This is a genomic window from Enterobacter sp. SES19 (genome assembly GCF_011765665.1).
Lineage (GTDB): Bacteria > Pseudomonadota > Gammaproteobacteria > Enterobacterales > Enterobacteriaceae > Enterobacter > Enterobacter pseudoroggenkampii.
The window spans coordinates 421,652-536,994 of record NZ_CP050320.1 but is presented as its reverse complement, the minus strand read 5'-3'; the positions used below and the strand labels follow the sequence as shown (position 1 = coordinate 536,994).

Here is a 115,343-nt window from a genome sequence, read left to right as displayed (position 1 = left end):
GATTGATCCCCTGCTGGCTATACGTCGCCAGGCTGGCCGCCACTTTATCGAGCAGCTGCTGTCCCTGCTCGTCAGCCACGCCGCCGTCGATTACCCCTTTCAGCGTTTTCTGGGCCAGGGCAACTTCCTGATTGATGTTTTTTACCGCGTTGGCCGCATCGTCCAGCATGCCGATTTCCATCATGCGGACGGCCTGACCCGCTTCATTGCGCGCGCGCAGGATCAGCGTATAGCCAGAATTAAGCTGCACCATCTGCTCACCCTGAAGGTGATTAATACGCTGCAGCGAAGAAGAACTCTGTGTGAGGGCATAAATGCCAATGCCGCTGACAATCAGCAGCAGAAGGGTCATAACGGCCAGTAAAGAGAGCAAGCCGGTACGAATCGATAGCGTTTTAAGCATGATATTATTTCCGGTAGCGAGATATTTCTGGGCATAAAAAAAGAGTATCGGCCGCTACCGGAAAATGTTTAGACTTTAAGCAAATTCAGCGTGTTATCGCTCTGTTACCGATGTGTTTACACGGGTAACAGGCGAGCTTTGACGGTTCTCCCAGAGCACCGTCAACCCCCGCTGCAGGGCAATAAAAATAAACAGCAGAATGCCGATGGCGATCTTCGTCCACCAGGAGCTGAGCGTGCCGTCAAAGTTGATATAGGTTTGTATCAGCCCCTGGATGGCCACGCCGAACAGCGTCCCCAGCACCGTGCCCACCCCGCCGCTGAGCAGCGTGCCGCCAATGACCACAGAAGCAATCGCATCCAGCTCAACGCCCACGCCTGCAAGGGCATAGCCCGCCTGGGTATACACCGAGAAGACGATGCCCGCCAGCGTCGCCAGGCCGGTCGAGAGCATATAGATGCGAATAGTCGTGCTGCGGGTTGAAATGCCCATCAGGTTGGCCGACGTGGCGTTACCGCCAATGGCGTAAACCTGATTGCCAAAACGGGTACGGTGAGCGAGGAAGATGCCAATCACGACCACGCCCAGCATCAGCAGCCCCATCGCGCTCAGGCGGCCGCCGCCGGGAATTTTCCACGCCAGGCTGGAGAGCGTGTCGTACACCGGATGGTTAATCGGAATCGACTCTTCCGACACCAGATAGCTCACCCCACGGAGGAAGAACATTCCCGCGAGGGTAATGATAAACGCCGGGATTTTCAGCGCGTCGATCAGCAGCCCCATAAAGGCGCCAAACGCACAGCCCATCGCCAGCACCAGCGGAAACGCCACCAGCGGAGAGATGCCCCAGAAGCCGATTGCCTTCGCGAGGAACACGCCCGTAAACGCGATCACCGACCCAACGGAGAGATCGATCCCGCCGGAGAGGATCACAAAGGTCATCCCGACGGCGATGATGCCTAAAAAGGCGTTATCGGTCAGGATATTGCAAATCACGCGCGTCGAGGCAAAACCGGGGAACTGCGTCAGACAGTAGAGGTACCCCAGCACAAATACGCCCAGCGTGATCATTAACGGTAAATTACGTTTTATCATGGCCACGGATCCCCTTAATGATGCTGACAAAGCGCGGCGACTGGACGATCAGCACGCAGAGCACGACCACCGCCTTCACCACCTGGTTAAGCTCCGGCTGGAATCCCGACAGCAGGATCCCGGTGTTCATGCCCTGAATGATCAGCGCGCCGATCACCGAGAGCAGCAGGTTAAAGCGCCCGCCCATTAGCGACCCGCCGCCGATCACCACCGCGAGGATCGCGTCCAGCTCCAGCCAGAGTCCCGCGTTGTTGGCATCGGCCCCGCGAATATCCGCCGCGACGATGACCCCGGCGATGGCGGCGCAGACGCCGCTCAGCACGTAGGTCAGCATTACCATCAGCCGGGTGTTGACGCCGGCGTTGCGCGCGGCGCGGATGTTGATCCCGACGGCCTCAATGAACATGCCCAGCGCCGTTTTGCGGGTGAAGAGCCAGAAGACAACGAGCGTGACCAGGGCAATAATCACCGGCGTCGGGAAGAACAGAAGGTTGCCGCTACCGAGCCACGCCAGGCTCGGGGAGTTGAAGGTGACAATCTGGCCGGAGGTTATCAGCTGCGCGACGCCGCGCCCGGCCACCATTAAAATCAGCGTGGCGACGAAGGGCTGGATTTTCAGCACCGCAACCAGAATACCGTTCCATAATCCTGCCAGCACGCCGGTGCCCAAGGCTGCCAGCAGGATCACCGGCAGGCTATGTCCGGCCACGGTCATGGAGGCGGCCGTAGCCCCGGCGATAGCCATCACCGCGCCGACGGAGAGGTCAATCCCGCCGGTGGCAATCACCAGCGTCATTCCGATGGCCAGCAGCGCCACCGGCGCGGCGCGGTTTAAAATGTCTATCGGGCTGCCAAACAGGCGGCCATCCTGCACGATGATCTGGAAGAAATGCGGCGCGACCAGGCTATCCACCAGCAGAACCACCAGCAGCGCCGCGATTTGCGGCGTGCCGGTCGGCCAGCTGAAGCGACGCTTTGACTCACCGGTTTGCGAAAGCGAACGGGGCATCACGATTCACTCCTTATGCCGCGATGGCATTCATGATCGCCGGAACGGACAGCTTATCCAGCGGGATCTCTGCCACCTGCTTGCGATCGCGCATGATGATGACGCGATCGGCATAGCCCACCAGCTCTTCCAGCTCGGAGGAAATGACCAGCAGCGCCAGACCGTCCGCGCACAGGGTTTCGATAAGCCGGATAATTTCGGCGTGCGCCCCCACGTCAATGCCGCGGGTCGGTTCGTCGAGGATCAGGAACTGGGGTTTGGTCAGCAGCCAGCGCGACAGCAGCACTTTCTGCTGGTTACCGCCGGAGAGGAATTCGATGGGCTGTTCCGCGCTCGGGGTGCGGATGCCGAGCTGGCGGATAAAGCGCTCGGCAATGGCGTTTTGCTCGCGCTTAGGGATCGGCCGTAGCCAGCCGCGCTGCGCCTGTAGCGCCAGAATGATATTTTCCCGCACCGAGGCCGCGGCAATAATGCCGTCCGTTTTCCGGTCCTCCGGGCAGAAGCCGACGCCGAGACACGACGCCTGATGCGGCGATCGCAGGGTCTGCGGTTTGCCCTTGATCAGCGCGCTGCCGCTGTCGGCTGGCTTGATCCCGAAGATCACCTCGGCCGTTTCGGTCCGGCCGGAGCCCAGCAGGCCCGCCAGGCCGACAATTTCGCCTGGCCGCACCTCAAGGTTAAACGGCGAGATCACCCCTTTTTTGCCGTAATCGCTGAACGCGGCGACCGGCTTCTCGCTCAGCAGCGTGCGCCCCGCACGCTGGAGGGCGTTGGTCTCCAGCTCGCGGCCCAGCATCATTTTTACCAGCTCGATTTGCGGCAGCTCGCGGGTTTCGCGGCAGCCGACAAAGCTGCCGTTGCGCAGCACCGTAATGCGATCGCTCACCTCATACACCTGATCGAGGAAGTGGGTGACGAAGATCAGGCTGACGCCCTGATCGCGCAGCTGGCGCATCAGGGTAAAGAGCATCTCCACCTCCTGGGTATCGAGGCTGGCGGTGGGTTCGTCAAGGATCAGCACCTTTGCCGAGAGATCGATCGCACGACAAATGGCGACAATCTGCTGCATCGCCACGGAAAAGCGGTTCAGCGGCTCGCGGACGTCGAGGGAGAAGCCGTACGATTCCATCAGCGTTGTCGCCCGCGCTTCCATCTCTTTGCGGCGCAGCAGGCCAAAACGGCGTGGTTCGCGGCCAATAAACAGGTTATCCGCCACCGACATATTCGGCAGCAGGTTCACTTCCTGGTACACCGTCCCGATCCCCAGCTGCTGGGCATGGGCGGTGTTTTTGGGCGAAATGGCGTTGCCTTCCAGCCAGATGGTGCCGCGGTCGGCGTGATAAACACCGGTCAGGGATTTAATCAGCGTCGATTTTCCCGCGCCGTTCTCGCCCAACAGCGCCATGATCTCCCCGCGCCGCAGGCTGAAATCAACGCTATCCAGCGCTTTTACGCCGGGGAAGAATTTACTCAAGCCCTCTGTGCGGAGGATTTCCTGGTGTTGTTCAGTGGTCATGGTTTCCCCCTCACCCTGACCCTCTCCCCGGAGGGGAGAGGGGATTGATCGTGCCAATTGTTAATATCCAGCTCCGCCCTGCCTTTCTCCCTCTCCCCTCCGGGGAGAGGGCTGGGGTGAGGGACGCGGGTCTTAATAGCCCATATTTTTCTTCTTCTCTAACTCTTCTTTCGCCGTATCAGGCAGGTAGAGGGTGGACTTGGTGACCGTCACTTTCTCCGGCATCGTGCCGTCTTTCTTTAATTTCTCCAGCGCGTCGAATGCCGGACCCGCCATGTTTGGCGTCAGCTCCACGCTGGCGTTGGCTTCGCCGTCGATCATCGCTTTGTAGATGTCCGGCACGCCGTCGATAGAGCCGGTGAGGATATCTTTGCCCGGCTTCAGGCCCGCTTCTTTAATCGCCTGAATCGCACCGATCACCATGTCATCGTTGTGGGCGTAAACCATGCAGATGTTCTTGCCGTTGTTTTCAGCCTTAATGAAGCTCTCCATAACCTCTTTACCTTTACTACGGGTAAAGTCGCCGGACTGAGAGCGGATAATCTTAATGTTTGGCGCTTTCGCGATGGCTTCAGCAAAGCCTTTTTTACGGTCGATGGCCACGCTCGCCCCGACGGTACCCTGCAGCTCAACGACGTTACACGGCTTGCCGTCGACCTGCTTCACCAGCCAGTCGCCAATCAATTGCCCTTCAAGCACGTTGTTGGCGGTGACGGTGGTCATATAGAGGGATTTGTCTTTGACGTCGATGGAACGGTCGAGCAGGAAGACCGGGATCTCAGCGTCTTTCGCTTCCTTCAGGACGGGTTCCCAGCCGGTCGCCACGACGGGTGCAATAAAGATGGCATCCACGCCCTGGGCGATAAAGGAGCGCACGGCTTTGATCTGATTCTCTTGTTTTTGCTGACCATCGGCGATTTTCAGGGTTATGCCGCGTTTCTGAGCCTCGCTTTTCGCCACGTTGGTTTCAGCCGCTCGCCAGCCAGATTCAGAGCCGACTTGCGAAAAACCTACGGTTAAGGGAGCGGCCATCGCCATAGACGACATGGCTGCCGAAACTGCTGTGACCAGGAGTAAGCGCTTCCACATATGAACGTCCTCGTAGGGTGAGTTATTGTTGGTTAAAAGATGTTCTGCGGAATGACTATAGCCCATGAAATATGTAACGAATTGCGTTACATCACACTTCAGAAAAGTGAATAAAACGTTAATCACAAGTTTGTAATCGCTTTCATTTCGCCATGAAAAATGCGGCTGAGTTTATGGATTTTCCTGTCATGGAATCGGTCTGAAAAGTGGAGAAAGCGGGGAGATAAAGCGAAAACAGGCGGAGACATTCAGCGCGAGTTGGCTATAATACCTGCCACTTGTTTACCATCCATTTTAAAGGACACCGACATGAGCTTACTCAACGTCCCAGCGGGTAAAGAACTGCCAGAAGACATCTACGTAGTTATCGAAATCCCGGCTAACGCAGATCCGATCAAATACGAAGTGGACAAAGAGAGCGGCGCCCTGTTCGTAGACCGTTTCATGTCTACCGCGATGTTCTATCCGTGCAACTACGGTTACATCAACCACACCCTGTCTCTGGACGGTGACCCGGTTGACGTGCTGGTCCCAACGCCATACCCACTGGAGCCAGGCTCCGTCATTCGCTGCCGTCCAGTTGGCGTGCTGAAAATGACCGACGAATCCGGTGAAGATGCGAAGCTGGTTGCAGTACCGCACACCAAGCTGAGCAAAGAATACGATCACATCAAAGATGTGAACGACCTGCCAGAGCTGCTGAAAGCGCAGATCACTCACTTCTTCGAGCACTACAAAGACCTCGAAAAAGGCAAGTGGGTTAAAGTTGACGGCTGGGACAACGCAGAAGCAGCGAAAGCGGAAATCATCGCCTCTTTCGAACGCGCTGCTAAGAAGTAATTCTTACTGCTGATTGATGAAAGCCCCGCATGTCGGGGCTTTTTGTTGCCTTTGAAAAAGACATACACTCCTGACCATCAAGATCGTGAGCGTTATACATGCTAAGTTTCTTTCTTCAAAGCATCAAGATGGGCTACATAAAGGCGTTTGACTGTTACGGCAAAGACAGCAAATGGCAGTATCTCTGTATCATGACATTCCAGCTTGCCTGGTTTTTGTTTTACTTATGGATCCCTTATCGAAGCGATTATGCGATTCTGCTGTTTTTACTGTTTTTCCTGCCCGTCATTTCAAGCAATACGCGGTGCATAAACTACTATGGCCGTTCACGCGCCCTGTGTTTGTTATGGCTTATAGCCCCCTACATCATGCTGTTCGTTCCTCTGTTTTTAACCCGGCGCCGGGATACGGAAGAGAGTTGAAGGAACAAAAAAACAACGCCACCTCACGGTGGCGTTGTCGTTTTTCAGTACTGGTCTCTGTCTAACCAGTTACCGCTTACAATCCGCGTTAACCCTTCGACCGGACGCTGGTAGACATACATCCACGCACTTCCGTACGGCGTCTGGATCAACTGGCGCGCGTATTCACCGCCCCTGGTGCGCAAGGCATCAAGTTCGGCAAGCGTCGCGTTATCAATACGATAGACTTCACCCTGTACTGTTCCTTCGCCCGGAACCGCGCCTGGATAGTGGCCCAGGCTGTACAACTGGTAGTTCTCGATATTGTAATTCCCCAGCAGCAGGGCATTGGTCATCCAGTGACTGTTGCCTTGCCTGGTTCTTAAACTGCCGTAGACAAATATTCGCATTGCTAAAACTCAAACTGATAGAGCAGATCAAGTGCCTGGTCTACGCCGGACACTGCTTCCAGATATAGCTTAGGCATCAGGCGATAGCGTAGCGTGAGTGTTGCCAGTGAGTCAAAGATCCCCACACCATATTTTACCTGCAGACCCGGCAGTACATAGCCGCTGACCACCACCTGCGAGGAGTCACCCACGCCCTGGGTGTCCAGCGCCAGATTGCTTACGCCGAACGTCTCGCCGATTTTACCCACAACCTGCCCACTTTGTGCAACCCCCAGACCCACTAACATCGAGGTCATCGCCGCGCTGTCGCTTTGTCCGCTGTCGAGACCTTGTCCACGCAGCAGATAAGAGAGGGCTTCCTGCTGCGACATCGCCGGGTCAGAGAAGATCTCCGCCTTCGGTTCGTCGGCGGAACCGGTGACGCGAACGCCAGCAATAACGTCGTTTTCCGTCGCTTCCGGGTTACGAATCGCTTCAATGTTCAACAGGGGCTGATCCGGTGGGCCGGAGAACAGCAGCTCGCCTTTGCGAACAATCAGATCCTGACCATAGGCATGGAAACGCCCTTCAGGAATGTTGATCTGCCCGTTCAGGCCAAGCCCTTGTTTATCCTGCGCCACTTTCAGGTCGCCCGTGAGCCTCGCCTTCAGCCCAAACGCATTCAACCGCACGTTATTCCCCACGTGCACGGTAAGGTTACTATTAATCGGTATGCCAGCGCTCTTCTGTTCGACAGGTTTCAGATTTTCATTGAGCATAACTTCATCACTTGAGACGCCGACCGCACTTTCCGGCACGTCGTGAACCACGATGCGCGCCCACGGCACGTCGACGCGACCGTCAAGCGTGAAGAGGCTTGGCGTGGCTTCAAAGACCACATCAGGCGAGACGTCCAGGCGCACCATCGGCGGTACGGTGATGCGCACCTTACTGCCCTTCGCGGCAATACGGGCGCGCCAGTTGTCGAGCTGGCTCCAGTCCGCGTCACCGCTCAGGTTGATTTGCCCTTGCTGCGTCAGTACCGAGCCGCTCAGCGTCGAGCTCATGCCGTTGAAGTTCATGGCGATCTGGCTGGGCTGCATGTCAAACGGCATGAAGTTGCCGTCAATATCCACGCCGCTGAGGCGCAGCTGGCCAAACAGCTGAGGGCTTTGCGCGTTGCCGGCCAGGCGCAGGTTAGCGTTCAGCATGCCTTCGGCTTTTTCCCCACGCGCGAAAATCGGGTTCACCATCGCCAGGTTGAAGTTGCGGATGTTAACGTTGCCGCCCAGATTACGCCGTCCCTGCGGGTCGGTAATCTGGACCTGACCATCCAACTGACCGTTATTGGTCAGGCGGATTGTCCACCCCAGCTGTGCGCGATTGTTATGCAGATCGGCACTCAGGTTCAGGGTGTCGAACGCCACCGGCAGCGGCGCGTCGTTGACCTCCTGCGTCACCTTCACGTTACGCCCGGACAGCGTGACGCTACCCTGCGGCAGCCCCTCTTTGGTGGTGTCCCAGGCGACATCGGCTTTCCCACTGAAGACGCCGCTCGCCTGCGTGGTATCCGGCATAAACGGTTTTAGCATCGCCAGATCGAAGCGGTTGAGGTTGATCTGCGCGCGCCCTTCCGCGCCCGCATCGATGGTCTGCGGCACGCACAGTTCCGCATTCGGGTTGGTCCAGCAGTGCGGCCCAATGCTGATCTTCTGCTCGGCGTTGCGGTAGTCCAGAGCAATGGCGCGCGACAGCGCCAGCGGCCCGACCGGCGTATTGAAACGGGTGTTATCCAGCGTCCCTTTCCAGCGCTCCTCTTTGCGGTCGAAGCTGCCGGTCAGGTGAAGCTGGCCGGAGACCGGCTCGCCCTGCACCCGCAGCTGGAGGTCGTGCTGCTTCTCGTTCCCTTTCGCGTCCAGGGTGACCAGGCTGATGTTCACGTCCGGCTGGGAAATACGTTCCACGCGCAGGTTCAGGTTACCGCCGATCTGGTCGGTGGATTTCACATCCCCCTCCACGCGAACCCGGGCAACGCTCAACTCCTGCCAGCGCAGGCTATTGGCGGTGATATCCGCCAGCAGCTGCGGCGCGTCTACCGTGCCGCGCACCTTCACGAGCCCCTTCGCCGTACCGCCAAGCCCCGGCAGGGCGTTATCCAGATTCGGCGCGTCGATGGTGGCATCCAGATTGAGATCTTTCACCCCCAGCTCGCCTTTGATATCCGCCGTGTTGCGCCCCAGCGCCACGTGCAGGCCCGGGATAACCCACTGCAGATAGCTGTTGCCTTTCACCGAGCCTTCAACGTTTACCTTGTTCTGCTTCACGTTCCCGGTGAGCTTGATCTCCGGCACGTCCATCTGCCACGTGCCGCCGTACAGGCTGCCGCGCGTTTTAATCAGGCCATCCAGCTTCGACGGCCAGTCCGGCACCTCTTTGGCGGTGTTAATACCCGTCAGCTTCAGCTCGCCGCGCCAGCTGATCGCCTGCTGCCAGTCGAGCAGCGCGGTCAGCTCGGTTTTACCTTCCAGCGCCGCGACGGTCAGCTTGTCAAGGTTGACCTGCTGTTCGTTGCCCTTCGCATCCAGGGTGATGTTCGCGGGCGGCACGCCCTGCCCCTTCACCGCGGTGCGGAACGAGAGCGTGTAGTCGGTCATCTTGCCGCTCAGTTTCAGCTTCAGGTCATCGGCCTGGAACTGCTTTTCGCCGGTGAACGGCCAGGAAAGCTGCTTGCTGACAACCTCAAGATTGAGCGGCAGCCCGGCTTCCGCCAGCTGGGTTTGCGCACGCAGGGCCATATCCACCGGGCCGGAGAGATTCACGCCAACATCGAGCTTATCGCGCAGCGCCCCGCCCACCTTGACCTTCACTTTCTCGCCTTTCAGCGGGTCGATGTTCAGGGTGCTATTCAGCGTGATATCCACCGGCCAGCTGTCGCGCAGCAGCGCATTACCCGACGCATTCACCGAGCCCTGGTTGGTGTCGATATCCAGCGCGTCGAGCTTCATGTTGCCGTCAATGCTGCTGACCTTCAGCAGCATGTTATAGACCGTCAGGTCGGTATCGCCGGTCAGGCGCAGCTGTTCGCCTTTGAATTCCTCAATGTTAAGGTTCAGCGGCAGATGTACGTCGGTCATTTCCGGCAGCACTGGCTTCGAGAAGAGGTCTTTCAGCGTTTCGCCCAGCGGCTTCTCTTCTGGCTGCGGGTTCTGGATCTTCGGCTCGACGATCTCTTCCTGCGCCACGTCGGCCACTTTCGGCAGCGCGATCAGCAAGCCCTGCAGGGACGTTGGCGTCAGAGTGAGGTTTTTCTCCTGCCAGCGCAGGCCGGAGGTGAAATCCATCACGGACACGGTGGTGTCGTCGATTTTGATATTGACGTTATCGAGCGCCACCCGATAAAGCGCGATCGGGTACGGCGTGGAGAGATTCAGCGGGCCGCTGTCTTCTTCTTCAACCGGCGCAGACTTCGGCATTTTCTTTGAATCTATCGCCACGTTGACATCTTTTAGCGACAGATCGTTGACGCAGAGCTTGCTGTCACGCAGACAGCCCAGCTTTACCGCGAGATGGAACTCCCCGGCGTTGACCGCCACGCCCGGCTGCTCATAGCGGATGTTCTTCAGGCGCAGGTCGCGCCAGCCGCCCGTCACCTGACCAATCTCCAGCCCCGGCACCCAGCGGTTCGCGGCGTTAAACAGCAGATGCAGCCCGGTCGTCGTTCCTACCAGAAACGCCACCGTCCCGAGCAGCAGCACGATAAAGATCAGCACCCCGAGGCTTATTTTCTTCCATAAACTCATAATTCAGGCCCCAGACCGATGTAAAACTGTAATCCGTGTTCATCTTTGTCGCCGACAGGCACGGCAAAATCGAGCTTGATGGGCCCGACGGGTGACTGCCAGCGCACGCCGACGCCCGCGCCGGTTTTAAAGTCGCTGCGGCGGATATCGTTTACCGCTTCACCGCCGTCAACAAACATCGCGCCCCACCACTTTCCGCTGACGTTGTACTGGTACTCCAGCGAGCCCGTCGCCAGTTTTGACGCACCGGTCAACTGGCCCTTTTCGTTCTCAGGTGAGATCGATTTGTACTTATACCCGCGAATGCTGCGGTCGCCCCCGGCGAAGAAGCGCAGGTCCGGCGGAACGCGCTCGAAGTCTCCCGTTTCAATCCAGCCGAGATTGCCGCGCATCACAAAGCGATGTTTGTCGTACAGCGTACGGATCCAGACGTTTTGCGCCTGCATGACGGAGAAGTCCACGTCGGAGCCCCAGGCGGAGTTGGAATAATCGATGGAGTAGCGCTGCGAGTCGCCCCAGGTCGGCATCAGGCCCCCACGCGAGCGGGTACGGCTGATCATCACGCCCGGATAAAGCAGCATGGTGGTATTGGTGACGTTGGCCTGGGTAAAGTGGTCCAGGCTCCAGCGCAGGTTAATGGCGCGCTGCCAGCCGCTGGAGAGATCCCAGAAGCGGGAGACGGCAAGCGTCGTAGAGTCCTGCTTTGTGTCGTTTAAATCGGTGCGCTTAAAACCGCCCTGCAGAAGGTAATATTGCTCAAGCGGATTTTTCAGCAGCGGCATTTTGTAGCTGAAGTCCAGCTGCTGCTCGGGCGCAGAGAGGCTCAGGCTGGTGGTCAGGCTGTGACCGTACGAGTTCATCCACGGTTTTTTCCACGAGGTTTTCACGCGTGGTCCCACATCCGTCGAGTAGCCAACACCGGTCTCAATGGTGTTCTCGGTGCGCGGCGAAACAACGCCATGCAGCGGCAACACCTTGGTTTTGCGAGACTTATCAAATTCCGGCGCGACAACCACGGAGTTAAACCAGCCGGTAGCTGAGAGGCGTCGGTTCAGCTCTCCGAGGTCACTCGACTGGTAGTAATCCCCTTTTTTGAACGGCACGAGGTTTTGCAGGTACTCTTCACGAATTTGCGAACCTTCAAACGTCACGTCGCCAAAGCGGTAGCGTTCCCCGCTGTCGTAGTCGATATCCCAGAAGGCCTGACGTCGCGCCAGCGCAATGCCCAGCTGGCTTTTGTTGAACTGGCTGTCAAAGTAGCCCTTACGCAGGGAAACGCTCGTCAGCTCTTTTTTGAAATGGTCGTAGTCACCATGGTTGAGCACGGTGCCGACTTTTGGCCGCGTGCTGAGCAGGTCCAGGTAGTCCCGATCGGTACGGGCCCCGCCGCGCAGGATGACGTTCGTGCCGCCAATCAGTACCGGCTCACCGGGCGAAACGCGGGCAATGAGGACCTGGCGCCCCTTCTTTGGCGGCGGGCGAAGATCAAAATCAATGGTGGGTTCGTAATACCCCAGCGCTTTCAGCCCTTCACGGATCGCATCATCGACGCGCGCGCGAAAACGCCGGTCCGGCGTCACCTCATCACTCTGGATGGTCGATAGCTGCGCACGCACGTTTTTTTCCAGCGCCCCGGATAACCCCTCAACCTGCAAACGGACATTCGCCGCGCTGGCAATCCCGCTTGTCAGCAACACACTGACTAAACATAACTGGCGGATTTTTGTCACGTTTTCTCCTGAATATCCCTGTTTCCACCCTGGAAGCAAATGAAGTGCCGCTCCGCGGCAAAATACGGCCTGTTGGCCAAAAACCCGAATCGCGGGTTGAAAATGGGTGTAACACCCAAATATTTCTTATGATTAAATCTAGACTCATTCAGCGCATTTATTGTGTTCAATTAAACGCTTCGTGACAACCTTAACTGAAACATCGCACCCCGGGAGGCCCCATCGTGAGTTTATTCGACAAAAAGCATCTGGTTTCACAAACCGATGCATTACCGGGACGCAACACCCCTATGCCTGTGGCGACCTTACACGCCGTCAATGGCCATTCCATGACCAACGTGCCGGAGGGAATGGAAATCGCCCTGTTCGCCATGGGCTGCTTCTGGGGCGTTGAGCGCCTCTTCTGGCAGTTGCCCGGCGTTTACAGCACGGCGGCTGGCTACACGGGCGGTTACACGCCAAATCCTACCTATCGCGAAGTCTGTTCCGGCGAAACCGGGCATGCGGAAGCGGTACGCGTGGTGTACGACCCTGCGGTAATCAGCTACGAACAGCTCCTGCAGGTCTTCTGGGAAAACCATGACCCGGCGCAGGGCATGCGTCAGGGCAACGACCACGGCACCCAGTACCGTTCGGCTATCTATCCGCTCACGCCTGAGCAGGATGCCGCCGCGCGCGCCAGCCTGGAGCGTTTCCAGCAGGCCATGCGTGAAGCGGGCGATACGCGCGAGGTGACCACGGAAATCGCGACGGCGAAACCGTTCTACTACGCCGAGGACGATCACCAGCAGTACCTGCATAAAAACCCGTACGGCTACTGCGGCATCGGGGGCATCGGCGTCTGCCTGCCGCCACAGCTGGCCTGATTACTCATCCAGCGCCACGCGAGCCGCGTGGCGCGTGGCGTTACTGACCGAACCGTAATCCATCACTTTGCCCTGTAACAGCAGGTTAAAGACCGCTGCCTGCGGTCGGTTGAGCCGCGTTTGCAGCAGGTGAACAGCCTCAATCCCCAGCTCGCGGCAGGGCACCGTGACGCCGGTGACCGGTTTTTCCAGACGGTGCGCTAAATTCCATGCAAAATCGGTCGTAATCAGCGAAATGTCTTCCGGAATGCGCAGCCCGTGGCGCGTTAACACCCTCACCACCCCTTCCACCATGCGGGTACTGTTCGGGAAAATCACCTCCGGCCACTGGGATCGGTCATGACTCACTAACCACGCATCCAGCGCCTGCTCGGCCTCTTCCGCGGTAAACCACTCCGTCACGAGCAAATCGCGCTGCGGGTCAAAGGCGACGTGAAAATGGCGATACGCCTCTTTGATACCGTCCAGACGCGCGTACAGCGTATCCCGACGCAGGCAGGTAAGCGTGAGCACGCGGCGATGACCCTGCTCGAAAAGGTACTGCATGGCGGTGAAGCCAATCGCCCGGTGATCGGGCGACACGGCATCCAGCACCCGATCCCGATCGACGGAATTAATCAACACGCAGGGCTTATTCAGCGTGCTGGCCAGTTTAAATATGGTGGAATCATCAGTGCCAATAATAATTATCGCGTTGATATTCTTATGACTAGCCTTTTCCATAAAGACTTTCACATCGGCGTGCTGTTCTTCTAAACCACAGCACGTGACCCACACATTATGCCGCGCGCAGGCTTCCGCAATTCCTTTCGTCACTTCCAGATAAAAAATATCCCCGCGTCCCTGAAAGGTTCTTTCCGGCGCAAAAACAGCGATTCCGTTAATTAGTAGTCTTCCGCTCGCCATGGACTCCAGTACCCCTAATTCTCGCGCGGTGCGAACAATCGCCTCCCTGGCTTTATCGCTGGTGTAAGACTTGCCGCTTAATACCCGCGAAACCGTGCTGACGGAATAGCCCGTCAGGGCCGCAATTTCCTCCATTTTTAACTTGCCCGGCATAGTGTGACCTCGCTCTCATTCAGTTTTTGCAAATATTTGCAGAAACAGTCCGTTGATTTTAAAACTAAATTTCAGAAATCCTGGAGATTACTTAATCACCTTGCGAGTATTCTCACAAAAACACATTGTCGCTGCGGCTCCCCTTTCCTATTTTCCGGTCATCACTCATTTCAACTGAAATTAAGGTGTGACATGGAGAAGGTACGTTTTGGCATTATTGGAATAGGGAATATCGGTACGGTTCATGCGCGTTATTTACTGGCGGGTACGGTCAGCGACGCCTGCCTGGCGGCGGTTTGTGATAATGCACCGGAAAAGCATCCGGCTATTCGCCAGCTGGTCGGCACCCTCCCCTTATTCAGCGACGCGCAGGAGATGATCCAGAGCGGGCTTATCGACGCGGTGATTGTCGCTACGCCGCATTACGAGCATCCGCGCCTGTCGATGCTGGCGATGCGCAACGGCATCCACACCCTGTGTGAAAAACCGGCGGGCGTGTATACCGCCCAGGTACAGGAGATGAACGCCTGCGCCCAGGCGTGCGATGTGGTGTTCGGCATTATGTACAACCAGCGCCCGAACCCGCTCTACCAGAAGGTGAAAGATCTGATCGACAGCGGCGAGCTGGGTGAGATCCGCCGCTCCAACTGGATCATCACCAACTGGTATCGCTCGCAGAGCTATTACAACTCCGGCGGCTGGCGCGCCACCTGGAAAGGAGAAGGCGGCGGCGTGCTGCTCAACCAGGACCCGCACCAGCTCGATCTCTGGCAGTGGCTGGTCGGTATGCCGGTCCGCCTGCGCGCATTCTGCCAGTTCGGCAAGAATCGCGATATCGAAGTGGAAGACGACGTCACCGCCTATGCCGAATATGCCAACGGCGCGACGGGCGTGTTCATCACCACCGTGGCGGAAACGCCGGGAACCAACCGGCTGGAAATCGTCGGCGATCGCGGCAAGGTGGTCGTCGAAGAGGGCAAGCTGCGCTACTGGCGGCTGCGGGAATCTGAAACCGCCTTCAACGCCCGCTGGCAGAACGGTTTTGGCGAGCCTGAATGCTGGGAGGTCACGCTTCCCGTCGCCCCGGAATGCAGCGAACACCACGTCATTACCGCCAACTTCTGTGCCGCCATCCTGCGCGGCGAACCGCTCATTGCGCCGGGTCTGGAAGGGATCCGCGGGTTGACGCTCTCCAATGCCATGCACCTCTCCACCTGGACCGACGACTGGGTCGAACTCCCGCTCAACGAAAAACAGTATCTGCGCCTGCTTCAGCAGCGCATCAGCACCTCAGTGGCTAAAGAGACAGCCAGCGTCACGCTGGATGCCTCCGGCACCTGGTAACTCCGGAGAAGAAACGATGTTAAATGTCGCTATCGTGGGAACAGGGAATATCTCGCACAACCATATTCAGGGCTATTTGCAGTTTGGTCAGCGCTGCCGGATCGTCGCGCTGGTGGATATCTACCCGGAAAAAGCCCACGAGAAAAAAACGCGCTACGGCCTGACGGACGCCCACGTGTATGACAGCCACCAGCAGATGCTGGCGTCAGAGCCGGATATCGATATCGTCGACGTCTGCACGCCGCCCTACGTCCACGCAGAGATCGGCATTGATGCCCTGAACGCGGGCTGCCACGTGCTGTGCGAAAAACCGATGGCCGCCTCGCTGGAGGAGTGCGACGCGATGATCGCCGCACAAAAGGCCAGCGGCAAAACGCTCTCCATCATTGCCCAAAACCGCTTTACCGATGCCTTCTGGCGCTTAAAAGCAGCGCTGGATTCGGAGCTTGCGGGCAAGGTTTGCCACGCGCAGGTGGACTCCTTCTGGTGGCGCGGACACTGCTACTACGACCTGTGGTGGCGCGGCACCTGGGAAAAAGAGGGCGGCGGCTGCACCCTTAACCACGCGGTTCACCACATCGACGCCATTCAGTGGATGCTCGGCTTCCCGTCCGAGGTGGTGGCGATGATGACCAACGTGGCGCACGACAACGCTGAAGTCGAAGACCTCAGCGCCGCGATCTTCAAATACCCGAGCGGCGCGCTCACCCAGCTTACCGCCTCGGTCGTGCACCACGGGGAAGACCAGAAAATCATTATTCAGGGTGACAAGGCACGTATCTCTGCGCCGTGGCAGGCCTTTGCCAGCGTCAGCGCCGATAACGGCTTCCCGCAGGAAACCCACGACCAGCAGCGAGAAGCGCAGCTCAACGCCGTTTTTCAGGAGACGCCGAAGCTCGAGTGGACGCTGCACACCGGGCAGATTAATGACCTGCTTTCCGCCATTGAGCACGGCACGGCGCCGTTAGTGGATGGCCTGCAGGGCAAACGCTCGCTGGAGCTGATTACCGCGATCTACAAATCCGCCATTACCCGCACCGTGGTCTCGCTGCCGATTCAGCGCGATGACCCGTTTTACCGTACCGGCGGGACGAATGCCCTCGCCCCCCGTTTTTATGAAAAATCCGCAAGCGTCGCCAACTTCAGCGAAGTGGGTGCGATCCCCCTTGGCAAAGATCTGGATTAAGGAGTGACACCATGAACAAAAATGACGGAATGAACTACGCCCCGGTGGGTAAACCCCAGCCGGTTGTCCGCGAGGGGGAATTTGTTTTTGCCGCTGCCGCGCTCGACCACGGCCATATCTACGGGATGAGTAACGGGCTGATTGAAGCCGGAGCCACCCTGAAGTGGGTGTACGATCCCGATCCGGCCAAAGTGGATAAATTCATCCAGCAATACCCGCAGGCAAAAGTGGCGGAGTCGCTGGAGGTGATACTCAACGACGACGAGGTGCGTCTGGTGGCCGGTGCGGCCATCCCCTCCGAGCGCTGTGCGCTGGGGCTGAAAGCCATGGCCGCAGGCAAGGACTACTTCACGGATAAAGCGCCGCTCACCACTCTTGAACAGCTGGCGGATGCCAAAGCGATGGTTGAGAAAACCGGGCGGAAATACGCCGTGTACTACAGCGAACGCCTGCACGTCGAGAGCGCGGTGTTTGCCGGACAGCTGGTGCAGCAGGGGGCCATTGGCCGCGTGGTGCAAACCCTGGGAACCGGCCCGCACCGGGAAGGGGCCGGCCGCCCGGACTGGTTCTACGATCGTCGCTATTTTGGCGGCATTCTGTGCGACATCGGCAGCCACCAGATTGAGCAATTTCTGTTTTACACGGGCAACAGTGAGGCATGCGTGGTCGCCAGCCAGGCACGCAATTTCAACCATCCGCAGCATCCGGCATTTGAAGATTTCGGCGACGCGACGATCAGAGGCGAAAACGGCGCCAGCGGCTATTTCCGCTGCGACTGGTTCACCCCGGACGGGCTCTCAACCTGGGGCGACGGCCGTCTGACGCTGCTCGGCACCGACGGGTATATCGAGATCCGCAAATATGTCGATCTCACCCGCGGCGAGCAGGACGTGGTTTATCTCGTCAATAAAGAGGGGGAATTCCGCTATCCGGTCGCCGGACAGGTCGGGTTCCCGTTCTTTGGCGAACTGATCCTCGACTGTCTGCATCGTACCGAAAACGCCATGACGCAGGCGCACGCCTTCAAAGCGGCGGAGCTCTGCGTGAAGGCCCAGATGCAGGCCAACGCGACGGAATAACGGGAGGCGACAATGACGATCCTGAACACGGCGGTTATCGGTGCCGGGGCGATTCACGGCTGCCATGTGAATGCGTTGCGCCTGCTCCCCAACGTCGCGCTACGCGCGCTGGTGGACATCGACAGCGTCAAAGGGCTGGAGCTGGCAATGCGCTATCAGTGCCGCTTCTATCAGGATTACCGGGAAATGCTGCTGGATGATGCCATCGACGTGGTCCACATCTGCACGCCGCATTTCGAGCATAAGAACATGATCCTGGCGGCGCTCGCCGCCGGGAAGCATGTTTTCTGCGAAAAACCGGTGGGCATGAACAGCAGCGAACTCGTGGACATCACCCGCGCCGCCGAACAGGCGTCGGGTCTGCTCGGCGTGTGCTACCAGAACCGCCTCAACCCCACCAGCCTGCGCATTCGCCAGATGCTGGAGGACGGCGGGCTGGGAAAAATGCTCAGCATTAAGGCCGTGCTGACGTGGTCACGCTCGGGCACGTACTACACCGAAAGCCCGTGGCGCGGGCGGCTGGCAACGGAGGGTGGCAGCCTGCTGATCAACCAGGCTATTCATACCCTCGACCTGATGCAGTGGTTCGCCGGCGGCGTAACGCGCGTGAAAGGCGTGGTGGACAGCGGCGAGCTGGCGGACGTGACCGAAGGGGAAGACAGCGCGATGGCCACGCTGCATTTTGCCAACGGCGCGCGCGGCCTGTTTTACGCCAGCAATTGCAATACCACGGATTCCCCCCTCTGGCTTGAAATCCACTGCGAACGGGGCTCACTGCTGCTCAGTGACAACGCGCTCTGGCGTATTACCCCTGGCGAGCGCCTCAGGCTGGCCAGCGATAACTCCCCTGACGGCCAGATCAAAAGCTACTGGGGATTGGGGCACGAGCAGGCGATCCGCCGTTTTTATCATGCTATTTCTCATCCCGGAAACACGGATTACACCGACATCCGTGAAGCCGGACACTCACTCAAGCTTGTGGAGGCTATTTACCGCTCATCTCAGTTAAGACAATGGATAGATATCAATAACTAGAACGTAATTTGTATTCCAGCACTTAATAAAAAACGACCCGAGAAAACGGGTTAATCATTACCCTACACTGGATATTATTATGGTCAAACCAACTGAACGTAGAGTGGGTTATGGCGTGGCGCTCGGCTACGGCGTAACCGATCTTTTTGGCGGGGGTGCGTTTACCATTATCGGCACCTGGCTGTTATTTTTTTACACCACCTATTGCGGACTCTCAGTCATTGAAGCGGGATCTATATTCGCTATTGCCCGCGTGATTGATGCGCTATTAAGCCCGATTATGGGCTATATCACCGATAACTTCGGGGATACCTGGCTCGGGCGTAAATTTGGTCGTCGCCGCTTCTTTTTATTACTCAGCTCACCGCTCATGTTTTTGTATGCCCTGCTGTGGATGACGGACATGGGTTACTGGTACTACCTGGGCACTTACCTCTCTATTGAGCTGCTGTCGGCGATGGTGCTGGTACCCTGGGAGACCCTGGCGGCTGAGATGACGAACCGGTATGAAGAGCGTAGCCGCCTCTCAGGCGTGCGGATGATCTGCTCCCAGCTGGGCGGTTTTCTTGCGGTTTCCGTTCCCGGCGTGATTATGCAGTTTACGGGTAAAGATAATCCCTTTACCTATACCCTCACCGGGCTGATATTTTCCTGCGTGTTCTGCCTTGCGGTATTTATTACCTGGTACACCACCTGGGAAGCGAAGGATGTGCAGCAGGAATCCAGTTTTAAAGTGGACAACCAGCGCAGCGGCGGGCTACTGAATCACCTGAAATATCTGGTGCTGGATCTCTTTTCTTCATTCCGTATTCGCGCGTTCCGCCTGCATATCATTATTTACATCTTTTCGTTCACGGCGATGGACGTGTTCGGTTCGGTCTTTACCTATTACGTCGTGTATTGCCTGAGCCAGGATGCCTCGGCGGTTTCCGGCTGGCTGAGCATTGCGGCCTTCGCCTCGGTACCCGGCACCTATGGATTTATGCTGTTGCTGAACCGGCTGAACGTCACGCCGTCTGCCGCCCTGCGGCTCTCCTACGGCTGTATCTTCCTGGTGCTGGCCTTCCTGTTTACGGTCTACCTCACCAAAACGCAGGTCCCGACGCTGTTGTTCTCGGCGGTCTTTGTCCTGTTGGGTGCCGCCCGCGCGGGCCTCTATTATATTCCGTGGAACATTTACAGCTTCATTCCGGATATCGATGAGATGGTGACGCAGCAGCGCCGCGAAGGGATTTTTGCCGGCGTGATGGTCCTGACCCGTAAGAGCACCGTGGCGATTGCCATCATGATCATTGGCCTGGTGCTGCAGGAGTCCGGCTTTGTGAAGGGCAGCGGCGCGCAGCCTGAAAGCGCGCTGGGGGCAATTATCGGCCTGATGATCTTCGCGACGGCAGCCCTGCTGGCGGTCAGCTTCTTCACCACCTACAGGTTTAAGCTCACCCGTGAGACGCACAAGCTGCTTCTGAAGGAGATTGCGCGCCGTAAGCTGGGTGGGGATTACCGCGACTGCGACGCCGGGACCCGCGTGGTGATCAAGCAGCTCACGGGCTATGAGTATGACCAGGTGTGGGGAGGCGATGCCACCCGTCGGGCGGTGGGCGATGTCCGCCTGTCTACCGTGAAATAACGCGATGTACCGGACAGCGCCCGCTGTCCGGTCTGTTTTATGCCAAAAATGTGACCTCTGGCAGATTTACATCTCTTTACGCTATACTACCCGCTGAAATAATCGGCTCAACGCTACGAGCTGACGTTCAATGTGTTTTCACACAAATGGTATCAATTCCCCTTCTGAGGATCTGGCGAGAAGCCGGATAAACTATGTTAAACAGTATTTTAGTAATACTTTGTCTGATTGCCGTCAGTGCATTTTTCTCGATATCTGAGATCTCGCTGGCCGCGTCCCGTAAAATCAAACTGAAGCTGCTTGCCGATGAAGGCAACATCAATGCCACCCGCATTCTGAAAATGCAGGAAAACCCCGGCATGTTCTTCACCGTGGTGCAGATCGGCCTCAACGCGGTCGCCATTCTCGGCGGTATCGTGGGCGATGCGGCGTTTTCCCCGGCGTTTTATAGCCTCTTTGTTAAGTACATGTCCGTTGAGCTGGCCGAACAGCTGAGCTTTATCCTCTCCTTCTCGCTGGTCACCGGCCTGTTTATCCTCTTTGCCGACCTGACCCCGAAACGCATCGGTATGATTGCGCCAGAAGCTGTGGCTTTGCGTATCATCAACCCGATGCGCTTCTGTCTGTACGTGTTTCGTCCGCTGGTGTGGTTCTTCAACGGCCTGGCGAACGTGATTTTCCGCATCTTTAAGCTGCCGATGGTGCGTAAAGACGACATCACCTCTGACGACATTTATGCGGTCGTGGAAGCCGGCGCGCTGGCCGGTGTGCTGCGCAAGCAGGAGCACGAGCTGATTGAGAACGTATTTGAACTGGAATCCCGTACCGTGCCGTCTTCCATGACGGGCCGTGAAAGCATTATCTGGTTCGATTTACATGAAGATGAGCAGAGCCTGAAGAACAAAGTGGCGCAGCATCCGCACTCCAAGTTCTTGGTCTGTAATGAAGATATCGACCACATCATCGGTTACGTCGACTCCAAAGACCTGCTGAACCGCGTGCTGGCGAACCAGAGCCTGGCGCTCAACAGCGGCGTGCAGATCCGCAATACCCTGATTGTGCCGGACACCCTGACGCTCTCAGAAGCGCTGGAAAGTTTCAAAACCGCCGGGGAAGACTTCGCGGTTATCATGAACGAATACGCGCTGGTGGTGGGTATTATCACCCTGAACGACGTGATGACCACGCTGATGGGCGACCTGGTTGGCCAGGGGCTGGAAGAGCAGATTGTTCAGCGTGACGATAATTCATGGCTGATTGATGGCGGCACGCCGATTGAAGACGTGATGCGCGTGCTGGATATCGACGAGTTCCCGCAGTCCGGCAACTACGAGACCATCGGCGGCTTTATGATGTTTATGCTGCGTAAGATCCCGAAACGTACCGACTCAGTGAAGTTCTCCGGCTACAAGTTTGAGGTGGTGGATATTGATAACTACCGCATCGACCAGCTGCTGGTGACGCGCATCGACAACAAACCGACCGTACTGGTGCCGAAGCTGCCGGACGCGGAAGAGAAGGTGTCGGCGTAACGTTCCAGCCCCCAGAAACATCAACGGCTCCCATCGGGAGCCGTCTTTTTAACTACTGCATAGCACGTTGGTTAAGCCATCTCAGTCTGCAGACGCATAACCTGACGGTTGACTTCGGACATCACAGACAGGTGCTGTTTGTCCTTCACTTTTGGGACAAGGATCTTGCCCTTATCAAACTCAAAAGCGCCAACATCCTTGATATACAACCGTCCACGGAACAGGATCTTCACGTACTTCGCCACTTGAAGCGGGTTGTAGCGTTGGAAAATTTTCATTCTTGTATCTCCTGCGAATCATACGCTCTTGCGGTGCCACAATCGGCCCGACTGTCCTGAGCGCAAATTTTAATGCCCAATGACTATAGACCAGAACTACGGTGTTACCCAGTGTGCATAAGTTTATTTACCGTTTGATTACAATTATTCAGAATAATCTTTGCAAAGCGTGACTGAGAGCAGTATAAGCCGTCGTTTTTTCATGGATATGTGCGTTCACCCGCAAACTGGCATCGGGATTGCGGGAAAACCACATTGATCGCACTTATCATTAAAAGCGCAAGACCAAGTGGTCGGATCACCTGCAAACAATAAGGAAACGCCATGACCCTACGTAATATCCTTGCAGCAGCCTGCCTGCTGCTGCCCCTGTGGGCTTCCGCTCACAGTATTGAAAAAGGACAACGTGTACCGCCAGTCGGCATTGCTGACCGGGGAGAATTGATTCTCGACAATGATAAGTTTAGCTACAAAGCCTGGAATAGCGCGCAGCTCGCGGGCAAAGTGAGAGTTGTACAACATATTGCCGGTCGTACATCCGCAAAAGAGAAAAATGCCAACCTGGTGGAAGCGATCAAGGCCGCAAAATTCCCTCACGACCGCTACCAGACCACCACGATCGTGAATACCGATGACGCCATTCCGGGCTCCGGGATGTTTGTGCGCTCAAGCCTTGAGAGCAATAAAAAGCTCTACCCGTGGTCGCAGTTTATCGTCGACAGCAACGGCGTCACCCGTAAGGCCTGGCAACTGGAAGAAGAGAGCTCCGCCATTATCGTGCTGGATAAAGAAGGTCGCGTTCAGTGGGTGAAAGACGGGGCGTTAACCCAGGAAGAGGTGCAGCAGGTTGTCGACCTGCTGCATAAGCTGTTGGCTCAATAAATCGAGACGCGGAAGCCGGGGTTGAGGAAGGATTCGCGCGGGGTATAGTCCAGCGGCTTGCCCTGCCAGTCATGAACATGCGCCCCGGCTGCCGCGGCAACGGCATGCCCGGCGGCGGTATCCCAGACGTTGGTTGGCCCGAAGCGGGGGTAGAGCTGCGCATGGCCTTCCGCTACCAGGCAGAATTTCAGCGATGAGCCAATCGAGGTGGTCTGGTGTTCACCCAGCTGTTGCAGATACTCCTGCAGCTCGCTGTCGCTGTGCGAGCGGCTAATCACCACCAGCGGTGGACGCGCATCGCGCACCTGGATCTGCTTGCGCACGCCGCACTCTTCCTTCCACGCCTTCCCTTCTGCGGCGCTGTACATCACTTTCATGACCGGCGCATAGACCACGCCCAGCACCGCTTTTCCCTTTTCAATCAGGGCGATATTGACGGTGAATTCACCGTTGCGCTTGATGAACTCTTTTGTCCCGTCCAGCGGATCGACCAGCCAGTAGCGCTGCCAGTGCTGACGCTCCTCCCAGCTTTGCGGCGCTTCTTCTGACAGGACGGGGATGTCCGGCGTTAAGGCCTGTAACCCTTTCAGGATCACCTTATGCGCCGCAATATCTGCCGCCGTGACCGGAGAGTCGTCGGCTTTGCTGACCACCTCCATAGGTTTACTACCGTCATACACCTGCATGATGGCATCTCCCGCATCCCGTGCGAGCTGACAAATTTTATCTAGCATTTTCCACCTCTTTGTTAACGCAGTGAGGTTAACTCTTTGTTTTAGTTATATCGTAATGTGAACAATTCCGCTATCTGTGAAGCAATTCCGGTTTCAGGTTACATTTTTCTGTCAGGATTCACATTTCTGTAAGCAACAAGCTATAGATACATACTCTTTTGTGGTCTGCATCGAAAAAAGGACTCCTCTGATGATTAAGTTTAGTGCAACGCTTCTGGCGACGCTGATTGCAGCGAGCGTTCAGGCGGCGACGGTAGATCTGCGTATTCTGGAAACGACCGATCTGCACAGCAACATGATGGACTTCGATTACTACAAAGATACCCCGACGGAAAAATTCGGACTGGTACGTACGGCAAGTTTGATCAATGCGGCGCGTGGCGAAGTGAAAAACAGCGTGCTGGTCGACAATGGCGATCTCATTCAGGGCAGTCCGCTCGGAGATTACATGGCGACCAAGGGGCTGAAAAAAGGCGAGATCCATCCTGTTTATAAAGCGATGAACACTCTGGATTATACCGTCGGCAACCTTGGCAACCATGAATTCAACTACGGTCTGAAATACCTCCATGACGCCCTGGCCGGTGCGAAATTCCCGTACGTTAATGCCAATATCATCGACGTTAAGACCCAAAAGCCGCTCTTTACCCCTTACCTGATTAAAGAGACAAGCGTCGTCGACAAGGAAGGTAAAAAACAGACGCTAAAAATCGGCTATATCGGTTTTGTCCCACCGCAGATCATGACGTGGGATAAAGCCAACCTCGACGGTAAAGTGACCGTGAACGACATCACCGAAACCGCTCGCAAATACGTGCCGGAAATGCGTAAAAAAGGCGCCGATCTGGTGGTCGTTGTCGCCCACTCGGGTCTCTCCGCCGATCCGTACCAGGCCATGGCAGAAAACTCCGTTTACTACCTGAGTGAGGTCCCGGGCGTTGACGCAATCCTCTTCGGCCACGCCCACGCGGTCTTCCCGGGCAAAGATTTTGCCGGCATCAAAGGGGCGGACATTGAGAAAGGCACGCTCAACGGCGTGCCGTCGGTGATGCCGGGCATGTGGGGCGACCATCTGGGCGTGGTGGACCTGGTGCTGAACAACGACAGCGGCAGCTGGAAGGTGACGCAGTCAAAAGCTGAAGCGCGCCCGATTTACGACGCTGCGGCTAAAAAATCTCTGGCGGCGGAAGATAAAAAACTGGTCGACGTGCTGAAGCACGATCACGACGCCACGCGCGAATTCGTCAGCAAGCCGATCGGTAAATCCGCCGACAACATGTACAGCTTCCTGGCGCTGGTGCAGGATGATCCGACCGTTCAGGTCGTCAATATGGCGCAGAAAGCCTATGCCGAACACTTTGTGCAGGGCGATCCGGATCTGGCAAAACTGCCGGTCCTGTCCGCCGCAGCGCCATTCAAAGTGGGCGGACGTAAGAATGACCCGGCAAGCTATGTGGAGGTCGAAAAGGGCCAGCTGACCTTCCGTAACGCCGCCGATCTCTACCTCTATCCGAATACGCTGGTGGTGGTTAAAGCCACCGGGAAAGAGGTGAAAGAGTGGCTGGAGTGCTCTGCCGGACAGTTTAACCAGATTGATCCGCACAGCAGCAAGCCACAGTCGCTGATTAACTGGGACGGCTTCCGTACCTACAACTTCGACGTGATCGACGGCGTGAACTACCAGATTGACGTCACCCAGCCGGCGAAATATGACGGCGAGTGTCAGGCGATCAACCCGCAGGCGGAGCGCATCAAAAACCTTACCTTCAACGGCAAGGCGATCGACCCGAATGCCACTTTCCTGGTGGTGACCAATAACTACCGTGCCTACGGCGGTAAGTTTGCCGGTACGGGCGATAGCCACATCGCCTTTGCTTCTCCAGATGAGAACCGCTCGGTGCTGGCGGCGTGGATCAGCGCGGAGTCGAAAAAAGCGGGAGAAATTCATCCGGCAGTGGATAACAACTGGCGTCTCGCGCCGATCCACAGCGATACGAAGCTGGATATCCGCTTTGAAACGTCACCGTCCGATAAGGCAGCCGCGTTTATTAAGCAGAAGGCGCAGTATCCGATGAAACAGGTCGCGACGGATGATATCGGGTTCGCGATTTATCAGGTGGATTTGAGCAAGTAAAAGCAAAACGGCAACGCACGTTGCCGTTTTTGGTGTTTGTTCCCTCTCCCTGTGGGAGAGGGCCAGGGTGAGGGCATCAGGCCGCACATACCCGGCTTTTACGCCGCGCGATCGTCCCTGTTCGCCATCACCTTCGGCGTATTAACCTCAATCCAGTCCGCCAGCGCGGCGACCTTCTCGCTCACCTCAACGCCCAGCGGCGTCAGGCTATACTCTACGTGCGGCGGCACCACCGGATACGACACGCGATCGACAAACCCGTCCAGCTCCAGCGCCTGGAGCGACTGGGACAGCATCTTTTCGCTCACCCCGCCCATTTTACGGCGCAGATCGCTAAAGCGATGCGTTCCCTGGCGCAGGGCCAGCAGGATCAGGACACCCCAGCGGCTGGTCACGTGTTTGAGCACCTCGCGTGAAGGGCACTGCTCCGCGAAAAGATTGCCATCGCGCATTTGTTCGCTGAGCGTCGGTATCGTTGTTTTCATACTTACCTTTTTGTACGTACTTACTAAAAGTTAGCTATGGTGCTAGTGTGCCACAACATCAGACAAACACGAAGGAGATTCATCATGATCGCGATTACCGGCGCCACCGGCCAGCTTGGCCATCTCGTTATCGAACAGCTGTTGAAAACCGTACCGGCCAGCCAGATTGTGGCTATCGTACGTAACCCGGCGAAAGCGCAGGCCTTAAGCCAGCAGGGGATAGTGGTGCGTCAGGCAGACTATACGGATGAAGCCGCCTTCGCCGCCGCGCTGAGCGGCGTGGATAAACTGCTGCTGATCTCTTCCAGTGAAGTCGGCCAGCGCGCAACCCAGCACCAGAACGTGATTAACGCCGCCAAAACGGCAGGGGTGAAATTTATCGCCTACACCAGCCTGCTGCACGCGGACAAATCACCGCTCGGTCTGCACGTTGAACACGTTGCCACTGAAAACGCGCTGGCGGCGTCCGGCATTCCTTATGCCCTGCTGCGCAACGGCTGGTATACCGAAAACTATCTGGCGAGCGCGCCGCCTGCGCTGGAACACGGCGTGTTTATTGGTGCGGCAGGCGAAGGCAAAATTGCCTCTGCTACTCGTGCAGACTATGCCGCGGCAGCGGCCAAAGTGATTGCTGAAGAGGGCCACGCGGGCAAGGTGTATGAACTGGCGGGCGACCACGGCTGGACGCTGAGCGAACTGGCGGCTGAACTCAGCAAACAGAGCGGGAAGCCGGTCACCTATCAGAATCTCAGTGAAGCGGATTTTGCCGCTGCGCTGAAAAGCGTCGGCCTGCCTGCAGGGCTGGCAGATATGCTGGCGGACTCCGATGTCGGTGCCTCCAAAGGGGGACTTTTTGACGATAGCCATACGCTGAGCAAACTGATCGGGCGCGCAACGACGCCGCTGGCGCAGAGCATCAAAGACATTCTGTAACGGCCTGACCGTTTTCTCCCGCGGCCGGGTGATTCCCCTTACCCGGCACGCACTTATATGGCATTCTGTCCTCCCGACAGATACCGAAACCCTGCTATGTTTACTGCGATAAACACGGATTCCGCGCCCCCTTTTATTCACTCCGTTGAGATGGGCAACGTTGCCCCTTTCCCCGCACTGCGCTACTGCCTGGTCTCATTCACCGCGCGTGATTACCATGACGGGCTCTTTGATAAATGGGGTATCCCCTTTCCCGCTCCGCTCAACAGCGCCGTGGTAAAACGCCGGGCGGAGTATCTTGCGGCGCGTTACGCCGCGCAGCGGGTGCTGAGATCCTTCGGCTGTGACACTACGCCGGGCAGCGCGCCGGATCGTTCTCCGGTGTGGCCTTCCGGCTGGCGGGGAAGCCTGTCACATTCTCATGAGTGGGCGCTGGCGGTCATCGCGCCAGAGGCGTCTGGCCTGACGCCGGGCGTCGACATTGAGTTTTTTGCCCCCGGGATGATGCAGCGGACAGCGCACCTGTTTACCACACCGCAGGAGCGGGAATGTCTTGCCGCCAGCCAGATCGACGAGGCCAGCGCGCTACTCATCACCTTTTCCGCAAAAGAGAGTCTCTATAAGGCGCTCTATCCTGAGGTTGGCCGCGCCCTCGATTTTGACGCGGCCCGCGTGTGCCACATCGCGCCTGAACAGCAGAGGATCACCCTGGAGCTGACCCAGACGCTGTCACCTCAACGCGTAAAGGGCAGCCGGATCCAGGGCTATTATCAGCTCTCAGGCGACAGGGTTATCACGCTCATTGCCTGACGCCAGCAAGGGAGCCAGATACGCCATCACCATGTCGATGCCCTCCCCCGGACGGCGCAGCGGATTATGTCCCTGACCGTGGGTCTCTGCCAGCCTCGCGCCAGGCCAGGCGTTGACCAGGCATTCCGCTTCGACCCGCAATACGATGTCATCGCTGCTGTCGTGAATAACCAGAGCCGGCTGATCGACCTGCTGCAGCCCCTCATAGGCGTTAAAGCGCTGCCAGACCGCCTCGCCAATACCAAAGTACCCTTCAATATACCGTCGTAGTCTTTGCTGCTGACGACCCGGGAGATTCAGGATCGCGGCATATTTGGTGACCAGCCCGCTAAAGTGCGTCGGCGCCCCCACGATAACCAGCGCGCGGGTCCGCAATCCCGCCTTTACCGCATTAATAACGGATAACCCGCCAAACGAGTGCGCCACAATCGCGTCAAAACCTCCTTCCTGCTGCGCCAGCTGTTCAATGATTTCAATGAACTCGACGATGCTGCTCTGACGTCCAGCCGCGTTGCCATGTGCGGGGGCGTCAAACCCGATGACCTGAAAGCCCTTTTCGACCAGCGTCTTGATCAGCCTGCCAAAGTGGGAAGCCCTCGACTCCCAGCCGTGGGCTAACAGCACGGTAGGTCCCTCGTTGCCCCAGCGGTACACCACCGCATGTTTACCATTACTCAAAGGGAGAGACTCAATGCGGCTCGCCAGCGCCGTCATCTCTTTATCGCCTGCACGCGTCGGCACCCGGCGCGGCGTAAAAAACCGATTGCCCAGCCAGTCGGCGGTCGCCCCCGGCACAACCCGATCCATCAGGCGGATACCGGCCTTCACGCATGACACCATCGGCGAGCGCAGGTAGGCGGGGCCACGATACTGCTGGTAGGCTTGCTCAATCAGTCGATCAAATTGCTCACTCATGGGACTCTCCGGAAACACAGGGAACAGTGGACTTAACCGCGGATGATTCAGACTGACGGATCAAGGCACGCTCTGCGTCACTGGCAACGTGTTCGTCCCAGTACGCGAGTTTTGCTTCCATTCGCTTAAACCACAGCGGCGGGATCAGCGCGTAAAAAATATGGGCGACATACCCTTTTTCGATTCCCACCGCGTAGCTGTGCGCCTGCAAATTCCAGTATTCACGACGCGGATGGGTGTGATGATCGGAGTGGCGCGTCAGGTTCAACAGACCGGCCGACGAGGCCCGGTTATTGCAATCCCAGCTGTGTCGCGGCTCCACGCGCGTGCCGGGCAGACGAACCAGACCGTAGTGCTGGATATAATTCACCGTTTCAAACAGGAACTTAGAGATCAGCATGGTCACCAGGCACGCCAGCGCGCCCCGGACGCCCGCCGCCGTAAAGCAGACCGCCACGATCAGCAGGCTCATCAGAACCCCGCTCACCACCCGGTTCACCAGCATGGCACCGCCTCGGTTCTGCAGCGACAGCCGCTGCGCTTCCACCTGCCAGGATTCAACATACTGCGACAGAGAAGAACGGATAAAGAAGCGATACACACTCTCCCCACGACGCGCCGTCGCGCCGTCCGCCGGGGTCGCCACGTTAGGATGATGCGAATAGACGTGTGAAATCGAAAACTGCGCATCGCCGACCAGCGCCAGAAGCCAGCGCCCGACCATCATCGCCGCCAGGCTGTGGGTTTTGTGGATAAACTCATGGGCCACCACGGTATTGGTGCTCATGGTATAGCCGGTGGAGACCGCCGCAAGCAGCAGCTCAGGCTGGGTAAGGTGATGCAGCGCCATGATGTTGTGACCCGTCAGGGCGGAAAGCCATGCGCCAAACCCGAGCAGATCGCCCGGCGCGGCCTGCCAGATAAGGGCGAACAACGCCAGCAGCGCGGCCGGGAGCTGTAAATACGGGATGATTTCCAGCAGCGCCGGCAGGCGGTAGTGGCGATCGGCGGTGTCGTGCGTGGTTGCGTTATCGAAAAGGAGATAGCTCAGCGTCACGCAGAGCATGGAGACGACGATCCACACGCCGCCGAGCACGGTTGTGAGCGCGGTCAGCGGAAAAAAAACGCAGGGGACAAGGGCAAATCTCAGGTAACTCAACATACGGGCTCCTTATTGTTATGACTGTTTTTTGCACCGACCGGCGGGGAGAAGCAGTCCATTTCAAGCAGGTGGCTCATCACCCCTCCGGCAAGCAGCCTTTGCCGGCACGCCTGCGCCAGCGCGGGATTGCCGCAAATCACGACGCGCCATTCGGCTACCGCCGTCCGGCGGGGATAGAGGGCGCGCCAGTCGTCCAGCCAGCAGGTAATGCGTCCTGCCAGCTCCAGCGCCTGAACCTCACGCTCCCGGGATAACGCGTGCAGATAGTGAAAACCGGGATAGTGCTGACGCAGACGCTGCAGTTCCTGCAGGTCGAATGTGTCCTGCCGCCTGCGAACCGCGTGGATCAGCATGACCTCGCGGTGGGGATGACGCGCCAGCGCGGCGCGGACCAGACCCAGCGTCGTACCCAGTCCCGATCCACTGGCGATAGCCAGCAGAGGACCGTTACCGTCATCCCGCTGGCCGAACTGCCCCCGGCAGTCTGAGAGCCACATCTTCCGCCCAGCCGCCTGTTCATCACACAGCAGTGGGGATAACCGCCCCTCTTCACGGCGCGTGATATCCAGAACAATCTCTCGCCCCTGGCTCGGCCAGCTCACGGAGAAGCTCCGGATATCCTTATCCTTTTCGAGACCGACCTGAACGTATTGTCCTGGCTGAAAGGGCAACGCCTGCTCCGCCAGCAGCGTCACGCGCCATACCGTGGATGAGAGCGCAACAGCCCGCTTAACTCGCGCAGGCGTCCAGGACGCGGATGCCGCGGCCAGCGTTAAATCCGATTCTGGCAGGCACTGGCATGCCAGCACGTGGCCAGCGGCAATCTCTTCCTGGCTGAGCAAATAGCTCAGGTCGACAAGCGAACGCACCTTGCCGCTCGTTACCCGGCAAAGACAGGATTTACACGAGCCGACCTGGCAGTTATACGGCAGGGAAACGCCGGCGTTGAGCGCGCTTTCGAGGAGCGTATGGCCGGACGGCAGGGGGAATTCATGTCCCTCAAGCGTCCCCTGAAAATGACCACGTCGGGAAAACCATCTCTTCAGCATCTTATTGCTCCCCGCACAGCAGCAGCCCGTCGTCAAAGACGCTGCCCATCATCACTTTTCCGCCCATGGGCGCGGCAACGCTGACTCCCGCCAGCGACGCACCGTGGCTTTGATAGAAAATAGTGGCCTGACTGATCTCACCCTGTGCACCGGTTGTCAGCCGCCACACCATGGACGGTGAATGCGCCTGGGCATCTTTCTGATAGGCGGCCAGCTTCAGAAGCTGCGGGTGCGCCGCCACCAGCATTCCCTGCCCGTCCGGCAGGATATTGTCGACACCATGCAGACCGCTGAAGCGCCCCAGCAGGACGGGCGCAGCCTCATTCGACTGCCACGCCCAGCTGCTCACCGCGCCGCGGGTGGTTTCCGCCACGTACAGACGCCCCAATTGTCGGTTGTAGTAAATGCCGTTCGCAAAATGCAGGTCATCGATCAGGGTATGCAGCCCCGCCTCGTCTGCCAGCAGGACGCTGGAGAGCGGCAGTCGCAGATAGTCCTCCACGCGTCCCGCGAAGCCCGTCCACCGGTGGTCCCGCGTCAGCAGCCAGCGGGTTTTATCAATCACGCTGATATCATTGATGTTGTTTCCGACCGCGCGCGACAGGGCGGGCTGATACTCAAGACGCATCTGCGCGCGATTAAAGCGAAACACATCAATGCTGTCCTCCTGGGGACGGTGGTTCACCACGTAGATCCACGTCTCGCCCTCCTGCTGCCAGACATCGATACCGTGCGGGAAGAAGGCATCCGGATAGTCACCGGCTAATCGCTGCGGCCTGTCGCTGCCGTTGAGATAATAGAGCGCCCCGGGCGCGCTGCCGTGTCGGTTGAGGCTGCTGGCTATTGCCCCGCCATCCGATAAAGGAGCGATATCTTCCGCGCCCTCAATGCCGGTGATTTTTTGGCACTGTTCACCGCCGCGCTCCTGCACCTGATAAAACAGTCCGGCATCGATCAGCAGATTAACCACGAACGCCAGCACGGCGCCTGCGAGGACGATAATCGTCAGCTTTTTCATGATGCGGCCAGTACCTCTGACGACGAGAATAATGCTTCGGCAGCCTCTTCGCCCTGCTCGGCCAGCACGGTTATCGCCTTCAGGAAGTGCTCCAGCAACGCACGGGCGCTCGCCTCGGTGAAATAGCGTATCTGGTAGTCCAGCTCGACGGACAGCCCCTCTTTCGTCTCGAGAATGTTAACCATCAGCGGGAATTCGACGGCGCCGATCGGGAGGAGCGACAGGCTGGCCTCCCACTGCCGCAGCTCTGCCAGCGGAGCATGCGGCTCGACGTTAAAGGTCGCCAGCAGCGGAAGCGGCGCATCCTGACCGTGGAAGCAGCGTGACGGCAGGGCGGGCTCGTCGCGCTGCGCGAGGATGCCGTCATGGATTGCCCTGGCGACATCAGATAACGACGCACAGGCGGCGCTGTCGATACACAGCGGCAACAGCCGGACGCACTGGCCGACAAGCGCATCGCCCTGCCCGAAATCCCGCCCGGCATCCGGCACGCCGACCGGCACCGGGGAATGACCGACCGCCTTCTCAAGCGTCAGGGTAAAGAGCGCATTCAGCATCGCGAAGCGGGTCACCCGCAGCTCGGCGGAGGCTTTGCGCAGCTGCGCGGTCAGGCCCGGATACGACAAGCGCTGTACCAGCCGCTGCCCCTGATACGTCCGGGAAGGTGCCATTACGGTAAGGACGTCTGGCGTTGCCCGGCGGGCAGGAAGCGCCGCAAGACGCGCAGGTAGCGCTGCCTCGCTGACGATGTTCTGCGCACGGATAGCCTGCAGATAGCTTGCCGCAGCCGCCAGGTCAGGACATTTACCCGACGCCAGGGCATCGTAAAGATGCAGCAGCTCGCGCAGCATCACCATGAACGACCAGCCGTCCGCCACCGAATGATGTGCCGCGATGGCGAGCGTGGTTTTCCCCTCATGGCGGACCAGCAGCAGGCGGGCCAGCGGCGCGGCGGTCAGGTCAAAGGGACGCGCGGCAAACTCAGCGAGACAGGCGGCAGGCGCCACGTTTTCCTCGCTGATATCGACGGTGGGCGCCAGGGCCACCTGAAGTTCGCCTGCGTCAGTGAACTGCATACGCAGCGCGTCATGGCGCTCGCACAGCAGTTGCCAGGCGGCAAGCATGATCTCGCTGTCTACGTTGCGCGGCGTTTCAATGACGCCGCCGATCGTCCCGGCCAACCGCCCGCTTTCATCCCGCGCGGCCAGCTGCAGAAAACGCTGCTGGCTGTCTGCAACGGCATAGCGCGTGTCGGGGCGCAATCCGGCCTGCCCAAAGAAGCCGTCCACGCGCATGGCGTTAACGCTCTCTTTTACCGCCGCAATAAAGCGGTCGATATCCTCGTCCGCGTGTGCGACCGAGACAAAGCAGTTACGCCCTTCCCAGATGAAAATGCCGCGCAGCATCAGGTGGTGGAAGAGGATGTCGTAGTTGCCGTTGAATTTGAAACGGAACAGGCTGCCGGCAGAGACGATCTCAATCGGCGTACCGGTTGCAGAGAACCAGGTATTTAGCGACATCGTCAGACGCGCGGTTTTTTGGTTGATGTCGTCATACAGCGCCGGGTGGGCTTTGATGTACTCCAGCACGGCTTTGCTTGCCGCCATGGTCAGCGGATGCTTGGAGAAGGTACCGGCAAAGAAGATCAGTTCAGCCTGCGGCCAGGAGTCATCGCCATACTGCCAGAATCCGCCGTCGATACTGTCCATAAAGCGGCTGGAGCCTGCAATCACGCCGATCGGCATACCGCCGCCGACAATCTTACCGTAGGAGGCGATATCCGCCTGAACGCCGTAATACGCCTGCGCGCCGCCGGCCGCCAGACGGAAACCGGTGATCACCTCGTCAAACATCAGCGCAATATTGTGGGTCGTCGTCAGCTCACGCAGGGTATGCAGGTATTCGCGCGGCTGATGATCGGGATAACGGCTCTGCACCGGTTCGACGATCACCACCGCCAGCTCGGCGGCATAGCGGGCGATAAGCGCCAGGCTCTCTTCGCTGCCGTAATCGAGCACCAGCAGGTCGTCCACCAGCGATGGCGGCGTACCGGCGGCAATCGGCGTGGCGCGCTCGGGGGTTTCTCCGCCCTGCTGCCGCCCCAGAATGCCGTCAAACACGCCGTGATATGAGCCGCTAAACAGCGCGACTTTATTTTTCCCCGTAACGGCGCGCGCCAGGCGCACGGCGCTCATTACCGCTTCAGAGCCGGAGTTACAAAATGCCACCCGCTGCTGGCCGGTCAGCTCGCTGATAAGCGTTGCCACCTCGCCCGCCAGCGCGCTTTGCGGCCCGATCTGCATGCCCCGCGCCAGCTGGTCGGCAACGGCCTGCTGCACGCAGTCCGGTGCATGCCCCAGCAGGTTGGCGCCAAACCCCATCGTAAAGTCAATATACTCGTTGCCATCAACGTCCCAGATGCGCGAGCCCTGAGAGCGTTCCCCCACTAAGGGATAAAGCATCTCCTTGGTGGATAAACGAAAGCCCGCAGAGGCCCGGTTATCCGCCAGCACGGCGCGGTACTGCTGGGCATTGCGTTTCGACCCGCCTGTTTTATCGACAAACCGCTGGGTGAGCTGCGCCAGATGCTGGTCGCGCTCGGTGCCCAGGGAGACCTTTTTCGTCTCTTTTTTAAACCAGCTGCTGTGCGCGCTGGCCTTCACCGGTGCGGCCGGGGTGGCGACAGGCGCTGGCGCGATGACGTCCGGCATCGTTGGCGCGACGGGCATCGGGAGAGTCTGCGCCGTGCCGTTGAGCAGCGTGAGCTGCTGGGACATAAGCTCCAGCTGGCGGGCAATCAGATCCTGAACCGCGCCAGGCACCGGCTTGCTGGTTTCCGGCATTGCCACGGCAGGCTGCGCCGCCTGCTCGGCGGTTTCCGGGGTGCTGAGCGGAGCCGCCGCCGCTGGCTGCGCGTGCTCCACCACATAACCGATCACCGCGTCCAGCGTATTGAGCTCTTCAAACAGCGCCCGTACCGGGATAGCCACGCCGTAGCGGTTGTTAATGGTATTGATGGCATCCAGCAGCACCAGCGAGTCCGCCCCCATTTCCAGGAAGGGCAGTTCGTCGTCAAGCGTGGCGGGATCCGCCTCAAGAAAACCGGCAATAATCGCTTTTATTTCAGCGGCTAAATGGTGTTGATTTGACATAGCGTCCTCTTTTGCAGATGGGGTCTGCGCTGGCGTCTCATCCGCCAGCCAGTAACGTTTGCGGCAGAACTGGATGGCAGGCAGGTTTAACGCCTCCCGCGTGGTCGCGTGGTACAGCCCGCTCCAGTTGATGTCGTGCCCTTGCTGCCACAGCGTTCCCAGCAGCGTCAGCAGTGATTTGTACTCATGTCGCCGATCGCCTGCGGCCAGCACCCGGTGACGGCGGTCGGTGGCGGTCACAAATTTGCCCAGCGAACTGTCCGCGCTCAGATCGATAAAGGTGAACTCACCATGCGCAAGCACGTTTTGCACGCCCTGAAGGAAACGAACGGGCTGGCGAATTTGCCGGGTCCAGTAGTCGGCGTCGGTTTGGTCGCACGCCTCGCCGTTCAGGTTGCTGTAAAACGGGATCGTCCCGCGGGTGAAGGTGACGTTGTGGACCAGCCACTCGCGCCAGGCACCGAGGATCGGATCCATCATCGAGGAGTGAAATGCGCTGGCGGTTTTAATTTTTCTGGCGTGGCCACCCCGAGCAGAAATGGCCTGGAGACAGGCGTCAATCGCCGTCTGGCTACCTGCGATGGTGGTCAGCGTCGGGGTGTTGAATGCGGCAATATCAATGTCACCCGCCCAGGGTGAAATCAGCTGGCACACCTCGGCTTCACCGCTGAAGACAACCGCCATCGCCCCTTCCTGCGTCAGGGCTGACATCAACAGCGCGCGCTGATGAACCATAGCCAGCCCGTCGTCGAGCGAGAGATAACCTGCGATGACCGCCGCGCAGTACTCTCCCAGGCTGTGCCCCATCACGGCAGCCGGACGGGGTCCAAACTGCATCACGCTCTGAGCAAGCGCGTAGCTACAGGCAAATAAGGAGAGCTGACAGGTTCTGGCGCAGCGCTGCCAGCTATCGTCACGGGCAAACAGCGCCTGTGTGATATCAATCTGATAACGCTGCCGAATGGTCGTCGCCAGCGCGTCAAACTGGGCGCGATAGTGCGGCAGATGGTGGTACAGCTCGGCCCCCATGCCGATTTGCTGGGTGCCCTGCCCCGGGAAGAGCCAGACCTGAGGCTGGGTTTTACCTGCTTTGCAGGCCGTGAGCTGCGCAAGGCTGTCCGCCAGCTGGGCGCGGTCCGCGCCATACGCCACGCCGCGATAGCGGGCCGCGTCGTAGCGGGTGTTCACCAGCCGACACCAGGTGACGATATCGCTCTCCTGACATGTCGATAACCCTTTTTTGACCGCCTCCCGCTGAAGGGGAAACGCCCCTTCATCATGTGAACCGATCAGAAGCAGACCGTGGGGCGCAGCGGGCTCCTGGCGTTTTTCCACCGCTGGCGCGCTGCGCAAAATCACGTGACCGTTGGTGCCGCCGAAGCCAAAGCTGCTTACGCCCGCGTAGCGTGCGTCACCATCGGCATGCCATGAGGCAGGCTGCGCACCGCTTACCTCAACATGACGGCTAATCGCCGCAATATGCGGGTTTTTATGCTGGAAATTGAGGTGCGGCACGTATTGTCGGTAGTGCAACATCAGAGACGTTTTCACCACGCCCAGCACGCCCGCCGCCGCCTCCAGGTGGCCAATGTTGGTTTTAATCGACCCCACCTGGACAGGTGCGGTTTTTTTCCGGTCCGCAAATACCGCTTCCAGCGCCTGATATTCAATCAGATCGCCCAGCGCCGTTCCCGTCCCGTGCGCTTCGATATAGTCAATGCTGTCGCTGTCCACTCCGGCATCCGCCATTGCCTGCCGGATGACCGCCTGCTGCGATGGGCCATTTGGCGCGGTAATGCCGTTGCTGCGGCCGTCCTGGTTCACGGCACTCGCCACCAGCGTGGCATAAACCCGATCGCCATCCGCCAGCGCCTGCGAAAGCGGCTTGAGCACCACAACGCCACACCCTTCGCCACGAACGTAGCCATCGGCGCGGGCATCAAAGGTTTTACACCGGCCGTCGGGGGCCAGCATCTGGGCGTCGGTGAAGACTTTTTGCAAATGCGGCGTCAGCGCCAGATTAACGCCTCCGGCAATGGCCAGAGAACTCCGTCCGGCCCGCAGGCTTTGCATTGCCCCCTCTATCGCCACCAGCGAGGAAGAGCATGCCGTGTCGACGGCGATGCTTGGCCCTTTTAAATCATAAAGATAAGAAATTCGGTTGGCCGCGATGCTGTGCGCGTTGCCTAAGCCGCTGTAGGCCGAGACGTTATCGCCGCAGGCCAGGGCATAGTCGCTGGCGCTGATCCCGACATAAACCGCCGTATCGCTCCCGCGCAGGGAGGATGCCTTAAGGCCGGCATCGGTGAGCGCCTGTTGAACGGTTTCTAACAGCAGACGATGCTGTGGATCGATATAGACGGCTTCGCGGGGAGAGATGCCGAAGTAGCCTGCATCGAAGGCGTCGACCTCGTCAAAGAAACTGCCTTTACGGTTAAAGCCGTCAAAGGACGAGGTACGCCAGCGCTGCGCCGGGATCTCGCCGGTCGTGCTGTGGCCCTGCTGCAGCAGCGACCACAGCGCCTCCACGCCGCTATGCCCCGGCAGCTCCACGCCGATACCAATCACCGCAATGGCGCTTTCCGCGACGGCGGCGCTGACCGGCCGGACCGCAGCCGGTTCTCCCAGCGCGACCGCCAGCTGATTGATGGTGGGATAGTCGTAAATCAGCGCGGGAGAGAGCTCGCGGCCCAGCCGCTGTTCAAGCTCGCCAATGACGCCCACCGCCTGCAAAGAGCTCAAGCCAAAGTCGGTAAACGCGTCATCCCACCGGGATTCGCCGATCGTCGTGTTCAGCGTGTTGCCAATTATCCCGGCAATCAGCGCCGCCAGCGCGGGAGGGGTTTCCCCCGCGTGTTCAACCGGTTTTGACGCGTCCTGGCGGCTGCGCCAGGCCACGTCCAGGGTCCCCTGCTGATACATCATCTTCGCGCGGGTGCGCTGTAATTTCCCGCTGGTGGTGCGGGGGATTGCCCTTCGTTCGACAAGGAGCAGTTCATCCAGCGTAATGCCGTGACGCTCCGCCACCGCCGCGGTCACGGACGGTGCCAGCGTCGCCATATCGAGATCATTTTTATGGCGCGTCATCAGCTCAAGCAGCGCTACCGGGCGCTCGTCTTCACTGGCAAACACGCAGACCGTCGCTTCCGCCAGCGCGGGAGCGGACTGGCGGATCGTCTCTTCAATATCCGTCGGGTAGTGGTTCTGGCCGTTGATAATCAGCAGCTCTTTGAGCCGTCCGGTGACGTACAAATGGCCGGACTGGAGAAAACCCATATCGCCGCTGCGCAGCCACGGGTGCGGATCGCCTGCCAGAGACGCCCGGAAGGTTTCGCGCGTGGCGGCATCATTGGCCCAGTATCCGGCGGCAACGCTCGGACCACGCAGCCATATTTCTCCGCTCTCACCGTCAGCAAGCGGCTGATGGTGGTCAGGATCGACAATACGCACCTCGGTATCAGTCAGAGCCTGCCCGCAGCTCACCGCACCGACCTCGTCCGACACGCGGAGCCCCTGCCCTTTGTCCATTCCGGTGACGATGAGCGTGGTTTCCGCCATGCCGTAGCAGGGTAGGAACGCGCCGGGCCGGAACCCTGCGGGCGCAAAGTGTTCGCTAAACTGCTTGAGCGTGGCGGGCCGAATCGGCTCTGCGCCACAGAAAGCCACGTCCCAGCGCGAAAGATCCAGTACCTCAACCTGCTCTCGGCCAATCTTACGCACGCACAGATCGTAGGCGAAATTAGGGCCGCCGGAGGTCGTGGCCTGATAGTCGGAAATCTGTTTGAGCCAGTTAAGGGGGTTTTTCATTAACATCATCGGCGACATCACCCGACAGGGGAAGGCGCCGAACACGGGCTGCAGTAGACCGCCAATAAGCCCCATATCATGAAAATGCGGCAGCCAGATCGTGCCCCGGCTTTCGCTGTGGTGGCCGAAAAAGCGGTGAATGGCATGTGAGTTAGCCCACAGGTTGCCATGGGTCACCATCACGCCTTTCGGGGAGCCCGTCGAACCCGAGGTGTACTGTAAAAAAGCCAGATCGTTGTCTGCTACCGGAACGGGGTGAAATGCCCCGGAGAAGGTGCGTTCAAGATGATGCAGACGATAACCCGCAGGTAGCGCAGCTGTGTCTGGTTTGTCGAAGGTAAAAATAAGCGGGGATAATGGAAGTGATAGCTGGCCTAGCGTTTCTGCCCCCCTGGCTGTCGTAACAATACAGTCCGTTTGCGCATTACGTAATACGCCGGCAAAACGCTCCCACGCGCTTCCTGACGATTTTGCGGGCATCGGGACGGGAACCGCCACTCTGCCGGCGTAAAGACAGCCAAAAAAAGCGCCAATAAAATCTTCACCATCCGGATAAAGCAATATGACCCTGTCGCCCCGCTGCCCGTACTGCATTAAAGCCTCTGCAAGCGACGCGGCGCGCTGGTGTAGCTGGTCATAGCTTTGGCTGTGAATTTCACTGGCGCTGCGGACGAATTCAAATGCCGTCTGAGTAGTCTGTTGAACAGCAAGTTCGGGCAAAAGCTGGTTGAAGGAATGATATCCCCTGTTAAACAACTGATGAGACGGCATCATAATTCGCTCTATATTTTCAAATGTAATGAGGGTGAAAAGATTATTTTCCGGCGCGGCCAGCCAGCAGATCGTTACAGAAGTCGTTCCAGACCTTCAGCCACAGATCGACGCGCTGTTCCATCTCGGCGTAGCGGTCTTCCGTCAGCGCCTGGCAGAACAGGATCCATGCATCTTCGGAGTGACCATCTTCAATGGACTCTCCCGTTTCGCTTTCTACATGGATGCTGTGATAGCCCTTCGTGACGTCAATATCCGTTGCTTTATCAACACCTTTTGCCCACGGCGTGGCAAAGTCATGGAAGACGGTCTCGGCCACGGCCAGCAAACCCACCAGCTGGGTATAGTCGCCATAGGCATTCTCGAAGGTTGCGCGGCAGGCCAGAGAGCTGGACATCGGCAGCCAGGATTTCACCTCGTGCTCCGTCATCCCCAGCTGCTGGATGGTCGTAAAGAACTGCACGTAGTGCGCCAGCGCGGGCTGGCCGTTGTAATTGCCCTCGGCGTCTTCGCCAGGGTGGAAGCCCAGCTCATCCAGCAGGTTGATTTGCAGCAGAAAACGGGCCGCCATTTTCGCCTGCGCGCCCAGCGGCGCTTCCAGCTGTTTCGCCGCGCTTAACGCTTCAATAACGGCATCGGTAAAGACTTGCGCAAACGCGTGATAAAATTCCAGATGGAATACGCGCATCTGTTGAATATCAACTTCGCCGCTGTTCATTTTTGCCAAAATAGGGCTGCGCATCAGCGGATGGGATTCAATCCGGTCAATAAGCCTGTTGGCAAAGGCGCGGTTTTCGGTATAAACGTGCTTATCTACGGTCGCGACAATAGCGTCCCGACCCAGCTGGCGGGTATTCAGTAACGTTTTCATTTTTATTTCTCAGGTAGGTGATAGTTTACAGGGCGGAAACCCTGCCAATTGCCATTACAACTAACGCATACATTCCACAGCTAAACGGTATAACCTGCACATATTTAAATGGCAGATAAAAACACGATGCAATCAGCAGAACCGGAATACCCACCGAAAGTATCATCATGCAAATAACGGCATAATATTTATAGGTATAAGACACGGCGAGGTCATCAATACACATGCCATAAAGCATGGATATTAACGGCAGCATAATAAAGGCAATATGTGCCAGCCTTAACATTCTGCGATTTAAATCGGTATAGTTTTCATGTCCTTTGGGTGCGCGAAACGGTCCCTTAAAAGCGTACATCCCCATTAACCCACCCATCATTATACCGACGACAATACCGCTCCAGCCAAAGGCAATCAGTATTGCACTGAGATTAGCCACTTTTTTTCTCCTGTTTAGTGGTGCACAAAGGTAAGGCGCCTGAGAAAATACAAGCACCTTTATTTATTAAAAATAAAATCAGATATAACGATTAAAAATCCGGGTATTCTTTATCCGTCGCGTATGTAATCGTTTTTTCAAATCCGGGAATAGTGATGCCATTCATATCAATCTTAATATCTTCCTCATTTATCCCCTGCTGGCCAAACAGATAAATGACATTGAGTTCACCCTGCGAAGCCGCCTCATCATACGCGTTAGCCTGACGTCGCACCTGGCGGTTACGCTGCTGATACTCCGCAAACACCGCTTCCCCATAGCGTTTGCGCAACCATTGATGGGTAAGCTTTGGCGAGTAAACCACCCCCGTGGCATTATTACCGCCAAAGCCTTTTGAATTTATAAAGGCAATCTGCCCCTGGCCTTCCTCTAATTTGCAGTCCTGAACAGGTATGGTTAAGCGTGCGTTATTCACCTGCGGCGCAATGTGCGACACGCTTTTAATTCCCGGCAAAATGCCATAGCGGAAGACGCCGAGGCAGCTGATGAGCTGGTCGCCGCTGGCGGGCCCCAGGGAGTGACCAAGATACGATTTCACCGCCGTCACCGGCCAGTCACGAATCGAAAAGGCTTGCGCAACGCGGTCAAAAATATCCGCCTCGGAGACGCAATTCTTAGGCGTGCTTGAACCGTGCGCCTGAATAAACGATCCCTTCTGCACCGTCTCTATCCCCGCCATCGATACCGCTGAGGCTACCGCTTTCGCCATGGTGATGTAGTTCCCCGGCCCCGGTGACGCGATAGAACGCTTAAAGCCGTCAGCGTTGATGAAGACATTCCCCACCGAACCGTGGATCTCTGCCCCAAGCTGCAGCGCCAGCTCGTCGTCCATTAACACGACGTACTGGCTGGATTCTGCGATCACAAAACCGCAGCTGTTGCCAAACGGGCGGCTGCTGTTGCGCCAGTCGGCCGTTTCCGTTTCATCAATATGCTTAAGCTTGCTCTCCGTTGCCAGGGCGCCCATGGCATCGAATCCTTCAATCACCTCTGAGGTGACCGGCGCTTCGGCGCTGCCCACAACGGCAACGCGAATGCGCCCCGCTTTAATATCTTCAACTGCCGCATTCAGGTTATACAGAAACGTGGCGCATGCCCCCAGCGTGGCGCTGGTATGACCGACGCTACCCAGCACATACGCATTGAGGAAATCGGCGCACATGCTGTTCAGGCCCAGCGGACACTGTTTGGCGCTGACGCGATGGCCTTTCAGGCGCGACTGCAGCATACCGCCAAAGCCATAATCGTCGAGCTGTCCCATGATATTGCCCGAATAGACCCCGAGCTGATCCGGCGTGATGTTGGCCTGTATCTCTCGCCACGGGATCCCCAGGGCGTTGATGGCGTCTGACGCTCCGACAATCGCCATTTGTAGCGCCCGCGGATGGAACTGCGAATTGTAATGGTCACCCGGGCGGAATCCCTGCGGCAGCAAACCTGCAGCCTGAACCTCCGTGCGCAACAATGCCTCAATTTTACAGTCCATCTCTCCCTTAACGGTAATACGCACACGCTGATCCGCTAATTCTTCAACGTGCCATCCCGCCGGTAAGGGTTGAGGTAATTGTCTGGAAGATATATTAAAACTGAATCCTTCTTCGCCTGAAACCATATTCAATTTTGCATGGCTGACGATAGCATCGACATCAAAATAGTCGCGCGTAATTTTTCGGATAAGGGTTCCCTCAAGCGCCTCGTCTTTTATCTTCGCGGCAGCCTGAGCAGGTGTAAATCTTTTACCGGAAATGTCGCAATATCCGCCCTCATCATATTTAAGCACGCCCATCAGAATGGCTAACGATAATAACGTCGCTTGCCTTTCCTCTTCCGATAATGACTCAATAATCATTCGACGAAATGCATGATGTGAAGAACTACGACCAGCTGGACCATAGCCGCCAAAAGCTGTTATTACGGGTAATTTCGCCATAATTCATCCTGTAGTGGTCGTGGATTTATTTTGTTAAGTAAGCGCGATAATTTCAGATATTAGTTTACAAATTACCAACAAAAGCTAATATGAAAATCCAGCCAAAATGCTGACTTTTTTGGCCAGGACAACGATGAGCTACCAAAAATAATAGTCAAAACAGGTATTAATCAAAAATGACAAATACACAAATAGGATTTGTGTTATGTGAACGCATGCTAAGTTCCGGTCTCAGTCTTCCGATTGAAATGTGGAAAGCCGCAGCCAGTAGCTATTTAGCCGAGCAAAAAACAACATCCCACGCAGACACGCACAAACCGGAGACGTCTTCATTCAGGCTCTGTCGTCCGGAGAATATACTGAAAGTTCATACTATTGGCATAAATAACGAGCCCATCCTGACGCACAGTGGCTTCAGCATTACCGCCGATACTACCCTTGCCGCAGACAGGCACTATGACGTTATCTATCTTCCCGCCCTGTGGCGCAATCCTCGCGCGGTGGTCAGACAACAGCCTGAACTCCTGGCATGGCTTAGCGAACAGGCGGCGCGAGGGACCCGCATCGCGGCCGTCGGAACGGGCTGCTGTTTCCTGGCGGAGTCGGGATTGCTCAACGGGAAACCCGCCACCACCCACTGGCACTACTTCAAACAGTTCTCGCGCGACTACCCCAACGTAAAATTACAAACCAAACATTTTCTCACGCAGGCCGATAATATTTACTGTGCCGCCAGCGTCAAAGCCCTCTCAGATCTGACCATCCATTTCATCGAAACGATATACGGGAAACGTGTAGCCACCCATACCCAGCGGACCTTTTTCCATGAAATTCGAAGTCAGTTCGATCGCCAGTGTTACAGTGAAGAAAACAAACCGCATCCGGATGAAGATATTGTTCAAATTCAAATCTGGATAAAAGCCAACTGCGCCTCAGATATATCCATGCAAAATCTTGCCGATATGGCTGGCATGAGTTTGCGCAACTTCAACCGTCGCTTTAAAAATGCCACCGACATGTCCCCCCTGCAGTATTTATTAACCGCCAGAATTGAATCCGCCATGACGATGCTGCAATCCACCAATTTGAGCATTCAGGAGATCGCCAATGCGGTTGGATATCAGGATATTGCGCACTTTAACCGCCAGTTTAAGCATAAAACCACGGTGTCACCGGGGGATTATCGTAAGACGGTCCGGGCAAAGATGTTTAGTGCATAAACTCCGGTCATCTCTGATAATAAAATAGATGACCGCGAGGAGGCTCACCGTGCAAGGCGTACCGGAACAGTTTAATGATGAAAGAGACAGCGCGCGCTTTCGCCATCTGGCGCAGCTGCCGGGCCTGGAGCTTTATCATGCCCATATTTCTGACTACGCCTTTGAGCCTCACACCCATGAAGCCTTCGGGATCGGTACGATTGAAACCGGTGCCGAGCGCTTTCGCTATCGCGGGACACAGCATCTCGCGGCGGAAAAGTCCGTCGTTACCATGAACCCGGACGAGATCCATACCGGTGAATCCGCCACCGAGGGCGGCTGGCGCTACCGGATGGTCTATATCGAACCCGACCTGCTGGAAGAGGTGACCGGCCTCCGGCACTGGTGGTTTAGCGACGTAACGCGTCATGACCCGCTGCGCTCGCAGCAAATCGGCAGGCTCATTTACGGCCTGTGGCACACGGACGATCCGCTTGCGCAAAAAGGATTACTGCTGGATCTGATTGAGACCTTCCAGCCGTTTGCCCATCACGCGCCGCGGGTTCAGGAAGGCGCGCACCGCTTTGAACGGGTACGCGAGTATCTGCACGACAACTATATGCGCGCTCTGACGCTGGACGAGCTGGCCAGCGTCGTTTCACTCAGCCCGTATCATTTCCAGCGCCAGTTCAAAGCCCATTTTCACGTGACGCCACATCAGATGCTGATGGCCATTCGCCTCTGGCGCGCCAAAGCGTTCCTCACGCACGGCATGCCCGCGGCAGAGGTCGCCGCCGCAACCGGGCTGACCGATCAGTCGCATCTGACCCGCGCGTTTACCCACCGCTACGGCATTACCCCCGTGCGCTACCAGAAGCAGGTCACCCGGCGCTAATGCGCAACCTCATACAATACGCGCGCATTTGCCCCTCCTACACTGAGAACAGCGTAAATACCTGTGGATGGAAAAATGATTAGTGGAGTGTTGTATGCCCTGCTGGCCGGGATGATGTGGGGGCTGATTTTTGTCGGCCCGCTGATCGTACCCGAGTATCCGGCAATACTGCAGTCGACCGGCCGTTATCTGGCGCTGGGGCTGATTGCCCTGCCCCTGGCGTGGCTGGGACGGGCGCGCTTGCGTCAGCTCAGCCGTCAGGACTGGGGGACCGCGCTGGCGCTGACCATGATGGGCAATCTCATCTATTACGTTTGCCTCGCGAGTGCCATTCAGCGTACCGGTGCGCCAGTATCGACCATGATTATCGGCACGCTGCCGGTCGTCATCCCCGTCTTTGCTAACCTGCTCTACAGCCACCGCGATGGCAAACTGGCGTGGTCAAAAATGGCACCGGCGCTGATCTGCACCGCCCTGGGGCTGATATTCGTCAATATTGCCGAGCTGCGCCATGGGCAGGCGGATGTTGACCTGTGGCGTTACGGTTCTGGCATTCTGCTGGCGTTCATTTCCGTGGCGTGCTGGGCATGGTACGCCCTGCGCAATGCGCGCTGGCTGCGGGAGAACCCGGACAAGCATCCGATGATGTGGGCAACGGCGCAGGCGCTGGTCACGCTGCCCGTATCCATCGTGGGATATCTCGGCGCATGCCTCTGGCTGGGCCATCAGCAGCCGAACTTCACCCAGCCCTTCGGGCCAAGACCGTGGGTGTTTATCGGCCTGATGGTGGCGATTGCGGTGCTGTGTTCATGGGTGGGCGCGCTGTGCTGGAACATTGCCAGCCAGAAGCTGCCGACGGTGATCTTAGGGCCGCTGATTGTCTTCGAAACCCTGGCCGGACTGCTTTATACCTTCCTGATGCGCCAGAGCGTACCGCCGTTATTCACGGCCTGCGGGATCGCGCTGTTGGTCATAGGGGTGGTGATAGCGGTGAGAGCGAAGCCGGAAAAACCGCGGGTAATTCCGGCGTCGGAGATGTGATTTTTGCCGGGTGGCGTAGCCGCCACCCGGCAAGCCCTTAAAACGTTTCCCAGTTCCCTTCTGACGCCGCGGCTACAGGCTGCGATTTTGGCACATAGGTTTTCACCGGTGCCGCTTTAACCGCCTGATTGCGGGTGATTTTGAACACCGCGACCGCTTCGTTCAGGCGTGCAGCCTGATCTTCCAGCGCAGCCGCTGCGGCCGCAGACTCCTCCACCAGCGAGGCGTTCTGCTGGGTCACGCGGTCCATCTCGGCTACCGCCTGGCCCACCTGGTCGATACCGCGGCTCTGCTCGTCAGAGGCCGAGGCAATTTCGCCCATGATGTCGGTGACGCGGGTAACCGCATTGACGATCTCGGCCATCGTGGCCCCGGCTTCGTTAACCAGCTGCGAGCCCGCGTTCACGCGCTCACCGGAATCATCAATAAGCGCTTTGATCTCTTTCGCCGCCTGAGCGCTGCGCTGGGCAAGGGTACGCACTTCCCCGGCCACCACCGCAAACCCGCGCCCCTGCTCGCCCGCGCGCGCCGCTTCCACCGCCGCGTTCAGTGCCAGAATGTTCGTCTGGAAGGCAATACCGTCGATCACGTTAGTAATTTGCGCGATTTTACTGGAACTGGTGGCGATCTCATCCATCGTACGCACCACGCCTTCCACCACGTTACCGCCCTTCTTCGCCGTTGAGGAGGCGTCCAGCGCCAGACGGGACGCCTGACGCGCGTTATCGGCGTTCTGCTTCACGGTTGCCGTCAGCTGTTCCATGCTGGCTGCCGTTTCTTCAAGAGAAGCGGCCTGCTGCTCGGTACGGGAAGAGAGATCGTTACTGCCCGCAGAGATTTCGCCTGCACCGGTGTAAATCGTATCTGCGCCTTCACGCACCACGCCCACCGTGTTCGCCAGCGAGGTTTGCATCTCCTGAACGTTGCGCGCCAGGATGGCCATCTCATTTTTACCGTCAGCCTGAATCGGCTGGGTTAAATCCCCTGCCGCAATGGCGCGAATATGGTTAATCACCTCTTCCAGCGGCAGCAGCAGCACGCGGCGCATAGCAATCCAGCTGGAGATAATCACCACAATCACCAGCAGCATGACCGCAGAGAGGATCCACAGGATGTGCTTGTAATCACTTTCGTTATCCTGAATGCCTTTATCGGTGAGCGCGGCCTGCGCTTCACGCCATTCACGATAAACCGCCTGCATCGCGTTTTGTTTTTGTTCGGCATTCTGCTTGAACATATCTTCCAGATTGCCCTGGCTCAGCAGAACGTTCATTTGCGTCAGCGTTGTAGAGTAATTACGGTACTGCTCCTCAAGGCGATTAGTCAGGTTCTCATCCAGGCCTGGCGTATTCGGCAAGGCATAGTATTTATCGTAATGAACCTGCGCTTCAGTCAGCAGATTTTTCGCCGTGGTCACCAGCTCATTCAGCTGACCGCCGTTAATTTGAGAGGCCATGCTGCTTTGCAGGCGCAGCATCCCGCGGTTCAGGGTGACGCGCGCCTGGTTCAGACTGATCCACGCATCGGTAAACTCCGCCACGTTCTTGCTGGAGAGCTGCGCCACGGTGAAGTTGTCTTTATCGTTGTTCAGGGCGTTGATAAAGATACCGGCGGAAATCACTTGCATGATGCCGAGCACGAGCAGCACCGAAATCAAAAGGGTAATGACTTTTATACGTTTAAACATGCGTTGCCTTTGTTATATGCAGGTTTGTCTGACGTGGATATATCGGCAGGCGCAGCGGGTTGTTTACTGTTTCTCCACCTTTAAAAAGTTTCGAAACCACTTTCCTGAGCCCATTCAGAGAGTTAAATCGGATATTTTTTTGTGATCTGCATCTCACTTTTTCCCGTCCCTCTAAAGGGTTATAGCGCCGGCTTAAAGATGCATTTAATATGCATCTTATATTATTGATGACGAGGTAACTGCTATGGCCTTTCGCGACCAACCCCTTGGCGAGCTGGCGCTCTCCATTCCTCGCGCTTCTGCGCTGTTCCGTAAATACGATATGGATTACTGCTGCGGCGGTAAGCAAACCCTGGCGCGTGCGGCTTCACGCAAAGAGCTGGACGTTGAGGTGATTGAAGCAGAACTGGCGCAGCTGGCCGAGCAGCCCGTCGACAAAGACTGGCGAACCGCTCCGCTCGCGGAAATCATCGACCATATCATCGTGCGATACCATGACCGTCACCGTGAACAGCTGCCGGAGCTGATCCTGCAGGCGACCAAAGTCGAGCGCGTCCATGCCGACAAACCTTCCGTACCGCGCGGTCTGGCAAAGTACCTGACCCTGCTGCACGAAGAGCTTTCCAGCCACATGATGAAAGAAGAGCAGATCCTCTTCCCGATGATTAAACAGGGAATGGGAAGCCAGGCGATGGGACCCATCAGCGTGATGGAAAGCGAGCACGATGACGCGGGTGAACTGCTGGAAGTGATCAAACACACCACCCACAACGTCACGCCGCCGCCAGAAGCGTGCACAACGTGGAAAGCGATGTACAACGGCATTAACGAAACGATCGACGACCTGATGGAACACATCAGTCTTGAGAACAACGTTTTGTTCCCGCGGGCTTTAGCGGGGGAATAAAAAAGGCCGCTGCGGCCTGATGCCCTCACCCCGACCCTCTCCCACAGGGAGAGGGTGCAAAAACTAAAAACGGCAACTGACGTTGCCGTTTTGCTTTTACCTTACGCCTGCCATCCGTTTCTTACCGATAAACACCCAGCCCAGCCCCAGCGCGATAAACCACAGCGGCGTGACGATAAGTGCCTGGCGGGTATCATCTTCCAGCGTCAGCAGAACCAGCACGAAGACGAAGAACGCCATGCACACCCAGCACATTAGCTTGCCCAGCGGCATCTTGTAGATCGATTTTTCATGCAGGTGTGGACGCTGCTTGCGGTACACCAGGTATGAACAGAGGATGATGGTCCAGACGAACATAAACAGGATCGCAGAGACCGTGGTGATCATGGTGAACGCGCCAATCACGCTTGGGTTCACGTAAAGCATCACCACACCGCCCAGCAGGCACATGCAGGAGAAGGTCAACCCTTTTGCCGGTACCGCACGCTTAGAGAGCTTGGCGAACGCGCTCGGCGCCACGCCTTCCTGCGCCAGACCAAACAGCATACGGCTGGTGGAGAATACGCCGCTGTTGGCAGACGAGGCAGCAGAGGTCAGCACCACGAAGTTAATCAGGCTCGCGGCAGCAGGCAGGCCTACCAGCACGAACAGCTCGACGAACGGGCTCTTGGTAGGTACCACGGAGCTCCACGGCGTCACGGACATAATGATGACCAGCGCGAAGACGTAGAACATGATGATACGCACCGGAATGGAGTTGATGGCGCGCGGCAGGGACTTCTCCGGATCTTTGGTTTCCGCAGCGGTCGTTCCGACAAGCTCAATCCCCACAAACGCGAACACCGCAATCTGGAAACCAGCAAAGAAGCCGCTGATGCCTTTCGGGAACCAGCCGCCGTCATTCCACAGATGGGTAAACGACGCCTGAACGCCGGTTGGTGACTGGAAGTGGGTAAGCACCATTACCAGGCCCACCACGATGAGCCCAACAATGGCCACGATTTTGATCATCGCAAACCAGAACTCCATCTCACCGAACATTTTGACGGTGGCGAGGTTCAGGCTCAGCAGCAGCACAATAACCGCCAGCGAGGCCACCCAGTCCGACAGCCCCGGGAACCAGAACTGCGCATAGGCGGTAATCGCCACGACGTCCGCCATACCGGTGACGACCCAGCAGAACCAGTAGGTCCAGCCGGTAAAATAGCCCGCCCATGGACCGAGCAGGTCTGAAGCGAAGTCGCTGAAGGATTTGTATTCAAGGTTCGAGAGCAGCAGTTCACCCATTGCACGCATCACGAAGAACAGCATAAAACCGATAATCATATAAACGAATATGATTGACGGTCCGGCGAGACTGATGGTTTTGCCTGACCCCATAAACAGCCCGGTACCGATGGCACCCCCAATCGCAATGAGCTGAATATGACGGTTTGTGAGATTGCGCCGTAGCGACTGTTCGGACGACGCCTCTTCGTCGGCGACGACTTTGACCTGATCTACCATGTGATATTTTCCTGTTTATGCCTGTCTGTGTTGTTAAGGCTCTTCTGGCCTTTAAATACGTCAAAAGATGACGTTCCCTTGTAAGGGCTAATCGATATTAGGTAAGAATCGGCGGGATGAATACTATGATTTAGATATTATGTTAATAATATGTTGAAAGTGAGTGTCATATCACTCATACAGCGCGAAACAGCTCACAAAAATACACGCAACAGTTTCGTTTGCAAGATAAAATGTTGATAGCACCGTAACTATAGGTTTTTACACTATTTTCCTCTCCCCAACCGGGGAGAGGAAATAAGAAAATTCGATTACAGAATTTCCAGCAGCTCGACTTCAAAGACCAGGGTGCTGAATGGCGGGATGGACGCGCCAGCGCCGCGCTCGCCGTAGGCCAGGTTATGCGGGATAGTCAGTTCCCATTTGGAACCCACTGGCATCAGAGTCAGGGCTTCAATCCAGCCTGCGATAACGCCATTTACCGGGAACTCAGCCGGTTCGCCGCGCGCCACGGAGCTGTCGAAGACGGTACCGTCGATCAGCTTACCGGTGTAGTGCACGCGAACGTGGTCGGTACGCGCCGGGATTGCGCCGTCGCCCTGATTGATCACGCGGAACTGCAGACCAGACTCGGTGCTGTTCACGCCTTCACGCTCGCGGTTCTCTTCCAGATATTTCACACCTTCGGCGGCCATCTCTTCAAAGCGCGCACGACGCACGGCGTCAGCACGTTCGTGGATTTCACGCAGCGCACGGTGCACGACGTCAACCGGAACGGCAGGCTGTTTGCCTTCCAGCGCGTCAGCGATACCCGCCACCAGCGCTTCTGGTAACAGACCTTCCAGGCCGGATTCGCTCAGCTGCTGTCCTACCTGCAAGCCGATACCGTAACTTGCCTGCGCTTCGATAGTGTCAAAAGTCGGGGTGGTCATGGGTTTTCCTTCCATCACATTTAAAGTAGCGGGCAGCATATCAGCCATGCCCTTATGGGTAAAACTTTGTCTGAAGTTAAGGTGACAAACCGCGACGAAACAGAAACAATAGAGAGAACCAGGATTAATCCCGAACTGATGTCACGGATGTCGGGTTTACTACGCCGTTCAGGCAGTTAGCAAACTATACTTCGGGGCACAGGATAAAAAATACGCGGAGCAGGAGGAGTGCCATGCCCGGGCGATTTGAACTGAAACCTACCCTGGCGAAAATCTGGCAGGCGCCGGACAATTTTCGCATCATGGACCCGCTGCCTCCTCTGCATCGCAGAGGGATCATCATTGGTGCGCTGATGGTGATTGTGGGCTTCCTGCTTCCTTCCGGGGGCGATGATGTCGATACCGCACCCGTCACCCGCAATGCCCAACTGGACATTCAGTCGCAGACGCGGCCGCAGCCTGACGCACAGCCGATGCAGACGCAGCTCGTCTCCCCGTCTAACGATCCGGGTCAGGTTGCGCCGGTTGAGCCAGAGCCCATTCAGGATGAACAGCCGCAGGATCAAGCCGCCGCCCCGTCTCAGCCTCAGACGCAGCAGCCCACCGGCATTGAGCAACAGTGGCGCTCCTATCGCGTAGAGCCGGGCAAAACCCTGGCACAGCTGTTCCGCGACCACAACCTGCCGCCAACCGACGTGTATGCCATGGCGAAGGTGGAAGGTGCGGGTAAACCGCTCAGTAACCTGCAGAATGGTCAGATGGTACAGATTCGCCAGAATGCCAGCGGGGTGGTGACAGGGTTAACGATTGATACGGGAAGTGGACAACAGGTACTGTTTACCCGCCAGCCAGACGGCAGTTTTATCAGGGCGCGTTAAGAGCCCGGATCTCTAAAACGCAAAACGCCGGCACAAGGCCGGCGTTTCAACGTGAGCAGAGTAAAAAATTACTCAGCTACAACGTTAACAACCAGTTTAGCGAACACTTCGCTGTGAACCTGGAAGTCAACTTCGTGCTCACCAGTGGTACGCAGAACGCCGTTCGGCAGACGAACTTCGCTCTTAGCCACTTTAACGCCTGCAGCAGATACTGCATCAGCGATATCGCGGGTACCGATGGAACCGAACAGTTTACCTTCGTCGCCAGATTTAGACGCGATGGTAACGGTGCCCAGTGCGTTGATTGCTTCAGCGCGAGCGTTAGCAGCCGCCAGAACGTCAGCCAGTTTGGCTTCCAGTTCAGCGCGACGTGCTTCGAAAAACTCTACGTTTTTCTTGGTAGCTGGAACAGCTTTACCCTGTGGAACCAGGAAGTTACGTGCGTAACCCGCTTTAACGTTAACCTGATCACCCAGGCTGCCCAGGTTTGCTACTTTATCAAGCAGAATAACTTGCATTACCTTATCCTCTTAAAGTCGTATTAATGGACCGTGCCCGATTACTGATGACGATCAGTGTACGGCAGCAGGGACAGGTAGCGAGCGCGTTTGATAGCGCGAGCCAGCTGACGCTGGTATTTTGCACGAGTACCGGTGATACGGCTTGGGACAATCTTACCGCTTTCGGTGATGTAGTTTTTCAGCGTTGCGATATCTTTATAGTCGATCTCTTGAACGCCTTCCGCGGTGAAACGGCAGAACTTGCGACGACGGAAATAACGTGCCATATGGCTAGTCTCCAGAATCTATCAAATCAATCTGCTCGGCATGCAGAACCATTTTGCTCAGGCCGTTCTTTGCCTTGTGGCAAGAGATGAACCCCTGAACGATTACTGCGCTACCGACCGTTAAACTGTGAGTAATGGCCTGGTTTTCGTGTCCGCTAATAATAACGGGCATTTGGCACCACGCCTGCCGGTGAAACCCGGCTTCCTCTTGCACAGAACGATGCTCAAGCACGAACTGGCAATGCGGAATTCCTGATGGACTGACCTTTCGAAGGGGAGCCCTGCATACGATGCCGGACAACGCCAGACGGTTGGTCATCAGAAATTACTCTTCAGAATCCCCAGCATCAGAATCATCTGCGGTTTCGTTTGCGAAATCATCGCGACGCTCACGGCGCTCGTCTTTCGCTTTAACCATCGGAGATGCTTCGGTAACTGCGTTTTTGGTACGCATAACCATGCTGCGGATAACGGCATCGTTGAAGCGGAAGGTAGTTTCCAGCTCATCGATCACTTCCTGCGGCGCTTCAACGTTCATCAGAACGTAGTGTGCTTTGTGCAGTTTGTTGATCGGGTAAGCCAGCTGACGGCGGCCCCAGTCTTCCAGACGGTGGATCGTACCTTCTGCACCAGTGATGGCAGCAGAGTAACGCTCGATCATACCCGGAACCTGTTCGCTCTGGTCAGGATGGACCATAAAAACGATTTCGTAATGACGCATCGAATTGCTCCTTACGGATTATTCAGCCTCCTGTCTGGGTCAGCCGAGGCCCGGGGAGGCAAGGAACGTGTTAAAGGTCGGCTGAAAAATTGACGCGTCATAATACTTGCGCGTCCCTGGAAACTCAAGCTGATTGCACAAATAATTCGCACAAAGCGCGAAGTGGGTCTAAGTGGGTGATTTAAAATTGGTCACACCCGGAAGCGTTGTTTTTTTGAACAACTGCATCAGAAATGGTCACGCATCCCCGCCGGATGAGTGATTACACTTTAATCAGAGATCACCTGAATTAAAGAAGGAGCATCCCCCCTCTCGCAGCACGCAGTCGTGGAGCGCATATCATGAAAAAAATCGCATTAGCCATAATGGCGGCGCTTTTGCTCAGTGCAAACGCGATGGCAGCCATCAAGATAGACAGCCGACAGGCCAGAAACATGGATGATGTGCAAAGCTTGGGCGTCATTTACATCAATCATAATTTCGCCACGGAAAGTGAAGCAGATCAGGCCCTTAATGAAGAAACCGATGCGCAGGGCGCAACCTATTACCACGTGATGTTAACCCGTGAGCCCGGCAGCAACGGCAACATGCACGCCAGTGCAGATATTTACCGATAACGCATTAACGCTAGCACCAGGAAAGCCAACAACGAGAACATAGCCATAGTTGACGTTGCCCCCTGCCCGGGGGCTTTTTTTTTGTGAATGGCTCCGGAATACCACCGGTTACAACTGTTTTTCGGTATTCCAGAGCGCTTATTCACTTCTGACCGTAGTAGGCATTTGGGCCGTGCTTGCGCATGAAATGCTTATTCATCAGGTAATCATCAATGCCCTGAAGCTGTGGGTTGATGCCGCGGGCAATCCACGCCATGCGTGCCACTTCCTCCATGACGACCGCATTATGAACGGCGTCGTGAGCATCTTTTCCCCATGAGAACGGACCGTGCTGATAGATCACAATACCCGGCGTATGCAGCGGCTCACATTCTCCCAGCGTCTCGATAATCACCTTTCCGGTGTTGAGCTCGTATTCGCCTTCCACTTCATCCTGCGTTAATGCCCGCGTACAGGGGATGTCGCCAAAGAAGTAGTCCGCGTGGGTCGTCCCCAGCGCCGGGATGGGCAGCCCCGCCTGTGCCCAGGCCGTCGCGTGCGTGGAGTGGGTATGCACCACGCCGCCAAGGGACGGATAACGCCGGTACAGCGCCAGATGGGTTGCAGTATCTGAAGAGGGACGCCATTTTCCCTCCACGACGTTTCCGTCGAGATCCACCACCACCATATCGTCTGCTTTCATGGTGTCATACGCCACGCCGCTCGGCTTAATCACGATCAGTCCCTGCTCGCGGTCGATAGCGCTGACGTTCCCCCAGGTGAAGGTGACCAGGCCATAGCGCGGCAGATCCATATTGGCTTCAAAGACCTGCTGTTTAAGCTTAAGCATGTTCAGCCTCCAGCAACCCTGCCCGCGCCATACGTTCGCGCACCCAGTCCCGCGCCTTCGCAACTTCCGCTGCCGGGTCGTCCGACGTCTCGCTCCACATCTCAATCAGGTAAGGCCCGCAATAGCCTGTCTGCCTGAGCGTCTCGAAGCACCGTTCAAAATCCACCACCCCGGTGCCGAACGGTACGTTTTTAAACACGCCAGGACGGGTATCTTTGACGTGCACCGCCACGATATGTCCCATGCCCGCCTGCAGCTCCATCTGCACGTCGTTATCCCATGCCGACAGGTTGCCGATATCGGGATAAAGCTGGAACCACGGGTTATTCAGATAGTGCGCGTAGCCCAGCGCCTTGCTGATGGAGTTCATCAGGGGGTAGTCCATGATCTCCATCGCCAGCGTGACCTGTGCACGGCTTGCCATCTCAACGCTCTCTTTCAGGCCGTCACGGAAACGACGGCGCGTTTCATCGTTGGCTTCCTGATAGTAAACGTCATAACCCGCCAGCTGGATCACGCGGATACCGACATCCTGCGCAAAGCGAATGGCTTTACGCATGATCTCCAGCCCCTGCGCGCGTACGGCATCGTCTTCGCTGCCGAGCGGAAAACGACGGTGGGCGCTCAGGCACATGGACGGCACGCGCACGCCCGTTTCAGCAACGGCGCTCACCAGCGCCAGGCGCTGTTCGCGGCTCCAGTCGAGGCGAGAGAGACGCTCGTCCGTCTCATCCACAGACATTTCGACAAAATCGAAGCCCAGCTGTTTTGCCAGCTGTAACCGCTCCAGCCAGCACTCCCCCGCAGGGAGTGCCTTTTCATAGATGCCAAGCGGGACCTGTTTTGACAACATACCCGCTCCTTAGCCCCAATGCTGAGCGATTGAGCGTTTGAACTGACGCGCCGCTTCCACCGGAGACGCCGCATCACGAATGCTGCGACCGGCAATAAAGACGTGAATCGGAATGCCCTGGAACAGCGGCAGATCTTCCAGCGCCAGACCGCCGGTGACGGTGACTTTAAAGCCCATATCGGCCAGACGTTTGATCGCGCTGATATCCGCTTCGCCCCACGCCACCCCTGCGGCCTGCGCATCACGACTACGGTGGTACACCACCTGCTGAATGCCCGCATCGCGCCACTCCTGCGCCTGCTCCCAGGTCCAGAAACCGGTCAACTCAATCTGCACGTCGCCGTTAAACTCTTTTGCCACGTCCAGCGCGCCTTTGGCGGTGTTGATATCCGCACAGCAGATCACGGTGACCCAGTCAGCATTCGCTTCAAAGCACATGCGGGAGAGGATTTTGCCTGCGTCGGCAATTTTGGCATCTGCCAGCACGATTTTATGCGGATAGAGCGCCTTCAGATCGCGAACGGCGCGCACGCCCTCGCCTACGCAGAGAATGGTGCCGACTTCGATGATATCCACTTCTTCCGCGATCAGGCGGGTGGTTTCGTAAGCGTGGGACAGAGTTTGGTTATCCAGCGCAACCTGCAACATGGGTAATGACATGTTCAATTCCTCTTAGACTGCCGCCGCAGTGGCGTTATCAATTAAATCCAGCACGTCCTGCTCGGTACGGCAGGCGCGTAAACGGTCGAAATTAGCTTCGTCATCAAACAGATTGACGATCTGCATGATGCCCACCTCCTGGTGGGTGTTAGCATCGACCGCGGCCATGGTGATCAGGATATCGACCGGATCGTTATCTTCGTGGTTGAACACCAGTGGCGTTTTCAGCGTCACCAGCGCGAAGCCGGTTTTCTTCACGCCCTCTTCAGGACGCCCATGCGGCATTGCCAGCCCTGGCGCAATCACAAAGTAAGGGCCGTGCTGCGCCACGCCATCAAGAATGGCCTGGTAGTAACGCGGCTCGACAACGTCAGCCTTAACCAGCAGATCCACGCTCAGCTTCACCGCTTCCTGCCAGGTGCTGGCCTCAGCCTGTAAAAGGATGGAGTTATTCTCTGCCAGCGAATCACGTAGTTTCATGTGGCGTCCTTACTTCACGTCTTGTGGGAAGTGCTCTTTAATCACTTCCAGCAGTTTTGGTCCGAAATCCGCAGGCGACAGCATGTTGCGCACGCCCACCACATATTTATTGCCCGACACGCTAATTTCGCCGGCGATATGGGTAGAGGCGATGATGATGTCCGCGCCGTTGAGTTCACTTTTGTATTCACCCACCGCGCAGCTGTTCACCGTGTGGTCGATGTTTGACTGGGTTAAAAACTGGTCCACTTTCATCTTCATGATCATGGAGCTGCCTTGCCCATTGCCACACACAGCCAGGATACGTACGGTCATAATCGAAACTCCTTAATGAGCAGAGACTTCTGCTGTTTGTTTTTCCGCATCTTCTTCAGCTCGCAGCGAACGGCCAGCGAAGAACATATAAGCCAGAGCAATCAGGATGATGACGGCCATAAAGACCACCCCGACGGAGGCAAAGCCCTGCATCATCGGCGGTGCCAGAATTGACCAGTCCGCCATGCCCATCCAGGCACTCATACCGGTGAGCTTCACCGCCCAAACGCAACCAAAGATTTCCACCATGCCCATCACCAGGCAGATCTTGAGCGCCGCGCGCCAGCCGCCGAAGTGGTTAGCGAAGACGCCGATGGTAGCGTTGGAGAAGAACATCGGGATAAAGCCAGGAATAATCAGGATTGAGGAGCCGCAGCCGACCAGGATGCCCACCGCAATCAGCTGGCCGATGGTGCCCCACATAAAGCCCCAGACCACCGCGTTTGGCGCGAAGCTGTAGATAGCGGCACAGTCAATCGCCAGCACCGCGCCTGGGATCAGGCGCTGGGAAATACCGTTGAAGGCTTCCGACAGTTCGGCGACAAACATACGCACGCCCTGAGTGATGATGAAAATGGCCACCGCGAAGGAGAAGCCGGTCTGCAGGATATAAACCGTCCAGTGCGTTTTACCCGCCATCGCCTGAACAACGTCAATACCGAAGGAGAGCAGAATGGCGCCGAAGAAGATGGTCATCACAATCGCGGTTGAAACGATGTTGTCATGGAAAATATTCAGCCAGCCCGGCAGCTTGAGGTCTTCAACGCTCTCTTCTTTTTTGCCCAGGTACGGTGCAACTTTATAGGCAATCCAGGAGGCAAACTGCTGCTGATGGCCGATGGAGAAACCGCAGCCGTCAGTCACTTCCTGAGTAGGCTTGTACATCATGTTGGAGGTGATACCCCAGTAGAGCGAGACCAGCACCGCGGTGCAGATAATCGTGGTCCACATTGGGTAGCCGAAGATATAGAGAGAAACCGCGATCAGCCCCGCCTGCTGGAACATGATGTGGCCGGTGAGCATGATGGTGCGAATGCCGGTAATACGGCGTAGCAGAACGTAGATGATGTTCAGGGCCAGGGCGAGCAGTACCGCATACCCCACCCAGCTATAGGCATCACCCATGCGCTCGATGGTCGCCATCATTGAGGCGTAAGTGTCAGAGATGGCACCGTTGATGCCATACACTTCGGACATTTTGGCGACGACCGGCTTAAAGGTGCTGGTCAGAATGCCTGACCCCGCCTGCAACAGCATGAAACCGATAATGGTTTTGATGGTGCCTTTAATAATCACGCTGACGCTTTTGCGCAGCAGGATATAACCCAGACACGTCACGATACCCAGCAGCAGCGGGGCGTTGGTCATTACCTGATTAAAGAACACGGTAAAGACGTTGTAGAGGATCTCCATAACTCTCTCCAGAAATGAGAACACGAGGGGCAATCCCTGTGTGGTTGGTGCCATCACTCTATTAATCACAAATAATCACCACAAGATTGCATTTGATTATTTGTGACGTATCACGCAATTTATTTCCATGGTGTTAGTAATGATTTTCACTACCGTACATGAAAAATAAATTAACCTTTATAATTCATGCGCTTAATGCTTAATACTGGATAGTCTAACAAGGAATAAGTGCAGAGTACGTGAAGTTGCGCAGATAAAATTCCGCATTTTTGCCATTGCAAAGCGCGTCAAATGGTGCCAGCATAAATCACAACAAATCACCATGTGATTACTTTTGATTAAACCAGGAGTCAAAACGATGAGTAAAGTGAACACCATCACCCGTGAGTCATGGATTCTGAGCACCTTCCCGGAGTGGGGCAGTTGGCTGAATGAAGAGATCGAGCAGGAACAGGTTGCTCCTGGTACCTTTGCGATGTGGTGGCTGGGCTGCACCGGTATCTGGCTGAAATCAGAAGGCGGCGCCAATATCTGCGTCGATTTCTGGTGCGGCACCGGCAAGCAGAGCCACGGCAACCCGCTGATGAAAAAAGGCCATCAGATGCAGCGCATGGCGGGCGTAGAAAAACTGCAGCCGAACCTGCGTACCACACCGTTTGTGCTCGATCCGTTTGCCATTCGCCAGATCGACGCCGTCCTTTCTACTCACGATCACAACGATCATATCGACGTGAACGTGGCGGCTGCGGTGATGCAAAACTGTGCTGACGATGTGCCGTTTATCGGGCCACAGACCTGCGTGGATCTGTGGATCGGCTGGGGCGTGCCGAAAGAGCGCTGCATCGTGATGAAGCCTGGGGATGTGGTGAAAATTAAAGATATTGAAATCCACGCGCTGGACGCCTTTGACCGTACAGCACTGATCACCCTGCCTGCCGATCGGAAAGCCGCGGGTGTACTGCCGGACGGTATGGATGAGCGCGCGGTTAACTATCTGTTTAAAACCCCTGGCGGGTCCCTGTACCACAGCGGCGACTCTCACTACTCCAACTACTACGCGAAGCACGGTAACGAGCATCAGATTGACGTGGCGCTGGGCTCCTACGGCGAGAACCCGCGCGGTATTACCGACAAAATGACCAGCGCCGACATGCTGCGCATGGCGGAAGCGCTGAATACCAAAGTGGTGATTCCGTTCCACCACGATATCTGGTCAAACTTCCAGGCCGATCCGCAGGAGATCCGCGTGCTGTGGGAAATGAAAAAAGACCGCCTGAAGTATGGCTTCAAGCCGTTCATCTGGCAGGTCGGCGGCAAGTTCACCTGGCCACTGGACAAAGATAATCTCGAATATCACTACCCACGTGGTTTCGATGATTGCTTCACCATTGAGCCAGACCTGCCGTTCAAGTCCTTCCTCTGATTGTGCAGCCACATCGCCAGACATGATGTCTGGCGATGTCATATTTCTTTTAGTAATTTCACGCTATTTCAAATATCATCTTTTCAAATCAATTCTTATCGGAATAGCTCATGACGGAAGCGCAACGGCATCAAATTCTCCTGGAACTCCTGGCGCAAACCGGGTTTATCACCGTCGAGAAAGTGATCGAACGTTTAGGCATCTCCCCGGCAACGGCGCGGCGGGATATCAACAAGCTGGATGAAAGCGGCAAGCTGAAAAAGGTCCGCAACGGCGCGGAAGCGATCAGCCAGCAGCGCCCTCGCTGGTCTCCGATGAATATTCATCAGGCGCAGAATCATGATGAAAAAGTGCGGATTGCCAGAGCCGCATCGCAGCTGGTGAATCCCGGCGAGAGCGTGGTCATCAACTGCGGCTCCACGGCGTTTCTGCTGGGCCGTGAAATGTGCGGCAAGCCGGTGCAAATCATCACCAACTACTTACCGCTCGCCAACTATCTCATCGACCAGGAGCATGAGAGCGTGGTGATCATGGGCGGGCAGTACAACAAAAGCCAGTCCATCACCCTTAGCCCTCAGGACAGCGAAAACAGTCTCTATGCCGGGCACTGGATGTTTACCAGTGGCAAAGGCCTGACGGCAGATGGCCTGTATAAAACCGATATGCTGACCGCGATGGCGGAGCAAAACATGCTTAACGTTGTGGGCAAGCTCGTTGTGCTGGTCGACAGCAGCAAAGTGGGCGAGCGCGCAGGGATGTTATTCAGCCGTGCCGAACAGATCGACATGGTGATCACCGGCAAAGGCGCCAACCCTGAGATCCTCCAGAAGCTGGAAGATCAGGGCGTAAAAGTGCTGCGCGTTTAAAGGTGCTGGCGGAAAAACGCTACCGTGGCATCCAGCGCCGTTGGCGTGATGCGGTGGCGGACGCCCGGTTCCCACAGACAGGTCAGATTACCGTCCAGTCCTGCATTCATTAACGCCTGCTGCAGGCGGAAGGTTCCCTCGGGCGGGACCACATCATCCGCGTCACCGTGCCACAGCAGCAGCGGGCGATCGGCCAGGCGCGGCAATGCCCGGGTCACTTCCCACTCTTCGAGCGTCGCGGTGATTTCTGCTAAATCCTGAGGGGGAAAGAGCGTCTTCGCCAACGACGTAAAATAGCCCGAGCCCATCAGGCAGGCGACAGACTTCACTTCAGGATGATGCGTCATAATCCCCAGCGCCGTCATACCGCCCATCGACGCTCCAGCCACGGCCAGACGATTGTCGGCCACCAGCCCTGCCTCATACAGCGCATCGCGTAGCCCGGCAAACTCGGTCAGACTCCCGTGCAGAATGTGCCAGAACTGCCCAAGACGCGCCTGTTCGTTACCCAAAAAGCGTGCACCGTGGTCGGGTGCATCCGGCATCACTACCCGAAACCCCGCCTGCGCCAGCGCGACGGCAAAATAACTGTAAACCAGCTTGGATGAGGTAAACCCATGATAAAAAACCACAACAGGCAGCGGTTTATCACGTTTACCCGCTGGCATCGCGTGTAAAATTTCATGGTCGCCGAGGTGGCGTATTTCAATTTCAATCATTGTCGACCCTGTGCGAATGTATGATTCATAATGTTGAGAACTGGGTTACGCTTTCACGTCATTTTCATTCGAAATATACGTCCCAGATAACACTTCGGGAACATTCCCCCAAAACTAAATTCACAGACAACTACACTATGGCTATCAGGAAACGAGATATGGTTATGCGCAGGTTTGCTGCTTTATTGCTGGTGTTTCTGCTCAGTGGCTGTAGCGCGCTGCAGGGAACGCCGCAACCCGCTCCACCGGTCGCCGATCATCCGCAGGAGATTCGTCGTAATCAGACGGAAGGATTACAACGAATGGGCACCATCTCCGCGCTGGTTCGCGGCTCTCCGGATGACGCAGAAGCGGCAATAAAAGCACAGGCCGTCGCCGCCAAAGCAGATTATTACGTCATCATTATGATCGACGAAACCATCATAACGGGACAGTGGTATTCCCAGGCCATTTTGTACCGGAAATAATGGTTTACCTTTGAACGAGATTTACACTGCTTTGCGTCCATAGACATTTTCCTGTCCACAATAAACTCCATGCCCGCGTCAATGGAAGGGAGTTTATTTGCGAAGGATTGCCCGGCGGATACCGGATATATGTGAAATGGAGCTGACGATGAAACGAACTCTTGCTTTGACCTCACTGTTGCTCTCAGCAGGCCTGCTGAGCACCACCGCGCAGTCAGCAGAATTCGCCAGTGCTGATTGTGTGACTGGCCTGAATGAGATTGGCCAGATCTCCGTGAATAATATCTCGGGGAGCCCGCAAGACGTTGAACGTGTCGTGGCATTAAAGGCCGATGAGCAGGGTGCTTCATGGTATCGCATCATCCAGATGCAGGAAGATAACCATATCGACCACTGGCGGGTACAGGCCATTCTCTACGTGTAATCTCCCTCCTGATAAAAGCCACTTATTTTTAGTGGCTTTTCGTTTTTGCAAATTTTTTATCTTATAAAAAACAAAACAAGAACAATAAAATAACATTTTGTTACATTAATTCAGTAAACGTAATCCCCGCTCTGCCGTTGAAGAACCATACCTTTTCAATGATGAGCAATTTATGATCAACATTTTTCGCCGCGCAGGCCTGGGTGCGAAGCTGTCGCTGCTTACGGGCGTCAGTGTCGCCACGCTGTTTCTGCTTTTCACTTTTCTGCTCAGCCAAAAAGCCAGCCAGCAGCTTGAAGCCCTTGCGGTAGAAGATCTGCATAATCAGTCCACCGGCATGGTCGACATGGTGCAGATGTTTAACACCAGCCTGAGTGAAGAGGTTGAGAGCTATACCCGTCTGTTCACCACCTTTTTACCGCAGCCCCTGAACATTGATGCTTCCCAAACCCAGACAATTAACGGGCTCAGCGTTCCGCTTCTGAAAGGCGGAGATACCGGGCTGCATGAAAACAACACGCTTTCGGACGCGTTCCTGAACCGCACGGGAGCCATTTCGACGCTGTTTGTACGCAGCGGTAACGACTTTGTTCGCGTAGCCACTTCCCTGCGTAAAGAGAACGGCGAGCGGGCAATGGGTACCGTTCTGGATAACGCCAGCCCGGCCTTTGCCGCCGTCAACAAAGGTGAAGTCTACCGCGGCCTGGCGCTGCTGTTTGGCAAACGCTACATCACCCAGTACCAGCCGGTTAAAAACGCCGAAGGACAGGTCATTGCGATCGTCTTTGTCGGGGTGGACATCACCCACTCCTGGAACGTCATGCGTGAGAAAATCCTCAACCGCCGCCTGGGCGAGAGCGGTCACTTCTTCGTGCTGGATCGCAGCAACGGCAAAACGCGCGGGCAATACCTTTTCCACGCCAGCGAAGAGGGAAAACTGCCGAAGTGGGACGACGCGACGCAGCAGCAGCTTCTGAGTAATAAACCCGGCACGCTGGAGCGCGTAAGCGACGACGGTCGCACGCTGAAAATGGCTTATACCCCGCTGCCAGGCTGGAACTGGACTATCGTGGGTGAAGTGGATAAATCGGTGCTGCTCTCAAGCGTCACCGCCATGCGCGACGGTTTCCTCCTCGCCGGTACGGCCTTATCCATCCTGTTTGCTGGCCTGTTTGTAGTCCTGATTCGCCGGGTGCTGACCCGACCACTGCGCAATGTGATCCATCTTGCCCGGCAATATGCCGCAGGGGATCTCCGTTCCAGCCTGCCCGTGACGCGTCAGGACGAAGTCGGCCAGCTGATCGACGCCATCAACGGCATCGGTGGCGGCCTGCAAAAAATTGTCCTGCAGGTCCGCGAGGCCGCAGGTGAGATCCATTCAGGCACCAACGCGCTAGCCGCCGATACGGGCGAAATTTCAGAGCAGATCAACAAGCAGGCCAGCAGCGTGGAAGAGACCTCCGCCAGCATGGAGCAGCTGGCCGCCACCGTACAGCAAAATGCCGCCAACATGGAGCAAACGCAGCAGCTGGTGGGTGAAACCTCGCTCGCGGTTCATCAGGGCGGTGAGACAGTCACCCACGCGGTGTCGACCATGGACGACATTCGCGAAGCGTCAAAACGCATCGCAGACATCACGCGCGTGATCGAGTCCATTGCTTTTCAGACCAATATCCTGGCGCTGAATGCGGCCGTGGAAGCGGCTCGCGCGGGCGAGCACGGTAAAGGGTTTGCGGTCGTCGCGCAGGAAGTTCGCGCCCTGGCGGGACGCAGCGCTAACGCGGTGAAGGAGATTGAACAGCTGATTGGCGATACGCTCAGAAAAGTCAGTGAGGGTCATGCGCTGTCTGAACAGACGCGCCTGGCGATGGATGACATCATCATTCATATCGATAACATCAGCCAGCTGGTCACCGAGATTAACCATGCCTCACGCGAGCAGTCCGCCGGGATCGGTCAGGTGAACCTCGCCATGACCCACATTGGCGAAGCGTCGCATATCAATGCCGATCGCATCTCACGCAGCGAACAAACGGCTCAAACGCTGCGCGAGAAGGGTTCACACCTGGCTCAACTGGTGAGTCTGTTCCAGCTAAAAGGCTAGCCGACTCTGCCCGTCGCACGCAGCAGCAGGTCACTTTGCACCTGCTCGCTCATCACCGTTCCGCCACGGGTATCCAGCATCATGCGGCACCACGCCTGCGCCACCGGGGGCGACGCGTGCCGCAGCATTTCGCTCCCGGCACTCAGCAGGAAAAGCTGCTGGGCGATCTCCCGCCCCTGCGCCTCCTGCGGTTTACGCAGTTTTTGCTGAAGCTGCCGCCAGCTGCGGTCGAAGTGTCTGTCCTGCCCTTTTACCTGCGCAAACTCATCGGCAAGCCGATCGTGTATACCCGGCTGCTTCGCCAGCACGCGCAGCACGTCCAGGCACATGATATTGCCTGACCCTTCCCAGATGCTGTTCACCGGCATCTCGCGATACAGGCGGGGAAGTTCGCTCTCCTCGCAATACCCGACTCCCCCCAGCACCTCCATCGCTTCAGCCACAAACGGGATGCCCGCTTTGCACACGCTAAATTTCGCGGCCGGGGTAAACAGCCGCGCCCATGCCGCCTCCTGCGGATCCGCGCGTTTATCCCACGCCCGCGCCAGGCGGAACAGCAGCGCCGTTTGCCCCTCCAGCACCAGCGCCATCCGGCTTAGCACTTCGCGCATGAGCGGCTGATCGATAAGATTTTTGCCGAAGGTCTGGCGCTGATGCGCATGGTACAGCGCCACGGAGAGCGCACGGCGCATCAGTCCGTGGCTGCCCAGCGCGCAGTCGAAACGCGTCAGCCCGCCCATTTTGAGGATCTGCCGTACCCCTTCGCCTTCTTCCCCCAGCAGCCAGCCGGAGGCATCAAGGAATTCCACCTCGCTGCTGGCGTTGGAGCGGTTCCCGAGCTTGTCCTTAAGGCGCTCCAGCCGGACGGCGTTGCGCTGCCCGTCAGGTAAAAAGCGCGGCACAAAAAAGCAGGATAATCCGCCCTTCGCCTGGGCCAGCACCAGATGCGCATCGCTTTGCGGGACGGAGAAAAACCATTTATGTCCCACCAGCCTATAACTGCCGTCGCTGCATTTTTCCGCCCTGGTGGTGTTGCTCAGCACGTCCGATCCGCCCTGCTTTTCCGTCATCCCCATACCGATCAGCAGGCCGCGCTTTTGCGCGCCGGGCGCAAGATGAGGATCGTAGCGATCGCTGAGCAGCGGCGTCAGCCAGTCGTGAAAGGGTTTGGGGAGCGCCTGCTGCAGGAGCGGTGTCGCGGCAAACGTCATGGTGACAGGGCACAGCGTGCCCGCCTCCACCTGAGCATGAAGCACAAAGCGTGCGGCCCGCGCGACAAACGCCCCTTTACGCGCCTCCTCTTCCCACGCCAGGTTATGCACGCGGTTGGCACACAGGCCCTGCATCAGCAGGTGCCATGCCGGGTGAAAGCGGACGTCATCCAGCCGCTCCCCGGTGGCGTCATAGCGAAGCAACTCCGGCGGATTCACGTTCGCCAGCCTGCCCAGCTCCAGCGATTCCGCCGTACCCAGCTGCTGACCAATGCTGGCGAGGAGTTCGATATCCCACTCGGCCCCTTCACGCGAGACCGCATCGCGCAGGGCGCAGTCGGAGAGGAAAAGGTTACTGTTGGAAAGCGGTGCAGGTTGATTGAAAACGGTATGGGTCTGCCAGTGCATGCTGTCTCCCTCCTTCAGTGGCAATGACGATAAGTATGGACAGACCGCGCACACGCTGCATGGGAGGGGAGTCACACGTTCACGATCCCGCTGATATCATTCGTGAAATAGCTCACAGAACATAAGAATAAACTATTTCATGACTTCGCTTTTGTTGAATAATTTATTCTTACCCTTTTCAGTGAGGATCGTTATGCAACCGGATGCGCACAAGCGAGCATTAATTGCAGGCTCCATTGGTAACTTTATCGAGTGGTATGAGTTTGCGGTCTACGGTTTTCTGGCGACCGTCATTGCGAAAAACTTCTTCCAGCTTGAAGGGGAAGCGGGGCTCACCAGCCTGATCCTCACCTACGCCTCGTTTGCCATCGCCTTCTTCTTCCGCCCGCTGGGTGCGGTGGTGTTTGGCCGCATCGGCGACCGGATTGGCCGTAAGCCGACGCTCATTATTGTGCTGGTGCTGATGACGCTCGCTACCGCCGCCATCGGCATTGTGCCGGTCTATGCCAGCATCGGGATTGCCGCGCCGCTCATTATTACGCTGCTGCGCATCCTGCAGGGACTGTTCGCGGGCGGTGAGTACGGCGGTGCGGTCTCGCTGATGACGGAGTTTGCCCCGCGCGGCAAGCGTGGGCTCTATGGCGCGTGGCAGTCCTTTACCGTGGCGCTGGGGCTGTTAGCAGGCGCAGGCATCGTGGCGCTGCTCTCTATCCTCCTCACGCCGGAAGCCCTGCACGACTGGGGCTGGCGTATTCCGTTCTTCCTGGCGTTACCCATGGGCGTCGTTGCGCTGTGGCTTCGTGTCAGCATGGAAGAGACACCCAGCTTTGTGCAGCAGCAGGATAAACCGGTTATCGCTCAGGCGGATACTGCCGCCACGCTCCGGGCCATCGCGATGGGGATTGGGCGCGTAATGGTCTGGTCTGCGGCGGGGTACACTTACCTGGTGATTATGCCGACCTATCTGCAGTCGGCGCTGCACACCGGGTTTAACCAGGCGCTGCTTATAGCGGTGATTTCGAATATTGGTTTTGCACTCACCATCATTCCGTCGGGGATCCTGAGCGACCGGATCGGGCGCCGCACGGTGATGATTATCGCCACCGCGCTGCTGCTGATCCTCGCCCTGCCGCTGCTGAAAATTCTTCAGGCAGAGTCGAGTACGCTGGCGGTGAAGGCTGTTGTGGTGTTGATTGCGGGCGGTCTGGTGGGCATGCTGGCGGGGCCAGGCCCGGCAATGCTATCTGAGATGTTCCCGACGCGCGTGCGCTATACGGGACTGGGGCTGGCCTACTCGTTGTCGAATGCGATTTTCTCGGGCTGTGCGGGGTTAATTATTACCGGGCTGATTAAGCAGACGGGTAACCTGGATATTCCGGCGTACTACGTGATGGCGACGGCGGTGGTGAGTATTTTCGCGCTGATGACGCTGCGGAAGGATGACCATTTGCGGTCGTTAGAGGAGTGAGTTTGTCACCGTCTGGTGCCCTCACCCCGGCCCTCTCCCACGGGGAGAGGGAGAAAACACAAAAGGCCGTCCTGTGGACGGCCTTGCTGTTTATTCTCCCCGCTGACGCACCGCTTCAAACAGGCAGATGCCCGTCGCAACAGAAACGTTCAGGGACGACACGCTGCCCGCCATTGGGATGCTGATCAGCTCGTCACAGTGCTCGCGGGTCAGACGACGCATGCCTTCGCCTTCTGCCCCCATCACCAGCGCCAGACGGCCGGTCATTTTGCTCTGGTACAGAGTATGATCCGCTTCACCGGCGGTACCGACGATCCAGATGTTCTCTTCCTGCAGCAGACGCATGGTGCGCGCCAGGTTGGTCACGCGGATCAGCGGAACGTTTTCCGCCGCGCCGCAGGCCACTTTCTTCGCCGTCGCGTTCAGCTGCGCGGAGCGATCTTTCGGCACGATCACCGCGTGCACGCCCGCCGCATCGGCGCTACGCAGGCACGCGCCGAGGTTGTGCGGATCGGTAACGCCATCGAGGATCAGGAAGAACGGGTTATCCAGCTCGGCAATCAGATCCGGCAGATCGTTTTCCTGATACTGACGGCCCGGCTTCACGCGGGCAATAATGCCCTGGTGAACCGCACCGTCACTTTTCTCATCCAGAAACTGGCGGTTCGCCAGTTGGATCACCACGCCCTGCGCTTCCAGGGCGTGGATCAGCGGCATCAGACGCTTATCTTCACGCCCTTTCAGAATAAACACTTCCTGAAAACGCTCCGGTGCGCGCTCGAGAAGGGCCTGCACCGCGTGGATGCCGTAAATCATTTCACTCATTGATGGTTCTCGTAAAAAGTATTTCCCCTCTCCCGGTTAGGGAGAGGGTCAGGGTGCGGGGAGACTTTACTCCGCCTGCTTTTTCTTGGCCGCGCGCTTCGCTTTGGTGGCAGCCGCTATTTTCTGCGTTTTCGCGGACGGTTTTTTCGCTGAACGGGCTTCTTTCTTCGCCGCCTTCGGCTTCTGTTTCTTCTCGCCGCGGAACGCGCTGTCCGGCTCGAAGTTTACCTTCTTGCCCGCCTGACGACGTTTACCGCCGCCCGGTTTACCGTTACCGGTTTTTTTCGCCCTTTCACGCTCGGTTTTCCCGACGTTACGCGGCGCACGCTCGCTGGAGATCAGGCTGAAGTCGATCTTACGGTCATCCATATTCACGGCTTCAACCTTCACTTCCACACGGTCGCCCAGACGATAGGTCTGGCCGCCAGATTCGCCAATCAGTCGCTGACCGACCTGGTCGAAGCGGTAGTAGTCGTTATCCAGGCTGGAGACGTGCACCAGACCGTCGATGAACAGCTCGTCCAGACGAACGAAGAAACCAAAGCCGGTCACGCTGGCAATCACGCCTTTAAAGACGTTACCCACCTGATCGAGCATAAAGTCACACTTCAGCCAGTCCGCCACGTCACGTGTTGCTTCATCAGCACGACGTTCGGTCATGGAGCAGTGCTGACCCAGCTGCAGCATCTCTTCCATCGAATAGTGGTAGCCACCGGTTTCGGTGGTGTTCCCTTTATGGCCCTGCTCCTGCGCCAGCAGATACTTGATCGCACGGTGCAGAGAGAGGTCAGGATAGCGACGGATCGGCGAGGTAAAGTGGGCGTAAGACTGCAGCGCCAGGCCGAAGTGACCGCGGTTTTCCGGATCGTAAATCGCCTGCTTCATTGAGCGCAGCAGCATCGTCTGCAGCATTTCTGCGTCAGGACGATCGCCAATGGACTCCAGCAGCTCGGCGTAATCGCGCGGCTCTGGCTTGTTACCGCCAGGCAGCTCCAGACCCAGTTCGGCCAGCACGGAGCGGAACGCGGTGATGGCTTCCGTCGACGGTTTATCGTGAATACGGAACAGCGCAGGCTCTTTGGCTTTCTCGACGAATCGTGCCGCCGAGATGTTCGCCAGAATCATACACTCTTCGATCAGCTTGTGCGCATCGTTACGCTGGGTCTGCTCGATACGCTCAATGCGGCGTTCCGCGTTGAAAATGAATTTCGCTTCTTCACTCTCAAAGGAGATCCCGCCGCGCTCTTCGCGCGCCTGATCCAGCGTTTTGTAGAGGTTATGCAGCTCTTCGATGTGTTTAACCAGCGGCGCGTACTGTTCGCGCAGATCCTGGTCGCCCTGCAGCATATGCCAGACCTTGGTATAGGTCAGACGCGCGTGCGAGCTCATCACCGCTTCGTAGAACTTGTAGCCGGTTAAGCGCCCTTTGGTGGAGATGGTCATCTCGCAAACCATACAGAGGCGGTCAACCTGCGGGTTCAGGGAGCACAGGCCGTTAGACAGCACTTCCGGCAGCATCGGCACGACCTGGGACGGGAAGTAGACCGAGGTACCGCGGCTGCGCGCTTCGTTATCCAGCGGAGTGTGCGGACGAACATAGTAGCTTACGTCTGCAATAGCGACCCACAGGCGCCAGCCGCCGCCGCGTTTTTTCTCGCAGTAGACGGCGTCATCGAAGTCGCGGGCGTCTTCACCGTCGATAGTGACCAGCGGCAGGGCGCGCAGATCCACGCGGCCCGCTTTGGACTCTTCCGGGACTTCTTCGCGCAGGCTTTCGATCTGCTCTTCAACCGCTTTCGGCCAGATGTACGGAATTTCATGGGTACGCAGCGCCATATCAACGGCCATTGTGGTGCCCATGTTGTCGCCAAGCACTTCGACGATTTTACCTACCGCTTTAGTGCGACGGGTTGGGCGCTGGGTGAGTTCCACCACCACCACAAAGCCCATGCGGGCGCCCATCACCTCTTCAGGTGGGATCAGAATGTCGAAGCTCAGACGGCTGTCGTCCGGCACCACGAAGCCCACGCCCGCGTCGGTAAAGTAGCGGCCAACGATCTGGCTGGTTTTTGGCACCAGAACGCGTACCACGCGCGCTTCGCGGCGACCTTTACGGTCAGCGCCCAGCGGCTGCGCCAGGATCTGGTCGCCGTGAATGCACATTTTCATCTGTTCAGATGAGAGATACAGATCGTCTTTACGGCCTTCCACGCGCAGGAAGCCGAAGCCATCGCGGTGACCAATGACGGTCCCTTTCAGCAGATCGAGACGTTCTGGCAGCGCATAGCACTGGCGGCGGGTAAAGACCAGCTGCCCGTCACGCTCCATGGCGCGCAGGCGGCGGCGAAGGGCTTCAATTTGCTCTTCACCTTCAATGTTTAATTCAACGGCAAGTTCTTCACGATTGGCGGGTTTTTCGCGTTTTGTTAAGTGTTCAATGATGAACTCGCGGCTGGGAATAGGATTCGCGTATTTTTCGGCTTCGCGTTCCTGGAAAGGATCATGTGACATGTCGGTTCCTCCGTTGTCAGCTCCGGTGGAAATTTTCTTCATTCCACCAGCAATAATTTATAAAGCGGTTGATTCTCTTCAACCAAATCGGCCAGCGTGTAGTTATCCAGTTCCATGAGAAAACTTTGCACGGCCTTTGAAAGCGCCTTTTTCAGGCGGCAAGCGGGCGTGATGTGGCAGAACTCGCTGCTGCAGTTCACCAGAGACAGCGGCTCCAGTTCACGTACCACGTCGCCCACACGAATACTCTGTGCCGGTTTACCGAGACGGATCCCACCATTCTTCCCGCGGACGGCAGCAACGTATCCGGCACGACTAAGTTGATTGATTATTTTGACCATATGATTACGGGATACGCCGTAGACCTCTGTAACTTCAGAGATACTGGTCATCTTCCCCTCGGGTAACGACGCCATGTAAATCAGCGCACGTAAGCCGTAATCGGTGAAACTTGTTAACTGCACATCAACCTCAGGAAAAAAGGGAAAACGCGGTCAAACCGCAGAGATATTCATTAATGATGATAAACCAGCCAGATAGTTAGCGGCTAATTTATTTGACAGACGGGGCGAAAAAGCGGAGATCCAGGAGCGTTCGCCGGATGGCGCTACGCTTATCCGGCCTACGGGTCACCCCGCAGGCCAGCATTCACGAAGATTATGCGTCGAACGGGTCGCGCAGGATCATCGTTTCAGTACGATCCGGGCCGGTAGAAATAATATCGATCGGCACTTCGGTCAGTTCTTCAATACGCTTGATGTAATCCAGCGCCGCCTGCGGCAGGCCGCTACGCTCTTTCACACCGAAAGTGGTCTCAGACCAGCCCGGCATGGTTTCGTAGATTGGCTCAATGCCTTCCCAGTCGTCAGCTGCCAGCGGAGTGGTGGTCACTTCGCGGCCGTCTGGCATACGGTAGCCTACGCAGATTTTCACTTCTTTCAGGCCGTCCAGTACGTCCAGCTTGGTCAGGCAGAAGCCAGAGAGGGAGTTGATCTGCACAGCACGACGCACTGCAACCGCATCCAGCCAGCCGGTACGACGACGACGACCGGTGGTCGCGCCAAACTCGTTACCCTGCTTGCACAGGAACTCGCCGGTTTCATCAAACAGCTCGGTCGGGAATGGACCCGCACCCACGCGAGTGGAGTATGCTTTGATGATGCCCAGAACGTAATCCACATAACGTGGACCCAGGCCAGAGCCGGTCGCCACGCCACCAGCAGTGGTGTTAGAGGAGGTAACGTACGGATAGGTACCGTGGTCGATGTCCAGCAGCGTACCCTGCGCACCTTCGAACATGACGAAATCGCCACGCTTGCGCGCCTGGTCCAGCAGATCGGACACATCAACAACCATACCGGTCAGAATGTCAGCGATCGCCATGACGTCATCCAGCACTTTCTGGTAGTCAACAGCGTCAGCTTTGTAGAAGTTCACCAGCTGGAAGTTGTGATATTCCATCACTTCTTTCAGTTTTTCAGCGAAGGTAGCTTTGTCGAAGAGGTCGCCCACGCGCAGACCGCGACGCGCAACTTTATCTTCGTAAGCCGGGCCGATGCCACGACCGGTGGTACCGATCGCTTTCGCACCGCGCGCTTTCTCACGCGCTACGTCCAGCGCCACGTGATAATCCAGGATCAGCGGGCAGGCTTCGGAGAGCAGCAGACGCTCACGAACAGGGATACCACGGTCTTCCAGACCTTTCATCTCTTTCATCAGCGCAGCAGGAGACAGCACAACGCCGTTACCGATGATGCTGGTGACGTTATCACGAAGAATGCCTGATGGAATAAGATGGAGGACGGTTTTTTCACCGTTGATTACGAGAGTATGGCCTGCGTTGTGACCGCCCTGGTAGCGTACAACATATTTAGCCCGTTCAGTCAGAAGATCAACAATCTTCCCTTTACCTTCGTCACCCCATTGGGTGCCCAGTACGACGACGTTGTTACCCATTTTTTTCAAAATCACCGTTTGCTTAAAAATGGATTCTACCATCGCTTTTTCAGATATACAGCACTTTTTGACCTCAAAATACGCCGATTGCGCCTACTTTTTGATCAGCCAATCGTTTTCCTCAACATGTAGTAGATCACGATGCCCGCAACCACAAGACCACCGCCAAAACGACGCAAAATATTATCCGGCAGTTGGCTCATCGTGGCGATCATTCGACGCCAGGCGCGTGGATAGAGCATCGGTCCAAGGCCTTCCAGCACCAGGACCAAAGCCAGTGCGAGCCAGATCGTTGAATTCATTTTTATTCCTTATAAAAGAAAACCACCGCTCCGTTAAGAGCGGTGGTTTGAATACTCAAACGAGCCTGAGTTTATCGCGTTGCGTTAGTCGGCGTCTTCATATAACGGAAGAAATCGCTGTCCGGGCTGAGCACCATCACATCCTGGTTGCTCTGGAAGCTATTCTCGTAAGCACGCAGGCTACGGATAAAGGCGTAGAAGTCAGGATCCTGGCTGAAGGCATCAGCGAACAGCTTCGCCGCTTCGGCATCACCTTCACCGCGCAGGATACGGCCCTGGCGCTCAGATTCCGCCAGCGTCTTGGTGACTTCGTAATCCGCTGCTGCACGCAGCTTCTCAGCCTCTTCCTGGCCCTGTGAACGGTGACGACGGGCTACCGCTTCACGCTCGGCGCGCATACGGTTGTAAATCGCCTCAGACACTTCTGCTGGCAGGTTGATCTGCTTGATGCGCACGTCAACCACTTCGATACCCAGCGCAGCCATACTGTTCGGGTTGATCACCGGCACTTTACCGTTGGTCTCCGCCTGAACGCGTTCAGCTGCTTTGGCAATCGCATCATCTGCTGCCGGGGTTGAAACTTCGTCTTCCGTGCCCGCGGTACCGGAGTTCAAGGCATCGCGAACTTCCAGGGTCAGACGACCACGGGAGTCGGTCACGATGTCTTTCACATCCAGACGACCAATCTCGGAACGCAGACGGTCAGAGAACTTACGTTTCAGCAGCACTTCTGCCTGAGAAACGTCACCACCGCCCGTTGCCAGGAAGTAACGGCTGAAATCGCTGATACGCCATTTGATATAGGAATCAACGATCAGGTCTTTCTTCTCTTTGGTCACGAAACGGTCAGCCTGGTTATCCATGGTCTGGATACGCGCATCAAGCGTTTTCACTGACTGGATGAACGGCACCTTGAAGTGCAGGCCCGGCTCGTAAATTACCGGGCGTTTGTCGCCATCACGCACGACGCTGCTGAACTGGAACTTGATCCCACGTTCGCCTTCTTTCACCACAAAGATCGAGGTATAAAGCACGACCAGTACGATGACGATGATCGCAATAACTGACTTACGCATCCTTATTCCCCCTGACGCTGGTAGTCGTTACGCTGCGCGTTAGCACGGCGTTGGTCCATAATGTCACCATCGTTCGAAGAAGGCGTTGTGTTCGTGCTGGCGCTGCCTGTTGAGGCTGGCGGCAGACGCAGCAGGTTGTTCGCGCCGCTGGTGTCGCCTTTCGCTGCTGGCGCAGAACTGCCTTTCAGCATCTGATCCAGCGGCAGAACCATCAGGTTTCCGCCTTTATTGTCGTTAACCAACACTTTGCGGGTGTGGCTCAGCACTTTTTCCATGGTCTCGATATAGAGACGCTCACGGGTAATTTCCGGTGCCGCTTTATATTCCGGCAGGATCTTCGCAAAGCGAGCCACTTCACCCTGAGCTTCCAGGATGGTCTGGGTCTTATACGCGCGCGCTTCTTCCAGAATACGCTGCGCCTGACCGTTAGCGCGTGGCTGAACTTCGTTGGTGTACGCTTCTGCTTCACGGATGTACTGCTGTTCGTTTTCACGGGCAGCAATCGCATCGTCAAATGCGGCTTTCACCTCTTCCGGCGGACGCGCAGCCTGGAAGTTGACGTCCAGCAGGGTGATACCCATGTTGTACGGACGAATGGTCTCTTCCAGCTCGCGCTGGGTATCGCTACGAATAACGGTACGACCTTCGGTCAGGATACGGTCCATGGTGTATTTACCGATCACACCGCGCAGGGCGCTGTCGGTCGCCTGACGCAGGCTGTCATCGGCGCTGGTCACGCTAAACAGATAACGCTCAGGATCGGTCACGCGGTACTGCACGTTCATCTCAACGCGCACCACGTTTTCGTCAGAGGTCAGCATCACGCCAGAGGCGGCCAGTTCACGGACGGATTCCACGTTTACCGCGGTCACGTCGTCAATGAAGGTCGGCTTCCAGTTCAGACCCGGCTCAACCAGATGGCTGAACTTGCCGAAACGGGTGACCACGCCGCGCTCTGCTTCTTTAATGGTGTAGAATCCGCTGGCTGCCCAGATGATGACCACCGCAGCGGCCACGATGCCCACTACGCGGCCACCCATTGGCGGGCGCGAACTCTGAGTGGAATTGCCACCCGAGCCAGAACCTTTTCCTCCGCCAAGGCCACCAAGCTTCTTGCTCAGCTTGCGGAAGATATCATCCAGATCCGGCGGCCCCTGCTCGCGACCACCTTTGTTGCCATTTCCCTCAGAGTTGCCGCCAGGTTTGCTGCTTCCCCACGGGTCGCGGTCTTGTCCGTTATTACCGGGCTGATTCCACGCCATGTATATGCTCCATATTTGTTATGCAAGGGCGAATTATTCAGGCATCCCCTTTCTGATCAGACGATATAGTCGACCAGCGCAGGTTCTTGTTTACAGAGGCGACGCCAGTCAACGATCGGCATACGCACCTGCATCCCCACGCTGCCGTCATCCTCCATCCACTCTTTTTCTATCGCCTGAAGCTGATAAAACCGGCTGCGCAGCCTGCCTTCCTGTGGCGGCAGTCGCAGCGTGTGCTGAGCTACCTCACCGGAAAGACGTTCTGTCAAAGCCTGGAAAAGCAGTGGCACACCAATACCGGTCTGGGCAGAAAGCCAGACCCGAATCGGTTTGTTCTCTTCATCTCTGTCGATACGCGGTTCGAAATCGTCCAGCATATCGATCTTGTTCATGATCAACAGCGTTGGGATCTCGTGGGCGTCGATCTCTTCGAGCACCACGTTTACCGCGTCGATGTTCTCCTGCACGCGCACGTCTGCCGCATCAATCACGTGCAGCAGCAGAGTCGCCTGTCGCGTCTCCTGCAGGGTGGCTTTAAACGCCGCCACCAGGTCATGCGGCAAGTGGCGGATAAACCCTACGGTATCCGCCAGCACCGTTTCACCGACGTCTGCAACGTCAATACGGCGCAGCGTAGGGTCCAGGGTCGCAAACAGCTGGTCTGCGGCATACACCTGGGCCTCGGTTATCTGATTAAACAGGGTGGATTTACCGGCGTTGGTATAGCCCACCAGCGACACCGTCGGGATGTCGGCTTTCGTTCGCGCCCGACGTCCCTGTTCACGCTGTTTCTCTACACGTTCCAGACGCGAGAGGATTTGGGTAATTCGGCCACGCAGCAAACGACGGTCGGTTTCGAGCTGGGTTTCACCCGGGCCGCGCAAACCAATCCCGCCTTTTTGTCTTTCAAGGTGTGTCCAGCCACGCACCAGACGCGTTGCCAGATGGCGCAGCTGCGCCAGCTCAACCTGCAGTTTCCCTTCGTGGGTACGTGCACGCTGAGCAAAAATATCTAAAATCAAACCCGTGCGATCGATAACACGGCATTCGCAAAGGGCTTCCAGGTTGCGCTCCTGGGCTGGAGACAGCGCATGATCAAACAACACGACTGACGCGCCGGTTGCTTTTACGGCATCCGCAATTTCGACTGCTTTACCTTCACCAACAAAATACTTTGGGTGCGGCGCTTTACGGCTACCGGTAATCACCTGCATTGCTTCGACACCGGCGGAAGAGACCAGAGATTCAAACTCCTGGAGGTCTTCCATATCTTTGTCTTGCGAAAAATAGATGTGTACCAGCACCGCCTGCTCACCGGCATCATAACGGTCAAACAAGCGTAAACCTCTCTAAAAAGATCAGCGGGGAACGCAGGATCCCTGGCTCCCCGTGTGGATAACAGTGCGAAACCTTACTCGGTTTCGTCGCTGTCCTGCGCCGGCGTTGAAGAGCCCTGCGCGCTGCTGCCATGATGGTAGTTACTACCAGTGCCGCCGCCAGCGTTATTGCTGTGATGAGATACCGGACGGGACGGAACAACAGTAGAAATAGCGTGCTTGTAGACCATCTGACTGACCGTGTTTTTCAACAGAATCACAAACTGATCGAAAGACTCAATCTGACCTTGCAGCTTAATACCATTCACCAAATAAATAGAAACTGGAACACGTTCCCGACGCAATGCGTTCAGGAACGGATCTTGTAAAGATTGCCCCTTAGCCATTCTATCTTTTCCTTATATGCTTGTTTTGTACTTAGAACCTTGCGATTCTGAAAAATTGCGCACGATACGTCTCAATTGTACACATTCAGTGAGCGATATCACCAACAACCTCAATCACTTCGTTTAACGCCTGTTGCGGTTTTTCACTGTCTAGCCAGTGAACGCCGTCCCAACCGCGCAACCAGGTGATCTGGCGCTTCGCTAACTGTCTCGTGGCGCAAACACCTCTATAAACCATTTCATCGTATGAAATCTCACCTTCAAGATACGACCACATCTGGCGGTATCCCACACAACGAATGGAAGGCATGTCCGTATGCAAATCTCCACGGGCAAATAACGCCCGCACTTCTGCTTCAAAATCTGAAGCTAACATCTGATGAAAACGCTGCTCAATTCGCTGATGGAGCAGTTCACGGCTCGCCGGGGCGATGGCGAACTGATGCACCTGATACGGCAGAGCGTCTCCTGACGTTTGCGTCAGTTCCGTTAAAGTTTTACCCGAAATGAAAAAAACTTCCAGTGCCCGGGAAAGCCTTTGCGGATCATTTGGATGGATCCGTGCTGCGGCAACCGGGTCAATTTCCGCCAGTTGCTGATGCAAAACGTCCCAACCCTGCTCTGCCGCCTGCTGCTCAATTTTCGCTCTTATTTCCGGATCCGCGGATGGCAGGGGTGACAACCCCTCCAGCAACGCCTTGAAATAGAGCATGGTTCCGCCAACCAACAGCGGTATACGTCCCGCCGCCGTTATCTCGGCCATCTCGGCTAAGGCATCCCGGCGGAAATCCGCTGCGGAGTACGCCTGAGCCGGGTCGAGAATATCCAGCAAACGGTGCGGTGCCGCACGCAGCTCTTCTGCGTCAGGCTTCGCCGTGCCGATGTCCATCCCCCGGTAGATGAGGGCGGAGTCGACGCTAATCAACTCTACAGGCAAAACTTTACGCAACTCAATGGCGAGCGCCGTTTTGCCGGAGGCCGTTGGGCCCATTAAAAAAATTGCCTTAGGCAGGCTCGCCTTACTTGCGTCAATCATGTTTCAGGGCGTTCATCGCCATTTGTAAATCAACAGGTTGTAATAACCCACCCGGCGGCGTTTTCACCAGATGCGGACAGAGGCGTTCCACCTCCGCCAGCACGCTAATGGCCTGCGCCATACTCCACGGCGTGTGTTCGCTTGCCAGATGGCGGGCGATCCACTGCGCGGTGTTGGCGGCATCAAACGCTGTTTGCTGCGCCAGGTAGCCTATCAGTTCAGGAATCAAGTTTTGTAAATTTTGTTGGCGTAAGGGTAAAGGCACTGCACGAATTGTCACATGTTGTGGTTCGAGCACAGTTTCAATACCCATCTGCGCCAGCTGCGGTTCGGCGCGCTGCAATACCCTTGTTTCATCAGGGGATATTTTCAGGCGAACCGGAATTAACAACGGCTGCGCGCAGGCGGCATTTTCGCCAGGCGTGAGCTGCACCTGCTTAAGCCAGCGTTCGGCGACCGGCAGTGCCAGAAGCATCAATTTGCCGTCACGCTCAAGCAGTGCCATATCCGGCGCGATAATCGTCAGCACCCGGCCAAAACTCTGGCTATGGCCGTCCAGAGAAGGCTGAGCGGCCGGAATGTGCTCTTTACGCTCCACGGCTGGCGTTTCCAGCAGCTTGCGGTACAACGCGCCCTGCTGCTTCTGATAGCCAGGCTGGGCATTCGGATAGTTCGCGCCCGTTGGACGCGGCGCGCTACCAGCCGGGGAGTAACGCGGGGCTTCCGGTTCACGCGCGACGGCAGGCCCCGCAAAATGGTTGCGCCCTGCCGCCACACGGTTTTCGGGCAGCGGACGCGGTGCAGGAGCGTCGTTCTCCAGCGGCAGCGTTGGCTCTGCCTGCTGCTGCAACACGGTGGCCACGCCCTGATAAATGAAGTCGTGAACCAGACGTGACTGGTGGAACCGCACCTCATGCTTGGCGGGATGGACATTCACATCCACCTGATGGGGGTCGATGTCCAGATAAAGGACGAAAGCAGGCTGCTGATCGGCACCCAGTTTGTCTTCGCAGGCCTGGCGAATCGCGTGATTGATGAGACGGTCGCGCATCATGCGGCCGTTGACGTAGCAATACTGGATCTCCGCAAACGCAGCACTGCTCGCGTTTGGATCGGCAACCCAGCCTCGTAAAGCCAGATCGCCGTGCTGCCACTCAATGGCCAGGGCCTGTTCAAGGAACGGCGTACCGCAGATCGCCCCCAAACGGCGCTCTTTCTGTCCACCTTCTGCCACCGCGCGATACTGGCGCATCACCTTGCCGTTGTGGCTGAGGTTGATGGTGACATCGAATCGCGCCAGTGCGATACGCCGGATGATCTCGTCGATATGGCCGAACTCGGTCTTCTCGGTACGCATAAACTTGCGTCGGGCGGGGGTGTTGTAGAAGAGATCTAATACTTCAAGCGTCGTGCCGACAGGGTGCGCTGCGGGTTTCACCGTGACATCCATATCGCGCCCTTCGGCGTAAGCCTGCCAGGCTTCCTGCTGTTCGGCGGTACGGGAGGTCAGCGTTAAGCGCGAAACCGAGCTGATACTGGCCAGCGCTTCACCGCGAAAACCGAGGCTAATAATCGCCTCCAGGTCGTCCAGAGAGGCAATTTTACTGGTGGCGTGACGGGCCAGCGCCAGCGCGAGCTCGTCTTTTTTAATGCCACAGCCGTTGTCGCGAATGCGAATAAGCTTCGCGCCACCGCGTTCGATATCAATATCGATGCGGGTTGCGCCCGCATCGAGGCTGTTTTCCACCAGCTCCTTCACCACCGACGCAGGGCGTTCCACCACCTCACCGGCGGCGATTTGGTTCGCGAGCTGCGGCGGTAGAACCTGAATCGGCATGAATTCTCCTTAGTTGGTCGCGGTCATCTCACCCGGCAGCGCTGCGCTGGCCGTCTGGCCAGCACCACTCTGTGGCGCAGACTGCAGCGGATGGGCATCAAAGTATTTACGTAGACCGTTATAAATCGCTTCGGCAATTTGCTGCTGGTAGCTGTCGCTTCCCAGCAGACGCTCTTCACCGTTGTTACTGATAAAGCCCGTCTCGACGAGGATGGACGGGATATCCGGCGAGCGCAGAACGCCGAGGCTGGCATGTTCCGGACGACGCTTATGCAGCACGCCAACGCTTTGCAGCTGGTTCAATACGTTAGTGGCGACATCATACCCGACGCGCTGAGAATGACCGAACTGTAAATCCAGTACCGCCTGGCTGAGGTACGGATCGGACTGGCTGTTCGCCAGCACATCGCCCGCGCCGCCTAACAGTTCAGACTGCTTCTCATGCTCTTCCAGCCAGTTGGCCATTTCGCTGTTGGCGCGACGGTTTGACAGCACCCAAACCGAGGCGCCGGTCGCGCTACGATTCGGTGCGGCGTCCGCATGAATGGAGACCAGGAAGTTCGCGTTTTGCTTACGCGCCACATCCGAGCGTCCCATTACGGAGATAAAGTAATCCCCGTCGCGGGTCAACACGCCTTTAAACATCGGGTCGTCATTGAGTAGCGAACGCAGTTTACGCGCGATAGCGATCGTCACGTTTTTTTCTCGCGTGCCGCCAGGGCCAATCGCCCCCGGATCTTCCCCGCCGTGACCCGCATCAATGGCGATAATCACTTTGTCACCGCTGGCCGTCGCGCGTCGCGCGCTGGCCGCCGGACGCGTCACCGTATCGCTACTGGTTGCAGCAGTAATGCGATCGTTCTGCGATTTAAACGGATTACGCGCAGGTTCAGAAGGACGCGGCGTATATATCGGTTCTTCCACGCGCTTCGCTACGACCGGCGGCGGTGGAGGCGGTGGCGGTGCGTCGGCATTGATGGTAAAGACCACCGTATAGTTCGCCCCGTTTTGCTGCTTCACCGCCTTCGTTATGCCCTTTTCGGTCAGATCGACCACCAGGCGTAGCGACTGGCTATCCTGCGGTGTTCCCGAACGGATACTTTTCACCAGGTTGTTACCGCTGAACCGCAGCGGCAGCCCCTGGATCACGCCTGTCTGTTTGATATCCAGCGCCACGCTGTGGCTGTCTGGCTGTGAAAACGCATATTCAGGATCGCCCATAAAGCTGAACGTGATCCGGGCCTGGCTTTCGCCGTTCGATACCTGAATATCTGAGAGGTTTGCCGCCCCGGCCTGCGCGCACAGCAGCACGGTGGCAGCCAACAACCAACCTTTAACGCGATTTATCATCCCGTCATCCCTACGCTTAACCGGCCAGTCGCGCCAGTAAGGAACTGCCTGATGAGGAAACAGCACTGATGCGTGCCTCACGCCCTTGTGCCTGGTAATCTAAGTGAATTTCGACATCCGGGTCAGGCAGCACACCCGCACCTTGTTGCGGCCACTCCACCAGGCAAATGGCGTCGTTGGCAAAATAATCACGGATCCCCATAAATTCCAGCTCCTCAGGATCCGCAAGGCGGTATAAATCGAAGTGGTACACCATGAGATTTTCAAGGGTGTACGGTTCTACCAGCGTGTAGGTTGGGCTTTTGACATTCCCGTTATGCCCTAACGCCTGCAAAAAACCCCGGCTAAAGGTGGTTTTACCCGCACCTAAATCACCATACAGATAAATGACGGTTGCCCCCTGACAGGCCTGCGCCACGCGCTTGCCGAGTTCTAAAGTGGCTTGTTCATCAGGTAAAGGAATCGCTCGATTAGTCATTTTCTACGTCAATCACATCCGGGTTAACAACACGCCGCAGCGTGCAAAAAAGATCGGTGGCCAGCATACCGCGTGTACCGTAACGCGCAGCCAGTTTATCCGCCGCAACGCCGTGAGCCACGCAGCCCGCGCAGGCTGCATCATAAAGGGGAAGTTTCTGTCCAAGCAATGCGCCGATGATGCCGGAAAGCACATCGCCCATGCCGCCGCTCGCCATGCCCGCATTTCCAGCATCAATAATGCCCTGCGTCTCCTCACTGGCGACAACGGTTCCTGCCCCTTTCAAAACAGCAACACCTCCGTAACGTTTTACCAGACGCTGAGCAGAAAGTAAGCGATCGCTTTCAATTTCTGCCACGCTGCAGTTAAGCAGCCGCGCGGCTTCGCCGGGGTGTGGCGTCAGAATGCGATTGTGACGCTTATCCGGGTTTATTGCCAGAAGGTTAAGCGCGTCAGCATCCCACAGCATCGGTTTACGAAAATTCTCGACCTTTTGCAGGGCCTGTTTACCCCATGCCTGTTGCCCAAGCCCCGGGCCAATCACCACCACATCCGCCCATTCAAGGCTCTCTTCAAGCGACTGGGGCGTAAGCTCGTGCACCATCAGCTCCGGTCGGGCTGTAACGATCGGCGCAATATTCTCGATGCGAGTGAGTACTCGCACTAATCCGGCACCGCTGCGCAGAGCCGCTTCGCCGGTCATGCGAATCGCACCTGCCGTACCATGGTCGCCGCCAATAATCACCAGCCGGCCGTGATCGCCTTTATGGGAGGTCGGCCGGCGCGGCGGGAGCCACGCAGCAAGCTGCGATGCATCAAAACGCGCGATGCGCATTTCCTGCCCGTCGAGCCAGCTCTCCAGCCCCAGCGCGCTGTGGTGCAGCACGCCGACGACATCCCGCGCTTTACCGGTCAGTAACCCCGGCTTGAGGGCGATGAAAGTCACCGTATGTGCAGCCTGAATCACCGCCCCCGGCGCCGCGCCGGTTTGTGCAATCAGGCCAGAGGGAATATCCAGGGCGACTACCGGCGCGGAATGTCTGTTAGCGTGTTCAATGAGTGCGGCAATGTTCTCACGAGGCGCGCTGCGCAGCCCCGTGCCTAACAGCCCGTCAACAATCAGATCCACCTCTTCCGGCCAGACGATATCAGGCGCATGGATCACACCGCCTGCGTTAAGCCACGCCTCCCGCGCCGCGCCGGCCTCTTCCGGCAGCGGTTTATCACTTTCGAGAGCCAGCAAGGTCACGCGGATACCTGCCGCAACCGCCAAACGGGCGACGACGTAGCCATCGCCGCCGTTGTTGCCGTGACCGCACAGAATCAGCCAGTGGGCGGCCTGCGGGTACGCGCTGCGGGCAACGTTAAACGCCGCCTCACCCGCGCGCAGCATCAGTTCATACAGGGTAATCCCGAGGCTGTCTGCGGCCTCTTTTTCGGCGCGCCGGAGGTCATCCGCATGCCAGATGGAATGTGGTATACTTGCGGGGTTTTTCTTCACCGTATGGTCCGTCATGTCACAGCCCCTCGATCTCAATGAATTAGCGCAAAAAATAAAACAGTGGGGTGCTGAGCTTGGCTTCCAGAAGGTGGGTATTACCGATACCGACCTTTCCGCCAGCGAGCCGAAACTGCAGGCCTGGCTGGACAAACAATACCACGGCGAAATGGAGTGGATGGCGCGCCATGGCATGATGCGCGCCCGTCCACACGAGCTTTTGCCGGGCACATTACGCGTCATCAGCGTGCGCATGAACTATCTGCCCGCCAACGCGGCCTTTGCGCGCACGCTAAAAAATCCCTCTTTGGGTTACGTCAGCCGGTACGCCCTGGGACGCGATTACCATAAACTTTTGCGTAACCGTTTAAAAAAACTCGGGGAAACTATTCAGCAGCACTGTGTTTCGCTGAATTTTAGACCCTTTGTCGATTCTGCGCCTATTCTTGAGCGCCCGATTGCCGAAAAAGCCGGGCTTGGCTGGACAGGTAAGCACTCACTAATCCTCAGCCGCGACGCCGGATCGTTCTTCTTTCTGGGTGAACTGCTGATTGATTTACCGCTGCCGGTAGACGGCCCGGTAGAGGAAGACTGTGGCCGCTGCGTTGCCTGTATGACCATCTGCCCAACGGGCGCCATCGTTGAGCCTTACACCGTTGATGCCCGTCGCTGTATCTCCTACCTCACTATCGAACTTGAAGGGGCCATTCCAGAGGAGTTCCGACCGCTTATCGGCAACCGCATCTACGGCTGCGACGATTGCCAGCTCATCTGCCCGTGGAACCGCTATTCACAGCTTACGGACGAAGAGGATTTCAGCCCGCGTAAGGCGCTCCATGCGCCGCCGCTCATCGAGCTGTTCGCCTGGACCGAGGCCTGGTTCCTGAAGGTGACGGAAGGTTCGGCCATTCGCCGTATCGGGCATCTGCGCTGGCTGCGAAATGTGGCCGTCGCGCTGGGTAATGCCCCGTGGGATGAAGCGAACGTGCGGGCGCTTGAAAGCCGTAGAGGTGAGCACCCACTTCTTGATGAGCACATAGAATGGGCGATTGCGCAGCAAATTGAGAAACGTAATGCCTGCGTGGTCGAGGTGCAGCTCCCGAAGAAACAGCGTCTGGTGAGGGTGATTGAAAAAGGGCTTCCGCGGGATGCCTGAACTATTCACAGCCTGTGAATAAAATTACAAACTCAAGCGCCATCTGGGCTGGAGAAGAGGTCAAGTGATCTCAATAACATTTCGAAATCAAATTTTATACTGTAAATACAGTGCGTTACGAAGATATTATTCACCCTGCTAAGTTTTAACCCGGTTTCGATTAAGCGCAGTTTCTGTGGATAACTCTGTTCACAAGAGTATTTCAGAGACAACAGAAAACGTCCCCAGCGATGCTTTTCGCTGCGGATATTTTAGAGATGAAGAAGAATTTGGAGCGGGAAACGAGACTCGAACTCGCGACCCCGACCTTGGCAAGGTCGTGCTCTACCAACTGAGCTATTCCCGCAAATCTGCACTGCTTTTGTTGCTGTCGTAACGTGTAATTCTCTGTCGTTACGGGAGGCGCATTATACGAGAAATCCTTTTAGCTGCAACCCCCCTTAAAGCGATTTTTTCGAAATTAAGTTCAAATGCTTATTTAATCGGCAAGCTGAACAATTTAACGACAAAAACCCGGCCACGCAAGGCGCCGGATCGCAAAATCACAGCTTAATAAAGTTTTCGCGGTAGTAGGAAAGCTCCGCCACAGACTCTCGGATATCATCCATCGCCTGGTGCGTGCCCTGTTTTTTAAAGCCGTCGAGGATTTCAGGCTTCCAGCGACGCGCCAGCTCTTTCAACGTGCTGACGTCCAGATAGCGGTAGTGGAAGTAAGACTCCAGCTCCGGCATGTACTTAAACAGGAAACGACGATCCTGGCCGATGCTATTCCCACAGATTGGCGATTTGCCTGCCGGAACCCACTGTTTCAGGAACTCAAGCGTCGCCAGCTCCGCCTCACGGTCACCCATAGTGCTCGCCTTTACCCGCTCCACCAGACCGCTGCCGGTGTGGGTACGCACGTTCCACTCATCCATCAACGCCAGCTGGTCATCGGACTGATGCACCGCTATCGTTGGTCCTTCCGCCAGGATATTCAGGTTGGCGTCCGTCACCAGGGTTGCAATTTCAATAATGCGATCGCGCTCGGGATCCAGCCCGGTCATTTCGAGATCGATCCAAATCAGGTTGTTTTCATCCGCGCTCATGTTATTTTCCACCCTTCTCGCATAACCGGCAGTAGCAGGTTAACTAGTATTAATTAGAGTGTATCATAGAGGTTTTGCCCCCTACGGGCGACCAGGAGCCAGTGCGATTGAGTAAAAATAAACTCTCCAAAGGGCAGCAGCGCCGCGTGAATGCCAATCACCAGCGCCGTCTTAAAACCACTGCGGAGAAGGTCGATTACGACGACAACCTGTTTGGCGACCCAACGGAAGGCGTAGTCATCAGCCGTTTCGGTATGCACGCTGACGTGGAATCCGCCGATGGTACGATTCACCGCTGCAACATCCGCCGGACCATTCGTTCTCTGGTGACCGGCGACCGCGTCGTCTGGCGGCCGGGTAAAGAGGCGGCGGAAGGCGTGACGGTAAAAGGCATCGTTGAAGCGGTCCATGAGCGCACGTCCGTGTTAACCCGTCCCGATTTCTACGACGGGGTCAAACCGATTGCCGCCAACATTAACCAGATTGTTATCGTATCGGCGATTTTGCCCGAACTGTCGCTCAATATTATCGACCGATATCTCGTCGCCTGCGAAACGCTGCAGGTTGAACCGATTATCGTGCTGAACAAAATCGATCTGCTGGACGACGACGGCATGGCCTTCGTCAATGAGCAGATGGATATCTATCGCAAAATTGGCTACCGCGTCCTGATGGTCTCCAGCTACACCAAAGATGGCCTGAAACCGCTGGAAGAGGCGCTTACCGATCGCATCAGCATCTTTGCGGGTCAGTCCGGCGTGGGCAAATCGAGCCTGCTGAACAACCTGCTTGGCCTCCAGCAAGAGATCCTCACCAACGACGTGTCTGATGTCTCGGGCCTGGGCCAGCACACCACCACCGCGTCACGCTTGTATCACTTCCCGCACGGGGGCGATGTCATCGACTCCCCGGGCGTGCGAGAGTTCGGTTTATGGCACCTGGAGCCGGAACAAATCTTTAACGGATTTGTCGAATTCCATGATTATTTAGGCGCTTGCAAGTACCGCGACTGTAAACACGATAACGACCCAGGCTGCGCTATCCGTGAAGCGGTTGAGAAAGGCGAAATTGCGGAGACCCGCTTCGAGAATTACCACCGTATTCTTGAGAGCATGGATCAGGTAAAAACGCGTAAAAACTTTTCTGATTCTGATAACTGACAACTAAGCTAAGCATCGCTAAAATCGTCCCCTTTTTTCAGGTTCCGGCGGCTTAACGCCGGATCAGGAACGACAAAACAATGGCCTGGAGGCTACCTTGTTAAACGCATTTAAACTTTCGCTTCAATACATTCTGCCAAAACTGTGGCTCACTCGCCTGGCGGGCTGGGGCGCAAGCAAACGCGCGGGCTGGCTGACCAAACTGGTCATCGACCTTTTCGTAAAATATTACAAGGTCGATATGAAAGAGGCACAGAAGCCGGACACCGCCAGCTACCGCACCTTCAACGAATTCTTCGTGCGCCCGCTGCGTGACGACGTGCGCCCGCTGAACACCGACCCTAACGTCCTGGTGATGCCGGCAGACGGCGTCATTAGCCAGTTGGGTAACATCGAAGACGACAAAATTCTGCAGGCGAAGGGCCATAATTACAGCCTGGAAGCGCTGCTGGCGGGTAACTACCTGATGGCGGATCTGTTCCGCAACGGTACCTTTGCCACCACCTATCTGTCACCGCGCGACTACCACCGCGTGCACATGCCGTGTAACGGCATCCTGCGCGAGATGATTTACGTCCCGGGCGATCTGTTCTCCGTGAACCACCTGACCGCGCAGAACGTGCCGAACCTGTTTGCCCGTAACGAGCGCGTCATCTGCCTGTTTGATACTGAATTTGGCCCTATGGCACAGATTCTGGTGGGTGCAACCATCGTAGGCAGCATTGAAACTGTCTGGGCCGGCACCATCACTCCACCGCGTGAAGGCGTGATCAAACGCTGGACCTGGCCTGCCGGTGAAGCGGAAGGCTCTGTGGCCCTGCTGAAAGGTCAGGAAATGGGTCGCTTCAAGCTGGGCTCCACCGTGATCAACCTGTTTGCGCCAGGCAAAGTGAAGCTGGCTGAACAGCTTGAAAGCCTGTCGGTGACAAAGCTGGGCCAGCCGCTGGCGGTCTCTACTGAAACCTTCGTGACGCCAGAGGCAGAACCGGCTCCGCTGTCACAAGAAGAGATCCAGGCCGAGCACGACGCCAGCCCGCTGGTTGACGACAAAAAAGACGAAGGCTAACAACAGAAGGATCGCTGACGTGCGCCCGATTATCGTTCTACTGATGGCCTGGTGCCTCAGCATGGGGGCGTACGCAGCGACAGCCCCCGACGCCAAACAGATAACCCAGGAACTGGAGCAGGCAAAAGCGGCCAAACCCGCTCAGCCAGAGACCATCGAGTCGCTCCAGGCTGCCCTGAACGCGCTTGAGGAGCGGAAAGGCTCGCTTGAGCGCGCTCAGCAGTATCAGCAGGTTATCGACAACTTCCCCAAACTCTCCCAGACGCTGCGCGCGCAGCTCAATAATCTGCGTGACGAACCGCGCGATGTGCCGGCAGGCATGACCTCCGACGCGCTGAACCAGGAGATCCTGCAGGTCAGCAGCCAGCTTCTGGAAAAGAGCCGCCTTGCTCAGCAGGAGCAGGAGCGAGCGCGTGAAATTGCCGACTCCCTCAGCCAGCTTCCGCAGCAGCAAACCGACGCCCGTCGCCAGCTTAATGAAGTTGAGCGCCGCGTGGGTACGCAAAACGGCAACACGCCACAGGCGCAGGCCCAAAATCTGGGCCTGCAGGCAGAATCGGCTCGCCTGAAGGCCCTTGTCGATGAACTGGAGCTGGCGCAGCTTTCCGCCAATAACCGCCAGGAGCTGTCGCGAATGCGCTCTGAACTCGCTCAGAAGCAAAGCGAGCAGCTGGACGCTTACCTTCAGGCCCTGCGCAATCAGCTCAACAGTCAGCGCCAGCGTGAAGCGGAGCGCGCGCTGGAAAGTACCGAACTGCTGGCAGAAAACAGCGATAACCTGCCTGCCGGCATCGTCCAGCAGTTTAAGGTCAACCGTGAGCTTTCTGCCGCGCTGAATCAGCAGGCGCAGCGTATGGATCTGGTTGCCTCGCAGCAGCGTCAGGCGACCAATCAAACCTTGCAGGTTCGTCAGGCGTTAAACACCCTGCGCGAGCAGTCCCAGTGGCTCGGGTCATCAAACCTGCTGGGCGAAGCGCTGCGCGCCCAGGTCGCGCGCCTGCCGGAAATGCCTAAGCCGCAGCAGCTGGATACCGAGATGGCCCAGCTGCGCGTTCAGCGCCTGCACTTTGAAGATCTTCTCAATAAACAGCCGCAAATCCGCCAGATCCGTCAGGCTGATGGACAGCCGCTGACCAGCGAGCAAAACCGTATTCTGGAAGCCCAGCTGCGTACCCAGCGTGAACTGCTGAACTCTCTGCTGCAGGGCGGGGATACGCTGATTCTGGAGCTGACCAAGCTGAAGGTTTCTAACAGCCAGCTGGAAGATGCGCTGAAAGAGGTGAACGAGGCGACGCACCGTTATCTCTTCTGGACGTCCGACGTGCGTCCGATGACCTTCTCGTGGCCGATTGAGATTGTCCAGGACCTGCGCCGCCTGATTTCGCTGGATACCTTCAGCCAGCTGGGACAGGCCAGCGTGATGATGTTCACCAGCAAAGAGACCATTTTCCCGCTGCTGGGGGCGTTGATTCTGGTGGGCTTCAGCATTTACTCGCGCAGACATTTCACCCGCTTCCTCGAGCGTTCCAGCTCCCGGGTGGGGAAGGTTACCCAGGATCACTTCTGGCTGACGTTGCGCACCGTATTCTGGTCGATTCTTGTCGCCTCTCCGCTGCCGGTGTTGTGGATGACGCTGGGGTATGGCCTGCGGGAAGCCTGGCCCTATCCGCTCGCGGTAGCGATTGGTGATGGCGTCACCGCCACGGTGCCGCTGCTGTGGGTGGTGATGATATGCGCCACCTTCGCACGCCCCAATGGCCTGTTCATCACCCACTTTGGCTGGCCGCGTAATCGCGTTGCGCGCGCCATGCGTTACTACCTGATGAGCATCGGGCTGATTGTGCCGCTGATTATGGCGCTGATCATGTTCGATAATCTCAACGACCGGGAATTCTCAGGCTCGCTGGGCCGCCTCTGCTTTATGCTGATATGCGGGGCGCTGGCCATCGTCACGCTCAGCCTGAAACGCGCGGGTATTCCGCTCTATCTGGATAAATCCGGCAGCGGCGACAACATGTTCAACCGGCTGCTCTGGAACCTGCTGCTTAGCGCGCCGCTGTTTGCAATGCTGGCAGCCGCGGTGGGCTATCTGGCAACCGCGCAGGCGCTGCTGGCGAGGCTGGAAACCTCGGTCGCCATCTGGTTCCTGCTTCTGGTGGTGTACCACGTGATCCGCCGCTGGATGCTGATCCAGCGCCGCCGTCTGGCGTTTGACCGTGCCAAGCACCGCCGGGCGGAGATCCTCGCCCAGCGCGCGCGGGGTGAGGAAGAGCCAAACCACGTCAACAGTACGGAAGGCACAACGGAAGCGGACGAGGTCGAGCTGGATCTGGATGCCATCAGTACCCAGTCCCTGCGCCTGGTTCGCTCCATCCTGATGCTGATTGCCCTCCTCTCGGTCATCTTCCTGTGGTCAGAGATCCACTCCGCGTTTGGCTTCCTGGAGAACATCTCGCTGTGGGACGTGACCTCCACGGTGCAGGGTGTTGAAAGCCTGGAGCCGATTACCCTGGGGGCGGTGCTGATTGCCATTCTGGTGCTGATCATCACCACCCAGCTGGTGCGTAACTTCCCGGCGCTGCTGGAGCTGGCGCTGCTGCAGCATCTGGATTTGACGCCGGGTACGGGCTATGCGATCACGACCATTACCAAATATCTGATCATGCTGTTTGGCGGGCTGGTTGGCTTCTCGATGATCGGTATTGAGTGGTCGAAGCTCCAGTGGCTGGTGGCAGCGCTCGGTGTAGGGTTAGGTTTTGGTTTACAGGAGATCTTCGCCAACTTCATCTCTGGCCTGATCATTCTGTTCGAAAAACCGATCCGCATTGGCGATACCGTCACGATCCGCGATCTGACCGGCAGCATCACGAAGATCAACACCCGTGCAACGACGATCAGCGACTGGGATCGGAAAGAGATCATCGTGCCAAACAAGGCGTTTATCACCGAGCAGTTCATCAACTGGTCGCTGTCAGACTCCGTTACCCGTGTGGTGCTGACGGTACCGGCACCGTCGGACGCTAACAGCGAAGAGGTCACCCAGATCCTCTACACCGCCGCTGAGCGCTGCTCACTGGTGATCGACAACCCGGCGCCGGAAGTCTTCCTTGTGGATTTACAGCAGGGGATTCAGATTTTCGAGCTGCGTATCTACGCCGCCGAAATGGGACACCGTATGCCGCTGCGCCATGAGATCCACCAGCTGATTCTGGCGGGCTTCCGCGAGCACGGTATTGATATGCCGTTCCCACCTTTCCAGATGCGTCTGGAAAGCCTGGACGGGCGTAAAACAGGAAGAACGCTGACGTCAGCGGCGCGTACGCGCCCGGCGGGTAGTTTGTAACGCGTCTCCCCTCCCTTTCGGGAGGGGAATATTCCCGCTACGCCACTTCTGCGACATATGCCATCGCGCGTCGACGGTAATTCTCATAAATCCCCATCGCCAGCAGCGAGAAGAAGATGGGGCCGCCCACCATCCACAGCGCGCTGTTCCAGTCGTTCGCCTCAATTACCGGCTGGATAATGGTGAAGATGTTGGCAAACGCCACCACCAGCACCACCACCGTGGTGGCCAGCAGCGTTGCCACGCGGCTTTTAAAAATCACAAACGGACGTTCAAGATCCTGCTTCGCCTTAAAGAACGGGAACGCCAGGGTCAGGAACAGGTACGGCAGCGTCATCGACACGTTCGCCATCAGGGTCAGCTTGTTGTAAAACGCAGACGCCGTATCGCCGCCAAATGACACCAGCAGAATGAACACGCACACCAGCAGACACTGCATCCACATGGCGTTAGCAGGCATGCCTGCGGTGTTCAGCTGGGTCATACGCGCAGGCCACAGCGCTTTTGGCGTACCCTGAATAATCGCTTTCAGCGGCGAATAGATCAGTGTGAAGAATGCGCCGGTATAGGCCAGGAACATCGACAGGCCGGTAATACGCGCGAACCAGACCCCCATTACCGATGCCGCCTCGGGACTCAGGTTTATCGCCTGCCCCAGCGTCATCCCCAGGCTTTTCATCAGCACATAGGTGATGTTGCCAAGGTTAGTGGTGTTGTTGCTCAGCACCTGCTGCCAGTTGGTGCTGACGCCCCAGAGAAAAATCGCCAGCGAATAGCCGATGGAAATCACGATGGCGGCAAAAATAATGCCTTTCGCAAAGTTCTTTTCCGGGTTTTCCGTCTTATCAACCAGGCCGCCTACGGCTTCAATACCGCCGTAAGCGAAGATGGCAAACACCACGAAGGAGAGCATGGCGAGCCCGGACTGGTAGCCCGGATTCGGCGAGAAGGCAAAGTTAACCTCCTGCGCGAAGTGACCACCGTTCAGGCACAGGATAGCGATGCTCACCAGCAGCAGCACCAGGTTCAATCCCATCACCGAAATCCCGCCCACGGCGGTAATCCGGGCAATTTTATTGATGCCTTTAGACGCCACCAGCGTCACGACAACCATCCAGCATACCGCCAGAATCCCGACGACCTGCGTGGAGCTCAGCCCGGCCAAAGACCAGACCTGCGTTTTATCGGCGCCGAAAAGAAACGTTGAGAACGGCACCCAGACTTTGGCCGCCGTACTCACCATCCAGACGACGTAGGATGAAAACCACATAAACGTGCCGATAAACGCATAGCGCGGCCCGACGCTGTTATTCATCCATGAGTAGATCCCGCCCTCTTCTTTCCGGTAAGCCGAGCCCATCTCCGCCATCATCAGCGCAAACGGGATAAAGAAGAACAGAGCAGAAACGATATAAAACGGCGTCGCGCTGTAGCCCATCAGATAGAACGCTGACGGGCTGTTGGCAAAGCCAAAGACTGAGGTAAATATCATCAGGATGAGCCCGGTGAGGGTCATCTTTTTGAGTGACTGGGACATAGAACCATCCGAAAAGGAATTAAACTGCGCGGATGGTAGCAGAAGACCAGACAGATATTGTGGCTATGCGGGGCAAATTAAGAAAAAGACCCGTGTATAGGGAATGTGGCAGTTTTTAATGTTGTCGTGCTGAAATGGAAAGGTTAATTGACAGGAATAGTAGGCCGGGTAAGCGCAGCGCCACCCGGCATTTTATTAGGCGCGATCGACCGTAAAGGCAATCACATCGCCAAGCTGCTCTGCGCCCAGGGCCAGCATGACCAGACGGTCAACACCCAGCGCCACGCCGGAGCAATCCGGCAGACCTGCTTTCAATGCTTCAAGCAGATTAACATCAATAGGCTGCTGCGGCAGACCGCGCGCGGCGCGCTTGCGGTTATCCTGCTCGAAGCGCTGCGCCTGCTCGCGGGCGTCGGTCAGTTCATGGAAGCCGTTCGCCAGCTCGATGCCTTTGTAATAGACCTCAAAACGCTCTGCGACACGATGATCTTCGGTACTGATCTGCGCCAGTGAGGCCTGGCTTGCCGGGAAGTGATAAACAAACGTCGGACGGTCTTTGCCAATCTGCGGTTCCACGCCGAAGGTGAACAGCAGCTGCAGCAGCGTGTCGCGATCCTCTTCGGTATCCGCCACGTTGCTCAGATCCAGTTTTGCCGCCACTTCGCGCAGCTGGGTTTTGTCCGCCGACAGCGGATCGATTTCCAGATGGCGCTGGAAAGCCTGCTGATAGGAAAGGGTTTCGGCTTCCGAGCAGTCCAGGACCTGCTGCAGCAGATCGTCCACCTCATTCATCAGGCGGTACATATCATAATGCGGGCGGTACCACTCCAGCATGGTGAATTCCGGGTTGTGGTGACGACCCATCTCTTCATTACGGAAACTGCGGCACAGCTGATAGACCGGACCACACCCCGCTGCCAGCAGGCGTTTCATGTGGTATTCCGGGCTGGTCATCAGATACAAATTCATGCCCTGAGAGTGGCCGGGGCCAACAAAACGGGTTTCAAACGGGACCAGATGAATATCCGTTACCGTTGCCTGACTCATGCACGGGGTTTCCACCTCCAAGACGCCGCGGTCGGCAAAGAAACGGCGGATCTCCGCCATAATTGCAGCGCGTTTTAACAGATTAGGGATGGATGCGCTCGGCTGCCAGGTGGCCGTTTCGCTCATGAGTTGTTCTCCGATTTCAGACAAGGGCACGAAGTCTACTCGTTAGCCGGGGCAGAGACAAATTTTGTGCAGTAAAAAAGCGCATTTCATTTAGGTGAACAATTGCGTGACGTATTTCATCAATCTTCATGATAAATCGCCTGACAGAACAGCAAAAAAATCGAACACGTCAAATTTCCCTGACATCTACACGGTTATACTGTTTTACCCATAAAGGAGCAGTGGAAACGCTTTCGCAATCGTCCTTTTGGACGGGTGAACTACCTTTAGTTTGTCGCGTTGCGAAATAACAAAAATCTGGAGGAATGTCGTGCAAACTTTTCAAGCCGATCTTGCCGTAATAGGCGCTGGCGGGGCTGGATTACGTGCTGCGATTGCTGCAGCACAAGCTAATCCCAACGCTAAAATCGCATTGATTTCAAAAGTCTATCCAATGCGTAGTCACACAGTGGCAGCAGAAGGAGGGTCCGCCGCCGTTGCGCAGGATCATGACAGCTTTGAATACCATTTCCACGACACGGTTGCAGGGGGCGACTGGCTTTGCGAACAGGATGTCGTTGACTACTTTGTGCACCATTGTCCAACGGAGATGACCCAGCTTGAACAGTGGGGATGTCCATGGAGCCGCCGTCCGGACGGCAGCGTCAACGTTCGCCGCTTCGGCGGCATGAAGATCGAACGCACCTGGTTCGCCGCCGATAAGACCGGCTTCCACATGCTGCACACCCTGTTCCAGACCTCCCTTCAGTTCCCACAAATCCAGCGCTTCGATGAACATTTCGTCCTCGACATTCTGGTGGATGATGGACAGGCGCGCGGCCTGGTGGCGATGAACATGATGGAAGGCACGCTCGTCCAGATCCGCGCCAATGCGGTGGTGATGGCGACGGGCGGTGCGGGTCGCGTTTATCGTTATAACACCAACGGCGGCATCGTTACCGGCGACGGTATGGGCATGGCGCTCAGCCACGGCGTGCCGCTGCGCGATATGGAATTCGTGCAGTATCACCCAACCGGCCTGCCGGGCTCCGGCATTCTGATGACGGAAGGCTGCCGCGGTGAAGGCGGTATTCTGGTCAATAAAAACGGCTATCGCTATCTGCAGGATTACGGCATGGGCCCGGAAACCCCGCTCGGCGAGCCGAAGAACAAATACATGGAGCTCGGCCCGCGTGACAAAGTCTCTCAGGCTTTCTGGCACGAGTGGCGCAAAGGCAACACCATCTCCACGCCGCGCGGCGATGTAGTCTATCTCGACCTGCGTCATCTGGGCGAGAAGAAGCTGCTGGAACGTCTGCCGTTCATCTGCGAGCTGGCGAAAGCCTACGTTGGCGTGGATCCGGTTAAAGAGCCGATCCCGGTGCGTCCAACCGCGCACTACACCATGGGCGGTATCGAAACCGATCAGCAGTGCGAAACCCGCATTAAAGGGCTGTTCGCCGTCGGCGAATGTTCTTCCGTTGGCCTGCACGGCGCTAACCGTCTCGGGTCTAACTCGCTGGCAGAGCTGGTTGTCTTTGGCCGCATGGCGGGCGAGCGCGCAATGGAGCGTGCGGCAACCGCAGGTGAAGCCAACGGTGCCGCGCTGGATGCGCAGGTCGCAGACGTTGAAAAACGCCTGAAAGATCTGGTGAACCAGGAGGGTAACGAGAACTGGTCTAAGATCCGCGACGAGATGGGCCTGTCGATGGAAGAAGGCTGCGGTATCTACCGTACCCCTGAGCTGATGCAAAAAACCGTCGACAAGCTGGCGGAACTGCAGGAGCGCTTCAAGCGCGTGCGCATCACCGACACCTCCAGCGTATTCAACACCGACCTGCTCTACACCATCGAGCTGGGCCACGGTCTGAACGTCGCGGAATGTATGGCGCACTCTGCGCTGGCGCGCAAAGAGTCGCGTGGGGCCCACCAGCGTCTGGACGAAGGCTGTACCGAACGTGACGACGTCAATTTCCTGAAACACACTCTCGCCTGGCGCGATGCGGATGGCACCACACGTCTGGACTACAGCGACGTGAAAATCACCACGCTGCCGCCGGCAAAACGCGTGTACGGTGCAGAAGCAGAAGCCGCCGAGAAGAAGGAGAAGGCGAATGGCTGAGATGCAAAAAATGAAAGTTGAAGTGGTGCGCTACAATCCGGAAGTGGACGCCGCACCGCACAGCGCTTTCTATGAAGTGCCTTATGACGAGCAAACCTCCCTGCTGGACGCGCTCGGCTATATCAAAGACAACCTGGCGCCAGACCTGAGCTACCGCTGGTCCTGCCGCATGGCGATCTGCGGCTCCTGCGGCATGATGGTCAACAAGGTGCCGAAGCTGGCCTGTAAGACCTTCCTGCGCGAGTACACTAAAGGTATTAAGGTCGAAGCGCTGGGCAACTTCCCGATTGAACGCGATCTGGTGGTCGATATGACCCACTTTATCGAAAGCCTGGAAGCCATTAAGCCGTACATCATTGGTAACCCACGCACGCCGGATCAGGGGCCAAACACCCAGACCCCGGCGCAGATGGCGAAATATCATCAGTTCTCCGGCTGCATCAACTGCGGTCTTTGCTACGCCGCCTGTCCACAGTTTGGCCTGAACAAGGAGTTCATCGGCCCGGCCGCCATTACCCTGGCGCACCGCTATAACGAGGACAGCCGCGACCACGGCAAAAAAGAACGTATGGCGCAGCTTAACAGCCAGAACGGCGTCTGGAGCTGTACCTTTGTGGGCTACTGCTCCGAAGTCTGTCCGAAGCACGTCGACCCGGCCGCCGCTATTCAGCAGGGTAAAGTGGAAAGCTCGAAAGACTTTCTTATCGCTACCCTGAAACCACGCTAAGGAGTGCATGATGACGACTAAACGCAAAGCCTATGTGCGGCCAATGCCGTCCACCTGGTGGAAAAACCTGCCGTTTTATCGCTTCTATATGCTGCGTGAAGGCACGGCGGTACCGGCGGTCTGGTTCAGCCTAGAGCTGATGTACGGCGTTTTTGCCCTCAAGCACGGTCCGGAAACCTGGGCCAGCTTCGTCGGTTTCCTGCAAAACCCGATCATCGTTGTGCTGAACCTGATCGTGCTCGCGGCCGCGCTGCTTCATACCAAAACGTGGTTTGAACTGGCGCCAAAAGCGGCGAACATCATCGTTAAAGACGAAAAAATGGGGCCAGAGCCGGTGATTAAAGGGCTCTGGGCGGTGACGATTCTGGTCACTGTGGTCATTCTGTTTGTCGCACTGTTCTGGTAAGGAGGCACCTGTGATCAATCCAAATCCAAAACGTTCTGACGAGCCGGTCTTCTGGGGCCTGTTTGGCGCAGGCGGCATGTGGAGCGCCATCATCGCCCCCGTCATCATCCTGCTGGTCGGCATTATGCTGCCGCTGGGGCTGTTCCCGGGCGATGCGCTGAGCTACGAGCGCGTACTGGCGTTCGCGGGCAGCTTTATCGGTCGCGTGTTCATCTTCCTGATGATCGTCCTGCCGCTGTGGTGTGGTCTGCACCGTATTCACCATGCGATGCATGACCTGAAAATCCATGTCCCGAGCGGTAAATGGGTGTTCTACGGTCTGGCGACCATCCTGACCGTGGTGACGCTGATTGCCGTGGTCACCATCTGACGCTTCTGGCCCGCCATCCGGCGGGCCTTTTATTTCTGCATCTTTCCCACCAGCCACTGGGCAAACTCGCGCATTGCGGGCGTTTCTGTCCGTGACTGTAGTCTTGTGAGCCAGTAGCTGCCGAGGTCAATCTGCGTTGTAAACGGCTGCACGATGCGCTCGCTGCTGAGTAAATGGGCAAACATGTCGACAGGCGCAATGGCAATCCCGACGCCTGCCTGGGCCGCTTCCAGCATGGTCACGGACGAGTCAAACACCATCACCCGGTGCGTCGGCGAGGGAGGATGTTCACCCGCTGCCTGCATCCACTCAGCCCACTCGTCGCGTCGGTAGGAGCGCAGCAGGGTAAACTTCAGGATATCTGCCGGGCTTTTCAGGCAAGAGGCAATATCGGGTGTACAGAGCGCAGACAGCGGCGCGGCGCAAAGAAATTCAGCATCGGTTCCATGCCACGCGCCGCCACCGTAGCGAATGGTGTAATCAAGCCCTTCAGCCGCCGGATCGACGCGATTGTTATGGGTGGAAAGCTGAAGATCAATATGCGGATAGCAGCGGCGAAAGTCCGCGAGCTCTGAGAATAAAACACCCGTGGCAAAGGTCCCTACCACACCTATTTTGAGCTTCTCCTGAGCACGCTGGCTGGCAAAGCGATCCAACATTCCGGCGATACGATCGAACGAGTCATTCAGCACCGGCAGCAAATTCTCGCCTTCGGTGGTCAACATCAGCCCGCGCGAAACGCGGACAAACAGCTGGCAATTAAGGTGCTGCTCCAGCGCCTTTACGTGCTGGCTAATCGCGGAATGAGTGACGTTCAGCTCGATAGCGGCATGCGTAAAACTAAGGTGCCTGGCAGCAGCTTCAAACGCCCGCAGGGAATTAAGAGGAAGATAGCTGCGCGTCATAGTCTCGTCCGTTAGAAAAATTAACAGCTAATGCTAAATTTAACCGTTTGTCAGCCATAGTCAAATCCAACAGACTACAGCGGTCTGACGGGCCCGGACACTCCCTTGAACCGCTATTACGGAAGATAACTGATGATGAAAAAATCCCTAAGCTGTGCCCTGCTGCTCAGCGCCTCCTTCTCAGTATTGGCTGCACCGATGTCAGAAAAACAGCTGGCTGAGGTGGTGGAACGTACCGTTACGCCGTTGATGAAAGCGCAGGCCATCCCGGGTATGGCGGTGGCGGTGATTTATCAGGGTCAGCCGCACTACTTTACCTTCGGTAAAGCCGATGTTGCGGCAAACAAACCTGTCACCCCACAAACCTTGTTCGAACTGGGCTCTATAAGTAAAACCTTCACCGGCGTACTGGGTGGCGATGCCATTGCTCGCGGTGAAATATCGCTCGGCGATCCGGTGACAAAGTACTGGCCTGAGCTGACGGGCAAGCAGTGGCAGGGGATTCGCATGCTGGATCTGGCAACCTATACCGCAGGCGGTCTGCCGTTACAGGTACCGGATGAGGTCACGGATAACGCCTCTCTGCTGCGCTTTTATCAAAACTGGCAGCCGCAGTGGAAGCCGGGCACCACGCGTCTTTATGCTAATACCAGCATTGGTCTTTTTGGCGCGCTGGCGGTCAAACCTTCCGGCATGAGTTATGAGCAGGCCATAACGGCGCGGGTCTTTAAGCCGCTCAAGCTGAACCATACGTGGATTAACGTTCCGAAAGCGGAAGAGGCGCATTACGCCTGGGGATACCGTGACGGTAAAGCGGTCCACGTTTCGCCAGGCATGCTCGACGCGGAAGCCTATGGCGTAAAAACTAACGTGAAGGATATGGCGAGCTGGGTGATGGTGAACATGAAGCCTGACTCCCTTCAGGATACTTCACTCAGGCAAGGCATTGCCCTGGCGCAGTCTCGCTACTGGCGCGTGGGGGCCATGTATCAGGGGTTAGGCTGGGAAATGCTTAACTGGCCGGTCGATGCCAAAACCGTAGTTGAAGGTAGCGACAATAAGGTGGCGCTGGCACCGCTGCCTGCGAGAGAAGTAAATCCTCCGGCACCGCCGGTTAAGGCCTCCTGGGTCCATAAAACAGGCTCTACCGGCGGATTTGGCAGCTACGTGGCCTTTATACCTGAAAAGCAGCTCGGCATTGTGATGCTGGCAAATAAAAGCTATCCGAACCCTGCACGCGTTGATGCGGCATACCGCATCCTCGATGCGCTGCAGTAAAACATTGCCGGGTGGCGGCTTCGCCTTACCCGGCCTACAAAATCCACGGTGTGACGCCGTACAAAAACCACATTTTCCTTGCCGTCATCTACACTTAACAAAAAACAGTAAGGAAACTCCTATGCGCATTTTGCCTGTTATCGCCGCGGTGACAGCCGCGTTTTTAGTGGTTGCCTGCAGTTCCCCTACCCCACCGCCTGGCGTTACCGTCGTCACGCCTTTTGATGCACAACGCTTCCTTGGAACATGGTATGAAATCGCGCGCCTCGACCACCGGTTTGAGCAGGGCTTAGAGAAGGTCACTGCGAATTACAGCCCGATGGATGATGGCGGTATTCAGGTGATCAACCGGGGCTATAACCCCGACCGGGAGATGTGGCAACAGTCGATTGGGAAAGCGTACTTCACGGGCGACCCGCGGCGGGCCGCGCTTAAAGTCTCGTTCTTTGGCCCGTTTTATGGCGGCTATAACGTGATCGCGCTCGACAGAGAGTACCGTCACGCGCTGGTCTGCGGGCCAGATCGCGACTATCTGTGGATACTCTCCCGCACGCCAACTATTTCGTCAGATATGAAACAGCAGATGCTGGACGTCGCGACCCGGCAAGGGTTTGATGTGTCAAAACTTATCTGGGTGAAACAACCCCATTAATGGGTGCTGAGCTTCAGCCCAACGATCCCGGCCACAATCAAGGCGAGGCTGGCGATACGCGCCAGACTCGCTGACTCTCCCAGCAGCAGAATGCCGGTGATAGCGGCACCCACCGCGCCAATACCCGTCCAGACGGCATAAGCCGTTCCCACAGGCAGAGAGCGCATCGCCCAGGATAACAGAACGATACTGACTATCATGGCGGTAACGGTAATGACGCTGGGCGTCAGGCGGGTAAATCCGTGGGTGTACTTGAGACCAATCGCCCATACCACTTCGAGCAGGCCAGCAATAAAAAGAATGATCCAGGACATGTCAGGCTCCTTAACTTAATACAAGTTGGGGCCGTCCCCGGTGAAAGAAATGCTTACGGGTCGTCCCGTAAGGCAGAGATTACGCCACCTATTGTGGTTAGCGTGCTATTTTTTTTCAATCATTTTTTGCTGAACACGTTAAGGCAAGAAATAGCCGCAGTATGGCGCGGAGTTCCGGCTTTTAGCACTCATCCGACTTCTCTATGATGATGTGCTTTCTGATGGCAGGAAGCCAAACCACTAGCCGACTGCGAATAAAATATGTTCAAAATTCTTTTGATTGACCGTTGTCACTTCACCCGCACGGGGTTTGAAGCATGGCTCAATCATTCCGGTTTGTTCCCGGGACACTACGTTGTGACCGGGCTGAATAATCTGTTTCTTGCCAGAGAACACATTCTGCAATGGAAACCTACGCTGGTTATTGCTGACCTGTACGGCTTCAGGCAGGACATTCACCATTTTCAGCAGCTCTCGTCCCTGCTTAACGCCAGTGAACGCTTACCGTTTATTTTGCTGCAATCGGGAGAGGACAGCGGCATGACAGACTGGCTCGGACAGTTCCCGGTGTGGTCGTCGTTGTTGAAAAACGCCAGTCTCGAAGAAGTGGCAACGGTTATCAACGACGCATTGATCTCGCGCTCATGCGCAGAAAGGCCAGCGGCGGCGGCCCCCTTGCTGACCCGGCAGGAAGAGAAAGTGCTGACATTGTGGATGGACGGCGCGAGCAATCAAAAAATTGCCGCTCACCTGAGTATCAACGGAAAAACGGTCTATACCTATAAACGCAATATCCGCATGAAATTGCATATGGATACGCGTTTTTCTCCGTTTTTATCCCTGCAGGAATCGGAAAGCTGACGGTACGAAACCCGGCTGGTCCCGTACCGTTTATTCATTACTGCTGAGCTTTTGTTGCTGCACCAGAGATTGCGCTACCACCTTCAGAAATATCCTGACCGACGCCACGCGTGGTATTACAGGCCGTTAACACTGAAGAAAGTACCAAGACTGAAAAGATCGCTGCAATTGTCTTCTTAACCATAATATCTTCCTTTTATAGCCAAAGTTGTTTTGTGTATAGCAACTTAAGAATAGACAAGATCCCGCCGGTTGACGGAAAAGGACGCATTTTTAGGAAAATTAGACGAACTTAGCTGGCGGCGTGAGAAATGATATGGCCGAGATCCTGGATGTCTTGTCCCATTCCACGCGTGGTGTTACAGCCGGAAAGCAATGCGCAGGAAAGCGCTAACAGAAGCAGAATTTTAACGGTACGTTTCATCATCCCTGCCTGCAAGAATCAGGCGCAGCGGGCGCTGCGCCTTCAATCATACGTAAATTACTTCACGCGAGATACGTATTCGCCGGAGCGGGTATCCACTTTGATCACTTCGCCAGTCTGTACGAACAGTGGCACTTTAACCACGGCGCCGGTAGACAGTTTGGCTGGTTTACCGCCGGTACCTGCGGTATCACCTTTCAGACCTGGATCGGTTTCAACGATTTCCAGTTCTACGAAGTTTGGTGGGGTCACAGCGATAGGCTGGCCGTTCCACAGGGTCACGATGCACTCAGCCTGATCCAGCAGCCATTTAGCGCTGTCACCTACCGCTTTCTCATCAGCAGACAGCTGTTCGAAAGTGGAGTTGTTCATGAAATGATAGAACTCACCGTCGTTGTACAGATAGGTCAGGTTCATATCAACAACATCAGCGCCTTCAGCGGAGTCAGTAGACTTGAAGGTTTTCTCAACACGGGTACCGGTCAGCAGACGGCGCAGCTTAACGCGTGCGAATGCCTGGCCTTTACCTGGTTTAACGAATTCGCTGGCTTCAACCGCGTACGGTTCGCCGTCCATCATGATTTTAAGACCAGCACGAAAATCGTTGCTATAGTACGTTGCCATAAGGCCCTCTAAATTTGTTAACTGGTAGCTAAGCCACAAAATGGCGCATATTGTAACCCTAAACACCCCGTCCAGAGAAGATTGGTTATCGCAACTTGCCGATGTAATCACCAGTCCTGATGAATTGCTGCGTCTTTTAGACCTCGATCAGCACCCAGAGTTGCTTGCAGGCCGCGAGGCAAAGCGCCTGTTCGCCCTGCGCGTTCCCCGCGCGTTTGTGGCGCGGATGGAGAAAGGCAATCCCGACGATCCGCTATTAAAACAAACGCTTACTTCGCAGGATGAGTTTGTCACCGCGCCGGGTTATAGCACCGATCCGCTGGAAGAGCAGAACAGCGTGGTGCCCGGTTTACTGCACAAGTATCTCAACCGCGCCCTGCTGCTGGTAAAAGGTGGCTGTGCGGTAAATTGTCGTTATTGCTTCCGTCGGCACTTCCCTTATGCCGAAAACCAGGGCAATAAACGCAACTGGCAGGTCGCGCTGGACTATATCGCCGCCCATCCGGAGCTGGATGAGATTATTTTTTCCGGCGGCGACCCGCTGATGGCAAAAGATCATGAGCTGGACTGGCTGCTGACTCAGCTTGAAGCCATCCCGCACATTAAGCGCCTGCGCATTCACAGCCGTTTACCGATTGTTATTCCGGCACGTATCACGGACGGCCTGGTGTCACGCCTGGAGCAGTCCCGATTGCAGGTGCTGCTGGTGAACCATATTAACCACGCGAACGAAATTGACGATGCGTTTCGCGCGGCGATGGCGCGACTGCGTAAAGCGGGCGTGACGCTGCTGAACCAGAGCGTGCTGCTGCGCGGCGTCAATGACAGCGCCCGCGTGCTGGCCGATCTGAGCAATGCCCTGTTTGATGCGGGCGTGATGCCCTATTACCTGCACGTGCTGGATCGCGTTCAGGGCGCGGCCCATTTCATGGTGACGGACGAAGAAGCCCGGCAGATTATGCGCGAACTGTTAACGCTGGTTTCAGGCTATATGGTGCCGAAGCTGGCACGCGAGATTGGCGGAGAGCCGAGCAAGACGCCGCTGGATTTGCAGCTGCGGCAGCACTAAAAAGGCAGGTGGCGCTACGCTTACCTGCCCTACGGGGTCCGGGCGCAGCGCCATCAGCAAGTTAACTCAGTTTGGGCACTTGTAGACCTGGCCGCTCATCTGGCTGGCGGTCGGCACGAAGCTGGACAGCATACTCTGCGTTGGGCTGCTCACGCCGTAAATCACGTTGCCACCCATTGCCGCAGCCTGGTTACGCAGGGCATTCGCCGCACCGCGCATAGAGCCACCTTCTTCGCCATGCTGACCAGACATCCAGTTGCTTTGCTCACCGGTTGCCGTGCCTAACAGCTGGCATTCACTGCCTGGCTTATCTTCCACAAAGCGAACACCCTGGCCCGCTGCCGACAGCTCATTGCTGGAGCTACAACCCGCCAGCAGCAATGCTGCCCCTACAATCCCTGCACAGACTTTTACGCGCATGTTATTCCTCGTTTTCAATAAGCTGGACAGTAGTTGTCCGTGTGTAAATCTTATACCTAAAAGATGACCAAAAGAAAAACCCCCGAGCATTTCTGCCCGGGGGTTTTTCACATTCTACGACGTAGAGCGCACGATTACATCATGCCGCCCATTCCGCCCATGCCGCCCATACCAGCAGCACCTAAGTCAGGCGCATCGCCTTTTGGCAGGTCGGTCACCATGCACTCGGTGGTGATCATCAGACCAGCAACAGAGGCCGCATACTGCAGAGCAGAACGGGTTACTTTAGTTGGGTCCAGGATACCGAAGTCGATCATATTGCCGTATTCTTCGGTTGCCGCGTTGTAACCGTAGTTACCTTCGCCCGCTTTAACGTTGTTCGCCACAACAGATGGCTCTTCACCGGCGTTGGACACGATCTGACGCAGAGGCGCTTCCATTGCGCGCAGCGCAACTTTGATACCCACGTTCTGATCTTCGTTCTGAGCGGTCAGGCCAGCCAGTTTAGCGGCCACGCGCACCAGCGCAACGCCACCACCCGCAACCACGCCTTCTTCTACCGCAGCACGGGTCGCGTGCAGGGCATCGTCAACGCGTGCTTTTTTCTCTTTCATTTCAACTTCGGTCGCCGCACCGACTTTAATTACCGCAACGCCGCCAGCCAGTTTCGCTACGCGCTCCTGCAGTTTTTCACGGTCGTAATCGGAAGTCGCTTCTTCGATCTGCTTACGGATCTGACCCACGCGGCCCTGAATAGCGGCTTCTTCACCCACGCCATCGATGATGGTGGTGGTGTCTTTGTTGATCACAACGCGTTTCGCCTGGCCCAGGTCTTCCAGGGTCGCTTTTTCCAGCTCCATACCGATCTCTTCAGAGATCACGGTACCGCCGGTCAGAGTAGCGATATCCTGCAGCATCGCTTTACGGCGATCGCCGAAGCCAGGTGCTTTAACAGCAGCCACTTTCACGATGCCGCGCATGGTGTTAACCACCAGAGTTGCCAGCGCTTCGCCTTCAACGTCTTCAGCGATGATAACCAGCGGTTTGCCTGCTTTAGCAACGGCTTCCAGCACTGGCAGCATTTCGCGGATGTTGGAGATTTTCTTGTCAGCCAGCAGGATGAACGGGCTTTCCAGCTCAACAGCGCCAGTCTCTGGCTTGTTGATGAAGTATGGGGACAGGTAACCGCGGTCGAACTGCATACCTTCAACCACGTCCAGTTCGTCTTCCAGACCGGTACCGTCTTCAACGGTGATCACGCCTTCTTTACCGACTTTATCCATCGCTTCTGCGATCAGTTTACCTACGGTTTCGTCGGAGTTAGCGGAGATGGTACCAACCTGAGCAATGGCTTTAGAGTCAGAGCACGGTACGGACAGCGCTTTCAGTTCTTCAACAGCGGAGGCGACAGCTTTGTCGATACCACGTTTCAGATCCATTGGGTTCATGCCCGCAGCAACGGCTTTCAGACCTTCAGTGATGATAGCCTGCGCCAGAACGGTCGCGGTGGTGGTACCGTCGCCTGCAGCGTCGTTCGCTTTAGAGGCAACTTCTTTCACCATCTGCGCGCCCATGTTTTCGAACTTGTCTTCCAGCTCGATTTCACGTGCTACAGAAACACCATCTTTGGTGATGGTTGGCGCGCCGAAGGATTTATCCAGCACTACGTTACGGCCTTTCGGGCCCAGGGTCACTTTAACTGCATCTGCCAGTACGTTTACGCCGCGGAGCATTTTTACACGAGCGTCGTTACCGAATTTTACGTCTTTAGCTGCCATGTTCTTATTTCCTCAAATTCTCGTGCGTAAATTACGCTTCAACAATTGCCAGAATGTCGCTCTCGGACATGATCAACACTTCTTCATTGTCGATCTTCTCGGTTTTCACGCCGTAGCCATCGTTGAAAATTACGATGTCACCAACTTTAACGTCCAGCGGCTGCACAGTTCCGTTTTCCAGGATGCGGCCCTTACCGACAGCGATGATTTCGCCACGCGTTGATTTGGCTGCTGCAGAACCGGTCAGAACGATGCCGCCAGCAGACTTGGTTTCAACTTCTTTACGTTTGACGATCACACGATCATGTAACGGACGAATACTCATTGATAGCTCTCCTTTGAGAAAGTCATTATCAGTTATGGATGACGCCGGCCCGCAAGCGGTTTTCCGACTAGTGCCCTGAGAGATGGGGATAGCTTTTTACCCCTTCAAGGGGGAGTTGAAAAAAAAATTTGCGAAAGTGTTACCATCGCCTCTCTTTTGGTACTGGCAGGGCGATGTCAATGAGTGGACTCAAGCAGGAGTTAGGGCTGGCGCAGGGCGTTGGCCTGCTCTCAACCTCCTTGTTAGGTACGGGCGTGTTTGCCGTACCGGCACTGGCGGCGCTGGTCGCGGGAAATAATAGCCTGTGGGCGTGGCCAGCGCTGATTGTACTGGTTTTCCCGATAGCCATTGTGTTTGCCATCCTGGGGCGGCATTTCCCCAGCGCGGGCGGCGTGGCGCACTTTGTCGGTCTGGCCTTTGGGCCGCGGCTGCAGCGTGTCACCGGCTGGCTGTTTCTCTCCGTCATTCCGGTTGGCCTTCCTGCGGCATTGCATATTGCGACCGGCTTTGGTCAGGCGCTGTTTGGCTGGCATAACGAGCAGTTATTGCTGGCCGAGTTGGGCACGCTGGCTATCGTCTGGTGGGTAGGCTCTCGCGGGGCCCGCTCCAGCGCCAACCTGCAGACGCTGGTTGCGGTGCTGATTGTCGCGCTCGTTGCCGCTATCTGGTGGGCGGGCGATATCACAATCAAGGAAATTCCCTTCCCGGCGGTGACAGACGTCGATCATTCACAGCTTTTCGCCGCGCTCTCCGTCATGTTCTGGTGTTTTGTGGGTCTGGAAGCCTTTGCCCATCTTGCCTCTGAATTTAAGCAGCCTGAGCGCGATTTCCCCCGGGCGCTGGTGATAGGCCTGCTGCTGGCAGGCACGGTCTACTGGGCGTGTACCGTGCTGGTGTTGCACTTCCACGCGTTCGGCGCGGATCTCGCCGCCGCGGCATCGCTGCCGGGTATCGTGGTTAATCTGTTTGGCGTGAAGGCGCTGTGGATCGCCTGCGTCATCGGCTATCTGGCCTGTTTTGCCAGCCTCAACATTTATATCCAGAGCTTTGCCCGGCTGGTGTGGTCGCAGGCGCTCGACAAACCTGAGAATCGCCTCGCGCGCCTGTCTAAACGCCAGCTTCCGCTGAATGCCCTGAATGCCGTGCTGGGCTGCTGCGTGTTGAGCACGCTGTGTATTTACGCACTGAAAATCAATCTGGACGCGCTGATCGTCTACGCCAACGGTATTTTCATTATGATCTACCTGCTGTGCATGCTGGCGGGATGTCGTTTGCTGCAAGGTCGCTATAAAACACTGGCGGTCATCGGGGGTGGGCTTTGCCTGCTGTTGCTGGCGATGGTGGGATGGAAGAGTCTGTACGCGATTGTCATGCTGGCAGGACTGTGGCTGTTTTTACCAAAGCGCGATGCGCACCAGTAGCGCCCGGTAAGCGAAGCGCCACCGGGCAAATCTATCACCGATCGTCTTTATGGTCTAAACGGTCGTGCTGTTCATCTTTACGCTGATATTCCCCTTCAAAGGTATCGCCTGGCCCGGTGCTGAACCCACCGCCAGGCATACGGTTAAAGCGCAGATGCGGCAGCAGCTTCATGGTCAGGTGCTTTTGCACCGGCGGCAGAAGCAGCAGAAGGCCGAGAAAGTCGGTGAAGAACCCCGGCAGGATCAGCAGCAGCCCCGCAATAATCAGCGATACGCTTTTGATCATCTCCGCTGCCGGGCTTTCGCCTGCGGCCATCTTCTCCTGCATTAACAGGAAATTTTTGAAACCCTGATTACGCACCAGCGACATGCCGATGACGGAGGTGAAAATCACCAGAATCAGCGTCAGCAGGACGCCCAGCACATGGGCAACCTGGATGAAAATGGAAATCTCAATGTAAACATAGAGAAAGAAAGCAATAAACGGTATCCAGCGCACTGGCATCTCCTGTGTGGCAAGGGCCGGCGGGCCCCTGTCTGAATGTGTTCGCGACGCGCGTTTGTATGAGATGGTGACGGTTAGCGAAAATTCAATCAGTTTGCACGGATATTTTTTTCGGAAATATTAAAGCGGTGACCCATTTCACAGATTAATAATTATCATGGAATCGGCTCGATAATAAGTGATCCAGCTTACGGCAATTCGCTATCATCAGCATATGATCTCGAACATCTGGCTGATTGAGGGAATAATCGTCGGCCAGAAAATATTCAAAACCACATAAATACTGTGTGTTTAGTACAATCCATCGGCAGCTTGAAAAGAAGGTTCACATGTTAAACAACATTCGTATCGAAGAAGACTTGTTGGGTACTAGGGAAGTTCCAGCGGATGCCTACTACGGTGTTCACACTCTGAGAGCGATTGAAAACTTCTACATCAGCAACAGCAAAATCAGCGACATCCCTGAGTTTGTCCGTGGCATGGTGATGGTGAAGAAAGCCGCAGCCCTGGCCAACAAAGAGCTGCAAACCATTCCTAAAAGCGCGGCAAATGCGATTATCGCAGCCTGCGATGAAGTGCTGAACAACGGAAAATGCATGGATCAGTTCCCGGTTGACGTCTATCAGGGCGGCGCGGGCACCTCCGTCAACATGAATACCAACGAAGTACTGGCAAACATTGGCCTGGAGCTGATGGGTCACCAGAAAGGTGAATACCAGTACCTTAACCCGAACGACCACGTTAACAAATGCCAGTCCACCAACGACGCTTACCCTACCGGCTTCCGTATCGCGGTGTATGCCTCTGTAGTGAAACTGGTGGATGCGATCAACCAACTGGGTGATGGCTTCCAGCGTAAAGCGGTTGAGTTCCAGGACATCCTGAAAATGGGTCGTACCCAGCTGCAGGACGCGGTGCCGATGACCCTCGGCCAGGAATTCCACGCGTTTAACGTGCTGCTTAACGAAGAGACCAAAAACCTGCTGCGCACCTCCGAGCTGCTGCTGGAAGTGAACCTGGGCGCAACCGCCATCGGTACACGTCTGAACACCCCGGATGGCTATCAGCAGCTGGCGGTACAGAAGCTGGCTGAAGTCTCTAACCTGCCGGTTGTGCCTGCAGAAGACCTGATTGAAGCGACCTCCGACTGCGGCGCCTACGTCATGGTACACAGCGCCCTGAAACGTCTGGCAGTGAAACTGTCCAAAATCTGTAATGACCTGCGCCTGCTTTCCTCCGGTCCGCGCGCTGGCCTGAACGAAATCAACCTGCCAGAGCTGCAGGCGGGTTCGTCCATCATGCCGGCCAAGGTGAACCCGGTTGTGCCAGAAGTGGTGAATCAGGTTTGCTTCAAAGTCATCGGTAACGATACAACCGTGACCATGGCCTCTGAAGCGGGTCAGTTGCAGCTGAACGTGATGGAGCCAGTGATTGGCCAGGCGATGTTTGAATCTATCCACATCCTGACCAACGCCTGCTACAACCTGCTGGAAAAATGCATTAACGGCATCACAGCGAATAAAGAAGTCTGTGAGGGTTATGTCTATAACTCCATCGGGATCGTCACCTACCTCAACCCGTTCATCGGTCACCACAACGGTGACATCGTCGGTAAGATTTGTGCCGAAACCGGTAAGAGCGTACGTGAAGTGGTGCTGGAGCGCGGGCTGTTGACCGAAGCGGAGCTGGACGATATCTTCTCGGCCCAGAACCTGATGCACCCGGCATATAAAGCAAAACGATATACCGATGAAAGCGAACAGTAACCGTTCAGGCTAGGCTTCTTAAGGCACGTCACTTGTGACGTGCCTTTTTTCTTTTTAGGCGTTACCGAAATACAACAATTCAATATCAACTTGTTAATAAGCAAGGAAGGTCCTTATGTTTGGAGCAGAACTCGTCATCGTCTTGTTGGCGATTTATTTGGGAGCAAGACTCGGGGGTATCGGCATCGGTTTTGCTGGTGGTCTCGGGGTGCTCGTTCTTACCCTTATCTTTCAGATTAAACCCGGCGCAATCCCGTTTGACGTTATCGAAATCATCATGGCAGTTATTGCCGCTATCGCCGCCATGCAGGTGGCAGGCGGTATGGACTACCTGGTGAGCCTGGCGGAGCGTATGCTGCGCCGCCATCCAAAATACATTACCTTCCTTGCCCCGCTGGTGACCTGGTTTATGACCATTCTCGCCGGTACGGGCCACACCGCCTTCTCCACGCTGCCGGTGATTACCGAAGTGGCGAAAGAGCAGGGTATCCGTCCGTCTCGTCCGCTCTCTATTGCCGTCGTCGCGTCCCAGATTGCGATTACCGCCTCGCCGATTTCCGCTGCGGTGGTCTTCTTCGCCGGTATCCTTGAGCCGATGGGCGTGAGCTACCTGACGCTGCTGGCGATCTGTATCCCGGTGACGCTGATTGCGGTGATGATCACTGCCGTGCTGTGTAACTTCCTCGGCGCTGAACTGAAAGACGATCCGGTTTATCAGGAGCGTCTGGCAAAAGGTGAAGTGAGCCTGCGCGGCAGCCAGGTCTTCGAGCTGAAGCCGCACGCGAAGCGCTCCGTGCTGCTGTTCCTGATCGGTATCGTCGCCGTCATGTTCTATGCGACCGCCATCAGCGATACCGTGGGCCTGATCCAGAACCCGGTCCTGCCGCGTAACGAAGCGATTGTGGTGTTTATGCTGACCATCGCGACGCTGATTAGCATCACCTGTAAAATTGATACCAGCGAAGTGCTGAACGCCAGCACCTTCAAATCCGGTATGAGCGCCTGCGTGTGCGTGCTGGGTGTGGCGTGGCTCGGTGATACCTTCGTGAAAGCGCACATCAGCGACATTCAGACCGTAGCAGGCGACCTGCTGCACAACTATCCGTGGCTGCTGGCGGTGGTGCTGTTCTTTGCCGCTACCCTGCTTTACTCCCAGGCGGCGACCACCAAAGCGCTGATGCCTGCGGCACTGATGCTGGGCGTTACCCCGCTGACGGCGATTGCCTCTTTCGCGGCGGTGTCTGCCCTGTTCGTTCTGCCAACCTACCCAACCCTGCTGGCGGCGGTGGAGATGGACGACACAGGCTCAACCCGTATCGGTAAGTATGTGTTTAACCACGCGTTCCTGATCCCGGGCGTGGTTGCCATTTCACTTTGCGTGATCCTCGGCTTTATCATTGGCGGCGTGGTGCTGTAAACGGTGAGTAGTTGTAAAAATAGTTAAAATCGGGCCGCTCTGCGGCCCGTTTCATTAATGACCAATCGCCTTGCGTGATATAGTGAAGACTTTCGTGATGAGGAGGTCGACTTGTGAACACGCCTGATGCTGTTGTCGTACTGTGTACCGCCCCTGATGAAGCCTCTGCCCAGGATCTCGCCGCCAAAGTGCTGGCCGAAAAGCTGGCTGCCTGCGTGACGCTCCTCCCTGGTGCCACCTCCCTTTATTACTGGGAAGGCAAGCTGGAGCAAGAGTACGAAGTTCAGATGTTGCTCAAAACTAATCTGGCGAATCAGCAGGCTCTCCTGGACTGCCTCAAATCTCATCATCCTTACCAAACCCCGGAGCTGCTGGTCCTGCCAGTGGTTCATGGCGATAACGACTATCTCTCATGGCTCAACGCTTCCTTACGCTGATCCTGCTGCTGTGCAGCACGTCAGCTTTTGCCGGGTTGTTTGACGCGCCCGGCCGTTCGAACTTCATCCCTGCCGACCAGGCTTTCGTTTTCGATTTTCAGCAAAACCAGCATGACCTTACGCTCAACTGGCAGGTGAAAGAGGGTTATTACCTCTATCGCAAGCAGGTAAGCATTACGCCTGCTCAGGCCAGCATGGGCGCTTTACAGATGCCCTCTGGCGAGTGGCATGAGGACGAGTTCTACGGCAAGAGTGAAATCTACCGCCAGCGCCTGAGCGTGCCTGTTACGGTGAATCAGGCGGATAAAGGTGCGACCCTGACGGTGACCTATCAGGGGTGCGCGGACGCGGGATTCTGCTATCCGCCTGAAACGAAGGTCGTTCCGCTCAGCGAAGTTAAGGCTGCCGCCGCTTTCTCCCCTCTCCCCTCTGGGGAGAGCGGTAAAAGTGAAGCCGCGTCAGACCTTCCGTTCTCCGCGCTGTGGGCCTTGCTGATCGGTATCGGCATTGCCTTTACGCCGTGCGTGCTGCCGATGTATCCGCTCATCTCTGGCATCGTGCTGGGCGGTAAGCAACGGCTTTCCACCGCCCGCGCCCTGCTGTTGGCCTTTATTTATGTGCAGGGCATGGCGTTGACCTACACAGCCCTTGGCCTTGTGGTTGCCGGTGCTGGGTTACAGTTCCAGGCCGCACTGCAGCATCCTTACGTCCTTATTGGCTTGTCGGTGGTGTTTATCCTGCTGGCTCTGTCGATGTTCGGCCTGTTTACCCTGCAGTTACCGTCGTCTCTGCAAACTCGCTTAACGCTAATGAGTAATCGCCAGCAGGGTGGCTCGGCGGGTGGGGTATTCGCGATGGGAGCCATCGCTGGTTTAATTTGTTCCCCTTGCACCACCGCACCGCTGAGCGCCATCCTGCTCTATATTGCCCAGAGCGGCAATCTGTGGCTTGGCGGCGGTACGCTGTACCTTTACGCGCTGGGCATGGGCCTGCCGCTGATTCTGGTCACGGTTTTCGGCAATCGACTTCTGCCGAAGAGCGGCCCGTGGATGGAGACGGTGAAAACCGCGTTTGGCTTTGTGATTCTGGCGCTGCCGGTGTTCCTCCTCGAGCGTATCATCGGCGACGTCTGGGGTTTGCGCCTGTGGGCGATGCTCGGCGTAGCATTCTTCTCCTGGGCGTTTATCGTCAGTCTGGGGGCGAAAAAAGCGTGGATGCGCCTGGTGCAAATCCTCCTGCTCGCCGCCGCGCTGGTGAGCGTGCGTCCTCTTCAGGACTGGGCGCTCGGCTCGCCGGTAGGCCAGACGCAGGCGCATCTGAACTTCATCCAGATTAAGAACGTTGATGAGCTCAACAGCGCGCTCGCACAGGCAAAAGGCAAACCGGTGATGCTCGATCTCTATGCCGACTGGTGCGTTGCCTGCAAAGAGTTTGAGAAATATACCTTTAGCGATCCGCAGGTGCAAAGCGCCCTGAAAGAGACCGTTTTGCTTCAGGCGAACGTGACCGCCAATAATGCGCAGGATAAGGCTCTGCTAAAGCAGCTTAACGTGCTCGGGCTGCCAACCATTCTGTTCTTCAATCAGCAGGGCCAGGAGCAGCCAGAACAGCGTGTAACCGGGTTTATGGATGCAGCGGCATTTAACGCGCATTTGCGCAATCGCCAACCGTAAACAACACTTTAAACGGGACAAACCGTTGGGAATAGCGGAGGAGATAACCGTGCAACGTGAAGACGTACTGGGACAAGCTCTGCAATTACTTGAGATTCAAGGGATCGCCAGCACCACGCTTGAGATGGTAGCCGACCGTATCGATTACCCCGTAGATGATCTTAAGCGCTTCTGGCCGGATAAAGAGGCGCTTGTTTATGATGCCCTGCGCTATCTCAGCCAGCAGGTTGATGTCTGGCGCAGGCAGCTGATGCTGAATGAAGAACTGACTGCGGAACAAAAGCTGCTGGCGCGCTATACCGCCCTGACGGAATGTGTCAGCAACAACCGGTACCCGGGTTGTCTGTTCATCGCCGCCTGCACTTATTTTCCCGACCCAGGCCATCCTGTCCATCAGCTGGCGGATCAGCAAAAACGGGCGGCGCATGACTTCACCCACGAGCTGCTGACCAAGCTGGAAGTGGATGATCCGGCAATGGTGGCGAAACAGATGGAGCTGGTGCTGGAGGGCTGCCTGAGCCGCATGCTGGTGAACCGTAGCCAGGCCGACGTGGATACGGCGCACCGGCTGGCGGAAGATATTCTGCGCTTTGCTCAGTGTCGTATGGGCGGGGCATTGACGTAAGTGAACCTGTTAAATTCGACGTATTCGGCGCGTAAACCGCCAGATTGCCGCAAACTTAAGCAGTTGAACAGCTTTTCCCGAAATAATGTTGACGCTAGAGCGTGATTGCGGTTTAATGCGCTCCGTTGCCCGGATAGCTCAGTCGGTAGAGCAGGGGATTGAAAATCCCCGTGTCCTTGGTTCGATTCCGAGTCCGGGCGTCGGTAGAGCAGGGGATTGAAAATCCCCGTGTCCTTGGTTCGATTCCGAGTCCGGGCACCACTATTTAAAGAACCCAGCCTATGGCTGGGTTTTTGCTTTTCTGCGTTTATCAAAACCTTCCCTGTTTTTATATACCTGTATCTCTTTCCAGTAAGAGTGTGCGGTCTGGTCTGCCCGGTGGCACTGCGCTTACCGGGCCTACGGATTTTGCAGGCAGGATAAGGCGAAGCCGCCATCCGCCATAATTTCTGACGCACAAAGCAAAAAACCCCGCACCTTACGGTACGGGGTTCTTCTTAATTGATGCCTGGCAGTTCCCTACTCTCACATGGGGTGAGAGACTCGAACACACCTTAAAGATGTGTCGTTTCAATTTTCAGCTTGATCCAGATTTTTAAAGAGCAAAACTTCGCAGTGCACCTTTTCAGGT

103 protein-coding genes and 2 tRNA genes (1 of these 105 cut by a window edge) are annotated in these 115,343 nt (G+C 56.6%); 43 read left to right on the top strand and 62 right to left on the bottom strand.

The features are described 5' to 3' along the window. The 5 genes from GXP72_RS02465 to ytfQ form a co-directional block, all read right to left on the bottom strand. On the bottom strand, window positions 1–403 hold the start of the coding sequence (locus GXP72_RS02465) for a methyl-accepting chemotaxis protein (protein WP_208763445.1). Its footprint begins 1,169 nt before the window's first position; only the first 403 of its 1,572 coding nucleotides appear in the window; the start codon lies at window positions 401–403; its stop codon lies beyond the left edge, outside the window. Between the two features lie 93 nt (window positions 404–496). Further along, window positions 497–1,498 carry a galactofuranose ABC transporter, permease protein YjfF gene (gene yjfF, locus GXP72_RS02460; protein WP_023293434.1) on the bottom strand — a complete coding sequence of 334 codons (1,002 nt, stop codon included), beginning with the start codon at window positions 1,496–1,498 and terminating at the stop codon, window positions 497–499. Next, window positions 1,485–2,510: a galactofuranose ABC transporter, ATP-binding protein YtfT gene (gene ytfT / locus GXP72_RS02455; protein WP_024907286.1), complete on the bottom strand. Its 1,026-nt coding sequence runs from the start codon at window positions 2,508–2,510 to the stop codon at window positions 1,485–1,487. Before ytfT ends, yjfF begins: the two co-directional genes overlap by 14 nt. Before the next feature lie 10 nt (window positions 2,511–2,520). Next, window positions 2,521–4,023 carry a galactofuranose ABC transporter, ATP-binding protein YtfR gene (gene ytfR, locus GXP72_RS02450; RefSeq protein ID WP_024907287.1) on the bottom strand — a complete coding sequence of 501 codons (1,503 nt, stop codon included), beginning with the start codon at window positions 4,021–4,023 and terminating at the stop codon, window positions 2,521–2,523. A gap of 132 nt (window positions 4,024–4,155) precedes the next feature. Next, the gene (gene ytfQ, locus GXP72_RS02445; RefSeq protein WP_208763444.1) at window positions 4,156–5,112 is read right to left on the bottom strand and encodes a galactofuranose ABC transporter substrate-binding protein YtfQ; all 957 of its coding nucleotides are present in this window, start codon (window positions 5,110–5,112) and stop codon (window positions 4,156–4,158) included. A 309-nt stretch (window positions 5,113–5,421) separates the two neighbouring features. Between ytfQ and ppa the strand changes: the two genes are divergently transcribed. Beyond that, a complete protein-coding gene (ppa, locus tag GXP72_RS02440; RefSeq protein ID WP_010427397.1) occupies window positions 5,422–5,952 on the top strand; it encodes an inorganic diphosphatase in 531 nt (176 codons plus the stop codon). A gap of 466 nt (window positions 5,953–6,418) precedes the next feature. Here ppa and GXP72_RS02435 read toward each other — a convergent pair whose 3' ends face one another. From GXP72_RS02435 to tamA, 3 genes are read right to left on the bottom strand one after another with little or no spacing between them, the layout of a single operon-like run. Next, entirely contained in the window at window positions 6,419–6,763 is a 345-nt protein-coding gene (locus GXP72_RS02435) for a gamma-glutamylcyclotransferase (RefSeq protein ID WP_024907288.1), read from the bottom strand. 2 nt (window positions 6,764–6,765) lie between these two features. After that, window positions 6,766–10,542: an autotransporter assembly complex protein TamB gene (gene tamB, locus GXP72_RS02430; RefSeq protein ID WP_208763443.1), complete on the bottom strand. Its 3,777-nt coding sequence runs from the start codon at window positions 10,540–10,542 to the stop codon at window positions 6,766–6,768. Next, the gene (gene tamA, locus GXP72_RS02425) at window positions 10,539–12,272 is read right to left on the bottom strand and encodes an autotransporter assembly complex protein TamA (protein ID WP_024907290.1); all 1,734 of its coding nucleotides are present in this window, start codon (window positions 12,270–12,272) and stop codon (window positions 10,539–10,541) included. Before tamA ends, tamB begins: the two co-directional genes overlap by 4 nt. Window positions 12,273–12,496: 224 nt before the next feature. Here tamA and msrA point away from each other — a divergent pair, with 224 nt between their 5' ends. Next, the gene (msrA, locus tag GXP72_RS02420; protein ID WP_048989437.1) at window positions 12,497–13,138 is read left to right on the top strand and encodes a peptide-methionine (S)-S-oxide reductase MsrA; all 642 of its coding nucleotides are present in this window, start codon (window positions 12,497–12,499) and stop codon (window positions 13,136–13,138) included. On the opposite strand, the gene GXP72_RS02415 is transcribed toward msrA, so the two are convergent. Beyond that, window positions 13,139–14,197: a LacI family DNA-binding transcriptional regulator gene (locus tag GXP72_RS02415; RefSeq protein WP_024907292.1), complete on the bottom strand. Its 1,059-nt coding sequence runs from the start codon at window positions 14,195–14,197 to the stop codon at window positions 13,139–13,141. Between the two features lie 192 nt (window positions 14,198–14,389). Here GXP72_RS02415 and GXP72_RS02410 point away from each other — a divergent pair, with 192 nt between their 5' ends. The 6 genes from GXP72_RS02410 to GXP72_RS02385 all read left to right on the top strand — a co-directional run bounded on the left by GXP72_RS02410 (window position 14,390) and on the right by GXP72_RS02385 (window position 22,000). Continuing rightward, window positions 14,390–15,541 (top strand): Gfo/Idh/MocA family oxidoreductase, encoded by a 1,152-nt coding sequence (locus GXP72_RS02410; protein WP_208763442.1) that lies wholly within the window; start codon window positions 14,390–14,392, stop codon window positions 15,539–15,541. 16 nt (window positions 15,542–15,557) lie between these two features. Then, window positions 15,558–16,727 carry a Gfo/Idh/MocA family oxidoreductase gene (locus GXP72_RS02405; RefSeq protein ID WP_208763441.1) on the top strand — a complete coding sequence of 390 codons (1,170 nt, stop codon included), beginning with the start codon at window positions 15,558–15,560 and terminating at the stop codon, window positions 16,725–16,727. Window positions 16,728–16,738: 11 nt separating this feature from the next. Next, window positions 16,739–17,806 (top strand): Gfo/Idh/MocA family oxidoreductase, encoded by a 1,068-nt coding sequence (locus GXP72_RS02400; RefSeq protein WP_048989441.1) that lies wholly within the window; start codon window positions 16,739–16,741, stop codon window positions 17,804–17,806. A 12-nt stretch (window positions 17,807–17,818) separates the two neighbouring features. Further along, the gene (locus tag GXP72_RS02395) at window positions 17,819–18,841 is read left to right on the top strand and encodes a Gfo/Idh/MocA family oxidoreductase (RefSeq protein ID WP_048989442.1); all 1,023 of its coding nucleotides are present in this window, start codon (window positions 17,819–17,821) and stop codon (window positions 18,839–18,841) included. 79 nt (window positions 18,842–18,920) lie between these two features. Beyond that, window positions 18,921–20,468 carry an MFS transporter gene (locus GXP72_RS02390; RefSeq protein WP_048989443.1) on the top strand — a complete coding sequence of 516 codons (1,548 nt, stop codon included), beginning with the start codon at window positions 18,921–18,923 and terminating at the stop codon, window positions 20,466–20,468. A 194-nt stretch (window positions 20,469–20,662) separates the two neighbouring features. After that, the gene (locus tag GXP72_RS02385) at window positions 20,663–22,000 is read left to right on the top strand and encodes a hemolysin family protein (RefSeq protein ID WP_023310162.1); all 1,338 of its coding nucleotides are present in this window, start codon (window positions 20,663–20,665) and stop codon (window positions 21,998–22,000) included. Between the two features lie 71 nt (window positions 22,001–22,071). Here GXP72_RS02385 and GXP72_RS02380 read toward each other — a convergent pair whose 3' ends face one another. Beyond that, on the bottom strand, window positions 22,072–22,278 hold the full coding sequence (locus GXP72_RS02380; protein WP_008501430.1) for a DUF1107 domain-containing protein: 207 nt from the start codon (window positions 22,276–22,278) through the stop codon (window positions 22,072–22,074). 324 nt (window positions 22,279–22,602) lie between these two features. On the opposite strand from GXP72_RS02380, the gene GXP72_RS02375 reads away from it, so the two are divergent. Further along, window positions 22,603–23,160: a YtfJ family protein gene (locus GXP72_RS02375; protein ID WP_032651402.1), complete on the top strand. Its 558-nt coding sequence runs from the start codon at window positions 22,603–22,605 to the stop codon at window positions 23,158–23,160. On the opposite strand, the gene cysQ is transcribed toward GXP72_RS02375, so the two are convergent. Next, window positions 23,154–23,894 carry a 3'(2'),5'-bisphosphate nucleotidase CysQ gene (gene cysQ, locus GXP72_RS02370; protein ID WP_024907298.1) on the bottom strand — a complete coding sequence of 247 codons (741 nt, stop codon included), beginning with the start codon at window positions 23,892–23,894 and terminating at the stop codon, window positions 23,154–23,156. The two genes, GXP72_RS02375 and cysQ, sit on opposite strands and share 7 nt — an antisense overlap. Window positions 23,895–24,084: 190 nt before the next feature. On the opposite strand from cysQ, the gene GXP72_RS02365 reads away from it, so the two are divergent. After that, on the top strand, window positions 24,085–26,028 hold the full coding sequence (locus tag GXP72_RS02365; RefSeq protein WP_208763440.1) for a bifunctional 2',3'-cyclic-nucleotide 2'-phosphodiesterase/3'-nucleotidase: 1,944 nt from the start codon (window positions 24,085–24,087) through the stop codon (window positions 26,026–26,028). Window positions 26,029–26,126: 98 nt separating this feature from the next. Here GXP72_RS02365 and GXP72_RS02360 read toward each other — a convergent pair whose 3' ends face one another. Further along, complete coding sequence (locus GXP72_RS02360) at window positions 26,127–26,513, bottom strand: helix-turn-helix domain-containing protein (RefSeq protein ID WP_023334278.1); 387 nt, start codon at window positions 26,511–26,513, stop codon at window positions 26,127–26,129. An 84-nt stretch (window positions 26,514–26,597) separates the two neighbouring features. Here GXP72_RS02360 and GXP72_RS02355 point away from each other — a divergent pair, with 84 nt between their 5' ends. Together GXP72_RS02355 and GXP72_RS02350 are read left to right on the top strand one after the other, a co-directional pair. Beyond that, complete coding sequence (locus GXP72_RS02355) at window positions 26,598–27,446, top strand: SDR family oxidoreductase (RefSeq protein ID WP_208763439.1); 849 nt, start codon at window positions 26,598–26,600, stop codon at window positions 27,444–27,446. Between the two features lie 96 nt (window positions 27,447–27,542). Continuing rightward, a complete protein-coding gene (locus GXP72_RS02350) occupies window positions 27,543–28,256 on the top strand; it encodes a 4'-phosphopantetheinyl transferase superfamily protein (protein WP_208763438.1) in 714 nt (237 codons plus the stop codon). Here GXP72_RS02350 and GXP72_RS02345 read toward each other — a convergent pair. From GXP72_RS02345 to GXP72_RS02310, 8 genes are all read right to left on the bottom strand, one after another. After that, window positions 28,224–29,171: an alpha/beta hydrolase gene (locus GXP72_RS02345; protein WP_048989471.1), complete on the bottom strand. Its 948-nt coding sequence runs from the start codon at window positions 29,169–29,171 to the stop codon at window positions 28,224–28,226. The genes GXP72_RS02350 and GXP72_RS02345 overlap by 33 nt on opposite strands. Next, entirely contained in the window at window positions 29,164–30,333 is a 1,170-nt protein-coding gene (locus tag GXP72_RS02340) for an alkane 1-monooxygenase (RefSeq protein ID WP_208763437.1), read from the bottom strand. Before GXP72_RS02340 ends, GXP72_RS02345 begins: the two co-directional genes overlap by 8 nt. After that, a complete protein-coding gene (locus tag GXP72_RS02335; RefSeq protein ID WP_208763436.1) occupies window positions 30,327–31,382 on the bottom strand; it encodes a 2Fe-2S iron-sulfur cluster-binding protein in 1,056 nt (351 codons plus the stop codon). The genes GXP72_RS02340 and GXP72_RS02335 overlap by 7 nt, the downstream gene beginning before the upstream one ends. A 1-nt stretch (window position 31,383) precedes the next feature. Then, window positions 31,384–32,400 (bottom strand): arylesterase, encoded by a 1,017-nt coding sequence (locus tag GXP72_RS02330; protein ID WP_208763435.1) that lies wholly within the window; start codon window positions 32,398–32,400, stop codon window positions 31,384–31,386. Continuing rightward, window positions 32,397–40,130, bottom strand: coding sequence for a type I polyketide synthase (locus tag GXP72_RS02325; protein ID WP_208763894.1), 7,734 nt, complete (start codon window positions 40,128–40,130; stop codon window positions 32,397–32,399). The genes GXP72_RS02330 and GXP72_RS02325 overlap by 4 nt, the downstream gene beginning before the upstream one ends. Window positions 40,131–40,173: 43 nt before the next feature. After that, window positions 40,174–41,001 carry a hypothetical protein gene (locus GXP72_RS02320; RefSeq protein ID WP_032651384.1) on the bottom strand — a complete coding sequence of 276 codons (828 nt, stop codon included), beginning with the start codon at window positions 40,999–41,001 and terminating at the stop codon, window positions 40,174–40,176. A gap of 25 nt (window positions 41,002–41,026) precedes the next feature. Then, window positions 41,027–41,437 carry a membrane protein gene (locus GXP72_RS02315; RefSeq protein ID WP_024907308.1) on the bottom strand — a complete coding sequence of 137 codons (411 nt, stop codon included), beginning with the start codon at window positions 41,435–41,437 and terminating at the stop codon, window positions 41,027–41,029. 91 nt (window positions 41,438–41,528) lie between these two features. Further along, window positions 41,529–42,983 (bottom strand): beta-ketoacyl synthase, encoded by a 1,455-nt coding sequence (locus GXP72_RS02310; protein WP_280115402.1) that lies wholly within the window; start codon window positions 42,981–42,983, stop codon window positions 41,529–41,531. Between the two features lie 620 nt (window positions 42,984–43,603). Here GXP72_RS02310 and GXP72_RS02305 point away from each other — a divergent pair. The 3 genes from GXP72_RS02305 (at window position 43,604) to GXP72_RS02295 (ending at window position 46,562) form a co-directional block, all read left to right on the top strand. Next, a complete protein-coding gene (locus tag GXP72_RS02305) occupies window positions 43,604–44,647 on the top strand; it encodes a helix-turn-helix domain-containing protein (protein ID WP_228117543.1) in 1,044 nt (347 codons plus the stop codon). A gap of 49 nt (window positions 44,648–44,696) precedes the next feature. Continuing rightward, complete coding sequence (locus GXP72_RS02300; RefSeq protein WP_024907311.1) at window positions 44,697–45,521, top strand: AraC family transcriptional regulator; 825 nt, start codon at window positions 44,697–44,699, stop codon at window positions 45,519–45,521. A gap of 75 nt (window positions 45,522–45,596) precedes the next feature. Next, a complete protein-coding gene (locus tag GXP72_RS02295; RefSeq protein ID WP_208763433.1) occupies window positions 45,597–46,562 on the top strand; it encodes a DMT family transporter in 966 nt (321 codons plus the stop codon). Between the two features lie 37 nt (window positions 46,563–46,599). Here the strand turns inward: GXP72_RS02295 and GXP72_RS02290 are convergent, their stop codons facing one another. Continuing rightward, window positions 46,600–48,249 carry a methyl-accepting chemotaxis protein gene (locus GXP72_RS02290; RefSeq protein ID WP_024907313.1) on the bottom strand — a complete coding sequence of 550 codons (1,650 nt, stop codon included), beginning with the start codon at window positions 48,247–48,249 and terminating at the stop codon, window positions 46,600–46,602. Between the two features lie 244 nt (window positions 48,250–48,493). Here GXP72_RS02290 and ytfE point away from each other — a divergent pair, with 244 nt between their 5' ends. Then, entirely contained in the window at window positions 48,494–49,156 is a 663-nt protein-coding gene (ytfE, locus tag GXP72_RS02285; RefSeq protein ID WP_148770179.1) for an iron-sulfur cluster repair protein YtfE, read from the top strand. A gap of 96 nt (window positions 49,157–49,252) precedes the next feature. Here ytfE and cycA read toward each other — a convergent pair whose 3' ends face one another. Both cycA and fklB read right to left on the bottom strand, forming a co-directional pair. Then, entirely contained in the window at window positions 49,253–50,662 is a 1,410-nt protein-coding gene (gene cycA / locus GXP72_RS02280; RefSeq protein ID WP_024907315.1) for a D-serine/D-alanine/glycine transporter, read from the bottom strand. A 311-nt stretch (window positions 50,663–50,973) separates the two neighbouring features. Continuing rightward, window positions 50,974–51,594, bottom strand: coding sequence for an FKBP-type peptidyl-prolyl cis-trans isomerase (gene fklB / locus GXP72_RS02275; protein WP_008502892.1), 621 nt, complete (start codon window positions 51,592–51,594; stop codon window positions 50,974–50,976). A gap of 233 nt (window positions 51,595–51,827) precedes the next feature. Between fklB and GXP72_RS02270 the strand changes: the two genes are divergently transcribed. Then, the gene (locus tag GXP72_RS02270) at window positions 51,828–52,472 is read left to right on the top strand and encodes an OapA family protein (protein WP_048989485.1); all 645 of its coding nucleotides are present in this window, start codon (window positions 51,828–51,830) and stop codon (window positions 52,470–52,472) included. 68 nt (window positions 52,473–52,540) lie between these two features. Here GXP72_RS02270 and rplI read toward each other — a convergent pair whose 3' ends face one another. Genes rplI through rpsF form a run of 4 tightly spaced genes read right to left on the bottom strand, consistent with a single transcriptional unit; the run spans window position 52,541 to window position 53,980 of the window. Beyond that, window positions 52,541–52,990: a 50S ribosomal protein L9 gene (gene rplI, locus GXP72_RS02265; RefSeq protein ID WP_023310148.1), complete on the bottom strand. Its 450-nt coding sequence runs from the start codon at window positions 52,988–52,990 to the stop codon at window positions 52,541–52,543. Between the two features lie 41 nt (window positions 52,991–53,031). Continuing rightward, window positions 53,032–53,259, bottom strand: a complete 228-nt coding sequence (gene rpsR, locus GXP72_RS02260; RefSeq protein ID WP_000135199.1) for a 30S ribosomal protein S18 — start codon at window positions 53,257–53,259, stop codon at window positions 53,032–53,034. A gap of 4 nt (window positions 53,260–53,263) precedes the next feature. Then, complete coding sequence (gene priB, locus GXP72_RS02255) at window positions 53,264–53,578, bottom strand: primosomal replication protein N (protein ID WP_008502895.1); 315 nt, start codon at window positions 53,576–53,578, stop codon at window positions 53,264–53,266. A 6-nt stretch (window positions 53,579–53,584) separates the two neighbouring features. Then, a complete protein-coding gene (gene rpsF / locus GXP72_RS02250; RefSeq protein ID WP_014068637.1) occupies window positions 53,585–53,980 on the bottom strand; it encodes a 30S ribosomal protein S6 in 396 nt (131 codons plus the stop codon). Between the two features lie 341 nt (window positions 53,981–54,321). On the opposite strand from rpsF, the gene yjfY reads away from it, so the two are divergent. After that, a complete protein-coding gene (yjfY, locus tag GXP72_RS02245; protein WP_010427445.1) occupies window positions 54,322–54,597 on the top strand; it encodes a DUF1471 family protein YjfY in 276 nt (91 codons plus the stop codon). A 142-nt stretch (window positions 54,598–54,739) separates the two neighbouring features. Here the strand turns inward: yjfY and GXP72_RS02240 are convergent, their stop codons facing one another. The 6 genes from GXP72_RS02240 to ulaA are packed head-to-tail and all read right to left on the bottom strand — an operon-like array spanning window position 54,740 to window position 59,147. After that, a complete protein-coding gene (locus GXP72_RS02240) occupies window positions 54,740–55,426 on the bottom strand; it encodes an L-ribulose-5-phosphate 4-epimerase (RefSeq protein ID WP_208763432.1) in 687 nt (228 codons plus the stop codon). Further along, window positions 55,419–56,279 carry an L-ribulose-5-phosphate 3-epimerase gene (locus tag GXP72_RS02235; RefSeq protein ID WP_208763431.1) on the bottom strand — a complete coding sequence of 287 codons (861 nt, stop codon included), beginning with the start codon at window positions 56,277–56,279 and terminating at the stop codon, window positions 55,419–55,421. The genes GXP72_RS02240 and GXP72_RS02235 overlap by 8 nt, the downstream gene beginning before the upstream one ends. A gap of 9 nt (window positions 56,280–56,288) precedes the next feature. Continuing rightward, window positions 56,289–56,939: a 3-keto-L-gulonate-6-phosphate decarboxylase UlaD gene (ulaD, locus tag GXP72_RS02230; RefSeq protein ID WP_208763430.1), complete on the bottom strand. Its 651-nt coding sequence runs from the start codon at window positions 56,937–56,939 to the stop codon at window positions 56,289–56,291. Between the two features lie 12 nt (window positions 56,940–56,951). Then, window positions 56,952–57,419, bottom strand: a complete 468-nt coding sequence (ulaC, locus tag GXP72_RS02225; RefSeq protein WP_024907321.1) for a PTS ascorbate transporter subunit IIA — start codon at window positions 57,417–57,419, stop codon at window positions 56,952–56,954. A gap of 9 nt (window positions 57,420–57,428) precedes the next feature. After that, the gene (gene ulaB, locus GXP72_RS02220) at window positions 57,429–57,734 is read right to left on the bottom strand and encodes a PTS ascorbate transporter subunit IIB (protein WP_003856022.1); all 306 of its coding nucleotides are present in this window, start codon (window positions 57,732–57,734) and stop codon (window positions 57,429–57,431) included. Window positions 57,735–57,746: 12 nt separating this feature from the next. Continuing rightward, window positions 57,747–59,147 carry a PTS ascorbate transporter subunit IIC gene (gene ulaA / locus GXP72_RS02215; protein ID WP_024907322.1) on the bottom strand — a complete coding sequence of 467 codons (1,401 nt, stop codon included), beginning with the start codon at window positions 59,145–59,147 and terminating at the stop codon, window positions 57,747–57,749. A 358-nt stretch (window positions 59,148–59,505) separates the two neighbouring features. Here ulaA and ulaG point away from each other — a divergent pair, with 358 nt between their 5' ends. Both ulaG and ulaR read left to right on the top strand, forming a co-directional pair. Next, window positions 59,506–60,570, top strand: a complete 1,065-nt coding sequence (gene ulaG / locus GXP72_RS02210; RefSeq protein WP_032643820.1) for an L-ascorbate 6-phosphate lactonase — start codon at window positions 59,506–59,508, stop codon at window positions 60,568–60,570. Between the two features lie 110 nt (window positions 60,571–60,680). Then, window positions 60,681–61,436 (top strand): HTH-type transcriptional regulator UlaR, encoded by a 756-nt coding sequence (gene ulaR / locus GXP72_RS02205; RefSeq protein ID WP_024907324.1) that lies wholly within the window; start codon window positions 60,681–60,683, stop codon window positions 61,434–61,436. Here the strand turns inward: ulaR and yjfP are convergent. Beyond that, entirely contained in the window at window positions 61,433–62,155 is a 723-nt protein-coding gene (gene yjfP / locus GXP72_RS02200; protein WP_048989494.1) for an esterase, read from the bottom strand. The two genes, ulaR and yjfP, sit on opposite strands and share 4 nt — an antisense overlap. A 137-nt stretch (window positions 62,156–62,292) precedes the next feature. Here yjfP and bsmA point away from each other — a divergent pair, with 137 nt between their 5' ends. The 3 genes from bsmA to GXP72_RS02185 all read left to right on the top strand — a co-directional run bounded on the left by bsmA (window position 62,293) and on the right by GXP72_RS02185 (window position 65,150). Further along, window positions 62,293–62,622, top strand: coding sequence for a biofilm peroxide resistance protein BsmA (gene bsmA / locus GXP72_RS02195; RefSeq protein ID WP_024907326.1), 330 nt, complete (start codon window positions 62,293–62,295; stop codon window positions 62,620–62,622). Window positions 62,623–62,770: 148 nt separating this feature from the next. Further along, a complete protein-coding gene (gene yjfN, locus GXP72_RS02190) occupies window positions 62,771–63,046 on the top strand; it encodes a DUF1471 family protease activator YjfN (protein ID WP_023310144.1) in 276 nt (91 codons plus the stop codon). 172 nt (window positions 63,047–63,218) lie between these two features. Beyond that, window positions 63,219–65,150 carry a methyl-accepting chemotaxis protein gene (locus tag GXP72_RS02185; protein WP_208763429.1) on the top strand — a complete coding sequence of 644 codons (1,932 nt, stop codon included), beginning with the start codon at window positions 63,219–63,221 and terminating at the stop codon, window positions 65,148–65,150. On the opposite strand, the gene GXP72_RS02180 is transcribed toward GXP72_RS02185, so the two are convergent. After that, on the bottom strand, window positions 65,147–66,769 hold the full coding sequence (locus tag GXP72_RS02180) for an isovaleryl-CoA dehydrogenase (protein WP_048989497.1): 1,623 nt from the start codon (window positions 66,767–66,769) through the stop codon (window positions 65,147–65,149). The two genes, GXP72_RS02185 and GXP72_RS02180, sit on opposite strands and share 4 nt — an antisense overlap. Before the next feature lie 193 nt (window positions 66,770–66,962). On the opposite strand from GXP72_RS02180, the gene GXP72_RS02175 reads away from it, so the two are divergent. After that, window positions 66,963–68,237 (top strand): MFS transporter, encoded by a 1,275-nt coding sequence (locus tag GXP72_RS02175; RefSeq protein ID WP_048989499.1) that lies wholly within the window; start codon window positions 66,963–66,965, stop codon window positions 68,235–68,237. Between the two features lie 90 nt (window positions 68,238–68,327). Here the strand turns inward: GXP72_RS02175 and rlmB are convergent, their stop codons facing one another. From rlmB to nnr, 14 genes are all read right to left on the bottom strand, one after another. Further along, complete coding sequence (gene rlmB, locus GXP72_RS02170) at window positions 68,328–69,062, bottom strand: 23S rRNA (guanosine(2251)-2'-O)-methyltransferase RlmB (protein ID WP_048989501.1); 735 nt, start codon at window positions 69,060–69,062, stop codon at window positions 68,328–68,330. A gap of 66 nt (window positions 69,063–69,128) precedes the next feature. After that, complete coding sequence (gene rnr / locus GXP72_RS02165) at window positions 69,129–71,573, bottom strand: ribonuclease R (protein ID WP_048989503.1); 2,445 nt, start codon at window positions 71,571–71,573, stop codon at window positions 69,129–69,131. A 38-nt stretch (window positions 71,574–71,611) separates the two neighbouring features. Continuing rightward, the gene (gene nsrR, locus GXP72_RS02160) at window positions 71,612–72,037 is read right to left on the bottom strand and encodes a nitric oxide-sensing transcriptional repressor NsrR (RefSeq protein WP_023334253.1); all 426 of its coding nucleotides are present in this window, start codon (window positions 72,035–72,037) and stop codon (window positions 71,612–71,614) included. A gap of 193 nt (window positions 72,038–72,230) precedes the next feature. Further along, window positions 72,231–73,529 (bottom strand): adenylosuccinate synthase, encoded by a 1,299-nt coding sequence (locus tag GXP72_RS02155; RefSeq protein WP_024907332.1) that lies wholly within the window; start codon window positions 73,527–73,529, stop codon window positions 72,231–72,233. 104 nt (window positions 73,530–73,633) lie between these two features. Continuing rightward, a complete protein-coding gene (locus GXP72_RS02150; protein ID WP_003855996.1) occupies window positions 73,634–73,831 on the bottom strand; it encodes a DUF2065 domain-containing protein in 198 nt (65 codons plus the stop codon). 71 nt (window positions 73,832–73,902) lie between these two features. Then, complete coding sequence (gene hflC, locus GXP72_RS02145; protein ID WP_024907333.1) at window positions 73,903–74,907, bottom strand: protease modulator HflC; 1,005 nt, start codon at window positions 74,905–74,907, stop codon at window positions 73,903–73,905. A 2-nt stretch (window positions 74,908–74,909) separates the two neighbouring features. Continuing rightward, window positions 74,910–76,169: an FtsH protease activity modulator HflK gene (gene hflK / locus GXP72_RS02140; protein WP_024907334.1), complete on the bottom strand. Its 1,260-nt coding sequence runs from the start codon at window positions 76,167–76,169 to the stop codon at window positions 74,910–74,912. A 56-nt stretch (window positions 76,170–76,225) separates the two neighbouring features. Next, window positions 76,226–77,506, bottom strand: a complete 1,281-nt coding sequence (gene hflX / locus GXP72_RS02135; RefSeq protein ID WP_208763428.1) for a ribosome rescue GTPase HflX — start codon at window positions 77,504–77,506, stop codon at window positions 76,226–76,228. A gap of 74 nt (window positions 77,507–77,580) precedes the next feature. Continuing rightward, complete coding sequence (gene hfq, locus GXP72_RS02130) at window positions 77,581–77,892, bottom strand: RNA chaperone Hfq (RefSeq protein ID WP_023334248.1); 312 nt, start codon at window positions 77,890–77,892, stop codon at window positions 77,581–77,583. A gap of 85 nt (window positions 77,893–77,977) precedes the next feature. Then, complete coding sequence (gene miaA, locus GXP72_RS02125; RefSeq protein WP_032651346.1) at window positions 77,978–78,928, bottom strand: tRNA (adenosine(37)-N6)-dimethylallyltransferase MiaA; 951 nt, start codon at window positions 78,926–78,928, stop codon at window positions 77,978–77,980. Beyond that, window positions 78,921–80,765, bottom strand: a complete 1,845-nt coding sequence (gene mutL, locus GXP72_RS02120; protein ID WP_208763427.1) for a DNA mismatch repair endonuclease MutL — start codon at window positions 80,763–80,765, stop codon at window positions 78,921–78,923. The genes miaA and mutL overlap by 8 nt, the downstream gene beginning before the upstream one ends. Before the next feature lie 9 nt (window positions 80,766–80,774). Then, window positions 80,775–82,115, bottom strand: a complete 1,341-nt coding sequence (amiB, locus tag GXP72_RS02115; protein WP_024907338.1) for an N-acetylmuramoyl-L-alanine amidase AmiB — start codon at window positions 82,113–82,115, stop codon at window positions 80,775–80,777. Between the two features lie 16 nt (window positions 82,116–82,131). Then, window positions 82,132–82,593, bottom strand: coding sequence for a tRNA (adenosine(37)-N6)-threonylcarbamoyltransferase complex ATPase subunit type 1 TsaE (tsaE, locus tag GXP72_RS02110; protein ID WP_013095283.1), 462 nt, complete (start codon window positions 82,591–82,593; stop codon window positions 82,132–82,134). Continuing rightward, window positions 82,586–84,109, bottom strand: coding sequence for a bifunctional ADP-dependent NAD(P)H-hydrate dehydratase/NAD(P)H-hydrate epimerase (nnr, locus tag GXP72_RS02105; protein WP_208763426.1), 1,524 nt, complete (start codon window positions 84,107–84,109; stop codon window positions 82,586–82,588). Before nnr ends, tsaE begins: the two co-directional genes overlap by 8 nt. Here nnr and queG point away from each other — a divergent pair. After that, window positions 84,108–85,247 (top strand): tRNA epoxyqueuosine(34) reductase QueG, encoded by a 1,140-nt coding sequence (gene queG / locus GXP72_RS02100; protein WP_090419399.1) that lies wholly within the window; start codon window positions 84,108–84,110, stop codon window positions 85,245–85,247. The two genes, nnr and queG, sit on opposite strands and share 2 nt — an antisense overlap. Window positions 85,248–85,517: 270 nt before the next feature. Here the strand turns inward: queG and GXP72_RS02095 are convergent. Then, window positions 85,518–85,593: transfer RNA gene (locus tag GXP72_RS02095), tRNA-Gly, on the bottom strand. A 196-nt stretch (window positions 85,594–85,789) separates the two neighbouring features. After that, window positions 85,790–86,335, bottom strand: a complete 546-nt coding sequence (gene orn / locus GXP72_RS02090) for an oligoribonuclease (RefSeq protein ID WP_008502926.1) — start codon at window positions 86,333–86,335, stop codon at window positions 85,790–85,792. A gap of 107 nt (window positions 86,336–86,442) precedes the next feature. On the opposite strand from orn, the gene rsgA reads away from it, so the two are divergent. The 3 genes from rsgA (at window position 86,443) to mscM (ending at window position 91,904) form a co-directional block, all read left to right on the top strand. Continuing rightward, window positions 86,443–87,495, top strand: coding sequence for a small ribosomal subunit biogenesis GTPase RsgA (gene rsgA, locus GXP72_RS02085; RefSeq protein WP_208763425.1), 1,053 nt, complete (start codon window positions 86,443–86,445; stop codon window positions 87,493–87,495). A gap of 97 nt (window positions 87,496–87,592) precedes the next feature. Then, a complete protein-coding gene (asd, locus tag GXP72_RS02080) occupies window positions 87,593–88,561 on the top strand; it encodes an archaetidylserine decarboxylase (protein WP_024907342.1) in 969 nt (322 codons plus the stop codon). Between the two features lie 19 nt (window positions 88,562–88,580). Beyond that, window positions 88,581–91,904, top strand: coding sequence for a miniconductance mechanosensitive channel MscM (mscM, locus tag GXP72_RS02075; protein ID WP_208763424.1), 3,324 nt, complete (start codon window positions 88,581–88,583; stop codon window positions 91,902–91,904). Between the two features lie 37 nt (window positions 91,905–91,941). Here the strand turns inward: mscM and yjeM are convergent, their stop codons facing one another. Together yjeM and epmA are read right to left on the bottom strand one after the other, a co-directional pair. Further along, window positions 91,942–93,441, bottom strand: a complete 1,500-nt coding sequence (yjeM, locus tag GXP72_RS02070; protein ID WP_208763423.1) for a glutamate/gamma-aminobutyrate family transporter YjeM — start codon at window positions 93,439–93,441, stop codon at window positions 91,942–91,944. A 195-nt stretch (window positions 93,442–93,636) separates the two neighbouring features. After that, window positions 93,637–94,614, bottom strand: a complete 978-nt coding sequence (epmA, locus tag GXP72_RS02065) for an elongation factor P--(R)-beta-lysine ligase (protein WP_023310126.1) — start codon at window positions 94,612–94,614, stop codon at window positions 93,637–93,639. A 310-nt stretch (window positions 94,615–94,924) separates the two neighbouring features. Here epmA and frdA point away from each other — a divergent pair, with 310 nt between their 5' ends. Genes frdA through frdD form a run of 4 tightly spaced genes read left to right on the top strand, consistent with a single transcriptional unit; the run spans window position 94,925 to window position 98,218 of the window. After that, entirely contained in the window at window positions 94,925–96,715 is a 1,791-nt protein-coding gene (gene frdA, locus GXP72_RS02060; protein WP_024907346.1) for a fumarate reductase (quinol) flavoprotein subunit, read from the top strand. Then, complete coding sequence (locus tag GXP72_RS02055; protein ID WP_023310124.1) at window positions 96,708–97,442, top strand: succinate dehydrogenase/fumarate reductase iron-sulfur subunit; 735 nt, start codon at window positions 96,708–96,710, stop codon at window positions 97,440–97,442. Before frdA ends, GXP72_RS02055 begins: the two co-directional genes overlap by 8 nt. Window positions 97,443–97,452: 10 nt before the next feature. After that, the gene (frdC, locus tag GXP72_RS02050) at window positions 97,453–97,848 is read left to right on the top strand and encodes a fumarate reductase subunit FrdC (RefSeq protein ID WP_090419405.1); all 396 of its coding nucleotides are present in this window, start codon (window positions 97,453–97,455) and stop codon (window positions 97,846–97,848) included. A gap of 10 nt (window positions 97,849–97,858) precedes the next feature. Further along, window positions 97,859–98,218: a fumarate reductase subunit FrdD gene (frdD, locus tag GXP72_RS02045; RefSeq protein WP_013095272.1), complete on the top strand. Its 360-nt coding sequence runs from the start codon at window positions 97,859–97,861 to the stop codon at window positions 98,216–98,218. Between the two features lie 29 nt (window positions 98,219–98,247). On the opposite strand, the gene ampR is transcribed toward frdD, so the two are convergent. Beyond that, window positions 98,248–99,123, bottom strand: a complete 876-nt coding sequence (gene ampR, locus GXP72_RS02040) for a LysR family transcriptional regulator AmpR (protein ID WP_208763422.1) — start codon at window positions 99,121–99,123, stop codon at window positions 98,248–98,250. Between the two features lie 132 nt (window positions 99,124–99,255). Between ampR and blaACT the strand changes: the two genes are divergently transcribed. Beyond that, complete coding sequence (blaACT, locus tag GXP72_RS02035; protein ID WP_208763421.1) at window positions 99,256–100,401, top strand: ACT family cephalosporin-hydrolyzing class C beta-lactamase; 1,146 nt, start codon at window positions 99,256–99,258, stop codon at window positions 100,399–100,401. Between the two features lie 121 nt (window positions 100,402–100,522). Beyond that, window positions 100,523–101,053 carry a lipocalin family protein gene (locus GXP72_RS02030; RefSeq protein ID WP_090419412.1) on the top strand — a complete coding sequence of 177 codons (531 nt, stop codon included), beginning with the start codon at window positions 100,523–100,525 and terminating at the stop codon, window positions 101,051–101,053. Here the strand turns inward: GXP72_RS02030 and sugE are convergent. After that, complete coding sequence (gene sugE, locus GXP72_RS02025) at window positions 101,050–101,367, bottom strand: quaternary ammonium compound efflux SMR transporter SugE (RefSeq protein ID WP_008502938.1); 318 nt, start codon at window positions 101,365–101,367, stop codon at window positions 101,050–101,052. The genes GXP72_RS02030 and sugE overlap by 4 nt on opposite strands. 261 nt (window positions 101,368–101,628) lie before the next feature. Here sugE and GXP72_RS02020 point away from each other — a divergent pair, with 261 nt between their 5' ends. Next, the gene (locus GXP72_RS02020) at window positions 101,629–102,228 is read left to right on the top strand and encodes a LuxR C-terminal-related transcriptional regulator (protein ID WP_024907351.1); all 600 of its coding nucleotides are present in this window, start codon (window positions 101,629–101,631) and stop codon (window positions 102,226–102,228) included. 37 nt (window positions 102,229–102,265) lie between these two features. Here the strand turns inward: GXP72_RS02020 and ecnB are convergent, their stop codons facing one another. The 3 genes from ecnB to efp form a co-directional block, all read right to left on the bottom strand. After that, window positions 102,266–102,412: a lipoprotein toxin entericidin B gene (ecnB, locus tag GXP72_RS02015; protein ID WP_003025482.1), complete on the bottom strand. Its 147-nt coding sequence runs from the start codon at window positions 102,410–102,412 to the stop codon at window positions 102,266–102,268. Window positions 102,413–102,520: 108 nt separating this feature from the next. Beyond that, window positions 102,521–102,652, bottom strand: a complete 132-nt coding sequence (locus GXP72_RS02010; RefSeq protein WP_048990206.1) for an entericidin A/B family lipoprotein — start codon at window positions 102,650–102,652, stop codon at window positions 102,521–102,523. A 57-nt stretch (window positions 102,653–102,709) separates the two neighbouring features. After that, entirely contained in the window at window positions 102,710–103,276 is a 567-nt protein-coding gene (gene efp / locus GXP72_RS02005) for an elongation factor P (RefSeq protein WP_010427766.1), read from the bottom strand. A 40-nt stretch (window positions 103,277–103,316) separates the two neighbouring features. On the opposite strand from efp, the gene epmB reads away from it, so the two are divergent. Beyond that, a complete protein-coding gene (gene epmB / locus GXP72_RS02000; RefSeq protein WP_049123429.1) occupies window positions 103,317–104,345 on the top strand; it encodes an EF-P beta-lysylation protein EpmB in 1,029 nt (342 codons plus the stop codon). Between the two features lie 66 nt (window positions 104,346–104,411). Here the strand turns inward: epmB and GXP72_RS01995 are convergent, their stop codons facing one another. The 3 genes from GXP72_RS01995 to GXP72_RS01985 all read right to left on the bottom strand — a co-directional run bounded on the left by GXP72_RS01995 (window position 104,412) and on the right by GXP72_RS01985 (window position 106,868). Beyond that, window positions 104,412–104,765 (bottom strand): DUF4156 domain-containing protein, encoded by a 354-nt coding sequence (locus tag GXP72_RS01995; protein ID WP_024907354.1) that lies wholly within the window; start codon window positions 104,763–104,765, stop codon window positions 104,412–104,414. A 134-nt stretch (window positions 104,766–104,899) separates the two neighbouring features. Next, entirely contained in the window at window positions 104,900–106,543 is a 1,644-nt protein-coding gene (groL, locus tag GXP72_RS01990) for a chaperonin GroEL (RefSeq protein ID WP_023310114.1), read from the bottom strand. Window positions 106,544–106,574: 31 nt separating this feature from the next. Next, window positions 106,575–106,868, bottom strand: a complete 294-nt coding sequence (locus GXP72_RS01985; protein ID WP_004152420.1) for a co-chaperone GroES — start codon at window positions 106,866–106,868, stop codon at window positions 106,575–106,577. Between the two features lie 179 nt (window positions 106,869–107,047). Between GXP72_RS01985 and yjeH the strand changes: the two genes are divergently transcribed. Further along, window positions 107,048–108,289, top strand: a complete 1,242-nt coding sequence (yjeH, locus tag GXP72_RS01980) for an L-methionine/branched-chain amino acid transporter (RefSeq protein ID WP_208763420.1) — start codon at window positions 107,048–107,050, stop codon at window positions 108,287–108,289. A gap of 34 nt (window positions 108,290–108,323) precedes the next feature. On the opposite strand, the gene GXP72_RS01975 is transcribed toward yjeH, so the two are convergent. Next, window positions 108,324–108,788: an FxsA family protein gene (locus tag GXP72_RS01975; protein ID WP_024907356.1), complete on the bottom strand. Its 465-nt coding sequence runs from the start codon at window positions 108,786–108,788 to the stop codon at window positions 108,324–108,326. Window positions 108,789–109,123: 335 nt separating this feature from the next. Between GXP72_RS01975 and aspA the strand changes: the two genes are divergently transcribed. From aspA to GXP72_RS01945, 6 genes are all read left to right on the top strand, one after another. Next, window positions 109,124–110,560: an aspartate ammonia-lyase gene (aspA, locus tag GXP72_RS01970; RefSeq protein WP_003855923.1), complete on the top strand. Its 1,437-nt coding sequence runs from the start codon at window positions 109,124–109,126 to the stop codon at window positions 110,558–110,560. A gap of 115 nt (window positions 110,561–110,675) precedes the next feature. Beyond that, on the top strand, window positions 110,676–111,977 hold the full coding sequence (locus GXP72_RS01965; protein WP_024907357.1) for an anaerobic C4-dicarboxylate transporter: 1,302 nt from the start codon (window positions 110,676–110,678) through the stop codon (window positions 111,975–111,977). A gap of 113 nt (window positions 111,978–112,090) precedes the next feature. Beyond that, entirely contained in the window at window positions 112,091–112,414 is a 324-nt protein-coding gene (gene cutA, locus GXP72_RS01960; RefSeq protein WP_014168278.1) for a divalent cation tolerance protein CutA, read from the top strand. Next, entirely contained in the window at window positions 112,390–114,087 is a 1,698-nt protein-coding gene (locus GXP72_RS01955; RefSeq protein ID WP_090419418.1) for a protein-disulfide reductase DsbD, read from the top strand. Before cutA ends, GXP72_RS01955 begins: the two co-directional genes overlap by 25 nt. 49 nt (window positions 114,088–114,136) lie before the next feature. After that, window positions 114,137–114,712 carry a transcriptional regulator gene (locus GXP72_RS01950; RefSeq protein ID WP_024907359.1) on the top strand — a complete coding sequence of 192 codons (576 nt, stop codon included), beginning with the start codon at window positions 114,137–114,139 and terminating at the stop codon, window positions 114,710–114,712. A gap of 127 nt (window positions 114,713–114,839) precedes the next feature. Further along, a tRNA-Phe gene (locus GXP72_RS01945) sits at window positions 114,840–114,912 on the top strand. The last annotated feature ends 431 nt before the right edge of the window (window positions 114,913–115,343 follow it).

Bases quoted from the DNA above. Each gene is read 5' to 3' on its own strand.
- ulaD (WP_208763430.1), bottom strand. From the start codon at position 56,939: ATGTCATTACCCATGTTGCAGGTTGCGCTGGATAACCAAACTCTGTCC.
- hfq (WP_023334248.1), bottom strand. From the start codon at position 77,892: ATGGCTAAGGGGCAATCTTTACAAGATCCGTTCCTGAACGCATTGCGT.
- GXP72_RS02175 (WP_048989499.1), top strand. From the start codon at position 66,963: ATGCAACCGGATGCGCACAAGCGAGCATTAATTGCAGGCTCCATTGGT.
- GXP72_RS02375 (WP_032651402.1), top strand. From the start codon at position 22,603: ATGACCCTACGTAATATCCTTGCAGCAGCCTGCCTGCTGCTGCCCCTG.
- GXP72_RS02270 (WP_048989485.1), top strand. From the start codon at position 51,828: ATGCCCGGGCGATTTGAACTGAAACCTACCCTGGCGAAAATCTGGCAG.
- GXP72_RS02355 (WP_208763439.1), top strand. From the start codon at position 26,598: ATGATCGCGATTACCGGCGCCACCGGCCAGCTTGGCCATCTCGTTATC.
- GXP72_RS02385 (WP_023310162.1), top strand. From the start codon at position 20,663: ATGTTAAACAGTATTTTAGTAATACTTTGTCTGATTGCCGTCAGTGCA.
- rpsF (WP_014068637.1), bottom strand. From the start codon at position 53,980: ATGCGTCATTACGAAATCGTTTTTATGGTCCATCCTGACCAGAGCGAA.
- GXP72_RS02365 (WP_208763440.1), top strand. From the start codon at position 24,085: ATGATTAAGTTTAGTGCAACGCTTCTGGCGACGCTGATTGCAGCGAGC.
- yjeH (WP_208763420.1), top strand. From the start codon at position 107,048: ATGAGTGGACTCAAGCAGGAGTTAGGGCTGGCGCAGGGCGTTGGCCTG.
- yjeM (WP_208763423.1), bottom strand. From the start codon at position 93,441: ATGTCCCAGTCACTCAAAAAGATGACCCTCACCGGGCTCATCCTGATG.
- ppa (WP_010427397.1), top strand. From the start codon at position 5,422: ATGAGCTTACTCAACGTCCCAGCGGGTAAAGAACTGCCAGAAGACATC.
- GXP72_RS02360 (WP_023334278.1), bottom strand. From the start codon at position 26,513: ATGAAAACAACGATACCGACGCTCAGCGAACAAATGCGCGATGGCAAT.
- GXP72_RS02380 (WP_008501430.1), bottom strand. From the start codon at position 22,278: ATGAAAATTTTCCAACGCTACAACCCGCTTCAAGTGGCGAAGTACGTG.
- GXP72_RS02240 (WP_208763432.1), bottom strand. From the start codon at position 55,426: ATGCTTAAGCTTAAACAGCAGGTCTTTGAAGCCAATATGGATCTGCCG.
- cysQ (WP_024907298.1), bottom strand. From the start codon at position 23,894: ATGCTAGATAAAATTTGTCAGCTCGCACGGGATGCGGGAGATGCCATC.
- rplI (WP_023310148.1), bottom strand. From the start codon at position 52,990: ATGCAAGTTATTCTGCTTGATAAAGTAGCAAACCTGGGCAGCCTGGGT.
- groL (WP_023310114.1), bottom strand. From the start codon at position 106,543: ATGGCAGCTAAAGACGTAAAATTCGGTAACGACGCTCGTGTAAAAATG.
- GXP72_RS02350 (WP_208763438.1), top strand. From the start codon at position 27,543: ATGTTTACTGCGATAAACACGGATTCCGCGCCCCCTTTTATTCACTCC.
- ulaR (WP_024907324.1), top strand. From the start codon at position 60,681: ATGACGGAAGCGCAACGGCATCAAATTCTCCTGGAACTCCTGGCGCAA.
- tsaE (WP_013095283.1), bottom strand. From the start codon at position 82,593: ATGACTAATCGAGCGATTCCTTTACCTGATGAACAAGCCACTTTAGAA.
- miaA (WP_032651346.1), bottom strand. From the start codon at position 78,928: ATGATTGACGCAAGTAAGGCGAGCCTGCCTAAGGCAATTTTTTTAATG.
- yjfP (WP_048989494.1), bottom strand. From the start codon at position 62,155: ATGATTGAAATTGAAATACGCCACCTCGGCGACCATGAAATTTTACAC.
- GXP72_RS01995 (WP_024907354.1), bottom strand. From the start codon at position 104,765: ATGCGCGTAAAAGTCTGTGCAGGGATTGTAGGGGCAGCATTGCTGCTG.
- GXP72_RS02320 (WP_032651384.1), bottom strand. From the start codon at position 41,001: ATGAAAACGTTACTGAATACCCGCCAGCTGGGTCGGGACGCTATTGTC.
- rpsR (WP_000135199.1), bottom strand. From the start codon at position 53,259: ATGGCACGTTATTTCCGTCGTCGCAAGTTCTGCCGTTTCACCGCGGAA.
- ulaC (WP_024907321.1), bottom strand. From the start codon at position 57,419: ATGAAACTACGTGATTCGCTGGCAGAGAATAACTCCATCCTTTTACAG.
- ulaG (WP_032643820.1), top strand. From the start codon at position 59,506: ATGAGTAAAGTGAACACCATCACCCGTGAGTCATGGATTCTGAGCACC.
- GXP72_RS02305 (WP_228117543.1), top strand. From the start codon at position 43,604: ATGACAAATACACAAATAGGATTTGTGTTATGTGAACGCATGCTAAGT.
- GXP72_RS01985 (WP_004152420.1), bottom strand. From the start codon at position 106,868: ATGAGTATTCGTCCGTTACATGATCGTGTGATCGTCAAACGTAAAGAA.
- ulaB (WP_003856022.1), bottom strand. From the start codon at position 57,734: ATGACCGTACGTATCCTGGCTGTGTGTGGCAATGGGCAAGGCAGCTCC.
- frdC (WP_090419405.1), top strand. From the start codon at position 97,453: ATGACGACTAAACGCAAAGCCTATGTGCGGCCAATGCCGTCCACCTGG.
- GXP72_RS02405 (WP_208763441.1), top strand. From the start codon at position 15,558: ATGTTAAATGTCGCTATCGTGGGAACAGGGAATATCTCGCACAACCAT.
- GXP72_RS02185 (WP_208763429.1), top strand. From the start codon at position 63,219: ATGATCAACATTTTTCGCCGCGCAGGCCTGGGTGCGAAGCTGTCGCTG.
- GXP72_RS02400 (WP_048989441.1), top strand. From the start codon at position 16,739: ATGAACAAAAATGACGGAATGAACTACGCCCCGGTGGGTAAACCCCAG.
- bsmA (WP_024907326.1), top strand. From the start codon at position 62,293: ATGGCTATCAGGAAACGAGATATGGTTATGCGCAGGTTTGCTGCTTTA.
- efp (WP_010427766.1), bottom strand. From the start codon at position 103,276: ATGGCAACGTACTATAGCAACGATTTTCGTGCTGGTCTTAAAATCATG.
- GXP72_RS02390 (WP_048989443.1), top strand. From the start codon at position 18,921: ATGGTCAAACCAACTGAACGTAGAGTGGGTTATGGCGTGGCGCTCGGC.
- yjfF (WP_023293434.1), bottom strand. From the start codon at position 1,498: ATGATAAAACGTAATTTACCGTTAATGATCACGCTGGGCGTATTTGTG.
- GXP72_RS02295 (WP_208763433.1), top strand. From the start codon at position 45,597: ATGATTAGTGGAGTGTTGTATGCCCTGCTGGCCGGGATGATGTGGGGG.
- GXP72_RS02345 (WP_048989471.1), bottom strand. From the start codon at position 29,171: ATGAGTGAGCAATTTGATCGACTGATTGAGCAAGCCTACCAGCAGTAT.
- cycA (WP_024907315.1), bottom strand. From the start codon at position 50,662: ATGGTAGATCAGGTCAAAGTCGTCGCCGACGAAGAGGCGTCGTCCGAA.
- GXP72_RS02010 (WP_048990206.1), bottom strand. From the start codon at position 102,652: ATGAAACGTACCGTTAAAATTCTGCTTCTGTTAGCGCTTTCCTGCGCA.
- hflK (WP_024907334.1), bottom strand. From the start codon at position 76,169: ATGGCGTGGAATCAGCCCGGTAATAACGGACAAGACCGCGACCCGTGG.
- tamB (WP_208763443.1), bottom strand. From the start codon at position 10,542: ATGAGTTTATGGAAGAAAATAAGCCTCGGGGTGCTGATCTTTATCGTG.
- GXP72_RS02340 (WP_208763437.1), bottom strand. From the start codon at position 30,333: ATGTTGAGTTACCTGAGATTTGCCCTTGTCCCCTGCGTTTTTTTTCCG.
- blaACT (WP_208763421.1), top strand. From the start codon at position 99,256: ATGATGAAAAAATCCCTAAGCTGTGCCCTGCTGCTCAGCGCCTCCTTC.
- orn (WP_008502926.1), bottom strand. From the start codon at position 86,335: ATGAGCGCGGATGAAAACAACCTGATTTGGATCGATCTCGAAATGACC.
- yjfY (WP_010427445.1), top strand. From the start codon at position 54,322: ATGAAAAAAATCGCATTAGCCATAATGGCGGCGCTTTTGCTCAGTGCA.
- GXP72_RS02290 (WP_024907313.1), bottom strand. From the start codon at position 48,249: ATGTTTAAACGTATAAAAGTCATTACCCTTTTGATTTCGGTGCTGCTC.
- rnr (WP_048989503.1), bottom strand. From the start codon at position 71,573: ATGTCACATGATCCTTTCCAGGAACGCGAAGCCGAAAAATACGCGAAT.
- ytfQ (WP_208763444.1), bottom strand. From the start codon at position 5,112: ATGTGGAAGCGCTTACTCCTGGTCACAGCAGTTTCGGCAGCCATGTCG.
- priB (WP_008502895.1), bottom strand. From the start codon at position 53,578: ATGACCAACCGTCTGGCGTTGTCCGGCATCGTATGCAGGGCTCCCCTT.
- epmB (WP_049123429.1), top strand. From the start codon at position 103,317: ATGGCGCATATTGTAACCCTAAACACCCCGTCCAGAGAAGATTGGTTA.
- queG (WP_090419399.1), top strand. From the start codon at position 84,108: ATGTCACAGCCCCTCGATCTCAATGAATTAGCGCAAAAAATAAAACAG.
- GXP72_RS02150 (WP_003855996.1), bottom strand. From the start codon at position 73,831: ATGAATTCAACGATCTGGCTCGCACTGGCTTTGGTCCTGGTGCTGGAA.
- amiB (WP_024907338.1), bottom strand. From the start codon at position 82,115: ATGATAAATCGCGTTAAAGGTTGGTTGTTGGCTGCCACCGTGCTGCTG.
- GXP72_RS02335 (WP_208763436.1), bottom strand. From the start codon at position 31,382: ATGCTGAAGAGATGGTTTTCCCGACGTGGTCATTTTCAGGGGACGCTT.
- GXP72_RS02020 (WP_024907351.1), top strand. From the start codon at position 101,629: ATGTTCAAAATTCTTTTGATTGACCGTTGTCACTTCACCCGCACGGGG.
- GXP72_RS02435 (WP_024907288.1), bottom strand. From the start codon at position 6,763: ATGCGAATATTTGTCTACGGCAGTTTAAGAACCAGGCAAGGCAACAGT.
- yjfN (WP_023310144.1), top strand. From the start codon at position 62,771: ATGAAACGAACTCTTGCTTTGACCTCACTGTTGCTCTCAGCAGGCCTG.
- GXP72_RS02030 (WP_090419412.1), top strand. From the start codon at position 100,523: ATGCGCATTTTGCCTGTTATCGCCGCGGTGACAGCCGCGTTTTTAGTG.
- epmA (WP_023310126.1), bottom strand. From the start codon at position 94,614: ATGAGCGAAACGGCCACCTGGCAGCCGAGCGCATCCATCCCTAATCTG.
- GXP72_RS02415 (WP_024907292.1), bottom strand. From the start codon at position 14,197: ATGCCGGGCAAGTTAAAAATGGAGGAAATTGCGGCCCTGACGGGCTAT.
- GXP72_RS01955 (WP_090419418.1), top strand. From the start codon at position 112,390: ATGGCTCAACGCTTCCTTACGCTGATCCTGCTGCTGTGCAGCACGTCA.
- GXP72_RS02330 (WP_208763435.1), bottom strand. From the start codon at position 32,400: ATGAAAAAGCTGACGATTATCGTCCTCGCAGGCGCCGTGCTGGCGTTC.
- rlmB (WP_048989501.1), bottom strand. From the start codon at position 69,062: ATGAGTGAAATGATTTACGGCATCCACGCGGTGCAGGCCCTTCTCGAG.
- ytfE (WP_148770179.1), top strand. From the start codon at position 48,494: ATGGCCTTTCGCGACCAACCCCTTGGCGAGCTGGCGCTCTCCATTCCT.
- ulaA (WP_024907322.1), bottom strand. From the start codon at position 59,147: ATGGAGATCCTCTACAACGTCTTTACCGTGTTCTTTAATCAGGTAATG.
- ecnB (WP_003025482.1), bottom strand. From the start codon at position 102,412: ATGGTTAAGAAGACAATTGCAGCGATCTTTTCAGTCTTGGTACTTTCT.
- hflC (WP_024907333.1), bottom strand. From the start codon at position 74,907: ATGCGTAAGTCAGTTATTGCGATCATCGTCATCGTACTGGTCGTGCTT.
- GXP72_RS02055 (WP_023310124.1), top strand. From the start codon at position 96,708: ATGGCTGAGATGCAAAAAATGAAAGTTGAAGTGGTGCGCTACAATCCG.
- nnr (WP_208763426.1), bottom strand. From the start codon at position 84,109: ATGACGGACCATACGGTGAAGAAAAACCCCGCAAGTATACCACATTCC.
- aspA (WP_003855923.1), top strand. From the start codon at position 109,124: ATGTTAAACAACATTCGTATCGAAGAAGACTTGTTGGGTACTAGGGAA.
- ampR (WP_208763422.1), bottom strand. From the start codon at position 99,123: ATGACGCGCAGCTATCTTCCTCTTAATTCCCTGCGGGCGTTTGAAGCT.
- GXP72_RS02410 (WP_208763442.1), top strand. From the start codon at position 14,390: ATGGAGAAGGTACGTTTTGGCATTATTGGAATAGGGAATATCGGTACG.
- sugE (WP_008502938.1), bottom strand. From the start codon at position 101,367: ATGTCCTGGATCATTCTTTTTATTGCTGGCCTGCTCGAAGTGGTATGG.
- GXP72_RS01965 (WP_024907357.1), top strand. From the start codon at position 110,676: ATGTTTGGAGCAGAACTCGTCATCGTCTTGTTGGCGATTTATTTGGGA.
- mutL (WP_208763427.1), bottom strand. From the start codon at position 80,765: ATGCCGATTCAGGTTCTACCGCCGCAGCTCGCGAACCAAATCGCCGCC.
- GXP72_RS02310 (WP_280115402.1), bottom strand. From the start codon at position 42,983: ATGGACTGTAAAATTGAGGCATTGTTGCGCACGGAGGTTCAGGCTGCA.
- ytfR (WP_024907287.1), bottom strand. From the start codon at position 4,023: ATGACCACTGAACAACACCAGGAAATCCTCCGCACAGAGGGCTTGAGT.
- GXP72_RS02395 (WP_048989442.1), top strand. From the start codon at position 17,819: ATGACGATCCTGAACACGGCGGTTATCGGTGCCGGGGCGATTCACGGC.
- GXP72_RS02155 (WP_024907332.1), bottom strand. From the start codon at position 73,529: ATGGGTAACAACGTCGTCGTACTGGGCACCCAATGGGGTGACGAAGGT.
- GXP72_RS02235 (WP_208763431.1), bottom strand. From the start codon at position 56,279: ATGTTGTCAAAACAGGTCCCGCTTGGCATCTATGAAAAGGCACTCCCT.
- GXP72_RS02325 (WP_208763894.1), bottom strand. From the start codon at position 40,130: ATGCCGTCTCATCAGTTGTTTAACAGGGGATATCATTCCTTCAACCAG.
- fklB (WP_008502892.1), bottom strand. From the start codon at position 51,594: ATGACCACCCCGACTTTTGACACTATCGAAGCGCAGGCAAGTTACGGT.
- GXP72_RS02180 (WP_048989497.1), bottom strand. From the start codon at position 66,769: ATGCACTGGCAGACCCATACCGTTTTCAATCAACCTGCACCGCTTTCC.